At 41.2% G+C, this 95,875-nt stretch carries 83 protein-coding genes and 2 tRNA genes; 39 read left to right on the top strand and 46 right to left on the bottom strand.

Annotation, left to right across the window (positions count from 1 at the left end; translation table 11 throughout):
- Positions 1-390: 390 nt before the first annotated feature.
- The 4 genes from H6G86_RS21810 to H6G86_RS21795 all read right to left on the bottom strand — a co-directional run bounded on the left by H6G86_RS21810 (position 391) and on the right by H6G86_RS21795 (position 4,000).
- Positions 391-1,626, bottom strand: a complete 1,236-nt coding sequence (locus tag H6G86_RS21810) for a DUF445 domain-containing protein (protein WP_114080526.1) — start codon at positions 1,624-1,626, stop codon at positions 391-393.
- A 267-nt stretch (positions 1,627-1,893) separates the two neighbouring features.
- The gene (ubiE, locus tag H6G86_RS21805; protein WP_190936054.1) at positions 1,894-2,607 is read right to left on the bottom strand and encodes a bifunctional demethylmenaquinone methyltransferase/2-methoxy-6-polyprenyl-1,4-benzoquinol methylase UbiE; all 714 of its coding nucleotides are present in this window, start codon (positions 2,605-2,607) and stop codon (positions 1,894-1,896) included.
- A gap of 111 nt (positions 2,608-2,718) precedes the next feature.
- Positions 2,719-3,675: a response regulator gene (locus H6G86_RS21800; protein WP_190936053.1), complete on the bottom strand. Its 957-nt coding sequence runs from the start codon at positions 3,673-3,675 to the stop codon at positions 2,719-2,721.
- A 160-nt stretch (positions 3,676-3,835) separates the two neighbouring features.
- Positions 3,836-4,000 carry a hypothetical protein gene (locus H6G86_RS21795; RefSeq protein WP_190936052.1) on the bottom strand — a complete coding sequence of 55 codons (165 nt, stop codon included), beginning with the start codon at positions 3,998-4,000 and terminating at the stop codon, positions 3,836-3,838.
- A gap of 300 nt (positions 4,001-4,300) precedes the next feature.
- Here H6G86_RS21795 and H6G86_RS21790 point away from each other — a divergent pair, with 300 nt between their 5' ends.
- On the top strand, positions 4,301-5,389 hold the full coding sequence (locus H6G86_RS21790; RefSeq protein ID WP_190936051.1) for a RuBisCO accumulation factor 1: 1,089 nt from the start codon (positions 4,301-4,303) through the stop codon (positions 5,387-5,389).
- A gap of 62 nt (positions 5,390-5,451) precedes the next feature.
- On the opposite strand, the gene H6G86_RS21785 is transcribed toward H6G86_RS21790, so the two are convergent.
- Complete coding sequence (locus H6G86_RS21785) at positions 5,452-6,681, bottom strand: AAA family ATPase (RefSeq protein WP_190936050.1); 1,230 nt, start codon at positions 6,679-6,681, stop codon at positions 5,452-5,454.
- A 119-nt stretch (positions 6,682-6,800) separates the two neighbouring features.
- Here H6G86_RS21785 and H6G86_RS21780 point away from each other — a divergent pair, with 119 nt between their 5' ends.
- A complete protein-coding gene (locus H6G86_RS21780; RefSeq protein ID WP_190936049.1) occupies positions 6,801-9,218 on the top strand; it encodes an ATP-dependent helicase in 2,418 nt (805 codons plus the stop codon).
- Positions 9,219-9,748: 530 nt separating this feature from the next.
- Here the strand turns inward: H6G86_RS21780 and H6G86_RS21775 are convergent.
- A complete protein-coding gene (locus H6G86_RS21775) occupies positions 9,749-10,492 on the bottom strand; it encodes a DUF1345 domain-containing protein (RefSeq protein WP_199338384.1) in 744 nt (247 codons plus the stop codon).
- A 344-nt stretch (positions 10,493-10,836) separates the two neighbouring features.
- Positions 10,837-11,226, bottom strand: coding sequence for a DUF1499 domain-containing protein (locus H6G86_RS21770; protein ID WP_190936048.1), 390 nt, complete (start codon positions 11,224-11,226; stop codon positions 10,837-10,839).
- A gap of 164 nt (positions 11,227-11,390) precedes the next feature.
- Between H6G86_RS21770 and H6G86_RS21765 the strand changes: the two genes are divergently transcribed.
- Positions 11,391-12,539 carry an alanine--glyoxylate aminotransferase family protein gene (locus H6G86_RS21765; protein WP_190936047.1) on the top strand — a complete coding sequence of 383 codons (1,149 nt, stop codon included), beginning with the start codon at positions 11,391-11,393 and terminating at the stop codon, positions 12,537-12,539.
- 61 nt (positions 12,540-12,600) lie between these two features.
- On the opposite strand, the gene H6G86_RS21760 is transcribed toward H6G86_RS21765, so the two are convergent.
- The 4 genes from H6G86_RS21760 to H6G86_RS21745 all read right to left on the bottom strand — a co-directional run bounded on the left by H6G86_RS21760 (position 12,601) and on the right by H6G86_RS21745 (position 17,640).
- Positions 12,601-13,005 (bottom strand): response regulator, encoded by a 405-nt coding sequence (locus H6G86_RS21760; RefSeq protein WP_185584144.1) that lies wholly within the window; start codon positions 13,003-13,005, stop codon positions 12,601-12,603.
- A 148-nt stretch (positions 13,006-13,153) separates the two neighbouring features.
- On the bottom strand, positions 13,154-14,572 hold the full coding sequence (locus H6G86_RS21755; RefSeq protein WP_190936046.1) for a DUF3370 domain-containing protein: 1,419 nt from the start codon (positions 14,570-14,572) through the stop codon (positions 13,154-13,156).
- 780 nt (positions 14,573-15,352) lie between these two features.
- The gene (locus tag H6G86_RS21750) at positions 15,353-16,756 is read right to left on the bottom strand and encodes a hypothetical protein (RefSeq protein WP_190936045.1); all 1,404 of its coding nucleotides are present in this window, start codon (positions 16,754-16,756) and stop codon (positions 15,353-15,355) included.
- Between the two features lie 581 nt (positions 16,757-17,337).
- Complete coding sequence (locus H6G86_RS21745; protein WP_242064912.1) at positions 17,338-17,640, bottom strand: hypothetical protein; 303 nt, start codon at positions 17,638-17,640, stop codon at positions 17,338-17,340.
- A 319-nt stretch (positions 17,641-17,959) separates the two neighbouring features.
- On the opposite strand from H6G86_RS21745, the gene H6G86_RS21740 reads away from it, so the two are divergent.
- The gene (locus H6G86_RS21740) at positions 17,960-18,733 is read left to right on the top strand and encodes an MlaE family ABC transporter permease (protein WP_174712921.1); all 774 of its coding nucleotides are present in this window, start codon (positions 17,960-17,962) and stop codon (positions 18,731-18,733) included.
- Between the two features lie 186 nt (positions 18,734-18,919).
- Here H6G86_RS21740 and H6G86_RS21735 read toward each other — a convergent pair whose 3' ends face one another.
- On the bottom strand, positions 18,920-19,369 hold the full coding sequence (locus H6G86_RS21735) for a hypothetical protein (RefSeq protein ID WP_163933671.1): 450 nt from the start codon (positions 19,367-19,369) through the stop codon (positions 18,920-18,922).
- 199 nt (positions 19,370-19,568) lie between these two features.
- A complete protein-coding gene (locus tag H6G86_RS21730; protein WP_190936043.1) occupies positions 19,569-20,696 on the bottom strand; it encodes an ABC transporter ATP-binding protein in 1,128 nt (375 codons plus the stop codon).
- Positions 20,697-20,898: 202 nt separating this feature from the next.
- On the opposite strand from H6G86_RS21730, the gene mrdA (H6G86_RS21725) reads away from it, so the two are divergent.
- Both mrdA (H6G86_RS21725) and mrdA (H6G86_RS21720) read left to right on the top strand, forming a co-directional pair.
- Positions 20,899-22,746 carry a penicillin-binding protein 2 gene (gene mrdA, locus H6G86_RS21725; protein WP_190936042.1) on the top strand — a complete coding sequence of 616 codons (1,848 nt, stop codon included), beginning with the start codon at positions 20,899-20,901 and terminating at the stop codon, positions 22,744-22,746.
- A 334-nt stretch (positions 22,747-23,080) separates the two neighbouring features.
- The gene (gene mrdA / locus H6G86_RS21720) at positions 23,081-24,901 is read left to right on the top strand and encodes a penicillin-binding protein 2 (RefSeq protein ID WP_190936041.1); all 1,821 of its coding nucleotides are present in this window, start codon (positions 23,081-23,083) and stop codon (positions 24,899-24,901) included.
- A gap of 15 nt (positions 24,902-24,916) precedes the next feature.
- On the opposite strand, the gene H6G86_RS21715 is transcribed toward mrdA (H6G86_RS21720), so the two are convergent.
- Both H6G86_RS21715 and H6G86_RS21710 read right to left on the bottom strand, forming a co-directional pair.
- Positions 24,917-25,192, bottom strand: a complete 276-nt coding sequence (locus H6G86_RS21715; protein ID WP_190936040.1) for a hypothetical protein — start codon at positions 25,190-25,192, stop codon at positions 24,917-24,919.
- A 65-nt stretch (positions 25,193-25,257) separates the two neighbouring features.
- The gene (locus H6G86_RS21710) at positions 25,258-26,061 is read right to left on the bottom strand and encodes a M15 family metallopeptidase (RefSeq protein WP_190936039.1); all 804 of its coding nucleotides are present in this window, start codon (positions 26,059-26,061) and stop codon (positions 25,258-25,260) included.
- A 102-nt stretch (positions 26,062-26,163) separates the two neighbouring features.
- Here H6G86_RS21710 and H6G86_RS21705 point away from each other — a divergent pair, with 102 nt between their 5' ends.
- Positions 26,164-27,081 carry an AEC family transporter gene (locus H6G86_RS21705; protein WP_190936058.1) on the top strand — a complete coding sequence of 306 codons (918 nt, stop codon included), beginning with the start codon at positions 26,164-26,166 and terminating at the stop codon, positions 27,079-27,081.
- A 31-nt stretch (positions 27,082-27,112) separates the two neighbouring features.
- Here the strand turns inward: H6G86_RS21705 and tsaB are convergent, their stop codons facing one another.
- Together tsaB and H6G86_RS21695 are read right to left on the bottom strand one after the other, a co-directional pair.
- The gene (gene tsaB, locus H6G86_RS21700) at positions 27,113-27,769 is read right to left on the bottom strand and encodes a tRNA (adenosine(37)-N6)-threonylcarbamoyltransferase complex dimerization subunit type 1 TsaB (RefSeq protein WP_190936038.1); all 657 of its coding nucleotides are present in this window, start codon (positions 27,767-27,769) and stop codon (positions 27,113-27,115) included.
- Positions 27,770-28,352: 583 nt separating this feature from the next.
- A complete protein-coding gene (locus H6G86_RS21695) occupies positions 28,353-28,601 on the bottom strand; it encodes a Ycf34 family protein (protein WP_114084947.1) in 249 nt (82 codons plus the stop codon).
- Between the two features lie 86 nt (positions 28,602-28,687).
- Here H6G86_RS21695 and H6G86_RS21690 point away from each other — a divergent pair, with 86 nt between their 5' ends.
- Together H6G86_RS21690 and H6G86_RS21685 are read left to right on the top strand one after the other, a co-directional pair.
- On the top strand, positions 28,688-30,007 hold the full coding sequence (locus H6G86_RS21690) for a tRNA nucleotidyltransferase/poly(A) polymerase-related protein (RefSeq protein ID WP_190936037.1): 1,320 nt from the start codon (positions 28,688-28,690) through the stop codon (positions 30,005-30,007).
- A gap of 349 nt (positions 30,008-30,356) precedes the next feature.
- Positions 30,357-30,758 carry a response regulator gene (locus tag H6G86_RS21685; RefSeq protein ID WP_190936036.1) on the top strand — a complete coding sequence of 134 codons (402 nt, stop codon included), beginning with the start codon at positions 30,357-30,359 and terminating at the stop codon, positions 30,756-30,758.
- 274 nt (positions 30,759-31,032) lie between these two features.
- On the opposite strand, the gene H6G86_RS21680 is transcribed toward H6G86_RS21685, so the two are convergent.
- The 3 genes from H6G86_RS21680 to H6G86_RS38815 are packed head-to-tail and all read right to left on the bottom strand — an operon-like array spanning position 31,033 to position 31,512.
- Positions 31,033-31,293 (bottom strand): uracil phosphoribosyltransferase, encoded by a 261-nt coding sequence (locus H6G86_RS21680; RefSeq protein WP_190936035.1) that lies wholly within the window; start codon positions 31,291-31,293, stop codon positions 31,033-31,035.
- Positions 31,263-31,373: a hypothetical protein gene (locus H6G86_RS38820; protein WP_313931328.1), complete on the bottom strand. Its 111-nt coding sequence runs from the start codon at positions 31,371-31,373 to the stop codon at positions 31,263-31,265. The genes H6G86_RS21680 and H6G86_RS38820 overlap by 31 nt, the downstream gene beginning before the upstream one ends.
- Positions 31,369-31,512 carry a hypothetical protein gene (locus H6G86_RS38815; RefSeq protein ID WP_190936034.1) on the bottom strand — a complete coding sequence of 48 codons (144 nt, stop codon included), beginning with the start codon at positions 31,510-31,512 and terminating at the stop codon, positions 31,369-31,371. The genes H6G86_RS38820 and H6G86_RS38815 overlap by 5 nt, the downstream gene beginning before the upstream one ends.
- A 141-nt stretch (positions 31,513-31,653) precedes the next feature.
- Between H6G86_RS38815 and H6G86_RS21665 the strand changes: the two genes are divergently transcribed.
- The 6 genes from H6G86_RS21665 to H6G86_RS21640 all read left to right on the top strand — a co-directional run bounded on the left by H6G86_RS21665 (position 31,654) and on the right by H6G86_RS21640 (position 36,542).
- Positions 31,654-32,136 (top strand): tetratricopeptide repeat protein, encoded by a 483-nt coding sequence (locus H6G86_RS21665; RefSeq protein WP_190936033.1) that lies wholly within the window; start codon positions 31,654-31,656, stop codon positions 32,134-32,136.
- A 21-nt stretch (positions 32,137-32,157) separates the two neighbouring features.
- Entirely contained in the window at positions 32,158-32,493 is a 336-nt protein-coding gene (locus H6G86_RS21660) for a substrate-binding domain-containing protein (protein ID WP_190936032.1), read from the top strand.
- 243 nt (positions 32,494-32,736) lie between these two features.
- Positions 32,737-34,083, top strand: a complete 1,347-nt coding sequence (locus H6G86_RS21655) for an FAD-binding oxidoreductase (protein WP_190936031.1) — start codon at positions 32,737-32,739, stop codon at positions 34,081-34,083.
- A gap of 148 nt (positions 34,084-34,231) precedes the next feature.
- Positions 34,232-35,059 (top strand): bifunctional hydroxymethylpyrimidine kinase/phosphomethylpyrimidine kinase, encoded by an 828-nt coding sequence (gene thiD, locus H6G86_RS21650; protein WP_190936030.1) that lies wholly within the window; start codon positions 34,232-34,234, stop codon positions 35,057-35,059.
- A 190-nt stretch (positions 35,060-35,249) separates the two neighbouring features.
- Complete coding sequence (locus H6G86_RS21645) at positions 35,250-35,858, top strand: cell division protein ZapB (protein WP_190936029.1); 609 nt, start codon at positions 35,250-35,252, stop codon at positions 35,856-35,858.
- A gap of 345 nt (positions 35,859-36,203) precedes the next feature.
- Positions 36,204-36,542, top strand: a complete 339-nt coding sequence (locus tag H6G86_RS21640) for a P-II family nitrogen regulator (RefSeq protein ID WP_012410794.1) — start codon at positions 36,204-36,206, stop codon at positions 36,540-36,542.
- Between the two features lie 113 nt (positions 36,543-36,655).
- Here the strand turns inward: H6G86_RS21640 and rdgB are convergent, their stop codons facing one another.
- The 6 genes from rdgB to H6G86_RS21610 form a co-directional block, all read right to left on the bottom strand.
- Entirely contained in the window at positions 36,656-37,234 is a 579-nt protein-coding gene (gene rdgB / locus H6G86_RS21635; RefSeq protein WP_190936028.1) for an RdgB/HAM1 family non-canonical purine NTP pyrophosphatase, read from the bottom strand.
- A 132-nt stretch (positions 37,235-37,366) separates the two neighbouring features.
- Positions 37,367-38,803: a phosphoglucomutase/phosphomannomutase family protein gene (locus H6G86_RS21630; protein WP_190936027.1), complete on the bottom strand. Its 1,437-nt coding sequence runs from the start codon at positions 38,801-38,803 to the stop codon at positions 37,367-37,369.
- A 510-nt stretch (positions 38,804-39,313) separates the two neighbouring features.
- Entirely contained in the window at positions 39,314-39,793 is a 480-nt protein-coding gene (gene fcmC, locus H6G86_RS21625; RefSeq protein WP_114084958.1) for a filament morphology membrane protein FcmC, read from the bottom strand.
- Positions 39,794-39,798: 5 nt separating this feature from the next.
- Positions 39,799-40,968, bottom strand: a complete 1,170-nt coding sequence (gene fcmB / locus H6G86_RS21620) for a filament morphology actin-like protein FcmB (RefSeq protein WP_114084959.1) — start codon at positions 40,966-40,968, stop codon at positions 39,799-39,801.
- Positions 40,969-41,208: 240 nt separating this feature from the next.
- Positions 41,209-41,832 (bottom strand): DedA family protein, encoded by a 624-nt coding sequence (locus H6G86_RS21615; RefSeq protein WP_163935875.1) that lies wholly within the window; start codon positions 41,830-41,832, stop codon positions 41,209-41,211.
- A gap of 355 nt (positions 41,833-42,187) precedes the next feature.
- Positions 42,188-43,270: a Gfo/Idh/MocA family protein gene (locus tag H6G86_RS21610; protein WP_114084961.1), complete on the bottom strand. Its 1,083-nt coding sequence runs from the start codon at positions 43,268-43,270 to the stop codon at positions 42,188-42,190.
- Between the two features lie 669 nt (positions 43,271-43,939).
- Between H6G86_RS21610 and queC the strand changes: the two genes are divergently transcribed.
- On the top strand, positions 43,940-44,614 hold the full coding sequence (gene queC / locus H6G86_RS21605; protein WP_163935848.1) for a 7-cyano-7-deazaguanine synthase QueC: 675 nt from the start codon (positions 43,940-43,942) through the stop codon (positions 44,612-44,614).
- A 138-nt stretch (positions 44,615-44,752) separates the two neighbouring features.
- Here the strand turns inward: queC and H6G86_RS21600 are convergent, their stop codons facing one another.
- Positions 44,753-46,159 (bottom strand): hemolysin family protein, encoded by a 1,407-nt coding sequence (locus H6G86_RS21600; RefSeq protein ID WP_190936026.1) that lies wholly within the window; start codon positions 46,157-46,159, stop codon positions 44,753-44,755.
- Positions 46,160-46,256: 97 nt separating this feature from the next.
- Positions 46,257-46,958 (bottom strand): hypothetical protein, encoded by a 702-nt coding sequence (locus H6G86_RS21595; RefSeq protein ID WP_179074451.1) that lies wholly within the window; start codon positions 46,956-46,958, stop codon positions 46,257-46,259.
- A gap of 290 nt (positions 46,959-47,248) precedes the next feature.
- Here H6G86_RS21595 and H6G86_RS21590 point away from each other — a divergent pair.
- Positions 47,249-47,321, top strand: a tRNA-Ile gene (locus H6G86_RS21590).
- 127 nt (positions 47,322-47,448) lie between these two features.
- Here H6G86_RS21590 and H6G86_RS21585 read toward each other — a convergent pair.
- Complete coding sequence (locus tag H6G86_RS21585; protein ID WP_190936025.1) at positions 47,449-47,883, bottom strand: hypothetical protein; 435 nt, start codon at positions 47,881-47,883, stop codon at positions 47,449-47,451.
- Between the two features lie 106 nt (positions 47,884-47,989).
- Here H6G86_RS21585 and pyrE point away from each other — a divergent pair, with 106 nt between their 5' ends.
- Complete coding sequence (gene pyrE / locus H6G86_RS21580; RefSeq protein WP_190936024.1) at positions 47,990-48,613, top strand: orotate phosphoribosyltransferase; 624 nt, start codon at positions 47,990-47,992, stop codon at positions 48,611-48,613.
- A 92-nt stretch (positions 48,614-48,705) separates the two neighbouring features.
- Here pyrE and H6G86_RS21575 read toward each other — a convergent pair.
- A tRNA-Thr gene (locus tag H6G86_RS21575) sits at positions 48,706-48,777 on the bottom strand.
- 330 nt (positions 48,778-49,107) lie between these two features.
- Between H6G86_RS21575 and argF the strand changes: the two genes are divergently transcribed.
- From argF to H6G86_RS21535, 8 genes are all read left to right on the top strand, one after another.
- Entirely contained in the window at positions 49,108-50,028 is a 921-nt protein-coding gene (argF, locus tag H6G86_RS21570) for an ornithine carbamoyltransferase (RefSeq protein ID WP_190936023.1), read from the top strand.
- A 211-nt stretch (positions 50,029-50,239) separates the two neighbouring features.
- On the top strand, positions 50,240-50,845 hold the full coding sequence (lexA, locus tag H6G86_RS21565) for a transcriptional repressor LexA (protein ID WP_012410809.1): 606 nt from the start codon (positions 50,240-50,242) through the stop codon (positions 50,843-50,845).
- A 92-nt stretch (positions 50,846-50,937) separates the two neighbouring features.
- The gene (locus tag H6G86_RS21560; RefSeq protein ID WP_190936022.1) at positions 50,938-52,416 is read left to right on the top strand and encodes a DNA phosphorothioation system restriction enzyme; all 1,479 of its coding nucleotides are present in this window, start codon (positions 50,938-50,940) and stop codon (positions 52,414-52,416) included.
- A gap of 315 nt (positions 52,417-52,731) precedes the next feature.
- The gene (locus H6G86_RS21555; RefSeq protein ID WP_190936021.1) at positions 52,732-52,905 is read left to right on the top strand and encodes a hypothetical protein; all 174 of its coding nucleotides are present in this window, start codon (positions 52,732-52,734) and stop codon (positions 52,903-52,905) included.
- On the top strand, positions 52,902-54,974 hold the full coding sequence (locus tag H6G86_RS21550; protein WP_190936020.1) for an AAA family ATPase: 2,073 nt from the start codon (positions 52,902-52,904) through the stop codon (positions 54,972-54,974). The genes H6G86_RS21555 and H6G86_RS21550 overlap by 4 nt, the downstream gene beginning before the upstream one ends.
- A gap of 70 nt (positions 54,975-55,044) precedes the next feature.
- On the top strand, positions 55,045-55,614 hold the full coding sequence (locus tag H6G86_RS21545) for a Uma2 family endonuclease (RefSeq protein WP_190936019.1): 570 nt from the start codon (positions 55,045-55,047) through the stop codon (positions 55,612-55,614).
- A gap of 139 nt (positions 55,615-55,753) precedes the next feature.
- Positions 55,754-56,227: a DNA phosphorothioation-associated protein 4 gene (locus H6G86_RS21540; RefSeq protein WP_190936018.1), complete on the top strand. Its 474-nt coding sequence runs from the start codon at positions 55,754-55,756 to the stop codon at positions 56,225-56,227.
- Positions 56,228-56,286: 59 nt separating this feature from the next.
- The gene (locus H6G86_RS21535; RefSeq protein WP_190936017.1) at positions 56,287-57,264 is read left to right on the top strand and encodes an HNH endonuclease; all 978 of its coding nucleotides are present in this window, start codon (positions 56,287-56,289) and stop codon (positions 57,262-57,264) included.
- Here the strand turns inward: H6G86_RS21535 and H6G86_RS21530 are convergent, their stop codons facing one another.
- Positions 57,265-58,863, bottom strand: a complete 1,599-nt coding sequence (locus tag H6G86_RS21530) for a DGQHR domain-containing protein (protein WP_190936016.1) — start codon at positions 58,861-58,863, stop codon at positions 57,265-57,267.
- 154 nt (positions 58,864-59,017) lie between these two features.
- Here H6G86_RS21530 and dndC point away from each other — a divergent pair, with 154 nt between their 5' ends.
- The 3 genes from dndC to dndD all read left to right on the top strand — a co-directional run bounded on the left by dndC (position 59,018) and on the right by dndD (position 63,518).
- Positions 59,018-60,640: a DNA phosphorothioation system sulfurtransferase DndC gene (dndC, locus tag H6G86_RS21525; RefSeq protein ID WP_190936015.1), complete on the top strand. Its 1,623-nt coding sequence runs from the start codon at positions 59,018-59,020 to the stop codon at positions 60,638-60,640.
- A gap of 76 nt (positions 60,641-60,716) precedes the next feature.
- A complete protein-coding gene (locus H6G86_RS21520) occupies positions 60,717-61,337 on the top strand; it encodes a Uma2 family endonuclease (RefSeq protein WP_190936014.1) in 621 nt (206 codons plus the stop codon).
- Between the two features lie 192 nt (positions 61,338-61,529).
- On the top strand, positions 61,530-63,518 hold the full coding sequence (gene dndD, locus H6G86_RS21515) for a DNA sulfur modification protein DndD (protein ID WP_190936013.1): 1,989 nt from the start codon (positions 61,530-61,532) through the stop codon (positions 63,516-63,518).
- 22 nt (positions 63,519-63,540) lie between these two features.
- Here the strand turns inward: dndD and brxL are convergent, their stop codons facing one another.
- From brxL to H6G86_RS21490, 5 genes are read right to left on the bottom strand one after another with little or no spacing between them, the layout of a single operon-like run.
- Positions 63,541-64,989 carry a BREX system Lon protease-like protein BrxL gene (brxL, locus tag H6G86_RS21510; protein ID WP_190936012.1) on the bottom strand — a complete coding sequence of 483 codons (1,449 nt, stop codon included), beginning with the start codon at positions 64,987-64,989 and terminating at the stop codon, positions 63,541-63,543.
- On the bottom strand, positions 64,961-67,168 hold the full coding sequence (locus tag H6G86_RS21505) for a hypothetical protein (protein WP_190936011.1): 2,208 nt from the start codon (positions 67,166-67,168) through the stop codon (positions 64,961-64,963). The genes brxL and H6G86_RS21505 overlap by 29 nt, the downstream gene beginning before the upstream one ends.
- On the bottom strand, positions 67,158-71,477 hold the full coding sequence (locus H6G86_RS21500) for a hypothetical protein (protein ID WP_190936010.1): 4,320 nt from the start codon (positions 71,475-71,477) through the stop codon (positions 67,158-67,160). Before H6G86_RS21500 ends, H6G86_RS21505 begins: the two co-directional genes overlap by 11 nt.
- 32 nt (positions 71,478-71,509) lie before the next feature.
- On the bottom strand, positions 71,510-71,950 hold the full coding sequence (locus H6G86_RS21495; RefSeq protein WP_190936009.1) for a hypothetical protein: 441 nt from the start codon (positions 71,948-71,950) through the stop codon (positions 71,510-71,512).
- Entirely contained in the window at positions 71,940-72,764 is an 825-nt protein-coding gene (locus H6G86_RS21490) for a DUF4007 family protein (protein ID WP_190936008.1), read from the bottom strand. The genes H6G86_RS21495 and H6G86_RS21490 overlap by 11 nt, the downstream gene beginning before the upstream one ends.
- A 191-nt stretch (positions 72,765-72,955) precedes the next feature.
- Here H6G86_RS21490 and dndE point away from each other — a divergent pair, with 191 nt between their 5' ends.
- From dndE to H6G86_RS21455, 7 genes are all read left to right on the top strand, one after another.
- Complete coding sequence (gene dndE / locus H6G86_RS21485) at positions 72,956-73,342, top strand: DNA sulfur modification protein DndE (RefSeq protein ID WP_190936007.1); 387 nt, start codon at positions 72,956-72,958, stop codon at positions 73,340-73,342.
- A gap of 70 nt (positions 73,343-73,412) precedes the next feature.
- Positions 73,413-74,870, top strand: coding sequence for a DNA phosphorothioation-associated putative methyltransferase (locus H6G86_RS21480; protein WP_190936006.1), 1,458 nt, complete (start codon positions 73,413-73,415; stop codon positions 74,868-74,870).
- A 245-nt stretch (positions 74,871-75,115) separates the two neighbouring features.
- Complete coding sequence (locus H6G86_RS21475) at positions 75,116-76,408, top strand: AmpG family muropeptide MFS transporter (protein WP_190936005.1); 1,293 nt, start codon at positions 75,116-75,118, stop codon at positions 76,406-76,408.
- Positions 76,393-76,794 (top strand): ABC transporter permease, encoded by a 402-nt coding sequence (locus H6G86_RS21470; RefSeq protein ID WP_190936004.1) that lies wholly within the window; start codon positions 76,393-76,395, stop codon positions 76,792-76,794. The genes H6G86_RS21475 and H6G86_RS21470 overlap by 16 nt, the downstream gene beginning before the upstream one ends.
- Before the next feature lie 202 nt (positions 76,795-76,996).
- Positions 76,997-77,188 (top strand): DUF8624 family small hydrophobic protein, encoded by a 192-nt coding sequence (locus tag H6G86_RS21465; RefSeq protein ID WP_114082728.1) that lies wholly within the window; start codon positions 76,997-76,999, stop codon positions 77,186-77,188.
- Between the two features lie 17 nt (positions 77,189-77,205).
- Positions 77,206-77,772, top strand: a complete 567-nt coding sequence (locus H6G86_RS21460; RefSeq protein WP_313931304.1) for a GNAT family N-acetyltransferase — start codon at positions 77,206-77,208, stop codon at positions 77,770-77,772.
- Positions 77,773-77,950: 178 nt separating this feature from the next.
- Positions 77,951-78,709 (top strand): HEAT repeat domain-containing protein, encoded by a 759-nt coding sequence (locus H6G86_RS21455; RefSeq protein ID WP_190936003.1) that lies wholly within the window; start codon positions 77,951-77,953, stop codon positions 78,707-78,709.
- An 86-nt stretch (positions 78,710-78,795) separates the two neighbouring features.
- On the opposite strand, the gene H6G86_RS21450 is transcribed toward H6G86_RS21455, so the two are convergent.
- The 7 genes from H6G86_RS21450 to H6G86_RS21420 all read right to left on the bottom strand — a co-directional run bounded on the left by H6G86_RS21450 (position 78,796) and on the right by H6G86_RS21420 (position 88,372).
- Positions 78,796-79,203: a phosphomannose isomerase type II C-terminal cupin domain gene (locus H6G86_RS21450; RefSeq protein WP_190936002.1), complete on the bottom strand. Its 408-nt coding sequence runs from the start codon at positions 79,201-79,203 to the stop codon at positions 78,796-78,798.
- Between the two features lie 115 nt (positions 79,204-79,318).
- Positions 79,319-80,662 (bottom strand): PQQ-dependent sugar dehydrogenase, encoded by a 1,344-nt coding sequence (locus H6G86_RS21445; RefSeq protein WP_190936055.1) that lies wholly within the window; start codon positions 80,660-80,662, stop codon positions 79,319-79,321.
- A 155-nt stretch (positions 80,663-80,817) separates the two neighbouring features.
- Positions 80,818-82,029: an EAL domain-containing response regulator gene (locus H6G86_RS21440; RefSeq protein ID WP_190936001.1), complete on the bottom strand. Its 1,212-nt coding sequence runs from the start codon at positions 82,027-82,029 to the stop codon at positions 80,818-80,820.
- 85 nt (positions 82,030-82,114) lie between these two features.
- On the bottom strand, positions 82,115-82,549 hold the full coding sequence (locus tag H6G86_RS21435) for a PAS domain-containing protein (protein WP_190936000.1): 435 nt from the start codon (positions 82,547-82,549) through the stop codon (positions 82,115-82,117).
- 611 nt (positions 82,550-83,160) lie between these two features.
- Positions 83,161-85,983, bottom strand: coding sequence for a family 10 glycosylhydrolase (locus H6G86_RS21430; protein WP_190935999.1), 2,823 nt, complete (start codon positions 85,981-85,983; stop codon positions 83,161-83,163).
- Positions 85,984-86,080: 97 nt separating this feature from the next.
- Positions 86,081-87,418 carry a TIGR03279 family radical SAM protein gene (locus H6G86_RS21425; protein WP_190935998.1) on the bottom strand — a complete coding sequence of 446 codons (1,338 nt, stop codon included), beginning with the start codon at positions 87,416-87,418 and terminating at the stop codon, positions 86,081-86,083.
- Positions 87,419-87,547: 129 nt separating this feature from the next.
- On the bottom strand, positions 87,548-88,372 hold the full coding sequence (locus H6G86_RS21420) for an undecaprenyl-diphosphate phosphatase (RefSeq protein WP_190935997.1): 825 nt from the start codon (positions 88,370-88,372) through the stop codon (positions 87,548-87,550).
- Positions 88,373-88,871: 499 nt separating this feature from the next.
- Here H6G86_RS21420 and H6G86_RS21415 point away from each other — a divergent pair, with 499 nt between their 5' ends.
- From H6G86_RS21415 to nadB, 3 genes are all read left to right on the top strand, one after another.
- Complete coding sequence (locus H6G86_RS21415; RefSeq protein WP_175586678.1) at positions 88,872-89,651, top strand: DUF3120 domain-containing protein; 780 nt, start codon at positions 88,872-88,874, stop codon at positions 89,649-89,651.
- Between the two features lie 557 nt (positions 89,652-90,208).
- Positions 90,209-90,637 (top strand): photosystem II complex extrinsic protein PsbU, encoded by a 429-nt coding sequence (psbU, locus tag H6G86_RS21410; RefSeq protein WP_190935996.1) that lies wholly within the window; start codon positions 90,209-90,211, stop codon positions 90,635-90,637.
- A 195-nt stretch (positions 90,638-90,832) separates the two neighbouring features.
- Positions 90,833-92,509 (top strand): L-aspartate oxidase, encoded by a 1,677-nt coding sequence (nadB, locus tag H6G86_RS21405; RefSeq protein WP_190935995.1) that lies wholly within the window; start codon positions 90,833-90,835, stop codon positions 92,507-92,509.
- A 46-nt stretch (positions 92,510-92,555) separates the two neighbouring features.
- Here the strand turns inward: nadB and H6G86_RS21400 are convergent, their stop codons facing one another.
- The 3 genes from H6G86_RS21400 to H6G86_RS21390 all read right to left on the bottom strand — a co-directional run bounded on the left by H6G86_RS21400 (position 92,556) and on the right by H6G86_RS21390 (position 95,825).
- The gene (locus tag H6G86_RS21400) at positions 92,556-92,729 is read right to left on the bottom strand and encodes a hypothetical protein (RefSeq protein WP_190935994.1); all 174 of its coding nucleotides are present in this window, start codon (positions 92,727-92,729) and stop codon (positions 92,556-92,558) included.
- Positions 92,730-92,751: 22 nt separating this feature from the next.
- Positions 92,752-92,958 (bottom strand): hypothetical protein, encoded by a 207-nt coding sequence (locus tag H6G86_RS21395; protein ID WP_190935993.1) that lies wholly within the window; start codon positions 92,956-92,958, stop codon positions 92,752-92,754.
- A 791-nt stretch (positions 92,959-93,749) separates the two neighbouring features.
- The gene (locus H6G86_RS21390) at positions 93,750-95,825 is read right to left on the bottom strand and encodes a CHASE2 domain-containing protein (protein WP_313931300.1); all 2,076 of its coding nucleotides are present in this window, start codon (positions 95,823-95,825) and stop codon (positions 93,750-93,752) included.
- Positions 95,826-95,875 lie beyond the last annotated feature (50 nt).

Raw genomic sequence — 95,875 nt, 5'->3', positions numbered from 1 at the left:
TTATGCACTGTGCCAACTAAGGATGGGGGAACCGTGAATTTTCAATCCGTAATAAGTTTATTGCATCACTTCTGGGGTGAGCGCGGTTGTCTTATCGCCCAGCCCTACGATATTGGACTATCTAATGTTGTAGTAATGCAGATGGTGCATCTAAATACATATAGATAGTTGCTGGAGTATTAGGATTACTGTTTTATTTTTGAAAAAGCTCTATACACAATGATCGCATCGCTCTGTACTTACCTTGTTGCCAGAGTTGTACAGCAAAAATTTATACAGTTATACACAATTTGCTCGGGTATTGATAACTCATATCTCTTGCCAAGAGCCGATCGCTCAATTTCACTCATTTCAGAATTTGGACAACTTGCAGCTATGATCTGACAAAAATTAATATTGACTTAATACTAAAAATACTGTCTGCAATAAGCCGATAACAAAACCTAAAACACCACCTAAAGTCACAATGGCTTGCAATTCATTTTTGACAATTCCCTCGATAGCAGCTTCTAGATCAGCAGGTGAAGTTGATTTCACCCGGTCAACTATCACTTGATCTATCGATAAAATCGGAATCGCCTGTGCCACAATTATTTCTAAATCTTTTTCCAAATACTTGTCTAAAATTAGAGCCAACTCTTGACTCATCACCTCTAAAGAAGTACTGACAACTGGTGAAGTGCTAAGACGATTCAGTAGTACTACAGCAATATTTTCCCAATCAACAGAATCAGTTAATCCTTGTAAAAAATCGCTGCCACTGTTTTGCAGGTAATGGCGGACACTTTCGCGGGTGGTCTTTCGCAGTTGGCGCACCGTACCCATCGGCAAGTTTTGTAGTGATAAATTTTGCAGGAATTTCCTGATGCGATCGCGTATTTGCAAATCTTGAGTCAATTCCTGCAAACGATTGTTGGTAGCTTCTTTCTCATCTAAGCAAAAAGTTCGTAGCCGTGTAAGAGTGTTACGTAAGCCAAACAAATTTGCTACAACCCAATAAGTACCACTAGTTTTTTCACGGAACCCTTCATCAATAATTTGAATCGTGCGATCTGTCAAAAAATCAACTATCGCTTGGCGCAGCATATCCGGTGGTAAAACTACTTCTAACAACCAATCAGCAAGCCTTGTCGCTTGTTCTTCACTCAATTGAAATTCCAGCAATATCTGGTCAAAAATTTGATTGATTTGCGCTTCCAAAAAGTCTTCACGTCGCGCTAAAACCTTGAGTAACCGAGGTAAGGATTCCCCTAGCAAATCCCGCAAAATTCCCGCGACAATTTTGGCACTTTTCTCGTTTTTTTCTGTGTTGATTTGTTCAATCGCCAACCGCAATAACCAAAGAATTGCTGCTTGCACACGTTCTGTTTGCAACAAACGCCGCGCCAAATTTTGTAATTCTTGTGGTGTCAACAGTGACCCCATAATGGTCTTGGAAATGTTCAGAGCTAGACGTTCCTGGTTGCGGGGAATCAAGCCAGGCGTGAAGGGTACTCTTCGTCCAGCGATGTAAATTGCTTTGTAAGGACGGAACAACATTTTGATGGCTATATCATTTGTGAAATAGCCAATAATTCCACCCAGTACCGGGGGAGACACATAAAGCCAAAGATGAGACCAGTCCACAGGATTTTGGATTTTGGATTTTGGATTTTGAATTCTAGATTAGAAATTAGGGATTGGGGATTGGTAATTGGGTGTTATTAGTTATGAGTTGTTTTTCTACTAACTACTAACGATTTTCCATTAGCCATTACCTATTCCGCAGTCCCCAATCTAAAAGACGTTCGCAGATCCGCTCTAAGCGAATCTATGCCATTGGCAGAGCCTCTCGTGTTAGCGTCTCTGAAAGAGAAGAGAAGGCTTTACGCCACGCTATCCCAAATCTAAAATCTAAAATTTGCTGACTACCAGCACTCCCATCATACCGTTCGCAATGGGGTAGTGTGTGGCAACAGCAAAACCAACTTGACGCGCTAACTCTATTTGCTCTTTGCCTATGGGAAAGCGGTCTAAGCTGGGACTGATGTAAGCATATTCTTCTTTTAACCCTAAATAATTGGCAACTGGCACCACGAAACTATCCAGATACACCTGCTGAAAGGCACGTAACTGAGGATTGCTCGGTCGATGAAAGTCCAAAATTGCAGCTTTAGCACCCGGTTTCAAAACACGGTATAACTCTTGGAGACTGCGAGGAATATCTTTAACATTCCTTAAACCATAGCCCATTGTTGCGGCATCAAATTGGTTGTCATCAAAGGGTAAATTTAGTACATCTGCTTCTACCCAGGCGATGCCTACGGCGGGCAAAGCCAACGCCGGTTGAGGGTACTGCTTTTGGGAACGTTCTTTAGCTGTTTCTAGTAGGTTGCAGGAAAAGTCTACTCCATATACATATCCTGTCGCTCCCACGCGCCTTGCCAAACGTAAAGCTAGATCGCCACTACCGCAGCACAAATCTAATGCAGTATCACCTGATTTAGCCGCACTCCATTTAACTGCCATTTCCTTCCAAATTCGATGCTGTCCAAAACTCAACCAATCGTTTAATTGGTCATAAACTGGAGCAATACGGTTAAAAATGGATTGAACTTCGTTAGTCATTGGTCAATAATTCATTGGTCATTGGTCATTAGTCATTCGTCATTTGCCAAGGGTAAAAGACAAATGACATAGACGCGCTAGCGGCTTCCCGCAGGGTAGGACAAATGACAACTACACAATGGTTTGATGGTATCCACTGCTAGTCAGAGCGATCGCTACCAGTTGTGCTGATAAATTAATTAGCATTAATTCATCTTCCCGCAAAGTGCAAGGTTGTTTCCACTGTAGCGATAATACGCCCAAAAGTTCATTATGGTAGCTAATTGGGATAACTAAATGTGCTTGCACACCAGTATTTTGGTAGTGAGTAGCATCAATTAGTTTGGTGTCTTTAGGTATATTTAAAGAAACTTGCATTTGCCCAGTGGCGATCGCTTGCGTTGTTAGTGGGTCAAGAGATAGCCAATTCTCTATTTTACCTGTATCGCTGTAAGTTCCTTGAGTTGCAATTAGAGTATTTCCATGTGTAAGTTGTAAAATACAGCCTTCTGTCCCAAAAGTCTCACTCACAGCCTTAGCGATTGGAGCGAGAGTTTCCTCTAAACTAGAAGCTGCTTGAGTTACCTGTACTAAAACACTCAGCAGCGCCATTTGAGCATGAGCGCGGCGTAATTCTTCTGTACGTTGCTTGAGCAAGTCGTAGGTTTCTGCTGCTCTTTGCACCACTGCCTTGAGTTCTCCTGGGTCCCAAGGCTTGGTGATATATTTGTAGACTTGTCCAGCATTAATCGCCTCTACCAAGTCTTCAATATCAGTAAATCCGGTGAGAATTATCCTCACCGTATCGGGAAACTGAGGTACAGTTTTGCTCAGAAATTCAGTTCCTTTCATTTCTGGCATCCGTTGATCGGAGATAATCACAGCTACCTCCCCTTCTGCGGCCAAAACTTGTAGAGCGTTCACTCCACTATCAGCTTTCAGAACATTAAAGTCGCGTCGAAAGGTGCGATAAAGAAGATCGAGATTATCTGGCTCATCGTCAACTACCAAGATTTTCAGCTTTTTTGGCCGTTCGAGAGTCATTACTTGATATTGGACTTTATCAATTTCGACACTGGGATTATCCATAAGATATTTCCTTTAAATATTCACTATCTTGTTATATTCCATACCAAGCTTAGTTGAGAATAGCTAAAAGTTGCCAAGGGTTTATACGGAGCTGTTTTGCATATTTTAAAACTATAAGAGTGAGTTATACAGAGAAAATTTATCTGCCAAAATATCTGAATTAGGTAAAGACTGCACCAAAAGAACCAACTAAATCAGCGTAACTATGGCGATTTTTATCATAGTAGGGCTTACGTAAAACTACACGCGGTAAGGGCAATAGCCGCAGGGGTAGGCTACCGCCAGTTTCTTGATGCCGGGAAACCCTTTCACCGCAGTGGCTCACGCTTTTTGTCTACATGAATTTTGTCTACATGAATTGCTCTAAGAAGAAAATTAGGCTTCAACTAAAGTTTTGTATAGATTAAGGTAGGTTTACAAATCTCCTTTGGATACAACGTGCAGTAAAGGCACACAGATGTGCATAGTGTTACTTGTAGAATGGCTGGAATTAGAGTGGTTGAAATTCCAACCTCCTACCTCTTTTTGAACTCAAGACAGTAGGTCTGGGTAATTCTATAGATTAGAATAAGACTTGCTCATGAGGTGTTAATCATCCTCTCAAGTTGAAGCTCGCATCCCGATTATGACTGATCTACCACCCAACGCTCAGAATCCCGAAGAAAATGCTACCAACGATGTAGCACAAGAGTTACTACGAAGACTGAGGCAAAAACAAGGCAACTGGGTGGAATGGGGAACGGCGATCGCCTCGTTGCTAAAAACCGGTTATAACCCCCAAGAAATTTTTGAGGCGACTGGATTTGAGCCAATTCAACAAAATCAGGTAGTTGTTGGTTCTCAAGTTTACAATTCTTTGGAAAACTCTGGAGTATCGGAAGAAACGCGATCGCACTATGCCACACGCGGCAGTGATGTTTTATACGAACTCCGTTTACTCACCCAAGAAGAACGCGCCGCAGCCGCCGAACTGATCTTCTTCCACAATGTTGATGCTGATGAGGCACGGGATATAGCAAAAGCACTTAAAGAGTTCTCTTATTACCGCACTTTACCAGAAGGGTTTTCTGCCCATCCTGGAGATGCTGTTGCTCATCAAGTTTGGAAACTGGCACGCCAAAATGCAGATTTACAACAGCGTTCGCGCCTAATTGCCAAAGGTTTACGTTTTGCTCACACGCCAGCAGCAAGGCAAAAAATCGAACAGCTACTGACTGATTTTACTACCGTTCCCCAGCGTCCAGCGCCAATCTTACCCTTTTACCGCCTGGAATTTGAAGAACAATTACCCCGAATTTTACCCGTAGTGGGTGAGTTGCCATTATCACGGCAAGATTTGCAAGCTGTGCCGATATTGACAGAAATTGAACCATTTCGTCTGGTTAAGTTTTCTGGAGAGCAAGCTTGGGTTCCATTACCAGGTTGGCAAGTGCTATTGGCGGCAGAAGATCCAGTAGTGATTTTAGCGAATAGCGATCGCTTTCCCATCCAAACCCAAAGCCAAGTCGGGCCCGTTGTAGTTGTGATAGATCGTGCCAAACGAGAATGGGATGCCTCTAGCTATTTTGTTGTTGAAAATGGTGGTGAATTAGATTTTCAGTGGTTTGAAACTGAGCCAGAAATTCCTTTACTAGGACAAATTATTATCATTGTGCGTCCTAAGAAAATTCTGGATGAAGAATTAACTAAGGATTCCTGGCAGATTGATGAATAATTGAATAAAAATTCAGAATTCAGGAGTCAGAATTCTGAATTCTGTTTCGATAAAATTTCACGTTAATTTTCTAGATCTTTGTTGCTAACAGTTGTGCTGCTCATTTGTTCTCGCAAAATTTCAACTTGAGAAATCATGATTTTCTCTAGTCCCCCAGTTTCCATTGCTCCTATCCAACGAATCATTGATGAGAGAAATAATTCTTTGAGGTAGGCAAAAGAAAAGCCTTCTGTCAATGCAGCCATCTGGCTTACAGCCTGCTCAGATAATCCCATTTCACTGTTTAATTTATCATTCCACAATCTGATGTAGGTTTCTCGTTCGGGAAACGCTGGCAGATCAAAATGATATTTACGATCAAAGCGGCTGGGGCGATCGCTAATTGCTGAATCTAAACGTTCTGGATGATTAGTGGTTGCAATAGTCACAATTCCTTGATTAGAGGCAAAGCCATCAAGTTCATTTAAAAAGAAAGAGCGGTTTTCATCATTTAATAGAGAATCAATATCTTCTAATACCAAAACACACGGGGCAGACTGCCGTGCTTGTTTGAATACTTTACGGATATTGTCGCTATCAGTAGCATATTCAGACTTAAAGCTTTTAACGTATAAGCAAGGCTGCTGCATTTGGTTAATCAACGCTTTAACCGTATGCGTTTTTCCATTTCCTGGTGAGCCAATAAATAAAATACCACGTTTCCAAGGAACGCTATAATTTGCGTAAGTTTCGCGGGAGGCAAAGAAATTTATTAGATCATCTTGAATATCTTGTTTAAGAGTTTTATGCAAAACTAGATTCTCAAAAGTTGAGCTTTGAATAGATTGAAAGAGTTCGGGGTTTTTATCCCAGTAACCATCTTCAAAAACTAACAATTCATCACGAATTTCTGAGTTCCAATCACAAACTGCGGCGAAAAACTTTTCAGCTACTTCTGTGCTATCTGCCAAAATCCAAGAATAGCGAGTTTTACAATAACCTTCATTCCAACTCATGAAGACGACATCAATTTTATTTCCCTGCCATGAAACTTGAAATCTGGCATTTTCAGTATATTTGTAAATATCGTTTTCCATGCCATTCCAACCAGTGAGCGTCTGGTTATGGATATGATTGTCATATTTAATTTTGCAGAGATTTGCCTCAGCGTACTTTTCTAAATTGAAGGAACTATCATTACTTTCCAGCAATGCTTTTTTAGGATAAATACCTGCTAGCTCCTGACTAACATGATAAGAGATAGCATTATTAGATAAGCTAAGAGCTTGTGTAATTAGTTTTTGAATTTTCATATTTATTTTTCTGGTTACTTAGAGCTTAGAAAGATATCAAATTAAGTTAATCTAACATTAAGATGGCTGAATTGCGAATTCTTACTTAAAGAATTATTCTTCTAAATATGAAGTTTGATATGTCAGACTCTAAATTTACTACTCCTGTAGCTCAAGAATCACTCCATTCAGAATTGTCTGAGCGATCGCCTGTTCCTAATCTGGGGGAGAAGATTCTCGCAATTCGCAACAGTCTACGCCCTGGACAACAACAAATGGCTGATTGGGGATCTGGCCCTTTGGCTATTTCTGCCGTTCCTGGCGCAGGCAAATCTACTGGGATGGCGGCGGCGGCGGCGATTGCGATCGCGCGTCAATATGAACGTTATGCCCAATCGCGGCCATCCTCGCGTCGTCATTTGGTAGTCGTCACCTTTACTCGCTCTGCTGCTGCCAATATTAAAGCGAAGATTCGCAAATTCTTGCGAGATGATTTATCTTTACCCCAGACGGGATTTTTTGTCTATACTCTACATGGTTTAGCGTTAAATATTGCTAGTCGCCATTCGGATTTATCTGGTTTGCAGTTAGAAAATGTCACATTAATTACACCAACTCAAAGTCATCGCTTTATCCGAAGTGCTGTAGAACAATGGATTGTAAATAATCCCGGAATATATTTGCGGTTATTAGAAGGTCATCAATTTGACGGAGAAGAGACAGAAAGGTTGCGTCGTCAATCGGTGCTACGAACAGAAGTCTTACCGGAATTGGCGAATACGGTAATTCATGAAGCAAAAAGTTCGGGGATATCACCAGAAAAACTGCGGGAGTGGAGTAAACAAACCACAGACGAATATACAATTTTGAGCGTAGCGGCGGGGTTGTATGAGCAATATCAAAACTTAATGCGATCACGTGACTTCATTGATTACGACGATATGATTTTAGCCGCACTGCGCGTTTTAGAAAACGACAGCGCCCGCCGCATTGAGCAAAACCAAGTTTTCGCCGTCTTTGAAGATGAAGCCCAAGATTCTAGCCCTTTACAGACGCAACTGCTAGAAATTTTGGCGAGTGATGGGCACAAAGGTGATAAATCCTCAATCTTGACTCCTCACACCTCACTCAATCTAGTCCGAGTCGGCGATCCCAACCAGGCGATTAACTCCACATTTACCCCAGCCGATCCAATTTATTTTCGACAATTTTGCGAAGAGTGCGATCGCATCGAACGATTGGCAACGATGGATCAAGCTGGTCGCAGTACTAGAATTATCATTGAAGCTGCTAACTTTGCCCTCAAATGGATCAATAATCAATCCTTAGCAAAAACGAATAACGGACAACAGATTCCTGACAACCGACAAGTACCATTTCGCTTGCAGACAATTCGCCCTGTTGAAACAGGCGATCCACAAAAGAACGCTAACCCAGCACCCATAGGACGGGGATTAGAACTTTATACACCGCGTGACATTCATCACACCGTTGAATTGTTATCCCAAAGAGTAATCGAGTTATTTGGCGAAGACCCAACACAAAATAGTGCAGCGATTTTAGTGCGAGAAAATCGCCAGGGACGATGGTTAGCAGAAGCTTTAGCACCTGTGTGTAAAGAGCATAATATTACACTTTACGATGTGGGAGAACGCGATCGCCGTTCCCATGTTCCCCAAGAGATTTTAGCATTGCTGCAATTTTGCGATCGCCCACACTCTCCCGATTACCTCAAAGCTGCACTAGAAGCATTAGTACAGCGCCAGTTAATTCCTACTCAAGACCTCAACGCCCTTGCTAGTCTACCAGAAGAATTTTTGTATCCAGGCCCTCTAGCAGCACCCCAGATAGAAACAGTCCAAAAGGCTGCACGCTTATGCCGCAATTTACTTCGCGCCCGCTTGGAATTGCCCCTGTACCAGCTAATTTCCTTTCTCGCCTTAACCTTAAATTACGACCAGGCAGAATTAGCAACTGCTGACAAACTTGCAGAACGGGTAAACCAGCAGATAGCTGGCAATAGTTCAATGGGGGGAATGCTGTCAGCTTTAAGTGAAATCGTCAGTTCCGAACGGTTTGAACCAGTGGAAACGGAAGATTCGGAAGAACGTTATACTCGGCGCGGTCAACTGACCATTATTACTATGCACAAAGCCAAAGGGCTAGATTGGGACTATGTATTTCTTCCCTTCCTCCACGAAAACTTGATTCCTGGTAGATTTTGGGTTCCTCCCCAAAGCCAGTTCTTAGGGGATTTTACCTTATCAGAAGTCGCCCGCGCCCAAATTCGGGCTGCTCTCCACGGGGAATCTACCATTCCAGATGTTACGCAAGCATGGGAACAAGCAAAGCACTTGAAAATATCTGAGGAGTACCGTTTACTCTACGTTGCGATGACACGGGCCAAGCGTCTGGTATGGATGTCAGCAGCGCAGAAAGCCCCCTTTACTTGGAGTAAACCAGAGAATTTACAAGAACAAGCGCCTTGCCCAGTATTTCCAGCATTAAAGCGCCAATTTCCTGAATCTGTGGTGAATTTAGCGGTAATGGCTAAATAAGGGCGATCAAAATTTTTAAGAAATTGAATGGTATTTAAAGTGATTAGCGATCGCACCATCCCAGAATATCTGTATAAAATAAATTATCTCTTGTGGAATTTGCCATTTCAAAATTGGTGTTATACATTGGTGTTCAGCTTTTAATCGGAAATATATTTATCAATGAAAACCCAACAAATCAGTTCCACAACACTAGAAAATAGACCCTGCAAAACGAAAAAACAGTCTTTTCCTAGGATGAATATTGGTAGTCCTAAAGTACCATTCCGCCAATGCAAGAAAACAGCAGAACAGCATGAATTACTTAGTGATTGGGAACACGCGAGTTAATTGATTAACATAGCCTTATGCCAAATTACAGTTATGATTTTGGCTTCTGTGCAACTCTCGGTATCCGATCGGGCATTCACTGAGAAACTATTGTAAATTAGGGGTACAACTTAATTTCATACTAAAAAAGTGGCAGCATAATTTCCTCTTTCTAGAAGAATAGGAGTAAATAATCATACTTTTATCTGAGTCAGGCAATTTTAAATCAACGATGCAATGATATTGATACTCATAGCTAAAATGGTGGTATTGAAAAAGAAGGATAATATGCTATGCAACAGAGTCAAGCGTCTCATATCGCTTGATTTCGTCTGCACATCTGAAACTTGACTTGTCATGCCAATTACAAATGAATAATATAAAAATTCCCAATAGTCTGGAGAGTCGTTATTAGGAAAATCTAAACCTGCGATAATTTCTTCACTATGATTACGATTAATATATTTGTAATAGCTGTGTGCATATTGCACTGCAAACATTGTATGCACTAATAGCCAGGAACCGACAATGGTCATAATTGCAAGTATGACATGTAGAATAAGCAGAATTGTTGACAACTCTTTTTTGTCAGTTAGCAAAAACCCAATGGCTAAAACACTTGCACAAGCCGCAGCTATCACTAGCATGAATATAGCCAAATGTCCTTCATATTCACTCTCCGCATAACGGCGAATTTTTTCTGGCGTAGCCTCGATCATTTTCCACCAAGTTACAGCTAAGAACAAATCAGCACCGAAGTTCCAAGCGCAGAGAATGCGAGTTGCTAAGTGCAGCCAACGGGGAAGTATTACTGAAATTAATACAGCGAGTGCGACAGCAATGATCAATCTGGGTCGAGGGTCAAAGTTTTTAAAGAAGTTAAGTTTCACAAATATGGCGATCGCAGATGTTATCCAGTTACATTTAATTTGTAATTTTAATCTCTCTGTAAGTCTCAATTGCATGAAATACAGACCTAACCCCAGCCCCTTCTCTACTAGCGTTGGGGAGTAAGATTCAAAACCTCTCTCCTAAAAGGCTACAGTGTAAACACAAGGAAGATCCAGAAAGCCCTCATGTAGAGACGCGATAAATCGCGTCTGAAAGACTGACACGTTAGAGAGACGCGATAAATCGCCGTCTCTACAGAGAATGTACTCCTCAATTATTCCTTGACAAACTACTATTCCCAACTTGTGTGTACACCGTAGCCTTTTAGAAGAGAGGTTAAAATGTATTGCTTCCATTCGAGAAGTACTATAACACTCAACTAATTACGAATTACGAATTACGAATTACGAATTACGAATTATTTCAACTTGGCTCTAATCGTCTCTATTCGTTGACGATTGACACCCAAATCGCTTTGACCTAAACGTGAAGCTGAACGCACTTGGATCACGTTAGCATTCCGGTCTAGATAAAACTCTACATCATCCACAAATCCTAATAAAGCACTTTTAAATTCTGCATATAAATAATCTTGGCTTTCGGTAATGATTTTGGTTCTTGGTAAGGACTGAATAATCTCTTTAAGATTAGCGATCGCTTCTTCTGGAGTAGATGTAAAAGTCAATGGTGCAATTTTGTGGGCTGCATCTGCACTCTGACTAGAAACACAGTTAGGAGAGTTAGGACAGGATGCTAATTTACCGTTGCTAACACCTAAATTATTCGGTCGTTTGCCAGCAAAAACCATAATTACGTCTCCAGGTAAGTAAATAACTATACTCTCACACATTTACTTGAACCACTGTAATGCTTTGCGGCAGTTGCATCTTCTGGCAAATGGCAGATTCCTTAAAACATCAGTGATGCGATCGCTCTATGATCCGGTAAGTATCGTCTAGGCGAAGACAGATTATGACGCAAACAATTTCAATCAACGACTCTGGGCGTTTGCAACTCACACCGCTAGAAATCCCATCCCGCCTACTGTTAGGGCCTGGGCCATCCAATGCCCATCCCACAGTTCTCCAAGCGATGAATAGCTCACCAGTAGGGCATCTTGACCCAGCTTTTCTCGCCCTCATGGATGAAATTCAATCGTTGCTGCGCTACGTATGGCAGACAGAAAACCCACTTACCATTGCAGTCAGTGGTACGGGAACAGCCGCAATGGAAGCAACGATCGCCAATGCTGTTGAACCTGGTGATATAGTTTTGATTGGTGTGGCTGGTTACTTTGGTAATCGCCTCGTAGATATGGCTGGACGTTATGGTGCTGATGTCCGAACCATTACTAAGCCTTGGGGACAAGTCTTTAACCTCGATGAACTCAAAACTGCCCTAGAAACTCATCGTCCGGCTATTTTAGCTTTAGTTCATGCCGAAACTTCCACCGGCGCACGGCAACCGTTAGAAGGAGTTGCTGATTTGTGCAATGAATTTGGCACTTTGCTGCTAGTGGATACTGTGACAAGTTTGGGTGGTGTCCCCTTATTTTTGGATGCTTGGGGAGTTGACTTAGCCTATAGTTGTAGCCAAAAAGGATTGGGTTGTCCGCCTGGTGCTTCGCCTTTTACGATGAGTGCGCGTGCAGTTGAGAAATTGCAACAGCGCCAAACTAAGGTTGCAAACTGGTATTTGGATATGTTGTTACTAAGTAAGTATTGGGGCGCTGAACGCACCTATCACCACACAGCACCCATTAATTTATATTATGCATTGCGGGAAGCATTACGTTTGCTTGCAGAAGAGGGGTTAGCAAACTCTTGGCAGAGGCATCAAAAAAACGTAGAGTATCTCTGGGAAGGGTTAGAGAATTTGGGACTGAGTATGCACGTTGAGCAGGAGTATAGACTACCAACGCTTACCACTGTCCGCATTCCAGCAGGAGTAGATGGGAAAGCGATCGCACGGCAGTTACTTAATGAACATAATATTGAAATTGGCGGTGGTCTTGGCGAACTAGCGGGTCTTGTTTGGCGCGTCGGATTGATGGGCTTTAATAGTCGAAAGGAAAGTGTTGACCAACTTTTAGCAGCACTGCGGCAGGTTTTACCTAAGTAGTTTTCGGTCGAAAATAGTGCGTTAACAGTAGCTTAACGCACTTGATCGGGCACTACAATCATTACCAATTACAAGAAGCAACCAAGTTAGCTACTATCTCAACTAGTTCGTCTGGATCAATTGGTTTAGATACATGAGTATCAAAGCCACCTTCCAAGGCACGGATACGAGCCTCAGCATCAGCATAAGCTGTTAAAGCAATAGCTGGGACTCGTCCACAATTGTTTGATTTGAGCGCACGGAATTTGCGGATGAAAGTATAGCCATCCTCTCCAGGCAACCCAATATCAGAAATTAAAACATCGGGCTGTAATTCGGATAATACCTTGTGTGCCGCATCCGCTGATATTACTGGTATAACTTTTGCTCCATCCATTTCCAACACAGTAGTGATGAAAAAGCGAGTATCATTATCATCTTCAATTACCAGAATATCTAAACCAGCAAGAGTTCCAGAAGGTTCCATAAATGAAATTTTATCGTAAATTAAGGGTGTAAATCCCCATTTTGAAAATGTCTTTATGGTCTTTCCCAGATGGTGTGAAAAGTCAGATACCTATCCCTAAAGTAATTAATCATTCGTAATTACAAATTACGAATTGTTAACTAACTCCTCACTTGTCTAAAGTTCTTACACTCAGGACTTGGGGTGGTGTCGAATCTGGCGGATAAATCACATCTACCAGTACTATCCGCTTAGTAGAAGGTGGAAGTACAAGCTGTACTAATGGTTCTAACACCTGACCAGTTCTGTGCCATAGATGTACGTAGCGAGTCTTTTGTTCACCCTGGTCATCGAAGTAACGCAGCCGCACCGTACCACGGAAGAAAGGAAAATCTAGGGATGGTTTCCTAAAACGTACACCACCTTGGGATAATTTATCTTCCTTCAAAGGCGTTTCCAAAGTAACAGTCACGGTTTGATTTTGGTTGGTATTGTTGCTTAAAGGTAAGGTGAGTTTATATTCCACCCCATAATTACCATGTGCTTCATAAGCCGTATCTGGATAACGTACCAGCATTTTGGCCGTTTGGATTTGTTGAGTACCCAATCGACCACTCCGCAAAGTGTCTAAAACATAAGAAATAGCTTTGCCGCGCTGGGGAATAGTCAGATTTGTGCTTTGAGGATTATCCAGCAACTTTGCTTGCCACTGAGAGCCTTGTGATACACCAGCTACACGCCCATAAATCAGTGCGCCACTGGTAGCATTTGGAGGAGTCGGGGTTTTATCTCGCGGCCCGGCGAAGTTCCCGTTATCTAGTAAAGCTTGCCATTCTGCAAGAGTCGGTGGGCGTTCTGTATTCTCAGAATTTTTCTTGGCAAACATTGCTAAACTTGCCGCATAAACTTGATCACTACTACGTAACCGCATAAAGCTAGAGCGACCATTCACAGGCTTTTCTAGATTTCGTACAGGAATAGGGTGATTTAGCAACATCCGGCTTTGCCCTGGCGGAATTATTAGCTTTGCAGGGAAATCAGCTTGTCGAACACCTCGGAGTACATCACCAACAGCGCGATCGCCTGGCCCAGAGTAAGCTTTACCATCGTTATTTTCTACGTATGTTGGCAAAGTAACAAATGGCGCATCTTGCATCAAATAACTCGCAGCTTGTAACACTTCTACTGTTACTGGTTTTTTACCAGGGTTATACACAATTACGCCCAGGTATAGCGTTTGTAAATCCTTGGGAGTGTGGGTGTAGTGATGGGCAAATAAGTCAAAGCGTCCCTTCAAGGGAAAATTTAGGTGCGCTGCTGCAACTTTTTTACCTTTTGTAGGAAAAGTAGAAAGTAAAATACCCTCAGTTTTGATCCATTCTGGGCTATTGCTGTTAAAAACGGGTATTGTATCCAATTTACCTGGTAGAGCCAGAACTGCTCCTGGTTGCACGATTTCTTGGGGTGCTGGCTGAGGTGAAGTTTGAGCGATCGCGGAATTCTTTTTATCTGCTGTGCATCCAAAGGTTTGAGTTATAGCAAGTCCTAATAGAAGTGTGAATACAGGTAGTGGTAATTTAGCCATCATAAATTTGCGCGTCAATCACGCTGTAGTGTCAGATATAACAAGTTATTATTACAAGTTCATAGAACCGAATTTCTGAAAATGCGTAAGTACAGCCCGCCGCAGGCATCGCTATATATACAGCAATACAGTTCAGTTAAGCATTTCTTTATTCTCTCGGTGCCGCGCCAGTTGCTTCTCCTGTCGGAGACACTGCGCGAACAAGTCGGGGAACCGCAAGGGCGCACTGGCTTCTCTGCGTCTCTGTGGTAGCCTGCGGCAAGCCGATGACGCTCCTTCTCTGCGAGATGCTACGCGAACGTCGCTACGCTTCGCTAATGCGTATACGTAAAAAAAAATTGACTAAAATCAAACTGTTGTATCTGGTATTCCTCACTAGCTCACTGCGAGAAAAAACCAACAAACAGTAGAGGCAAAAGTATTAGTAGGGACACAATTAATACGAGGGTTGCCGGCTCGATTTTAATCTGGTTCTTTTGTGGATCGCGCATTTGGCTTGCTCTCGAAAAATAAGTATATTAACTCAGCCTAAAGGATATTTATTCCTTTTTCCAAGCCCAATCAGGTTGAAAATGTAACTTTTTAGTAACTTTATCGCCCTATCAGTTTATTTCTTCCAAGGTAGTTTAGTTCCCATTTCAGTCAATGCAGAAAAAATGAGATAGAGGACGAGTAACCCAGCACCGGCTAAGAAAGCTAGTAAATCGTTATCCATAAATGCTGTTTGCTAAAACTTCGCTAATCATAGCGAAATCTACTAATCTTTAGCATTTTTCTACAGCCCTACAATCTTTGGTCTTGTGGATGCAAACTGTACCAGCCATACCAGTGACGAACTGCTAGCCAAACGGCTGAAAGCAAACCCGCTACGCTGAGGGTGAGGCCGCTAAATGGTACTAATAATCCAAAAATTGGTAATACTGCTCCAGCAATAGTGCAGATAATAGCAGCCAGGGAAGCACTGCGACTAGCTCCCAATCCCCATGTCAAAAACAGTAAGATGATAGAAATTAACGTCCAAGCCAACTGAGCATTGATGACACGAGCCAGATAGGTCAAAATCAATAGACAAGCAAAGAAAATACTACCAGCGATCGCAACATTTCTGAAACTCATTGGTAGTGATAAATATAACAACAATATCCACCACACAAATATTGCTGGTGCTAGCAATAAAAGACGCGGAATTACCCCGGTATGACGAATTGGTTCGGTGTTGGTAAACACTCCAAATGGATTTTTGACTGAAACATTCTCGTCAAATTTCCAAGTAAATTGCGTACTACGTCCGTCAGATTTGATATCGTCAGGTTCAATACCACTGGCAAAATTAGCCGGAGCAAAGTTAGCAATTGCTATGAGGCGAAAATTAGAAAGCAACTGTCCTGCGGCGCTATAAACCCAGCGAGGCCCGCCTCTAGCCTGATAGGTGACTCGAAAGGTAGTTTCTTCTCCTGGTTGCAGCCGGAAGGGAAAACCATAGTCTTCTGGATTGATTTGTTGCAATCTTGTCCCGTCACGCTCGATTTTGTAGCTAGAAAGAAGTGTGTAGCCGTTCGGTGGCGGTGCTTCAAAGAAAAAATTATTAATATCCTTGAGTTTGTTAACTACTTTATAATCGGCGGTATAATCTGCCCGATAAATTGAGCTACGCCCTGGAACATCTATGCTTTGGTCAAGCTTGACTTGAATTTGCGAACCAGCCAAGCTCAAGAAGCGGTTAATCTGTCGTGTCTCATTTACCTTGACTATTTTGTTGCCAACTTGAGTGTTATATGAGTATGGCTCTTGAATAGAGTAGCGGACTTGGGGGGCAAGTTGTTCGAGCTTTTCACCTGCAACACTTTCAGCCACTTGAGCTACCTTTGTCTGTTCCCAATAGTGGTAGCGATTGCTTAAAGTTGAACAGAGAAAAAATCCTGGTACTAAGAGAACTAATACTAGAGTTAAATGCTGTAATCCGCGCAACAGTTGAGAATAGCCAACAGCCCATTCGCCGATGAATATAAGCTGTTCCGGCTGGCTGCGACGGAGGGAAAAACTTATCAATGCGATAGCAACTCCTAAAGCTACGATCAAAAATACTAATAACAGTGAAGCTTTGAGCGCCTGGGTTCCAAATTGAACAAGCTCAATCGGATGCGTCAAATCGGGTAATCCGGGAATACCTTGAGCAGAAGATGACATTGGTTAATTTTTGCAGAATTTGGAGAACCAGACCGATAAATTTGCTTAAAAGTTTCTGAGTAATAGTTTTATTTAATACGCAGATATTTTCAAGAAATGCTGCTGAATTGCTCAACGGCAACTGAGAACTTACACCAAAAATCTCTCAAATTCTTATTTATCTGTGTTCTCTGTAGCTCTGCGTTAGCCTGTTGCAAGTCTTATTGAATCTACATATTTCTGTTAATCATCCCTAAGTCTGATTAATCTCAACATCAAAAACCCGGCCATCATGACCGGGTTTTTGAGTTGAAACATGGGGCTATATTGCCCAAAGGTTAGTTATAGAAGTTCAGTATAAAATCGATGCTCTGATTAGGGATACCGCTCGGTTGTTATCGATTTCGGAAAATTAGCTAAAAATTTTTGAGTAGTCTTCCTTTCTCTTCCAAGCAGCAACCGACTGGTAGCGCCAGAGTGTAGGATTGAGAAATATTGATTTTCCGGCTTTTGCTGATGAATAATGGATTTGGTAGCTGGCAAGAATGGTTAACGGTATTCACCTATCTAGGTTTTACAGTCTTTAATTATCTGGCGCGTGTTTACCGCCGAGAAGAATTAAAAAAACTACATATCATTTCACCAGGATCTTTTTGCTCAAAGGGTAAAACACCTCCACCTTGTTGAACCTTGACTCGTTCCCGGCAATTGTAAACCTGGGTGGGTCTTTTTACTCCATCTACACTAACGGTTGCTCTGTATTCCCAATAGTTTTTAGCACTTCGGTTGATGCTGAGAATGCAAATCTGGTGGTGTTGGCGTAGCCCGTTGTAGAAATCGTAATTGCGGCATACAGATGCAAAAGCTGGATGTGCTACGGATAAGTTTAGTATCAATAGCAACATAAATACTCCTACTTTTATCCTGTTCATAAAAAATCATTTAACATTAGGAACTCCGTAAAAATAAAATACCAGCTATGGGAGAGTCCTATAGACAATTTGTATTGAGCAGAAAAGTCTCAAACTTGATGGTGTTCATGTACCATACCCTAAGACCAATTAGTAATATCTTGCGGAAAGCTAGACTTTGTGCGTCTACGACGTAATTGAGAAAGCCAGATTACATCTAGCTGGGTTTCCAGCATTTGTGTCTGTAGTCTTATTTTGAAGAATTGATATAAAAATAATTTGCAAAAAAAAGCCAGTCTTAAGGACGATAAAATTGCGACTAAAAACAAATTTTGAGCAATCTCAGATTGCACGCTGTTGTGCGGCAGTGCTGCTTTTCGGTCAAGTGTGGCTACATTTTATTCAGGGAAAAACTTACTACCGCAAAATTATGCAACATCTGGTGACTGCTGGTCCCGGTTCTATCTCTCCAGTTCTCCTGGTTAGCGGTTTTGCAGGAATGATTTTTACTATTCAGACGGCAAGAGAATTAGTCCGATTTGGGGCTGAAAATGCTGTGGGAGGTGCTTTTGCCTTAGCTTTTTGTAGAGAATTAGCTCCAATTTTAACCGCTAGTATTATGGCAGGACAAGTGGGTTCTGCTTTTGCAGCAGAAATAGGTGCAATGCGGGTAACTGAGCAAATTGATGCACTTTATATGCTCAAAACTGATCCCATTGATTATCTAGTACTTCCTAGAGTAATTGCTTGTTGTTTGATGGTGCCTTTGATGACAATTTTGGCTTTAGTTACTGGGATTATTGGCGGAGTTTTTGCCGGCTCATACTTTTACAAAATTATTCCTGAAACATTTTTAGAATCAGTCAGAAATTTTTTAGAGCCATCAGATTTGTTTATTATTTTGTTAAAAGGATTTATTTTTGGTTTGCTGGTTGCTGTCATCGGCTGTAGTTGGGGTTTAACTACTAAGGGAGGAGCTAAGGAAGTAGGAGAATCGGCAACAAAGGCAGTTGTTACTAGTTGGGTATCCATTTTTATCATGGATTTTTTCCTTTCTCTACTACTATTTGACCAGCCTGCATTTTGAAGGGAGTAGGGGGAAGGGCAAGAAAATTAGTGGTAACAGAGCTTGTCTATTCGCATAGCGTCCCATAGGCAAGTACAGTTTTCCTTCTGCTCCTGCCTTCATTTATCGAAAATTTGGGTAAGAAATATCAGTTTTGAAGCTTTGGTAGAGCCCACCACAGACATCCCTAGTTTTTTTGAGTATACTTCATAACTTTACCAGAACGTGGGAATATATTAACTCGTAAATTAACGCACCCAAAGCTAAACCTGCAAATGAAAAGATAGATGCAGTAAAAAAAGCTAGACCTTCTCTAAGACCTGCTCTTTGGAAATCTATCCTGACTAATATAGTTGCCGAAATAATGAGTAAAGTATCAAGAAATACCCGAAACCAGGCAATCATCAGAAAAAATAAGAAAGCTGCTAAGACGGCAACGCCAAAAGACCTGATGTTTGATTTAAGCAAAATCCTAAGATAATAGGTCATTTTCGGCCAAGGAGTGGTCAACGTCACTATTAAAAGCAAGATTGCAACCACAGTCAGCACCCACACAAACAGAGGAGCGTGTGTTTCAGATATTACCCAGCCCAAGGTACTGTAACTAAGCAGTACTAACGCCAGGGACACCCAAGGAACTCTTTTAAAAATTGACATGGGTTAATATTCCTAGTACAGGGTCAAGGTATTATTACATTATTAAATTTTATATAGGAATGCGCTTTGATTTTTGTTCGTCCAGCGTGGCGTAGCCATAATTATTTGGCTTAAGAGGCAACAGGAAAAAAGGCTCTTTGAGTTGCACCTAGCTTCGCAAAAATCAAAAATAAGCTTTATGGAAGGCAGACTATTATAACTATTGACTAATAGCTAAACAATCATTTTCTGCCCACCAAGCGTAGATTGGCGTGTCACGGTCTGGTAAAGCACCAAAAGTATTAGGTTGCAATACATTTATGCTAATACCATTTGTTAATTCCACAACATAATTAACGTGTGTGCCCAAATACATAACATTAATAAGCCGCCCTTCAAAGCAGTTAGCTGGCAAATTGGGTGGATAAAGCGAAAGCTGTATTTTTTCTGGGCGCACACTCACTACTACCGCTTGTGATAATTGAGATGGTGTATCTTCAGAGCGGCTAATGATAATTGAGAGTCCTGTTTTTGTGGAAATTTTAATACTAGAGGAGTCTACCGCTACGATTTCACCACTAAATAAATTAGTATCGCCAATAAAATCAGCAACAAAAGATGTCTGGGGACGTTCGTAAATTTGGCTAGGAGTGCCAACTTGTTCAATTTTGCCTTGGTTCATAACGGCAATGCGATCGCTCAAAGATAATGCTTCTTCTTGGTCGTGTGTCACCATCACAAAGGTTACTCCCAAGTCTTTGTGTAAATTTGATAACTCAACCTGCATTTCTTTACGTAGTTTTAAATCTAACGCCCCTAAAGGTTCATCCAGTAATACCACAGTGGGACGGTTGACTAAAGCCCTTGCTAAAGCGACTCGTTGCTGTTGACCGCCAGAAAGTTGACTGGGAAAGCGCGATCGCAAACTTTCCATTTTCACTAACTTTAAAGCGTCTTGAACTCTAATTTCAATTTCCGATTTGTGGATTTTTTTTAACCGTAGTCCAAAGGCGATGTTATCCCAGACATTCAAGTGATTGAATAGAGCGTAACTTTGAAATACAGTATTGACGGGTCGGCGGTAAGGCGGCACATTAGTCATAGACTGACCCTGAATCAACACTTTGCCAGCATCAGCGATTTCAAAGCCAGCAATTAAACGTAGTGTTGTTGTTTTGCCACAACCGGAGGGGCCTAAAATACTAAAAAATTCTCCTTGTCTGACATCCAAGTCTATTCCGTGTACTGCTGGTTCTTGGTTAAAAAACTTGAACACGTTACGCAGTTCAACATCAAGTGGCTGAAAAGTTGTTATCCCCCTCTGATTCTGCATGACAATTTGAGCCATAATCCTTAGTAGAATGCCGTGATCTTACGTAACTTTGCCAGTAGTCTATTGGGCAGACTATATTTGACACTTTGGTTTATTGTATCCGCCAAAAACAATTGTTCAAGAATATACTTGCCCGATTTTTTCATACCCAGTCTTGGGCATGAGTTTAGGGTAATTGTATACAGATAATACCGTTCTTAGAATCATTCTTTATCTTATGTCTTCATTCCCATTAATTGGCAGCAAAAAAGATACACGTACAGTTGGACGTGGTTTCCAATCAATATTTTTAATCATATTTACCCTCTTAATGACCACTGGGATTGAGGCTCGTTTGGCCTATTTGCAAATTGTTGAAGGCCCAAAACTCCGAGAACGAGCCGAAGCGAACCGTATTCGGATGATTTCTAAACAACCAGAGCGAGGTAATATCTTTGACCGCAACGGTAAACTTTTAGCCAGTACTCGCTATCCTAGCTCTGTATATTTGTGGCCAATGGCACATACTAAGCCTTCTTGGTCTGTAGTCGGCCCGCGTCTAGCGCAAATTCTCAACATTCCTCAAGATGAGATGGAAAAAAAATTAGAACAAGCAGGTGCTAATTCTTCTTCACTCATCCGAATTGCTCGCGATCTCAATGAAGCAGAAATCACAGCGCTTAAGGAGTATAAAAATGAACTCCCAGAAGTGGAAATTAATACAGATTCTGTACGTTATTATCCTCATGGAAAGCAATTGGCTCATGTATTAGGCTATACGCGAGAGTTGACCGCCGACCAGTTAAAGGATAAGAAGCAGGAAGGCTACCGGCTGGGGGATGTAATCGGTCAGATGGGGGTGGAAAGAGCTTATGAGAAAGTGCTACGAGGCGAATGGGGTGGTCAGCAGGTGGAAGTGGATGGTGCGGGTAGACCAATCCGAGTTGTGGGCGAAAAACAGGCAAAGGCTGGTAACGATTTGCATCTGACCATAGATTTGGATGTGCAACAGGCAGCAGAAAAAGCTTTAGGAAATCAACGAGGTGCGATCGCAGCACTCGATCCAAATAACGGTGCTGTTTTAGCGCTGGTATCTTACCCCACCTTTGACCCGAATATCTTCTCAAAACAAAAACTCTCCCAGAAAGATTGGGAAAGCGTGCAAGGGAAAGATCATCCCTTGGTTAATCGTGCCCTGAGTGCCTTTCCACCTGCCAGTACTTTTAAAGTTGTCACCACGACAGCCGGATTGGAATCAGGTGAATTTTCTCCTGACTCAATATTACAGACCTTTGGTTCTCTTACCGTTGGTGGGGTGACTTTTGGTGAGTGGAACCACGCTGGATTCGGGCCATTAGGATTTCCACGAGCGATCGCTATGAGTAGTGATACTTTCTTCTATCAAGTTGGTAGAAAAGTTGGTGGCCCAACTTTAATCCAATGGAGCCGCAAATATGGATTTGGTCAAAAAACTGGCATTGAATTTCCCAATGAAGAATCAAAAGGCTTGGTTCCAGATGAAATATGGAAGCAGAAAGTTTTGAAGACACCTTGGACTGTAGGCGACACCATTAATATGTCAATTGGTCAAGGCGCTTTACAAGTAACACCGCTACAATCGGCGATTATGTTTTCTGTCCCTGCTAATGGCGGGTATCGAGTTCAGCCGCATTTGCTCAAAGACAATGAAGAAGCAAAAAGTTGGCGAGAATCGTTAAATATGAAGCCGACAACGATCAAAGTTCTCCGCGATGGACTGCGGAAGGTAGTGAGTGAGGGTACTGGTAAGCGCTTGGACGTGCCGACAATTGCCCCAGCTTCTGGAAAGAGTGGTACTGCTGAAGCTGGTGTCGGTCGCCCAAATCATACTTGGTTTGGTGCTTATGCCCCTAGTAATAAGCCGGAAATTGTGGTTGTGGCTTTTGGTGAAAACTCTGGCGAACACGGCGGTACTATTTGTGGGCCAATGGTTTTACAAGTACTAGAAGCTTATTTTCAGCACAAGTATCCAGGTAAGTATAAAAAATCTCAGCCTGATCCATCAGAAGCTAAAACTCAGAATTCAGGACATGGCACTGGAGACTAGTGCCGCAGGGCGGAATTAAAAATTAAAAGTGACGCTCGCAGACTCGCTCTAAGCGAAGCTATGCCGCAGGCTTTACGCTGCGCTAAAGAAATTAAAAATGAATACAGCCTAAGTGTTTTATTCATTTGGAATGGGTGGTTTATTTCCGCCGAACTGTACTACTTGTGCAAAATTCAGAATTCAAAAAGTCTTTGGGCGACGCAATGGAAGAGAGTAGCTTATGGTATTAATTGAAAACAATTAATCACTGCCTATTAGTTTGCCGTTAAATACCTGCTAAGAATTGAGCAGAGTTGTTTACAGATAATCTTAATTTTGAAATCTTCTTTTTCTTATGACTATATTAAAACCATCTCCACTTGGCGGACAAAAAAATACACGTACAGTTGGACAAAGTTTCCAGCCGATATTTTTAATTATATTTACTCTATTAATGTTGACGGGCATCAGTGTTCGTTTGGCATATTTGCAAATTACTGAAGGAGCAAGCCACCGAAAACGAGCTGAGTCAAATCGAATTCGGATGATTGCCAAACAACCAGAACGGGGTAACATTTTTGACCGTAATGGCAAACTTTTAGCCAGTACTCGCTATCCTCGCTCTGTATATTTGTGGCCGATGGCACATACCAAGCCTGCATGGTCAGTTGTGGGGGCACGTCTATCTCAAATTCTTGAGATTCCCCAAGAAGAGATGGAGAAGAAATTAGAAGAGGCGGGAGCTAACTCTTCTTCACTTATACGGATTGCTCGTAACTTGAATGAAGCACAAATTACGGCATTGAAGGAGTATCAAACAGAACTTAAAGATGTAGAAATTCATACAGAAGCCGTTCGCTACTACCCCCACGGCAAGGAACTAGCTCATGTATTAGGCTATACGCGAGAACTGACCGCCGACCAGTTAAAAGAAAAGAAGCAGGAGGGCTACAGATTAGGTGATGTGATTGGTCAAATGGGAGTTGAAAAAGCTTATGAAATAAGTCTGCGAGGCGAATGGGGGGGGCAGCAGGTAGAAGTCGATGGTGCAGGTCGACCACTCCGGGTTTTGGGGGAGAAGCAAGCGAAGCCTGGTAAAGATTTGCACTTAACCCTAGATTTAAATATGCAAAAGACAGCAGAAAAAGCTTTAGGCGATCGCGACGGTGCAATTGTCGCACTTGACCCCAAGAACGGTGCCGTTTTAGCAATGGTATCTCACCCCACCTTTGACCCCAATATTTTCTCGAAGCAGAAACTCAGCCAAAAAGATTGGGAAACTGTACAAGGTGCAGATCATCCCTTGGTGAATCGCGCCCTCAGCGCCTTTCCACCTGCTAGCACCTTCAAAATTGTCACTACCACAGCTGGTCTAGAATCAGGTAAATTTTCTCCTAGTACAGTCTTGCAAACCTACGGTTCCTTAACTTTTGGTGGTACCCGATTTGGTGAATGGAATCACGCCGGATTCGGGCCGTTGGGTTTTGTTGGTGCATTACAGTGGAGTAGTGATACATTCTTCTATCAAATTGGTCGGGGAGTCGGCGGCCCAACTTTAATTGAATGGACTCGCAAGTATGGATTTGGTAAAAAAACCGGCTTTGAGTTTGCCAACGAAGAGGCAAAAGGTTTAGTGCCAGATGAGACATGGAAACAGAAAGCTTGGAAGATACCTTGGACAGTAGGAGACAGTATTAATATGTCAATTGGTCAAGGTGCTTTACAAACTACACCCCTGCAAGTCGCCATCATGTTTGCCGTGCCCGCGAATGGTGGCTATAGAGTCCAGCCGCATTTGCTTAAAGACAATGAAGAAGCAAAAAGCTGGCGAGAATCTTTAAATATGAAGCCGGCAACTATAAGTGTTCTCCGGCAAGGGCTACGGAAAGTAGTAGCGGAAGGTACTGGTAAGGCTTTGAATCAGCCAACGGTTCCCCCAGTCGCGGGTAAAAGTGGTACTGCCGAAGCCTGGAAGGGACGTGTTAAGCAAAATCACGCCTGGTTTGGTGCTTATGCACCTGCTGAACAGCCAGAATTTGTGATTGTGGCATTTGCGGAACATTCCGGCGGTGGCGGTGGTAGCATTGCAGCGCCAATGATCTTACAAATTATGGAGGAATATTTTCAGCGCAAATATCCAGGTAAGTATCAGAAACCAACGCCTAAGAAAGTATAAAATTGTAACTTGGCATTACCGTAATTTTACTTTGTCATCGAGATAAAATTTCCCGACCAGATGCGATCGCCAAAAAAATTGCTGAATACTACTGTCCAGCCCTTCAGGAAGTGATTCTTCAGCCTCCGTTAGGAGAAGAAGACCGATAAAACTAATCAGTGGTGGGTTCAAGCCCTCACTCACTGATAGCGCAGTGTCGTAAAGCCTTCTCTTCTCTTTCAGAGACGCTACGCGATCGCTTAGAGCGAGTCCACTAGCGTCCAATACGCTTTGGTTAAGGGCTACTGGCAAAAATTTTGGGTTTTTGAGACGCGATAAATCGCCGTCTCTACAAGTCTTCTAAAATCGAACAACTCCTATGGCGATATCTTAGCGGGTTTCAGATTTCTGGCTTTGTAGAACATTTCCAAGCTGTTGCGATCGCCAACAAAACGCCAGTGCCAAGGCTCATAACTCACACCTTGAACATTATCTTTAGGAAAAGACATTTCAAAGCTAAAACGTGCTGCATTTGCTTGCAGCCATTGATAAGCCTTAGTCTTGTCAAAATTGGTTTGGAGATTAGTTGCTGGTACCGATCCATCCCCAACATCCACAGCATAACCTGTGTGATGTTCGCTATGACCAGGAGGAGCGCTGAGGGCAGCTCGTTCTGCTGGCGTTTGATTTCGTTGGGCACCGACACCAAAAAACAATTGTTCCTGGTCTTTAAGTGAGCGAAAGCCAGAAATTGGCACTAAAGTTACACCTGCACTCCGGGCTGTTGCTACCATCTCCTCAAACTTTTGGGCAGCAGATTTTCGCATTCTAATGCCCCTATTTGCGGAGATGGTTACTAGTTCTGACTGAGGCGCTTCTGGGTAAGGAAAATGCCCTAATATCGTTTCGCTAGAATTATTAGATGGTGCTGGAGTCGGAGGAGTAGAAGTCGCTGGTAAAGGTTGAGAATCGGCGATTTTTTTGGGTGCAGTGACGAAAAATAAAAAACCGCTAATTAAAGCCAGCAGGATAAATCCCACCACTCCGCCAATCAGCATAATTTGGGGCTGCAACCACATTTTGCGTGCTGCAACAGGTGTATCACGTACAGCCACTGGAATATCATCACCAAGGTCATTCGATGAGTTTTGCGGTTTTCCAGAAAACCCTGCCTTATTCAAGGGTAAACTCCTGTTTTTGTGGAATAGCCATAACAGATTTTGCACTGGACAAAAGTAGACGTAACAGGTAGCATTTTACATCTGTGGTTTTTAGGCGCAATCTTGACAAACCTTTTAGAACTATACGTCAAGCTGGGAGGATTAGTCCTGGTAGGTTTTGTTCTGGGACGCAAACTACCTGTAACAGTTCCTACACGTTTGGGACAGTTTCTTTTTTGGGTGGGAGTACCCATAAGCATAGTATCTTTTTTACGTCAATCCAGCTTGTCAGGGCAAATTTGGATTGCACCTGCGATCGCTTACCTAGCCATTTTACTAGGAGCATTTTTAGCTTGGTTAGCCATTAAAGGACAAGCCTATTTTAAAAATACTGTCCTCCAACCACCAACTCAGGCTAGCTTGATATTAGCCGCAATGTTGGGTAATACAGGTTATCTTGGTTTTCCCATTACCTTAGCAATGGTAGGCAAGGAATACTTCGCTTGGGCGTTATTTTACGATTTGTTAGGTTCATTCCCAGGAACTTACGGTTTGGGTGTATTACTAGCAGCGCGTTTTGGCGGCGGTGTCCAGAATCATTGGCAGATTGCCAAGTCTATCTTAATTAATCCTGCCCTGTGGGGTTTTGGATTTGGCTTACTGTTTCGGCAGGTGACAATTCCCACAGTTACGGAATTCTGGTTAGAAAAATTTGCTTGGATTAGTGTAGCTTTATCCCTAGTATTAATTGGAATGCGACTGGCGCTGCTCAAATCTTGGCGTAGCCTACCACAAGTAGGGATAAGCTTGGGAATCAAAATGCTGCTAGTTCCCTTGATTTTAGGTAGTCTATTACCACTGTTTGGATTAACTGGGGCGATCGCAAAGATAATCGTGCTACAAATGGCCATGCCTCCAGCTTTTGCCACACTGGTAATTGCTGAGACATTCAATCTTGATCGCGATCTGGCAGTTACAGCCCTAGCTACTGGGGCTATAGTATTGTTGGTTACTCTCCCCGTTTGGCTGTGGCTGTTTTGATTTTGGATTTATGCACTGTGACACATATCAGTTAAATTTCTACTGGATGTTGCCCATAATATGGCAAGGCCTCTGACCAATTAGGATATTTACCTTCTTGCCAATCGAGATTAGCTAATTCTAAAATACTTGTTACCGTCGCTGCTAACCCAGATTTTGCTTGAATTAGCTGATAATTAGTGTTCCAATTCGCTAAGGTTTCCTGCCATGCTTCTGGTGTGAACACTCTATCTGGTAAACACACTTTTAGTTTACAAGTATCTGGATCAAACTGATAAATAGCAGCAAAAATTTGACCTCGTTGAGCTGGCATTTCCACAGCAATAGTTTTTGGGTTTGGACTTTTGCCTGCTTCTGCCCAAGCTACCGCAGCCAAAGTTGAAATTGCAAATACAGGGATATCTAATTGTTGCCCTAAAGTTCGAGCAGTGACAACGCCAATGCGAGTTCCTGTAAAGCCACCAGGCCCTTTTGCAACTGCAATGAAAGACAAATCTGCCCAAGTTTGCGGTTTGATAAAGTCAATTAAATATTGATGGATTAAGCTAGATAAATCACGTCCCAAATCCCAAAGTTGAGAGCGATTCTCACTAGCAAAGTTACTAATTGCCAATCCTAATTCGGGAGTGGTGGTGTGTAGTGATAAAGCGTATTTTGTTACTGTGAGGTGTTTTAGTTCTGTAGTCAAAGTTAATTAAAATATTGATTTTTCTATAGTTAACTTGATATAAACCTCATCTATGTTGAAACCTAGGTTTTGTAAAAGATATATTGATGTAGATTGGGTGGAGTGAAATGCAACCCAACATTACCACCTTATTTATGTTGGGTTACGCTATCGCTGCACCCAACCTACAAAACTATGGTTTTTAAGGTAGACGATGTTTATCTATTCAAGCACATCATAGTTATGAATTTTCACTTTGTTTTTATCCCCATGAGGGGAAGTAATTGAAAAACTCTACCCTTTTATAAACCTTACTATGACAGTTTTTGAAGGGTTCATTTTAGCGGGTATCTAATTTACCTATCATTCAGCTTAAATTATTGACAATAGGATAAGGGTCTAGCGTCCTCAAATTGCTTACAACACAGGCTTGACGAGGGGTTAAACGAAAGAAAAAGGGTTTTAGCGATCGCTATACCCCCACGAATAACCTACGTGTGTAAAGTCAAACTAAATACTTTTAATCTCACTAGGAAACTTGGGATGGAATTGTCAAGATTTTGTTATTAATGGACTTGAGGCAGAATATACTACTTTTGACTTTTCAAGTCGGCACTAATTCACCAGGACGCAATTTCGACCACTTACCCGTTTCCCGCTTGAAGCTGAGACAACCAACAACATCCCATTCCATCTCAATCACATCATCGTTTGTCCGAATATTGACATTGATAGAAGGTTCATTCGGATCAAAACTTGGTGTTTCAGTCAAGTGAGGCTGTTGGTGCTGCCCTTCTACGGCATGATAGGTAACACAGCTGTCTACATAGTGGCAGTTCACACAAATACACATAATAGAACCAACTCCAGGGGCCTTTATTGTTAATCTAACTTAAGCCCAACCGTTATTCATGAGTTGCTGGGTTGATTTTTATTACAATGCATGAATCAATTCCTTCTACCCTAGCTCCCGAAAATTGGCCTTTTAGTTTAGAATTCTTGCCACAACCCGCTTACATGGTAGGTGGCGCTGTGCGAGATGCACTACTTGGCAGAACTCGTGAATATCTGGATCTAGATTTTGTCATACCATCTAAAGCGGTAAAGGTAGCAAGAGCGATCGCTCATCATTACAAAGCTGGTTTTGTGTTACTCGATGCAGAACGACAAATTGCTCGTGTGGTTTTTCCCCACGCCACAGCCGACTTTGCCCAACAAGAAGGAGATAGTTTAGAGGTTGATTTGCACAGACGGGACTTTACAGTAAATGCGATCGCCTATAATCCCCATACACAAGAAATTATCGATCCTCTACAAGGCTATGTAGACTTACAACAGGGCATTTTGCGAATGATATCACCCGCAAACTTAGAAGATGATCCTTTGCGCTTAATGCGAGGTTATCGCCAAGCCGCCCAATTAGGTTTTACTATTGAGCCAGGTACCCGAACCGCAATTTGTTCTTTAGCATCACATCTGAGCAAAGTTGCAGCCGAACGAGTTCGGGTAGAAATTGGCTATCTACTGGCAAATTCTCAAGGTACTCCTTGGATCGCAAGTGCTTGGGAAGATGGTTTACTTGCTCCTTTCTTCAAAAATGTTACTCGTGAAAGCTTGAACAAACTAACCGCTATTGACGATGCAGCCACCTTAATCACAGAAAATTGGCAACAATTAGGCGCAAAACTCCAAGAATATGTCCGCGATAGTATCAAAACGACTTGGTTAGGTATTGCCAAACTTGCTTGTCTTGTCAATCCCAATCCAGAATTAGCAGAAATAGAGCTACAACAACTAACTTATAGTCGTGCCGAAATCCGGGGTGTAACCACTGCTTTAAAGTTGTTACCGCAGTTTAAAGTAGTTGATATGTCTTTGCGAGAACAATATTTATTATTCCGTGACGCAGATATTGTGTTTCCCACTGCGGCAGTATTGGCTGTGGCACTTGATAATTTGGTAGAGGCGATATCTGGTGACAAGCCACAAGTCGCTACAAGTTTGGAAACCAAAGCAAGGGACTGCCCTGTCTTGACACTTTTAATCAACCGCTACCTTAACCCTGACGATCTGGTTGCTCATCCCTCTCTACTAGTGAGCGGGAAGGAGTTGATCATAGCATTAGATATTCCAGCTTCACCAATCATTGGACAACTTTTGACAGAAATTGCCGTAGCACAAGCTGAGGGAAAAGTCTCAACCCCAACAGAAGCGATCGCTTATGCACGTCAATTACAAGAAAAGGCAGAAGGGAAATAAAAAGAAGTGTATCTAGCGTTTTGAAGGGTGCGTTCCTTCTCCCTGCTAAATTGAGGGAGTTAGCTGTAGTACTAGCCAGAAAATTGCGATCGTTTAATCAATATTGTCAGTATACGCATCATATATGCTACTATTTGCTTGATATTGTCATGTTGTGTTTTTCTTGCAATTTAGCATAGATGGATAACCTAATGGATTATACACCAGTCTATTTATTTCATGGCCTAGTTAGTCGGCAGAAAGCATTCTCGTATATTTACTTAAGCACATACCAGAAAAAAATACCTCTTAGTTTTCCTAGTAAGCGGAGTCTTTATGCGTAGGCTTTTTTGGATAGGACTAACTGCTAATGAATGGAATGCCTTTAATTTTAGTTGTAGAGCATAATCTACATGATTTAGAGCTACTTAATTCTCATCTAAGAATATTAAATTTTTCATGCATTTGTACCAAGCAAGGGGTGAGGGCTGTGATGTTAGCACAAACTCATCAACCAGATTTAATTCTACTAGATACGATGCTATGTAATTTGAGTGCTAACCGAGTCATTCATGACCTCAAACACAATTCAAAAACTGCTACTATCCCAATTATTGCAGTAACACATCTAACAGATTTACAAGATGATGAATCCACTACGCTTGCAGGATTTGATGATTGTATTACTAAACCCTATGATTTTAATCAATTAGAAGTGGTAATCAGTCGGCATATTCAGTTTCAAAACTTAAGTATTCAATATTACAAGTAAGTGAGCGTAAATAATTGTCGTTGGCATAAGGCAATAGGGTTTTAGCCTAGTTCATTTTTATTTACATAGTTTATTATGCCAACTTACTTAGTAGATGTTCAAGAAATAGGCTGAGAGAGTTTTCTGTAGTTTTGCAATATATTTATTACGAATTTATTTAAGCTAATTATCTAATTTTGGCAATGTAAAAGTTGTTAATCAATGATTAATGAAGTCTCCCATTAACTATTGCATTGATGGTAATTTTTTGATGGGTAATCAGCTTATTTTGTGTTCAATAAGTGTAGGCATAGCCTGCATTTCCCAAACCAGGAATAATATAGCTATATTTATCCAAATTATCGTCTATTAAATATGTATAGAATATCACATTATAATATTGCTTACAAAATCGCTCGACACCTGATGGTGCAGCGAATAAGCAGATAATTGCATATATCTGCACCAAACGCAAAGACTTCATCAACGGCTTGTTAGGATAACCGATCGCAGCCAGATTACTGGTCAAAACACCTTCAAAGGCGATCGCGTCCACAACTCTATAAACATGCTCCTAGTTTGTTCAAATAAAGTACGACGCAACTGTGGTTCTGCAATCTCAAAGCGCTTGCTAATTTCTGGTAAATGCCAAATTAGGCATAGTCATTATTTCTTTAGGGATGTTTTCTCCGCTATTAGTCACTAGGAATGCGTCAACTACCTCTAGCGAGTTTTTATTTTTATGACCCTGAATGTCGAGTGTAATATTAGTCATATTGCTGAATACAATAAAGCACACAGGAAATTCATAAATAGCGATTAATCAACGTGAATTTAAAGATGACTTTAAAAATGGCTCAGTAGATATATTTTGTGAGAAAGTTAATACAAAGGTATATTCACTGATTTCAAATTCATGGATTCTTTATCTATCAATTCCTTACTTGAAGAGTTGAAAAACCCCGATGCTACAGTCCGGGACAAAGCAACCAGAAAAATCTGGCGGATCTGGTTTCAGCAAAAGGGAATCTATGGGCTGGAAATAATTGACCGTAGTCAAAAGTTGCTGGATGCAGGTGAAATTGCTGAAGCTGAAACAGCGCTAACGGCACTCATTAAAGACCAGCCAGATTTTGCCGAAGCCTGGAATCGTCGTGCTTTCCTCTATTACAGTATTGGTGATTATCAAAAATCTTTGGCAGATTGCCAGATGGTTATACAAATAAATCCGATACATTTTGGGGCACTTCACGGTATGGGGTTGTGTTATGCAGCACTAGGAGAATATGGTGAAGCGATCCGAGCTTTTAAACGTGCTTTAGAAATTCAGCCCTATTCACTAGTGAATCAAAAGTTGATTCTAGAATGTACATTTAGATTCAGCTACAACGGCAGATAGGAAAGAGCATCATACTGTTTTATGAATCTGTCATCACCCTCATCAACAGCAATTCATCGCCTTAGTCGCCGCAATTTTATTCAATACGCTTCTACCTGGATTGGTAGCAGCGTTATTGCTGCTTGTACTAACAGCAACCAACCATCAACTAGCAATTCTCAGTTGGATAAACTTACGTTAGGTAAAGACTGGATAGCACAAGCAGAACACGGCGAATTTTACCACGTAATCGCTACTGGTATCTACAAAGACTACGGTTTAGATGTCAATATCAAAATGAGTAACTTTCAGCTTTCCAGCGCTACTCAATTATTGATGGGGGGTACGGTAGATTTCTTTATGGCATTGATGCCGTGAACGCCATAGCACAAAGTATTCCCAAAATTACAGTTGCAGCAATTTCCAGAAAGACCCTTGGTGTCTTGTTACACATCCCAACTCAGCAATTAAAATCCTTGCCTACTTCAAAGGCAAACCAATTTATATTAAATAAGTGGCATGAAAGTGCTGTAAAAAATGAGAATTAAAATTTAAAAACACAGAGGAGTTAATTCTCTGCTAACCCGTGCGTCCCTATGCGTCAAAAAAAGGATATCAACTATGACGATAAAATTGGATGCCCTGATTAATTCTCTAGAAGGTATAGAAACCATTACCGATTCTGCCCAAGTAGCAAAATTATCCCAGGATTATCACAACTTTAGCCCGGTACTGGTACCGAAACTAGAGGGGAAAGTCGGGGATATTGTAGTGCGTCCCGCCAATGAAGCAGAGGTTTTAAAAGTTGCAGCCGCCTGTGCGAAATACCGTATACCCGTGACAGTCAGGGGTGCGGGAACAGGAAATTATGGGCAATGCGTACCCTTACATGGTGGCGTAATTTTAGATATGACCCGGATGCAAGGGATTCCTTGGATAAAACCGGGGGTGGCGCGGGTAGAAGCTGGCGTGAAGTTAGCGGCTTTGGATAAAAAAGCCAGAGAGATTGGCTGGGAAATTCGGATGGCACCCTCGACTTACCGCACAGCGACAATTGGCGGATTTATTGCTGGGGGAAGTGGGGGTGTTGGCTCGATCCAATATGGGTTACTAAGCGATCGCGGTAATATCTTAGCACTGCGAGTAATAACTGTAGAAGATGAACCTCGTGCGATCGAATTACGCGGTGATGATGTACACAAGGTGAATCATGCTTGGGGAATTAACGGCATCATTACCGAAGTAGAAATCCCATTGGGGCCAGCTTATCCTTGGGCAGAAGTCATTGTCACATTTGACGACTTTATGACAGCAGCAAAATTTGGTCAGGCTCTTGGTAATGCTGATGGCATGATTAAAAAGTTGATTTCTGTCTTTGCATCCCCAATACCCCAATATTTTCACGCCCTACAACAGTACATTCCTGAAGGGACTCACGCAGTATCTTTGATAATTGCTGAATCGAGTTTGGAATTCTTACCGGGTTTGGTGCAGCAATATGGCGGTCAGATTACTTATGAAAAACCAGCTGAGGAAGCAGCCAAAGGAACACATTTAATAGAATTTAGCTGGAACCACACTACCTTACATGCTCGGAGTGTAGATACTACAATTACCTACTTACAAAGTATGTTCCCTATTGATTGCAGTTTGCAAGTGGTAGAGCAGTTTTATCATCACTTTGGCGATGAAGTCATGATGCATTTAGAATTTTTTCGCCTCAACGGTGCTGTAGTTCCTGCTGGTTTGCAACTTGTTCGCTACACCACAGAAGAACGCCTCAATGAAATTATTCGCTATCACGAAGAACAAGGTGTAAATATTGGCAATCCTCACACGTATATTATGGAAGACGGAGGCAGAAAAGTTATTGCTTCTGAACAGTTAAAATTTAAAGAAATAGTTGACCCATATCGGTTGATGAATCCTGGTAAAAGCAAGGTTATTCAATTACCAATTCAAAATTAGCAACCTACAGAAACACATACAGCAGACTTCAAGTTGGGTGTTATATACAAGCTAAGTCTCAAAGGTAAGAATAAAGCGTGTTTTAGTTCTGTTAGCGTAGCCCATTCTGACTCCTTAATTCTGCTGTCTCAGAACTTTGTCTTTAATAATGAACACTGAAATAAACTCTAGAATATCTGTTGCGTTAACCATTGCTGGTTCAGATAGCGGTGGTGGTGCAGGAATTCAAGCTGATTTACGCACCTTTGCTTTTCACTGTGTCCACGGTACTAGCGCTATAACCTGCGTCACGGCACAAAACACTCTAGGAGTGAAAAGGGTCGATGCTATGGCAGCAGAGGCTGTTGTGGCGCAAATTCAGGCAGTAGTTGAGGACATTGGCGTGCAATCTGCCAAAACCGGTATGTTGCTCAATCAGGAAATTATTTTTGCTGTTGCCCAACAGGTGGAAGCTTTAGAAATCGAGAATCTAGTAGTTGATCCAGTAATGGTGTCACGTACAGGGGCACAATTGATTGATGATGATGCTGTGAAGACTCTATCCCATGCCCTGATTCCCAAGGCAGTTATCATCACGCCGAATCGCTACGAGGCCCAGATTTTGAGTGGGTTACAAATTAATTCCGTGGAGGATATGCAAGCTGCTGCTGAAATTATTCACAAGACTTTACGGGCGAAGGCTGTTTTAGTCAAGGGCGGCGGTATGCAGGGAGATTTGCGTGGCGTTGATATCTGGTTTGATGGGGACAAGTTGGAAGTTTTGACTTGCCAGCAAGTAGAGACAAAAAATACTCATGGTACTGGGTGTACACTATCAGCTGCGATCGCTGCTAATCTGGCTAATGGAAATGACTTGTGGTCGTCAGTGCAACAGGCTAAGGAGTATGTGACTACTGCACTCACTTACGCCTTAGATATTGGCAAAGGGCAAGGTCCTGTAGGACACTTCTTCCCACTTGTGGGGACTAAGGACTAGGGACTGGGGACTGGGGACTGGGAAGATTAACCAATTCCCAATGCCCAATTCCCAATTCACAATGCCCCAATAACAAATCTTTGCCCTTTCGGAATTTTTCTATTATTCTTGGGCATAGTTTCAGGGCTGACTATCTCTGTTAGCATCTCTGTACGATCTACTTACCTTGATTTTTAATACCAAGCCACCGATGCGAACAACCATAGGTTCTGTTCACAGAAATTCGCCAACACCGACTACTCAAGCCTACCCTCCCTCTGTACCACTATCTGTATACAGAGAATTGTCAGCAGAGTTGCAAGCAGCACAGGCGAGGCTAAATGCACTCACTACCCAAAATCAGCAACTAACACAAGAAAATCAACTATTACGCCAAGAAATTATCAAAGTTGTTGATTCTTTTTCTCATTTGCAAAATTTTGTGGATTCCCATGTTGCGCCTAGCTATCAGCAAGCCACCCAAGCTTCTAGCGATGTAAAAAGCGCTGCGAAAGTGCCAGTAACTCAAGCGCCTCCACGCCAGCAGGTTGCTCATCCGCGTCCACCTGTTGTCTCCAAAGCTCCACCCGAAAAAAGCCGCCGCCAAAACTTTGCGACACCTGTAATGGAAATGAATTTCCCCATACAAGAACCAGTTTTTATAGAAGAGCAACAAGTAAGTTATTATTCCACTACTGAGTCAGATCCCAAGGGACTCAATGGCTGGTGGTTAATTATCACCATCTTGCTAATTATGCTTACTGCCTTTAGCGCTGGATATTTTGTTGTACGTCCTTTGTTTGAACATCAGAAACGTTAGTTGACACTCCCACAGTCAGCAGCAGGCTAACGAACAATTTCTCTGCAATCACTCTCTAAATATCTGAAGATATCTGCTAAATCGCGGAATTTATCTATTTTTAGGTTATAAAAGCTACATAATATGCTAGCTTGACAACAAATTCTTTATATTAGAACCTCAAAGATTATTTAATTAATAAATCCTTGCTGGTTCTCATGTCTCAAACATCAAGCAAAGAATCTACACTTTAAAAAAGTGGTAATTATTACATATCTTTTAGGAAAAGCACTGGTAGTTACAGCTTCAGACAAAGGATCTGGTTAGATATATAAACGAAGCTAGTAGAAGTCAGGAGTCAAGAAGATGAAAAAAGTAGAAGCTATTATCCGCCCATTTAAGCTAGATGAGGTAAAAATTGCCTTGGTTAACGCAGGTATTGTTGGTATGACTGTTTCTGAAGTTCGGGGGTTCGGACGGCAAAAAGGCCAAACTGAACGGTATCGCGGTTCTGAGTACACCGTTGAGTTTTTGCAAAAACTCAAAGTGGAAATCGTCGTTGACGACAATCAAGTTGATATGGTGGTAGACAAAATTATTGCTGCTGCCCGCACTGGTGAAATCGGCGATGGTAAAATTTTCATCTCGCCTGTTGAGCAAGTGATTCGGATTCGTACTGGCGAAAAGAACACAGAAGCAGTTTAAAAAAGTTATGAGTTAAGAGTTATGGGTTGTGAGTCAGGACTAAATGAATGAAGATTTAACAGAATTCATAAATCCTAACTTTTGTAGAGACGCGATTAACCGCGTCTCTATTCCTAACTCCTAACTCTCTCCAGTTGCGGAAGTAAAGCTGTAAAAGCCTTGCCTCGATGACTTATTGAACCCTTCAACTCTCGTGTCATCTCAGCAAAAGTCAATTGCAACTCTTGCACATAAAAAATTGGATCGTACCCGAAACCACCATCACCACGGGGTGCGTGAAGAATTTCACCACGACAAATACCTTCAGATTCTAATGCGATCGCACCATCAGGACGAGCGATCGCTACTGCACAAACAAATTGTGCTTGTCGATTTACCTCGTTGCCTAATTCTTTCAATAACCTAGCAATCCGTTCTGAGTCGGTTTTGGCGTAACGTGCAGAATAAACCCCTGGTGCGCCATTTAGAGCATCTACTTGCAAGCCAGAATCATCCGCAATCGCCCAGTTTCCCGTAGCCTTAGCAATTTGCGATGCTTTCAAACAAGCATTAGCGGCAAAGGTTTCGCCCGTCTCTTCAATGTCTAATTCTTCAGGTTTGAGGGTTAATTCCCAACCAGAATTTTCCAGGTAAGCCTGCATTTCCTTCAACTTACCTGGATTTCCTGTAGCTACTACAAGTAATTTGGTCATTGGTAGTTAGTCATTGGTCACTTGTACTGAGCGTAGTCGTTGGCGTAGCCTCTCGTAGAGAAGTATTGGTATATTAGTCATTGGTCATTTACCAAGGACAAAGGACAAATGACTAATGACTAATAATGAATTTTACCCCGCCCACTGTTTCGCCCAAGCAAGAGTTTGATGCACTTGCTCAATTGTCGAGGCTTCGCAGTAGAGGCGTAAAACTGGTTCAGTCCCGCTAAACCGAATCATTAACCAGCTTTTATCCGCGAGGCGATATTTGTAGCCATCAATTGTTTGGCAATCGATTACTGCTTTACCTGCAATTTCTGTTAAGGGTTTGGTTTGCAGTTGTTGCAAAAGACGCGATCGCACTTCCATACTTGCTAAGGGTAAATCAATGCGATCGTAAGCTGAGATAAATCCTGTCTGTTTTTGCAAGTAGCGATTATACTCGCCTAAATCCAAACCTGATTCTACAATCGCCTCTAGGACGTACAATGCTGACAGCAGCGCATCGCGTTCGGGAATATGGCTGCCATAGCCAATTCCTCCCGACTCTTCGCCACCTAGCAACACTTTTGCTACTAACATTCTGTCAGCGATGTATTTATAACCAACTGCCGTCTCAAACACTGACAGGTTATGCAGTGCTGCTACAAGGGGCATCAAGTCGGAACCACTGACAGTTTTGACTATTTCACCACTAAAGCTGCGCCGCAGAGTTAGGTGGTCGATTAATATCGGGATTAATACTTGGGAACTTAGGAAGTTGGCTTCTGCATCTACTGCGGCAATGCGATCGCAGTCTCCATCAAATACCAACCCCACTGTTAAACCTGATTTATCGGTTTCTCGGTGAGCCTTGATGACTTCAAATAGCTTTGAAAGGTATTTAGGCAAGGGTTCCGGCGCACCGCCACCAAAGAGGGGGTCACGTTCTGAGTTGATTTCTTTGACTTGATTGCCTAGTAGTCTGGCCAATCCGCCAGCCGCAGCGCCATGCATGACATCGGCAAATAACGTCAATTTACCAGATGCGATCGCTTCTCGAAGTTTGGCGATATCAACTTTACGTTCTAGCGCTTGGGTATAACTGGGCCAAGGATCAAATTTTTCTTGCTTGCCTGGGGTAGCTGCTAGAGGTACTCCCACCGACAACTGCTCTTCTATCTTTTTTGTGACTTCTGAAGGTACTGATCCACCAAAATAACCCTTGACTTTTAAACCCAAATATTTACCAGGATTATGGCTGGCTGTAATTACCAGTGCCCCTAAAGCATTGAGTTCTTTTGCTGCCCAACTATAAGCTGGGGTTGGGGCATAGCTCTCGCTCAGTAGGACATCAAATCCCACAGCACTGACAGTATCGGCAACAGCACGAGCAAAGTCTTCAGCCATGAATCGGCGATCGTAACCGACAATTATTGTCCGGCTACCCACCGTAGAAAAATACGTATCATATAATACTTTTGCGGCAACTGGCGCGACCAGGGCTAGGCGTTCAAAGGTGAACTCGTCACCAATAATGCCCCGCCAGCCGTCTGTACCAAACTTGATTGAGTTAGCTACAACTGGCATCTAGGTATCCTAACTGTCTACTTGAGGATTCTAGCATTTATACAGTGTGCAGAGTAAAAAAAGAATCTAGTAAAAATATGTACTAATAATATTCAATACAAAATTTGTGATTAATTTTTTAAAATCTGGGGGTAGCTTGAACAGAGGAGCAAAACCAAACATTAAGAATCCTTAATTTTGTTAGGATAACAAAAGAGCGCCAACTGGGTACTCAGAAATGTTTTCATTGGACTTTGGAAGACGACAGAACTGTTATTGACACCACTGATAACGATTGATAAATTGACTGCTTCTTGAACTTCAAATAATAGAGGAGCTTGCAATATTGGTTTTCAATTTTTAATTTACATTAAACATGATTTATAAAAAGTATTTTATGGATATCGCTTTCTATAAATTGAATAAACGCGATCGCATTTCTAAAAAATATAAACATTAATAATCCTTAATAGTATTAACTATTAAGGATTGTTAACATGAGCAAAAACTGCTCACAAACCTGATTTTTCCTTAAAAATCATCGAGAAACTGACTAAGGCGACTGATTACGGGGTCAACCTCTTGAGGAGGGGTAGCAACAGTATAAGAAGTATTATTTACTACTTCTAATTGACTTGGAGACGGAATGAACGATCGATCATTGACTATGAGCGCCAGTTGTGCAACTTGTTGAGAAAGTTGCAGTAGATGATGTTCCATCGCCTCCAAACGATTAGATCCCTTGGCAAAAAAACGTTCCTCAAGTCCAGCCACTTGACGTTGCAGTTCACCGATTTGTTGTTCAATCGGTGTTGTTGCTGCTGTTTGTGGAGCAGGTTGTACAGATTCCGGTACACATAAAGATTGCCACAAGGCTTCTTTACAGAGGTCGCTGAAAGTCTTGTCTGGTTGTTTTTCCAAATAACTTTCTACTTGCGCTAACAAGCTTTCATCAGCAAGCTCTGGGTTGAACGTGACGGATTTAACTACCTTTTTTGACCATTGGAACATCAGCTTTATGCCCTAGCAGCGCGATTGGAGGATAATTGTGCCTCTCCATAAATATACTGCCCCAAAGCATTCGCCTGACGGGAAGGTGCTGCTAAATGAGCATTAATCTTTGCTTCCTTGAGTAGACGTTGAACGTCATCCCAAAAGAACTCACCACCGCCACCAGTGAGAATCACATCGGTGACGCGTTCTGGCAACCAGGCTAGCACACGGCTACAGATTTCGCGTGAAAACATCTCTGTAAGGTTGGGAAGAAAATCGTCTAGGTTGGTGGGCTTGCTAGCGCCTTTAGGACGGTAATAGCGTTCACCTCTGGGTTTGTTAACAGCAGAAATCAGGGCGAGAGATTGACTATCTGCTCCCTCGATTTCGGCAGACACCAATTCATAAAACTTATTCATACCGAAGTCTTCGCTCTTAGAAGCACCTCTGGCAAAACGGAAGTTATCTACCATCAAAAGATCGACAGTTTGATGTCCAATATCAACGATCGCTACCGATATTTTTGTAAAATCGGGACTGCTAGGACTTTTCTTCGGTTGAGCTTCAGACCACAACAGGCTACCGTAGCCTTCTGGCATTACCCATACCTTACTCACATTCAACGATATAGATTCGCCTCGGAAGTTCAAGACATGAGGGCCACCTACTTGGCTAATCAACTGTGCTTTTTCCTTTTCAAATTGCTCTAAAGAAAGAAAAGGCAGACCCAGTACGACTGAGATATCGTCTCTGAGTTTGAAGTAGCCAGCACTTGCTAACACTTTTACCAATGCAGCCTCTACCTTAGATTGGCCGACTCCTAGATTGGCCCCAAAATCTGCTGCTAGTTGACCAACAGCATATCCATTTCCTTGATACTCCAGCCACAAATCCATTAAGGGGTCAGTAGCTCTGGCTTCAAAAACACCACCGCGTACTTGTTCTATTGACATCTGCTTGACGTTGGCAGGTACGAATACCACGCTGCCAGGTTCACGACTCACACAAGTTTTTGTGGAAGTTCTACCTAAATCAACACTGAGAATGGTTTTCCCGGAACCACCGCCTGACTTGGTAGTAGCGGGAGGATTATTATTAACAGCATTTATGGGAGTCGTGGATGCTAATGGCTGCCTATTCATGGGTATAGCAGCACTATTCATAGGGTTAGCGGCGGAAGGTTGGTCTGTCATGAAAGCTCCTAGTTCAAACTTAACTGTAAAAAGTTGTCATGCTCATCTTACAAAAATGCGAGCAACCAGAAATTCTAGGTTGCGTCAAGTGTAGCTAGAAATACGCCAAAAATTAATTTTGACCATATCTCCGATAAGCTCTTGCCTTCGTACATCTAGTATTATTTGGCATAGTGTAGGCGAATTTTGGCCAGATGTAACCCCTGCTTTCACTGCTTTCAAACCAAAAGCGTCCGTGTTTCATCTTCTAGTGCGTCTTAACTGGCGCTTGAATATCCAGAAAACAAATGCTAGAACCAAACCGCCAAGTACGATTTTGGATACAGGAGCAAGGTACTTGTCCACAAGTTCATACTGACTACCCAATATGTATCCTGAGTATGTTAGCAAACCCACCCAAGCCGCGCTACCTACTGTTGTGTAAAACAAAAATGGTAGCAAGGGCATATTGCTGATCCCTGCGGGAACAGAAATCAAGGTGCGGATTCCTGGTACAAGACGACCTATTAATACTGCTTTTTTACCTTGTCGGTCAAACCACTTTTTGGCCTTGGTAATATCTTTACTGGATATAGCCAGCCATTTGCCATACTTGTCAGCCCAAGCTTTCAAACGAGTTTCACCCAAAAACTTACCTGGATAGTACCAAATAAGTGCGCCCAATACAGAACCCAAAAGTCCTGCGAAAAACACACCAATGATATTTAGCTTTGCCCCTCCTGGTTGATATGGACTTGCTGTAAATCCAGCCAGTGGCATAATCAATTCTGAAGGAATTGGGGGAAAAAGGTTCTCTAGGAACATTAGTAGGGCGATTCCCCAATAGCCAAAATAGTTGATAGTGTTAGTTATCCATTCAAGCATTGAGTCAATTCCTGAAATTGCTGCACTGGTCTTGTTACTAAGATTGAGCCTTAGTTTTTTAAAAGAATTATCCCCGCTTGCTAGAGCCAAGGTAAGTTGGTTGCACTAAAAATTGCATCGCAACTTAAAAATAGAGGAAGACAAGTGGAAGCTAGGGATCTGACCAGCTTCACGGTTTTGGTTTCTAATTTTTTAGATCCCCCTTAGTCAGTTTTGTAAAAAGACTAGGGAGGATCTAAAGACTTGATGGCAAATTTAAAAACATACTCTAGGGTTTTCTTCTGAGTTGGTGGCTGTGGGAGAGTAGGGAGAAAATTTTACCTTGTCCCCCTCATCCCCCTCATCCCCTCTTCTTTTAGGCTGTCGGGGTCAGTGATTGTACCCTTGGTTCCGATTGCCAGTCTAATGGATTCCAAACTCGATCTTCTAGCGCCATCTGTTCAATCAAACTTGCCAGTCTCAGCGCTTTGAGAGCTTGTTCACCACCTACTGAGGGTTGATTGCCACCATGTACACAGTTGACAAAATGTTCTAATTCTGCACTTAGAGGTTGAATATTGCTGGTGTAGACTTTTTCAATCACACCATCTTGCCTGTAAAGTACTTGTCGGTGGTCGGTGAGAGAATTGGCAGGCGTTTGTCGGTGAATCAAAATTTCATTCTTGAGAAAATCTGCCTCAGTAAATGAATTTTTGCAATGGGCGACAATCCGGCGAATTTTTCGGTGAGTGACTTTACTGGCAGTCAGAGTAGCAACAATACCATTGGCAAACCCCAAAGTGGCAGTTACGTAATCTAAATAACCAGAGTCCAAGGAGCGAGTACCGCTAGCAGTCAATTTTGTGACTGGGGAAGCAGCTAATTCTAAAAGTAGGTCGATGTCATGGATCATTAAATCCAGCACAACCGAAACATCGTTTGCCCGATCTGAGTAAGGACTCATTCTGTGGGCTTCTAGCGCCAGCAATTCCTCGGTTTTTAGAACTTGGCTCAGTTCTTTAAAAGCTGGGTTGAAACGCTCAATATGACCTACTTGCAGGATACACTGAGACTCTGCCGCTGCATTTACTAAAGACTCTGCCTCAGAAATACTGGCTGCGATGGGTTTTTCAATCAAAACATGAATTCCCGCTAGCAGACAGCTAATGCCCACGGCATAGTGCAGACGGGTGGGAACAGCTACACAAACTGCTTCCACAAGGGGTAGCAGGTCACAGTAATCTTCAAAAAAACGCACCTTGTACTTGCTGGCAGTTTCTAATCCTCGTTCGACGTTAATATCTGCCACTCCAACCAGTTCAACATCTTTCATTGAACTCAGCACGCGAGCGTGGTGTTGTCCCATGTTACCCACTCCAATCACGCCTATGCGGATCGGTCGTGGCTGGTTGCGCTGTGTATATAGATTCGGTTCTGCCACTGACATGCTATCTTGCACTATTATTCTCTCCTCAACCACCAAATTTAGAGACGCTACGGCCGTTGGCGTTTATACTCGAAAGCCAGTTACGATCCGTCTAAAACCATCCAGATGGTAACATAGAGCCTATGTTTATGAAGAATTTCAAAGTTTGCGATCGGTTCCCGTAATCCAAACATCTTTTGTATAGATAGTTCGGGTTTGTTTTTGATTTTGCACTTTCTACAAAAAATATATGTCTTTTTATTAACTTTAAAACATTCAGTAAGACTTAAGTGTAAATTCTCCAAAGTTTTCAGGGTCAGCTTCCTCGGTTCGGACTTCTCTCTGGGATACCCTTGGGTAATTAGTTACTGAGAGCAATATCCAATTGACAACACTAAAATTACAAAATAGTCAAAAATAATACTTAAGCTTTTTTCAAAAAAATATTCTCAGGAATTATTGTCACTGATTAACGGAAAAGATTTTTGTATGATTATTTGCAGTAGCTACCGTAGAAACATATTCTTGCAAAGAAACAAGCTACTAGCAGCGTCTCGTAGAAAAGATATCACAGCGCTTTTTGAGAGAGACTGGTGTGGCTTGAGCATCACTAAGAGACGTTTAGGAATCTTTTTGGCATTGCTTCCTGGCATCTTGTTAAGGTGTAATTTGGCGATTTAAAATTCAAAATTTGCAATCGAGATGAAAGCTGTAATTCTGTTATCTGGGGGATTGGACTCTTCCACAATTCTGTATCAAGCTAAGGCTGATGGCTGTGAATGTCATGCTATTTCCTTTGATTACCAGCAGCGACACCGACGAGAGTTACAGTCAGCCCTTACTGTTGCTAAAAAGGCTGCGATCGCAAAACATCAGGTAGTAAATTTTGATTTACGGCAATGGGGCGGTTCCGCACTTACCGATGACGCGATTGATCTACCCCAAGAGCGGTCGCTGGATGAAATGTCTCAAAATATTCCTGTGACTTATGTTCCGGCTCGTAATACGATTTTTTTAAGCTTTGCTCTTGGCTACGCTGAAACGATCGCGGCTGAACGTGTCTATATCGGTGTTAACGCCTTAGATTACTCAGGATATCCTGACTGTCGCCCCGACTATATCCAGGCAATGCAGGAAGTTTTTCGTCTGGGAACCAAACAAGGGCGTGAGGGACAGCCAATTAATATTGTTGCACCCCTAATCAACTTGAAAAAAACCGAAATCATCCAACTAGGGAACCAATTGGGAGTTCCTTGGGAACTAACTTGGTCTTGCTATGCTGGTGATGATGTCGCCTGCGGTGTATGTGATTCTTGTCGCTTGCGGTTGGCAGCTTTTGCCGAGTTGGGACTCGTTGATCCACTGGTGTATGCTTAGTGGGGCAGTGGGCATTGGGCATTGGGCATTGGGCATGAAGAAGAGACAAGGGAGACAAGGAAGAGGGGGGAGACAAGAGAGACAGAGACTTGTTCAATAATTCCCCCTTGTCTTTCTGCTTCCCCTGCTCCCTGCTCCCTACTCCCCTGCTCCCCCCGCTCCCCCCGCTTCCTCCAAGCGTCGCAGTTGAATTTGATGCAGGCGTGGGCCAACAATTGATACCACAGTGAATTCGAGATTTTCATAACAGAAGGTTTCGCCAATGGACGGAATTTTCTGTAACTGATACAACAGAAAGCCTCCTAGTGTTTGATATTCTCTTGTCAGGGGCAAATTGAGATGCAAAACCTCGTTGAGGTCTTCGAGGTTGATTTGTGCCTGCACCAAAAATTTCTGCTCATCTAACATCTGAATCAGTAAGTCGTCACTGCTTTCAGGTTCGCTTGCATCGCCGATGATTTCGGCAATGACATCTTTGATTGTCACGAGTCCCACAGTACCGCCAAATTCATTTACTACCATGACCATAGCGGGTTTCTCTTGCTGCATCATGGGCAAAAGTTCACTCAAGGGCGTGTGTTCGGGAACAAACCGAGCGGGACGCATCCAAGGTTGGATCTGTGTCTCTAAACTGAGCTTTCCCATAGCTAAAGGTTGTGCCAAATCTTTAAAATAAACAATGCCGCGAACATCGTCTAAAGATTCACCAATCACGGGGTAGCGTGAGTAACCAGTAGCAGCCATTTCTCTAAGTAATATCTGGAAGGTAGCATCTTTTGGCAGCGTGATAATACTGGTGCGTGGGATCATCACATCTTGGGCCATGACATCCCCAAACTCAAAGACATTATTGAGCAGTTCTCGTTCCGCACGCTGTAAACCAGTAGATCCCCATTCTGTAGAGATAATTAGTTGCAATTCTTCAGGAGTTACAGGCGGTCTCCAGCCTTGACCTGTGTATTGGATACCAAAAATCCGCAATAAAAAACGAGTTGATTGGTTGAGAATCCAGATGAAGGGGCCAAAAAAACGCACGATCGCTTTTACCGAAGGTCCCAAAAACCTCGCTAGCTGTTCTGAGTACAGCATGGCTAAGGATTTGGGACATAGTTCTCCGACCACAATTTGCAAATAGGCAATAAAGAAAAAAGCGATGGGAATTGATAGGGAATGGGCGAGGAAGTTAGTCATCCCACTAGGTAAAGGCCAGGATCTTAACCAGGCATTTACCAGCACGACAATTGTGCTTTCGCCAATCCATCCCAGCGCCAAACTAGAAAGAGTAATACCTAACTGAGTGGTAGATAGTAGTCGATCAATACTACGTTGTAGCATTTCGACAGCGATCGCTGGAATATCTCCAGCCTTAACTAGCTGGTGAATACGCGATCGCCGCACGCTCACCATCGAAAATTCCGCCGTCACAAAAAAGGCATTTATGGCAATCAGTAGTAGCACTGACAACAACCGCAGCGCCACATCCGTCCAAATCAAATTAGGAAAACCACTCACTGCCAAAGCTCGTGTAAAACTCACGCCCTCCATTTATTTAGGGGGAATAGGGAATAGGGAATGGTAAAAAATAACATATAACCACCAATGCCCAATTCCCAATGCCCAATTCCCAATTCCCAATGCCAATCTACCTTCCCACAGGAATATTCGATGCCTCTAGCTTCAATTGTTGAGCAGGATAATCAGTAAGAGCAAGTGATATTTTCTTGACATCATCAAGTAAAGCTGTGGGAATGCTCACTGTACCTGAAAATGCTGGGCCATTGACAGGCAATTCTGTTGGCAAACCCTCTGTACTAGCGCTTAGGGTTCGTCCTTTATCATCGGTAACATCTAAAAAACTATACAGAAAGCGCACAGAATCCTTACCCTTGTTCTGCATTTTCACTTTCAGTAGCAAGTCACCACCAGAGTAGCGAGCAGATTGCACAGTCATAGTTACACCCTGACTTTGGGCTGTAACTGGAAAGCCTGGTAGGGGTTTTTCTTCAACCACTTCTGGGGGTTTTTCCTCTGGCTTCTGCTTGCTGCTATTGGTTTCTTCGTCGTCTTCCTCTAGCTTTTCCGATTTAGCAGCTTTGGTCTTACCATCAATTCGCGCCTTGACAACTTTCAGAATCTCTTCCTCTTTTAATAGCACTAGCCCTCCCTGTTGAGAGGCATTTGCCTTATTACTGGCAAATTTGGTTGTGGGACGACCATCGGGTGCGGTAACGCCTTTAAGTGCTGAACTCCCCAGTTCAAACCCCAAAAACGCGCTCACGGAACCCGCTCCCATCATCAGGATTAACAAAATCAAAGTAAGAAGTACAGTAGAATTTATTTTCATTGCTGATAAGCTATCACATAAGAATGCTGGGCTATTTAAGAATATTGAAGCTTTTGACCTCAATCCTTAAATGAACTTAATCAATATTAGTCTGTACTATTTCATGATTAAATTATGTAGTATAAAAATTTGGTAAACTAGTGTCCAGTATTCACACGTGGTAAATTTATGATATAATCACAGAATTGGCTAAAGTCAGTGAACGAAGTATTTTCCTCACTCTAAAATTAGCAAATAAGGTTGACTTAAAGAGTCAAAATAATTGGCTCTGAGAAACCCGAACAAAATAAGCGCCTTTGGCCGATTGGGGAGGCAACGAACTCATAATTCGTCTTCAGGCTGGTTCGATTCCAGCAGGGCGCACTGAATCATCAAAAAGCAGTAATAGAGGGTATGGGGCATTGGGTACGAGCAGTTGTACTGAACATTGCTGAAGTGTTGGTGAGTAATTATTGTCCTTTGCTCCCCACTCCCCACCCACTCACTAATCTTACCGAGCTGGTAAAGTTTCAAACCTGAATTCAGTTCCCACTTTGAGTTTGTCGCTATTCAAACGAGGGGACATGATCAGCGATGTGTCATAAGGATTTGGTAAATCAGGGGTACGAAGATAAGGATCGTTACCAACTTGCTGAGTTAAGACATCATGATATAAAGTGTTAACCAACTCAGCATCACGGGCAATTTCATTTTCTGGGAAGGAACCACCGAAACTAGAACCAGATCCTAGAAGTGAGTCTACCTGACGCTTGAGGCTGCCATTTTCGTAGAAATTGCGATCGTGACTAAAAAAAGCTCGTTCAAATACATCACTCGTAGTTTCAGTTCTGGGGGTTGCGGTTTGGGCAAATGCAACTGAGGGAAAAGCAATACCAGCAGCAAGCAGCAGCAATAAACCACCAAAGGTTTTAAATTTTATACGCACGTTTCTGACTCCTCAATTTTCGTTTTGGGCGAATCTTAATTTATGCTTAAGTTCAGAACTCTGATGAGTTCAACCTTTGGTGTAGCACAACTTTTAATGTTTTGTAATGACGTATCCTACTGAAACTCTTACCCACTCAGATATTTGGGCAACCACTCCTGATTTGACAACCTTGCGCCACAAGCTACTAGATTTATTTTCTCAACGGGCTTATCAAGAGGGTGATTTTGTTCTCGCGTCTGGGCTACGTAGTTCTTATTATGTCAATAAGATGCAGGTAACACTCCACCCCCAAGGAGCTTTAGCTGTTGGACGATTGTTGTTTCCTTTACTACCTGTAGATACTCAGGCTGTAGCAGGTTTAACGATGGGGGCTGACCCAATGGTGACAGCAGTGAGTATAGTTTCTGTTTATGAAAACCGACCCATACCAGCGCTGATTATTCGCAAAGAAGCCAAGGGTTATGGGACGAAAGCTTATATAGAAGGTCCCACTTTACCAGAGGGTGCAAAAGTAGTAGTTTTAGAAGATGTGGTGACAACTGGGCAATCTGCTCTGAAAGCAGTTGAGCGTCTTAAAGATGCAGGTTATACCGTTAATCAAATAATTTCCCTGGTCGACCGACAACAAGGTGGAGGTGAGTTGTATCAGTCAGCCGGGTTAAAGTTTGAAACTTTGTTTTCGATTCAAGAAGTTCAGGAACGCTATCGACAACTGGCGAATTCATGAATATCTCAATATATACGATTTAGTTAGAGACTAAAACATATATTCATGTAATCTAGATCCAAAAACCCCCGATATGGGGGATTTTGCATTAAAGCCAGCAGCGGGATTTGAACTCGCGACCTTCCGATTACAAGTCGGATGCACTACCACTGTGCTATGCTGGCAATTTTATTGATTACTCTAAGTAGCAACCACAATTTCTTATTGTACCATAATCAATTTATTTGTCTAGCTGTAATTGCTAAAAAATATCTCCCTCTTCAGAAATAAGGCTAGAAGACTAGAGATTTGCACCTGGACAGTTTAGTTGGCGTTGCAATTGTGATGAAACAGAAACGAATACGGATAAAGTTGATAAATTAATATCCATACCAAAAGCTAACTCAAATCCTGGGCTGAACGCAAAAATATCTCGTCAGTTCCAAAACTGTGTTTTCTTAGCACGGCTGAATAAAGGGACAGAAATATATAATTATTTTTTACAGATTATAAGCATGGCAGCATTGCTCGGACGAGATTTATTAAGTCTAGCGGACATCACTCCTACTGAACTTCAAGAACTCCTGCAATTAGCAACTCAACTGAAATCACAACAGTTGAAGTTACAGTGTAATAAAGTCTTGGGGTTGTTGTTCTCCAAAGCTTCAACTCGCACGCGGGTAAGTTTTACTGTGGCGATGTACCAATTGGGTGGACAGGTAATCGATCTCAACCCTAATGTCACTCAAGTTAGTCGCGGGGAACCTTTACAGGATACGGCGAGGGTGTTAGACCGATATCTGGATATTTTGGCAATTCGCACTTTTGCCCAGCAGGATTTAGAAACTTTTGCTCACTATGCCAAGATTCCGGTGATTAATGCGCTTACTGATGCAGAACATCCTTGTCAGGTATTGGCGGATTTATTAACGGTTCAAGAAAGCTTTAACACCCTTGCTGGGTTAACTTTAACCTACGTGGGTGATGGGAATAATATGGCTAATTCTCTGATGTTGGGCTGCGCTTTGGTGGGGATGAATGTCAGAATTGCCACCCCTAGCGGATATGAGCCAGATTCTAAGATTGTAGAACAAGCAAGAGCGATCGCTAATAACAAAACGGAAGTCCTTGTTACTCACGATCCAGAATTAGCAGCTAAGGGTTCTACTGTACTTTATACTGATGTTTGGGCAAGTATGGGGCAAGAATCTGAAGCCGATAATCGGATGCCAATTTTCCAGCCTTACCAAATTTCGGAACAGCTATTGAGTCTTGCTGATCCAGAGGCAATTGTTTTACACTGCTTACCAGCCCATCGTGGTGAAGAAATTACTGAGGCAGTTATTGAAGGTTCTCAATCAAAAGTTTGGGAACAGGCAGAAAATCGCTTACACGCTCAAAAAGCTTTGCTTGCGAGTATCTTAGGGGCAGAGTAAGGGAATAGGGCACAGGGGATAGGGTATAGTTTTCTTCCTTGTAACCTCTAACCTGTAACCTGTACCCTGTAATATTCTTATTTGTCAAAAGGCAAAAGAGAAGAAAATAATTTTGCTTTTGCCTTTCATAATTTTTACTTTTCTCTTGTTATGGGAAGTTTTTTGTAGTACTAATGTTCTAGAGACATTAATAATTACTTCCCGCAAATTTATGGAACGTCTAACGGAAGCTCAACAAGAACTTTACGAATGGTTGGCAGAATACATCAGAACGCACCAGCATTCGCCTTCAATTAGGCAAATGATGCAAGCGATGAACTTGAAGTCACCAGCACCAATTCAAAGTCGTTTAGAACATTTACGCACTAAGGGATATATAGAATGGACTGAAGGACAAGCGCGAACGATTCGGATTTTACGTCCTGTTAAGCAAGGTGTACCAATTTTAGGCACGATCGCTGCTGGTGGTTTAATAGAACCGTTTACTGATGCTGTAGATCATTTAGACTTTTCTAATTTCGATTTACCTCCCCAAACCTACGCTTTGCGCGTAGCTGGCGATAGTATGATTGAAGATTTAATTACTGATGGTGATGTGGTATTTCTGCGTCCAGTAGCAGAACCAAATCATTTAAAAAATGGCACTATCGTCGCCGCGAGAGTAGATGGATTCGGTACAACTTTAAAACGTTTTTATCGCCAAGGCGATCGCGTTACCCTCAAACCAGCAAATCCTAAGTACAATCCCATTGAAGTCAGTGCTATGCAAGTACAGGTGCAAGGTTCTCTCATTGGTGTTTGGCGCGGTTACAACTGAGTAATGGGGAGTGGGGAATGGGGAATAGGGAATGGGGAATGGGAAAGATAAGTACCAATGACCAATGACCAATGACCAATGACTAAATGAATATGTACCTGACGCAAAATCCAGTGCAGCAGCTGCCCACTTTCCGGTTGAAATTACCATTTGCCAGGGAAAGTAAGGGCAGTTATTATACTCCGCAACCATTACCAGGATGCCCAAGAATGCCTCCGTCTCTGCAATTGCGGCAATATCAGCGACAAGCGATCGCTAGCTGGTTTACCAACAATGGCAGAGGGACGCTGAAAATGGCTACTGGTAGTGGTAAAACGATTACCGCATTAGCGATCGCTTGTGAATTATATCAGCAGATTAATTTACAAGTTTTATTGGTGGTATGTCCCTATCGCCATCTCGTCACCCAATGGGCGCGAGAATGTGAAAAATTTAATTTGCAACCCATTTTAGCTTTTGAGAATCTACGCACTTGGCAAAGTCAACTTTCGACGCAAATTTATAATCTGCGTTCTGGTTCTCAACGGTTTGTCACGGTGATTACTACGAACTCGACATTAATTGGAGATGGGTTTCAGTCTCAACTCAAATATTTTCCCGCCAAAACTTTAATTATTGGTGATGAGGCGCACAATTTAGGCGCACCCAAGTTAGAAGAAAGTTTACCGCGCACTGTAGGATTGAGATTGGCTTTATCTGCCACACCGGAAAGATATTTTGATGATTTTGGTACGCAATCTTTATTTGATTATTTTGGCCCAGTTCTCCAACCAGAGTTTACTTTGAGAGATGCGATCGCTCAAGGGGCTTTGGTACATTATCTGTATTATCCGGTGTTGGTAGAGTTAACTGAAGCAGAAAGTATTGCCTATTTAAAGTTAACTAAAAGAATTGGGCGATCGCTACTTTATCGGGATAAAGAAAATGGACAAGCGGGATTTGAAGACAATGAAGATTTAAAGCCATTATTGATGCAAAGGGCAAGGTTAATTGGTGCAGCGGAAAATAAATTAAATGCTTTACGGGATTTAATGGCAACTCGCCGCGAAACTAGTCACACTCTTTTTTATTGTAGTGATGGTTCCCAAGATGCAGGGCAACGTTCATCGCTACGCCAACTCAAAGCTGTTGCTAAAATTCTGGGAGTGGATTTGGGGTATAAGGTAAGCACCTATACAGCTCAAACAACTTTACAAGAAAGGGAAATATTACGTCATCAATTTGAAAGTGGAGAATTGCAAGGTTTAGTCGCAATTCGTTGTTTAGATGAAGGTGTTGATATTCCAGCAATTCAAACGGCGGTGATTTTATCAAGTTCTGGAAATCCTCGCCAATTCATTCAACGACGGGGGCGAGTTTTACGTCCTCATCCTGCTAAAGAACGCGCAACGATATTTGACATGATTGTTTTGCCACCAGATTTAGATAGAGAAACTATAGAAGTTGAACGTAATCTATTGAAAAAGGAATTACGGCGCTTTGTGGAGTTTGCTGATTTAGCTGATAATGCTGGGGAAGCAAGAATGAAGTTACTTGATTTACAAAAGCGATATGGTTTATTAGATATTTGATGATAAGCCAAATTGTATTTTTTTATAAAAATTTTCGATTTTTGAAAAAAGAAGCATTAAGTATGAAATAATAAAATTATGAGTTAGATCATAATGGGATGTAAGTAGTTTTAAAAATTTCACTTACATCCCATTATCATCTAGATTGTTAATATTAATAATAACAGAATACTATTCAATAATAAAGTCTTTTTTCAAAGAAAATTATAAATTTGAAAAAATAGTTTTAAAGATAACGCTAACAGTGGCTTGACGGAGGTAAATGCAGGACTAGAGAAAGTTAAAATATAGAAAAACTATATTTACAAACCGAAGATGTCACAAGGTGCGAATATTGATGATGTGCAAGAGCCAATAAACAGCGCTCCGCCGGAGGTGCAGCGAATTATTGAGCGAGTATGGAAGCTGGAAAAAGGCAGGCTAGATAAGAAGATTAACAGCCATATAAATGATAATATTTTGGACATTATTAAGGAAGAGGTGCGATGAAGCTGACTTCAATCAAGCTATGCAACTTTCGCTCCTTTTATGGTACAACACCAGAGATGCTCCTGGCTGGTGGAGATGTTCAGAACACAACGATTATTCATGGTAATAATGGCTCTGGAAAAACCAGTTTACTAAATGCCTTTACTTGGGTATTATATGAAAAATTTAGTGCAGCATTTGCATCAATAGAACAGTTAGTAAATAAGCGTGCGATCGCAGAGGCTCAAAAAGGTCAAGCTGTAGAATGTTGGGTAGAGATTGGCTGGGAACATGAAGGTAAACGCTATCGAGTTAAACGCGCCTGTCGGGGTTATAAAAACGAAGGTGATTTTGACGCTGGCAAAACTCAATTAACTATGTGGGTTGGTGCGGATGATGGCAAATGGAATATACCAACTCAGCAACCAGACGATATAATTAATCAAATTTTACCCGCTACTTTACATCAATATTTTTTCTTTGATGGCGAACGAATTGAAGAAATAGTTCGTTCTGACAAAAAAGCTGAAATTGCCGAAGCTACAAAGATTTTCTTAGGTGTGGAAGTAATCAACCGTTCCATCAGACATTTGGGAGATGCTAAAAAAGTTCTAGAAAATGAGTTAAAAGCGATTGGTGATTCTGAAACCAAACAACTATTACGACAGCAAGAAAAAATAGAACGCGAACGCGAACGCATTAGCAAACGGCAAGCTGAAATTAAAGAAGAGTTAGAATATCAACAAACTTTTAAAAAAGAGACAAGTAACCGTTTGCGAGAACTGAGCGCTGCTAAGGAATTGCAAGAAAGATGGCAGGATTTAGAATCACAGAAAGCGGCAAACCAAGAAGAATATAAAAAAACTAAAGAAGCACTGAAAAAAGTTATCTCCGCACGGGGTTATACAGTTTTGCTTTCAGAAACTACATCTCAGTTCCGAGGAATTATCAATGATTTGAAGCAGCGCGGCGAGTTGACATCAGGAATTTCACGAGAATTTGTGAATGATTTACTCAATTCTCAGCGCTGTATTTGTGGCGCAGAGTTACACGAGGGTAATCATTCTCATACTCATGTAAGTACGTGGTTAAATAAAGCAGGTTCCTCGGCGGTGGAAGAAACTGCAATTCGGATGATAGCTCAAGTAGATGAAATTGATAAGCAAGCTATAGGATTTTGGGAGGAGGTTGATAGAGAACAAAGTAGAATTAATCAGTTAAGGCAAAGTATATCTCAAATAGAAGGCGATTTAGACAATATTCAAGAACGGTTACGAAAAGACGCTAATGAAGAAATTAGCAGTTTGCAAAAACGTTTAGATGAAATTGAAAGTAAAATTGATGAGTTAAATCGAGAACAAGGTGCAAATCAGCAGCAAATTGCTCAACTTACAACTGAAATTGAAGGTTTAAATAAACAAATTGCCAAGCAAAAGCTGAATGAAGACAAGCAAACTTTAGCACAACGACGAATTAACGCTACTCAAGATGCAATCGAACGGTTAACGGAAGTTAGAAATCGTCAAGAACAGCAGTTTCGCCTGCAATTAGAAAAGCGAGTACAAGAAATATTCATGGAGATTTCTGTGACTCCATATATTCCTAAAATTAGCGATAAATATGAACTGACATTAGTAGAAAATACTACAGGAATAGAAGCACCCGTTGCAGCATCCACGGGCGAAAATCAAGTTCTCAGTTTATCCTTTATAGCCAGTATTATTGACAAAGTGCGGGAATGGAGTGAGAAGCGGAAAATGATGATGATTCCCGATAGTAGTACTTTCCCAATTGTGATGGATTCACCCTTTGGTAGTTTAGATGAGAATTCGCGGCGACACATTGCGAAGACAATTCCCCAATTAGCGAATCAATTGATAGTTTTAGTAACTAAAACTCAGTGGCGGGGTGAAGTAGAAGCAGAAATGACAAATAGAATTGGGAGAGAATATGTGCTTACGTATTATTCATCTAAGCCGGATTGCGAACAAGATTATATTGAGTTGGGTGGCGAAAGATATCCTTTGGTGAAACAAAGTCCGAATGAGTTTGAGTATACTGAAATTATCGCGGTTGAACGGGATGGGTAATTATTTACGCAGAGGCGCAGAGACGCAGAGGTTTTTTAGTTAGAGTTGAGAAAAAGGGAGGAATGAAATTATGGTTGCGAGTCCAGACAGAAATTATATGTCTCCCCAGGAATACCTGGAATGGGAAGAACGCCAAGAAATTAAATATGAATATATTGATGGTGAAGTTTTCGCCATGACTGGGGGTACTCTTTCCCATACAACTATTGCTTTAAACTTAGCTTCAGCGTTAAAAATTCATCTAAGGGGGAGTGGGTGTCTTCCCTTTATGGCGGATGCGAAAGTAGGTGTATCTGAGAAAGGGCCTTTTCATTATCCCGATGTTGTAGTGAGTTGCGATGAACGGGATAAACAGGCTATTCAATTTCTCCAATATCCTTGTTTAATTGTTGAAGTTCTATCCCCAAGTACGGAAGCTTACGATAGAGGTAAAAAATTTACGCGGTATCGTCGCATTCAAACTTTGCAAGAATATGTCCTCATTGATGCTGAAAAAATTGGTTTAGATTGCTTCCGGTTAAATGATAGAGGACTCTGGGAGTTACATCCTTATGAAGAAGGGGATGAGGTTCATTTAACTAGTGTTGATTTTAAATTTCCTATTTCTTTGGTTTATGAAGATGTTCAGTTTGCAATATAAATTTTGGAGAAACGAACCGCCAAGGCGCAGAGAACGCGGAGAAAAGCGATCGCCCGCATACTAGTATAAAATAATGCGTTAATAATTACTATCACTTCCAACTTTCGGTTAAAATAGCAACAATGTAGATATTAAAACAATGGCTGAAACTGGCAGAATCAGGGTTGCTAAAGATAAAGCTGAGTTGGTTAAGGATTTAACATCTTCAGATGGTGGAACAGGGCCTTTTAATACTTTTGCCGATGTCATTGTATTTGCAGCAGCTTTGGGCGCAAAACATAAAAGGCGGGTGGCTTTGGGAGAGATTTCTAAAAGGGAACCATCGCCAATACCCCAAGAACAGTTTATAGTCAGAGGATATAATACGGTAATAAATTTAATAGCAATTGCTGAAACTCAAGAGATTAAAGTTTTATCTCTGGACGAAGGAAACAATAACGAAAAACGTAATTATATTTTTGAAGAATATGCCAATGGTGGACTTGAAATCTTACAATCAGAAATCCGGGGTGCAGTAGATTATTCTGAAAGAATTTTATTGATTCTCAGTCATGAAAGGTTTCAAGATAACTCCCAAGAAGAGGATTTTGATTTAAGCAAATTTCTTTCATAGCTTAATAATTACCAACGGATTGAGTAAGTACTTATGATTTATATAAAAATAAAATAATAATGAGTAAAGCACAACAGCCATTACATCAGCGAAGTTTAGTTTATTACTGTGAATGCTTTTCTAATATTAAGGTATATAAAAGTATAAAAAAGGGTGATGCTCTTAATAAACCCATATTACTTTTATCTATAATTGACCTAATTACACAAGATTTAATAACAGATAATCGTATTACAATATCAGATGAATTGATTGATATATTTAAGAAGTATTGGGAAGTACTTGCTTCTAGTACTTTTAAGGGAAGTGATTTTGCCCTTCCTTTTTTTCATCTAAAAAATGATCAAGGGAAATTTTGGCATCTTAAGTATAGTTCGGAATATGATGGTGGTCGTCCGCAAACAATTCCCAAACTCAAGGAAGATGTTGATTATGCATATTTGGATGATGAACTATTTAATTTTATTCAAGATGAAATTTCTAAACAAATATTAATTGATGCACTTGTTTCAGCTTGGCTACCATCTGAAGATAATACGATAGAAAGTTTTTTAAACATTAACCAAAATTTTGAAGATGCACCTTTACAAATAGACAAAACTATTGAGTCTAGTAATTTAGATCCTAATGCTAGATGGAGATTAAAAAAAGCATTAATTAGAAATGCTTTTTTCAGGAAAGCCATTATAAGTATTTATGATTACAAATGTGCTTTTTGTGGACTTAAAGTAACTAAATCTGTAACTCAAAACATCGTTGAAGGCGCACACATAAAGCCATTCTCACAATTCTATGACAGTAGAATTCATAATGGAATAGCACTGTGTAAAAACCATCATTGGGCATTTGATAGGGGTTGGTTTGCTGTAGATGAGCAATACAAAATTATAGTTAGTAATGATTTGGAAGAAGCATCTCCCCATAGTAAACCTATGAAAGATTTTCATGGTGAAACAATACTTCTACCAAATACAGAGCAACATTTTCCAGAACTGGAAGCGCTGCAATGGCATCGCCAAAATATATTTCAAGCATAATTACAGGACAGGTGGAAGTCCTACCGCTTTCGGTTCAACAAACTTGCCATCAAAACCTATAGTTTTATCTTCCACAGTCCTAGCATCTGCCAAAGCCTTACGAAGTTCAGCACGTTCCATCTGTTCCTGAATTCCACCCAGAATGTAAACCAATAACTTCGCGGCTAAATCTCGTCCAGCAACCTGCACCCGCTTTTTATTCGGGTCATACAAAACCCCATACCAGAGAGATTGGGGATATTCCATACCACTAAAACCACCTTGCTGGTCAAACTTCCGCAGTTTCTTAAAAATATCTGCTAGGGAAAAACCTTTTTTAAAAACCAAAATCCCTAAAGCTTGCGCTAATGCAACTTGAGCAACTGGACGGAAAAGCATATTTCCTTCACCTCCATCTTTCTCAAAGCTGAAGCGCCGTAAAGCTGGTGTATCCTCGTGTTCTAAAATTTTATAACTGGAAAGACTAGCCAAAGAATCAAATAGCTTTTTAAATTCCTCAATTCCCTGCTCAATTTCTTCATCCTCTGGACGCATGGGAATTAGACCTTTTTCTAAAGGTTTCCAATGAGGAAACTTATGAACCAAATATCGCTCAGACATATCTTGTAGAGCTTGTAAAGTCGTCAAAACTGTAGAATTGGAAGCGACTGTTGCACTATTCCAATTAACACGGGGATTGCGCTCTTGTCGTTGTTCTAATAGTGGATGTGTAACTGCAATTTTTCTAGCAACGATCGCAAAACCATCATCTTCATTCAACTGTGTTAGTTGCCCTTTAGTCAAGGGTGCAGCCATCAGGTTCACATGAACAAAAATCGACCTCACCCTGCGCCTCGCCTCGGTGCGAGTTTCCCCAGCCGCTACCGCACAGATAAACTCAATACCAATTTTTTCCTTGGGTAAATTTTGCAAGTAAGCAAGGTCTACTTGGTATTTTTCTATCAAATCATTTACTGTAATAAAACTGTCATCAGCACCTTTATCTTTTTTATAGCGCTGGAGTTTACGAGTTTTAATTAACTCCATCAACCCCTGAACCCCCATTAATCGGTGTTGCCCATCTAGTGCATAAATGGTTACATCATCCTCAGAAATATTTAGCAGACCTACCTTACCGTCTTTATCTAGAGGTATAAAATCAGTCGTAGACTTGGTGGCGCGTCCTTCACTATCCCACTCAGCAGCTTTGGGATTATCCACCCACGGTTGATTAATTACTACTAGCACCGGTGGAAACTTATGGTTGTGTCGAGCCGCTAAATACTGCACTAGCGGCGCTTGACGTGACCAATCAAGGGGACGCTGTTGAATTTCATCAATGCTATCGGCGTCAATCTCGACATTATCAGTCTCAGGATTATACTTTTTTTGAAACAGAGGTAAGCCAGAGGCGAAGTGAACCCGACCTGCAAACCATTCCAAGGTAACAGAGCTAACATAAGCCTCAGTACCACCCATTTCGGTTTTTTGAACGAGAATTTGATCTTTTCTTCCTAAAAACTTCTCCAGGAGTAAAGCTAGTACCTGTTTTTCCTTGTTCTCCCGTTCTAGGTACTCTCTAGCAATGTCAGCCGTTGGGTCAGATGCACTATCTTTCATGTTAAATTTTAAAAACAGAATAAGATTATGTCGTTTAATTATCCAAAAAACTGGATATTAGTAGTAAAGTTTTTAAAAACTTTTTTCAACGTATTTTGTAAATTTTGTCTGTGTAGCCCGAATATTAAGCCAGTGTTTCCAGAGAGAAGGAGAAATGACTACAGCACAACAACCAGAAAATAAAATTCAGCAAACACGTACTGTAGCAGAGTTAGTGGACTATATCCAAGCTCTCACCACTGAAATTCAAGAATTGTATTGTTTAGATGAGATACCTTGGGTGGTGGGCTATTCAGGTGGCAAAGATAGTACTGCTACCTTACAGCTTATCTGGAATGCGATCGCAGGACTCCCCCAGGAAAAGAGAACTAAAACAATCCATGTTATTACAACTGACACGCTGGTAGAAAACCCTGTAGTCTCTGTTTGGGTACGTAACTCTTTAGAACAGATGAAAGTTGCTGCTAAAGAGCAAGAAATGCCAATTGAACCCCATTTACTTTATCCTGCAATTAAGGATACCTTTTGGGTAAACTTAATTGGAAAAGGCTACCCAGCGCCGCGAAACAGATTTAGATGGTGTACTGAACGCCTTAAAATTCAACCATCTGACAGCTTTATCCGTGCAGTTATTAGGTCTAGTGGTGAAGTAATTCTTGTCTTAGGTACGCGTAAGGCTGAAAGTACAAAACGCGCCGCGACGATGGCTAAACATAGAGAATCGCGGGTACGCGATCACATAAATACTAATCCCAACCGACCTAACTCATTGATTTATCTTCCTATTGAAGATTGGCGTACTGATGAAGTTTGGATTTACTTAAATCAGTGGCAAAATTCTTGGGGATATAGCAATAAAGACTTATTTATTATGTATCGAGGTGCAACAGCCGATAATGAATGTCCGCTAGTTGTTGATACTTCTACTCCTAGCTGTGGTGATTCTCGATTTGGCTGCTGGGTTTGCACAATCGTTAGTAAGGATAAATCGATGGAAGCGATGATCCAAAATGATGAAGAGAAAGAATGGATGCAGCCTCTATTGGATATTCGCAATGAATTAGATATTAAAGAAGACTGGGACAAAAGAGACTTTAGAAGAATTTGGGGAGATGTCCAATTATTTGAACGTGATAAAGATGGGGAAAAAACTGTTGTACCAATACCAGGGCCTTACACTAAATATTGGCGGGAACATTGGCTCAGACGATTATTAGAAGCGCAAACAAAAACCCGTCGGACAGCGCCAGAAAATATGCGCGACATCACCCTAATTACTCTAGAAGAAATGAGCGAAATTCGCCGCATTTGGCTAGAAGACAAACACGAATTTGATGATAGCTTACCCCGGATTTATCAAGAAGTGACAGGCGAAGAATTTCAAGACCCCCGCCCTGGTGCAGACTATAGCCTATTAGGTCGTGATGAATGGATAGTATTAGAAGAAATCTGTGAAGGTGACGCGATGCACTTGGAACTCATGGCGAAATTGTTAGACACAGAACGCCAGTATCGCAAAAAGACTCGTCGCGTGGGGATATACGATACGTTAGAAAAATGTTTTAATACGAGTTCCCGTTCTCCAGAAGATGCGATTAAAAATGCTCGTTTGAAACGTGAATTAAGCGAAGCAGTTAGTCAAGGTGATGTTGCAAAAGTCAAGCAGATGACTTTGGGCGATGTTGCAGCAATCAATGAAATAGATGAAGGTAAAACTGAAAGTGATGAAGAGGTAACTTGGGCAAGTATGAAATTTAAAAAGGAAAATTCAGAATAATAGAAGACGGGAGTCAACCAAACTACTTTAAAGAACGCTTGACAAAGTTGGGTTATCTTAAAAAAAGCGAGGTTCTATGATTCAAGCTATACACAAATTAGTAACTTTTGAAGATTTTGCAGCTTGGCGGCCTGAGGGTGGGAGATACGAATTACATGATGGCGTGATTGTTGAAATGGCACAAACAGTGGGAGATCATGAGGATGTTGTTGGTTTTTTGGCACTAAATATATCTATCGAAATTGGGCGACAAAAACTTCCTTACTTCATTCCAAAAACTGTATTAGTCAAGCCATCTGAAAGTGAATCAGCTTATTCACCAGACATCTTAATAATCAATCGACCAAATTTAGTGAATGAGCCTTTATGGAAAAAAGAATCAACTGTATCTCAAGCTACATCTATTCCCTTAGTTATTGAAGTTGTTAGTACTAATTGGCGAGATGATTACTACAAAAAATTAGCTGATTATGAAGCTATAGGTATTCCCGAATATTGGATTATAGATTACGCGGCTATAGGTGCTAGGAAGTTTATTGGCAATCCTAAGCTGCCTACTATATCCATTTATCAATTAATTGATGGTGAGTACCAAGTTACTCAATTTAAAGGCGATAACCATATTGTCTCGCCTACTTTCCCAGAATTGAATTTAACCGCCGAACAGATTTTTCAAGCTGGAGGTGTGCAAATCTAGCCACGCTTACCAACAACGAGACAGATACAATCGCATTTCTTAACAGTTAGTGATGGTATTATCTATATTTCATAGACAATATTTTTATCAATGCGTCAGACAAAACCATCTAATTAATTTTATCTGATTCCTTTCATCACAAACTTTCTGCTTCTGCGATCGCTGTCGAACTCATGTTAATCTTAAAAATCAATGATATTTCTTGAACTCGTTCTACAAAACTTTGGCCCCTACAGTGGCAAACAGGTAATCAATCTTAACCCAAAAATTGATGAGGAAAGCTCACACCCAATTATCTTATTAGGTGGGATGAATGGCGGCGGAAAAACCACACTTATGGATGCCATTCGTCTCGCCCTTTATGGCCCCCGCGCCCAATGTTCTACCCGTGGTAATTTAAGTTATAGCGATTTTCTCAATCAATGTGTTAACAACAAAATAGATCCAGTTGCAGACACTCGTATTGAATTACTTTTTGAACATATTGAAAACGATAAGCCAATAAAATACCGTGTTGTGCGTAGTTGGACAAAAAACCCTAAAGACGGTAAAGATACATTAGGTATTTTAGGCGACAGTGATACATGGCCTGATGCTTTAGTTAATATCTGGGATGAATATATTGAAAATCTTTTACCGTTAGGTATTTCTAACTTATTTCTCTTTGATGGTGAACAGGTTAAAGAACTCGCAGAACAGGAAATACCACCACCAGTTGTAGTAGATGCAATTCGCGGACTTTTAGGACTAGAGTTAGCAGATCGTTTAGCAGTTGATTTAGATATTTTAGTTAATCGTAAACTTAAAGAAGTTGGTAATAGTAAGGATTTAGCAAATTTAGAGGAAATTGAAACTAGGTTAACCCAACAGCAAGAAGATTATCAAACAACAGAAGAGAAAGTAGAAACTCTCAAAAATCAGGTAGAAGAGTTAGAACAAAAGCAGCAAGAAGCCTTTGATAAATTTATTTCTGAAGGTGGGAAGATTGCAGCCGAACGCAATCAATTAGAACTACAACAGAATACAAAGACTGCGGAAATCGAACAAGTACGTCAGTCAATGTGTGAATTAGCGGCTGATGTTTTACCTTTGGCATTAATTCCCAATTTGCTTATTCAGGCGCAAGCACAGGGAGAAAAGGAATTTCGCCATCAACAGATACAAATTTCTAAAGATTTGTTAATTGAGCGAGATCAGCGCTTACTTACTTGGCTCAATCAAGTCGAAATTTCCACGATAGAAATTGAAAAAATCCAATCATTTTTAATCCAAGATGTAGATAGTCTATATGCAAAGACTCTCCAGACAGAAGCACCTTGGTTATTAGCTGATGATGAAACTTTAAGTCAGCTAGATAATCTGATATATCACTTACAAAATTCTAAACTTTCTGCAAAAGAGAAATTAGCTATTCTCAAAAATAAAGAAGAAGAAATTCATACTCTAGAAAGGCAAGTGCAAACAGCAGCAGCACCAGAAGATTATACAAAGCTGCGTCAAGCACTAGAAGCAGCACAAAATCAAGTTGTTGAAGCTAAAGCAAATTACGAAACAATCCGCCGCCGTTTAGCTGAATTAGAAACTATTATTGCCAAGTCAAAGAGAGAATTAAGTGATTATACTGTAGAAAATATTAAACATAAAAATAGCGAACATATTATTACGTCAGCAGCGAAAGTTCAAAACACACTCAAGATTTTTCGTGAAAAGTTAACCCTGCGAAAACTCAATAAATTAGAAGAGGAAGTGAAAAATTGCTTCCTTTATCTTCTCCACAAATCAGACTTAGTGCATCGCATCACTATTGATACTAAGACTTTTAGCCTTTTGCTTTACGATTTAAATGGTAAACCAGTCCCTAAACATCGTTTATCAGCAGGTGAAAAACAATTACTTGCGATCGCCTTCCTCTGGGGTTTAGCGAAAGTCTCTGGACACCGCTTACCAGTAGCCATCGATACGCCACTAGGTAGACTAGACTCCTCTCACCGCAGTAACTTAGTTGAACGTTACTTTCCATCCGCCAGTCATCAAGTAATTTTGTTATCTACGGATACTGAGATTGGCAAAAAAGAAGTAGAAACACTGCGAGAAAACGAAGCGATCGCCCGCGAATATCTCCTCAAATACGACTCCTCCACCCGCCAAACAACAGTAGTAGAAAATCAATATTTTTGGTGATTCTTTTAGTGGGATATAGTATTTACTTTGTCTCCACATAAATTTCTCTACCAAACTGCCTAAATTCATCATCGAGATAATATAGCGAATTTCGGATTGCTTGGCGTAGTTTACAAGCGGGTTCCAGGCAATCGCGATCGTAGTCCATTAATGTTAATTCTAAATGAGGATAGAGAATTTTTAGAAAACCCGATGCTGATTTGAGAATAGCATTTTGGTCACGAATAGTCACATTTTTGGCAAATTTAGTATGCTGTTCTACGTAGAACCTGAAGCGATTGTCTTGGCGTAGAGATAGCAATACTTCACCAAAGAAATCCATTTTTAAACCAACTTGAGAAGCTACCATTTCTTTTTGAAACTTCGGAATTTTCCAACCGGGAATGATACCAGATAATCGGTCTAATAATGCAGTTTCAGCAAAAAACTTGGGGAGGTTAGCAATTAAATTATCTTCATTGCGTGGTTCTAATTGCTCGTCTAATTCAATATTAGCTAGCATCACTAACCCGCAGTCACTAGAAATATCTGCAAAACCAGAGCGATTATAACGACCACTAGCCAGATAATTTTTAAGTGGCCCAATCACCTCTTCAGGATTATCGAAGGTTAAACTTTGAACTTCATCTAAAACCACAACTTCATGACGACCGAGTAACCCAACTTCTTTAGTTCTGCCGTTGATAAACAATTGAGCAGGAGTAACTTTACCACCACTAATCAAAGTAACTTTACTACTGATATTTTCAAAAAAGAAGCTTTTTCCAGTACCTTTAGGAGCTAATTCTATGACATGATAATTAGCTTCCACTAATGGTAATAACCTAGCCAAAATCCATGTTTTAGCTTCCTGCTGATAACTGGGATGCTGGGGGTTAAAACCCATTGAGCAAAATATTAAATCCCGCCATTGTTGTGTATTGAATTTTGCCCGACATTCCGCATAGCCTTGTAAATCAACTTGTGAACATTGAAATGGTTCAAAATCCATCACTTCCACTTTGCCATCGGGAAGCATAGCCAGAGTAATTTTGCCCCATATCCCTTGGCGTAGCAGTATTTTATAACGTTCGACAATATCAGTCGCAATGCTACATTCAGTCAAGTTTAATGCAGGAATTTGTGCTAATGGTTCAGGAATTACTCTTCCTCCCTGTTCTAATTTAATGCGAACCTGCATTAAAGCAATGAGTTTTCGGATTTCCCCTTGAGTGAGGTCAAAAATAATTTCATTACGGTCATCTTTCTGGGGAAAGGCTTTTTTAATAAAACTATTGATTTTCTCTAATTCGATTGATGTAAGTGTTCCTGATCCGGGCACTATTTTATCTAATAACCATTCAGCTACAAAACTAGGTACGCCAATAGAACTTAGTCCACTAGATGGTAGTCTAGTTTTATCAATACAGAGATTTCCGAAAACCTCACGAACCAAATCGTTATTATAGGTTGTTGCTTCCCAAGAATTCATCTATATCAAATCCACTACTATATATTTGGTTAATAATAATTTTTGAGTCAGGAGTGAGAGCAGTGCTTTCAATTTCAGCATAGGCAAACCTAAAAGTTAAATTGCCAGTTAAAGATAAGTTATTTCCCGGATAATTTGGGGGCAATGTGGGTATTTCAGGAAGTATTACCTGAAAACTGAAGCGCTGATTAGCAAGAATTTCCTGTTTTAATAATTTTCCCTGCTGAAAATCAGGTAGTTCGTGAATATATAGGCAAAGGTCTGTTAGCGGCACTGAGTTAGGATTCTCAATAGTAATTTCCAGTTCTCCTGCCTGTCTGGGTTTGCCTTCACCAAAGCAAAAAACCAGCACAGGAAGACGTTGGATCGATTTTCGCAGAACAGATACGCCGACCACAATTTCTTCGGGAAATAGCCCACCGTGAGAACCGATGATTTTTTGATTGCTAGTGTAGCTAAAAGAACCTAAGCTGGTGGAGCCTTTAACAATACTAATATCGTGAGGAAGACCGTAGCGATCGCCTTCTAAAACCACAAACCTAGTATCATCAGTTTTACCAATCGCCATTCTCCCCTTAGCTTCCAGTTCTGGAGGGCAGTGGGTGATTTTTTCGGAAGTACCCATCATTTGACCATGATCGCTGGCAATAACGATTCTGAGTGCATCTGGATTGGGGTATTGTTGCAAACAGTAATCAATTTTCTTGGCAATGCCTTCTAGGGTATGGGGACGGTCAAGTTCGTAAAGGCTTTGCCAGTCTTTTTGAGTGTGATAAAGACTATCAAAGATATCTGTATCCCAGCAATACAACTTAGAAGTCTTTTTTCTCAAAGCGCTGTAAAGTTTGTCAACTTGTCTATCTGTATAACGTTTGCCCATACCCATTTTCACAAAAGCTTTGCCAGCATCAGCAACCCAAGCAGAATCACTGGGCAACAATTGAGCATATAGGCTCCATTTGGCATACTCTGTTTTAGTGGGCAAAATACTAAATCGAGGCTCAATGGCAGTTTCTACAGCCAGTTTGTAATTATTCGTTAGTAAAGACAAAAGTTCTAGATGATCTAACCATCCTAAGCCATCGACCACAACCCAAAAAACAGGACTATCTTGGCAAAGATTTTGTACTTTTGATGCAACGCTGTAGTTGAGGTAGGAATTTTCTACTGAGTCTACCTGCATCTGGGGATAGTGCTGAAGCATCCACTCAACAAAGCTATCCGCCAAACTATCACTAATTTTTGGTGCAACGGCAGGTTGCTTAATAACTTCCCAGCGACGGAAAGGCAGGTAATCTTTTGTTGCCCAAGCTAAAGCTTGCCCAGGAGTAGCATCTAAAGCCAGGGGTTGGGGGGGATGTTGATTAAGACTTAATTCTTGCTTCTGCTGAGGGCTAAGATAAGGGATAACTTTGGCTTCCCTGACTTGATTAATCCAGTTAGGTCGATTGCCAAGAACCTTGTAAGCACAATTTGCAATTCGCTCCATACCTACTTGGTTTGCAAGCATTAGGGTATCCAGAACTTTACCTTCGGTGCGAGAGATGAGTTGTTCCCAGTAGTTGTCAAACTCTTGTCTGAGGAAGTCGGGAACTGGCAAAGGATACTTGCCAATGTCGTTGAAGACTGGTTCTGCTATGCCTAACCAGCGACGTAGGAACAATAATTTATCTTCGGTCTGGTAATAGTTTGCTAACTCATGTTCCTTGAAACGTTGCTGCCAAACTCGCTCTAGGGGTTTGTACTCTTCTGGAATTGGAATTGACAACCAAGTGGCGAGATGTGAAATGGAAGGTTCAGCAAACCATATTTGTCCATTACTGTTAGTAATGTTGTCTGCCAAAAAGTAGGCAATGGGGTTGTCTTGGGGATAAGAATCTAACTTGGTAGCTAGAATCAGTAGTTGCTCGTCAGTCCAGTCATGGGGTAACGGTACATTAGCAAACAATTGTCCTAGTATGTAGCGGGGATGCTGCTTAATCTCCGTGATTTCCTCACTTCTATTCCACGATCGCAGCCAAGTTTCTGCCCATTTGCATAATCGCTCACCTCTTACCCAGCAAGGATCGGCACTGACACCAAAGAACTGTATCCATTCCACCTCTGTTGTAATTTGGATATAGCCGGAGGGAATATCGTATAATCCAGTAGGGTCTAATATGATATGTTTATCGCTCATCCGTCTTTTCTGAGAGAATTTGCCCTAACCTCTCGTACACCTTTTGTTGCTCTAAACGGGGAAGTTGCCGTAACAGTACGAAAATTTGATTGGTTATATCTTTCTTCTGTTCCTCAACGCATTGACGTTCTATATTCTCTAGTAATTGAATTTCTGTAACACTAATTAAGCTAATATAATCAGATTTTTCAGCTTGAATTTGCTCAAGTAGATTGTTTGCTACCTCTAGTTTCTCGGCATCATCAACCGATTGGTTTATTTGAGTACAACTATTTTCTAAATCTTTGACCCATTGCTGGGCAGCAGCTTGTTTTTGTTGAAGAATTTGCGATTTTTTTTGTTCATATTCTTCTATTTTATGCCTAAAATTTGCTTCTAACAGAGAAATCCTCTCTTGAAAGCGGTCAGCATTATAAATATTCAACTCTCCACTAGTAATTATTGCTAAAGCATCATTACAACTGGCAATAGAATCACTTTGTAGATAGCGATTTTCTAGACTTTGTATTTGCTCTAGGTCATGCTTTAAACTCTGAATTTGTGATTGTAGTTCTTGATAATTTTCGTAATCATCCGAATCTTGAAAGACAACATCAAGCTTGGCGTATTCAGTATTAATAACATCTAATTCCGTGAGATTGTTTACTGACTGTAGTTGAGTGCGGAGATTCGCCAGACTAGAACGATCGCTAGTGATTTTGTTTTGAATTGACTGCACAATTTCAGCAAGTTCATCCTGAAATTTATCGGGATAATTGAAGCGAGATTGTAAACTTTCAATTTCTTGAAGCGCTTCTTGAGAAAGATGAATAGTTTTGATTTTTGTTGCAGAATTACGAATATTGTGCATAATTTGTGTATCTTCAGCTTGCTTTTGCCCTTCTTCTGCCTGCTGCTTAATATCTGCTAATCTCATATTGCTGGTACGCAGGGCATTTTGCAGACTCTCAATTAAGTGGGGAGGCAAGTCTGCAATTTGGTTAATTTGGTCAATAATTTGTGGAATTTCTCTTTGATAAGCATTGCAAGCTTGTTCGGTAGATAGTAATTCAGCACGCTTGTTTTCTGCTGATACAAGTTGGTCAATTTTATTACTGACCGTTTGAAATGCTTGAGAGAAGCGATCGCGTTGTTGTTGTGTTGGTAAAATTGAGTTGTTTGGCGATCGCTTCAACAGTTGCGGATAAAGTGGTAAAAGTGCTGCCAGTTGTGCATCATGAGGTAAGTTTTCCACAGCTTGCACTGGTTGGAACCACTTGTCAATTTCAGCAACCGCAGCACTCACCTGCTTTCTATTCTTAGTTAATTCTTCTTTCTGTAACTCATCCGGTTCATTAGATTCCAAAAAAGCAACAACTGCCTCCAGATACTGCTGTGCCTCATCGTAATAATTTATTAGCGATGCCGAAATTGGCATTTCTGCTTGTTGGCGACGAATTAGTTTGGACTTTTGTTTAACAATCCAGTCGTCAACAAATGCGTTGGGGTTTTGGAGAATATCTGTATTACCCCAGTCTTTTAAGGATTGTGTTTTCAACGTCAAATTTAACTTTTTGGAAGCAAGTTCGGTATAGCCCCTAAGAGATACTTCTTTGCGGTGGATTGCCAGCCATCCCGCTAGCAACATAGTAAAGTTATACTCGCTATAACCAAAAGGTGGCGCAGAAAGTACTTGCCAGATTTTTTCCAGGTCAATAACTTTTTGTGGCAATCCTTCTAAATCAGTTATTTCAGAAATTTTATCCCAAGCAGCGCGGATTTTTTCATTAATTGGTTCTTGAACAATATATTTATCAGATGTTTTCTTGAATAAACCCCATAACCGGACAAAAATCTGGTCAATAACAGTACTATAAGAACGGTCAGGCAGTGTCTGTTGACTGAGATTATCTTCTATAAAGATTTGTTTGGCAGTCCAGCCGACAATTTTTTTACCTGTGAGATGTCCTGAACGCATCTTATCGATTTCATCCACAGGAGGAACAAAGGGATATAAATCTTGTAACAGTACACTGATTACCCGTTGCGCCTTACGTTGTTCCGCAGATGGAATTTTCTCCAGTCCCACGCAATGGAAAGTGCAATCATTTAATAACCTTTTTAAGCGTGTATTGACTTCTTCTTGCCAACGCTGAAGAAGTTGTTTATAAGCTGTTCCAAATAATCTTTTGTCAGCAGCGTCAGTTTCCTCTAAAACTTTTATCTTCAAAATTATACGGGCTAAATTTCCAGTTTCTTCTATAGGAATTGCAACCGCAATACGATTTTTAATTGGTGATTTAGCTAAATAATTAGATATATTATTACGAAATGCTTGCAACTCTTCTTGAGTCTCTGCTAGCACATAAGCTAAAATTCCCTTTTGTTTGGTATCTCGGAGAGTACGATTGTTCTCTAGCGCTCTAATGAATTCATGAATACTATATATCTTGAATTCAAACCGCCAATCTTCACTGACTAACTTATTATTTTTAACAAACTGTGTAGCAATAATCTTATCATGAGACGGATATTGTTTAAGAACACTAATCTGCCCACAGTAGGCAACAACGTCATTAATTGATGTTGTCTGAGATTTGATTTTCTCTTCAATTTCTTCTTGAACACCTGTAGGGTTAATTCCTTCCCAGAACCGATAAAGCTTAATTTCTGGTCGGTGGTAAATTAAGTCTCTTTCCTTTTCTAATTTATCTAGTGCTGTCTGGAGTTTCAATTTAGTTAAACCGGTCAAAGCTACCAAAATTTCTTGATGATCTTCCCGGTCAGACTTGGTAAGGTTCTCTCCACTAGCTTCATACAAAAATAATGCTTTTATAACAATTAATTCATCAAGATTATCAGCACCTGCAACCAATTCTACAGCTTTTTTGTAGTGATTATAAACAGGATAGTTAGAAAAATTCTCAATAAAGGTATCTACTAAAGCAATGGGATAAATGTAATTAAGTTTTCCAGTATTTTCTACAGATTGAGTTGCGATAAAGTTTTTGACATAGCCTTTTATAAATTGGATAGCAGTTCGATCTTGGGTAAAGTCAAGGTTGCACAGCAGATATGCTGTAAGAGGATGGAGGGGAAAACAACCCTCAGACAAGTGGGTATAAAACTCTTGGAAAGACCAGCCTTTGTTTTTATAAATTTTAATTCTTCCCTCGAAGGCGGTTTCAGCTTCTCTTCTCAGTGTGTTATGCCATTGAGAACGAAATGTTTGCCAACTGGAGTTATTTTTTCGCAACAATAAGTTTTCTATTACTAGTTCTAAGCTAGAAGTAGGATTATCGTAGGTAGTGCCATCTTTTGGTGCAAAGCGAGTTGCTATCTTTTGGTACTCTGGTATGGCATTTGCGGAAATCCCCAATGCCCTACCAGGATGAATTTGGGTGAAACTTAGTAGAGCAATTTTTCCTTTGTAGTTTTCGCAAATGTTAGTAATATTTTGCAGTGCAGTACCCCCAGCACCTATGTCATCTGCTGCCCAAGATTTCAGATAGTAATTTAGCTCATCAAATAAAATTAAAATACCCTGATAGTGAGCGTTTTCACCAGTACAGTAATTTTTTAACAAATCTTCGAGAATTACTTGAATATTTATATCGGCAGTAAAATCAAGAGTAAATCCTGTGATTTGAAAGGCAAGTTTTTTAACAGTCGATATAACACCAGAGTTATTTTCTCTGAGTAAGCGAATGAGAGAATTTAAATCACCATCAGGATTACCAATACTTTCTAGATATTTTTCTGCTTTTACCCTATTCTCTGGATTCAAACTTTCCAAGTAGCGTAACGGTTCGCTGCATATATGTTGTGCCAAAGAATCCTGAATACCTGCTTCTTCCAGATTTTTGACGAGTTGTTGCAGAAATTGCTTCCTAATGTCGCCGCCTTGATCTCCACTAAGACAAATAACCAAATGTTGGTGGCGTTGGTTTTGTTTAAAAAGCTTCAACCCTTCAGAAATAGTCTGATTTTTGGCAAATGTCGCTTTTTCTACTTGTGACAAAATCCCTTGCACTTCCTGACTGTGGAAGGGTCTTTTGAAAAAATTGGCTACAGCGATCGCAAAATGAGATTTACCCTTACCATATTGTTGAATCATCAAATGGATATTCGGCTGATTTGGACTATGATAGCTACGACGCACCGCATCCAAAATACCAACCGTCGATAGTTCAGGTTTTGTTAAATCGTAATTAAAGATAAAACTCTCACACAAAAGCAAATTCTTTTCTAAATCATCCAACATGCCAAAGTTGACAGAACTGGCAATACTACCCTTTTCGTTAATTTCAACAAGTTGGTTGAGGAGCATAATCAATTAAAATAGCAAATGCAAGGTGATAATTATCCTGAAGGAATACGCTTAATTCGCTCTGATGACCAATTTTTGGGTGCTAGTTGCTGAGGTAACAGTATCCACAAAAGTTTTTCTAACTTCCGAGTTTCTTCCAGTTGCTTCCAAAAAAGGGTAATGTGACTGCCAGATGTCACCTGTAGATAAGTAATCAGACAATCTAACCCTTCCAATAAAACAATTTGCTTATTAACCCCATAACACATTGACTTGATCGCATCCAATTCCAGATCCAAATTATGATGAAGCGTGAGAAAGTTTTCTCCCGGATGAATCCTTTGTAACAAATTTTTTCGGTAGTTGACCCGTTCAGCATTATTATCAAAAGCGATACGTACTAGTTCAGTTTCGTCAGGTGTATCCCACAGTAGCAAGTGAATTCTGTCATCGGGTCTGGCATCTCGCAGTAGGAAATCAGCTTTATCCGTCATAAGCTTTTTCCAGCAGTGCCAAAGGTTCATCCCAGCGCGGAATCACTTGGAAAGGAGGTACTGCCCGTCGCTGTTCGATGATACCGTAAGCTTCTAGTGCATTTAGTTGTTCCTGTAGTGCGTCTGCTTTGATTCCCAATACAGCAGCAATTCCCATTTTCTGGTTCAAGATGGACTCGGTAAGAACAGAACCTTCGCTTTTAAAGTCACGTTCCCACAGCTTGGCTAGGAAATATCCCACCAGATACGAGTTAGGTAAGTGGGCATTTCCAGCAACATATTTATCCTCTTGTTGAGTGATAAACTTGCAGGATGCTAAAGCTTGAAACTCAGTGTATGCCCGCAAGATAAATTTAATTCTGTCAGCAATAACTTTACTTTCTTCTTCAAACTCGGAAGCAATATGATACAATAATTCCTCGCTAGTAAATTTACTATAACGAGGCAAAAACGTATGTATAAAGTAAGTCCATCCACCCCAATCAGCAGGATTTTCTGGTGTTTGTTGTAGTCCTTTATCACCAAAACTTAAATAAAAGTGCATCAACCAGTCTGTAATATTTGACTCAAATCCTGAGTCTAGTCGCAAGACAATTTCCCCTTCCCGACTGGGGCGATTATTCTTAATTAACCCTGCACGTACTGCCCAACTTTTTACTCGTCCTACTTTGCCATTGCCTAAACTTGTTTTCTGCATCAAATTAGGCAAGCTATCATTTAAACCTTTTTCTTGGGCAGCAGTATGAAGCAGCCTATTGATTTCGTCTTTTTTAAAGGAAAAAGAGCCATTAAAATGCAATTGCAATTTAGCCATAATATATTTTATAAATGCGAAGTTTAATTAAATATATTTTCCTGACACTAGATTCAAAATATGTATGAGATATTGACTGCGAAAATATAGACAACTATTGAATTGTATATTACTAACTACTATATATACCACTTTAAATATTGATATTAGTGTGCCTAGACAGACTCACTCTTTCCCTTTTACTTTTAGTTATGGAATCACCAATCGAAAGAATAAAACTCTCCCAAACAGCTAAAGACCAACTTACCAAACTTAAGCGCAGCACTAAAATCGACCAATGGAATATCCTATGCCGTTGGGCATTTTGTCGTTCCCTTGCAGAATCAACCACACCTTCCCCCGTTCCAATCCCCCAAGATAGCAACGTCGAAATGAGTTGGCGCGTTTTTGGCGGCGAAATGTCTGATATTCTCCTCCTCGCCCTCAAGCAACGCTGTCACAATGACGGTTATCCCACCGACAAAGAAACCCTCGCCACCCAATTCCGCTTACATTTGCATCGCGGTATTGGTTACTTAGCAGGCGATCCAAATATCAAGAAAATTGAAGATTTAATTGAACTGGCTGTTAAACCTTGAAAGAATATTAGCTGCTAACTGTCTTAATTACGAATTACGAATTACGAATTACGAATTACGAATTAGTATTATGCCTGAAGCGCTAGAAATTGAGCGTCATAGAGCTGCGATCGCTCGCATTGATATATCTCGCCCTGTACGATTGGCTATAGAAGGGTCAATCCTCAATCAAGACACAACTTTTTTTGACTACGGTTGTGGCTACGGTGGTGATGTGCAGCGAGTAAAAAACTTAGGCTATACCAGCGCAGGTTGGGACCCTTACTACTATCCCGATGTACCACGCACCCCCGCCGATGTAGTTAACCTGGGTTATGTCCTCAACGTCATTGAAGACTCAGAGGAACGCCGCCAAAGCCTAATCCAAGCCTGGGAACTCACGGGGAAAGTTTTAATTGTCGCGGCTCAAATACTAATTAACGCTCCCAGCAAAACCCAACTTGCTTACAATGATGGCATTGTGACGCGCCGCAATACTTTTCAGAAATATTACGAACAACAAGAACTCAAAACTTATATTGATGAAGTCCTAAATGTTGATGCAGTACCGATCGCACTAGGCGTTTACTTTGTTTTTCGAGACGAAGCCCAAAAAGAAAGCTACAAAGCTATCCGCTTCTTTTCTACCACCTCTACACCCAGAGTCCGCATCCCCGTTAAGCGGTTTGAAGACTATCAAGAACAGCTGCAACCACTCATGGCTTTTTTTACCAAGCGCGGTAGACTACCTGTGAAAGGCGAATTGGAAAATGAACAGGAATTAATGAGCGAATTTGGTAACTTTCGCCGCGCCTTTGGTGTAGTTTTGCAAGCTACTGATGAGGCTGAATGGGATGCGATCGCTTATCGTCGTTCTCTGGATATCCAAGTGTATCTCGCCCTGACCCACTTTGATAAACGTCCTGCATGGCAAAAGCTAGCTCCAGAAATGCGTCACGATATCAAAGCCTTTTTTAGTAGCTACGAGGAAGCGTGCCTTGTAGCTGATCAAAAGCTTTTCAGCTTAGGTAAACCTGGGGTGATTCAAACTGCTTGCGAAAAAAGCAAAATTGGAAAACATACACGCGGTGCCCTTTACGTTCATGTTTCCGCATTAGCAGCACTTGACCCCATACTACGAATTTGTGAAGGTTGCGCTAGCCGTACCATTGGGCGTATCGATGAAGCCACGTTGATCAAATATCACACTGATAAGCCGCAAATATCCTATCTGTCTTACCCCGAATTCGACACTGATCCTCATCCTGCATTGAAAGCCAGCATAGGTATTGATTTAAAAACCCTAGTCGTCACTCATCGAGACTATGCAACTAGGGAAAATCCGCCGATTTTGCACCGTAAGGAAACATTTGTTACTAGTAACTATCCACGCTACGAAGAATTTGCTAAACTCACCCAACAAGAACAGGAATTAGGGCTGCTTAACCAAAAAAGCGACATTGGTACGCGTGAAGGTTGGGAAAAATGCCTTGCCACACACAGAGTAGAAATCAGGGGGCATCAGGTTTATCCAATTCAAGAAAGTTAATAAAACGCTGACACTATAAGGTTATCCTGAATTTGTATTTAACCCAAGTAAATCTTGGTAGTTTGTCATGTTTGCGGAAATTCACACAGCAGCGATGACAGTTTCAATCCCCGATCGGGATTAATAAGGAACTGCTGCCGCTCCGATAATTCAAACCTTTATAGGTACTAGTTACATGATATACTTTTACATTTCCTCGTTGGATTTTATTGATATTTCCTCAAAAGAGGCAAAAAATTGAACCTATGAGGAAAATTAAATCGCTACTGGGAGTTTTCGGTAGTCGCAAGATGGCGGCTTTATTATTTTTAGGTTTTTCATCGGGTTTACCGTTATTGTTAATCGGTAATACCTTAAAGGCTTGGATGACCGTAGAGAAGGTAGATTTAGCAGCTATTGGTTGGTTTAGCCTTGCCAGTTTGCCTTATTCCTTAAAATTTTTGTGGTCGCCTTTGGTAGACAGGTTCACCTTACCAATTTTGGGACGACGACGGGGTTGGTTAATTTTGACGCAGATTGCTTTGATTGTAGCGATCGCATTCATGGCTTTTCAACAACCCAAACAAGCATTACAACTACTAGCAATCAACGCCATAGTCATTGCCTTTATCAGTGCAACTCAAGATATTGCCGTTGATGCCTACCGTACCGACGTTTTAGAAAAACTAGAAATGGGGGCTGGTGCAGCAGTTTTTATCTTAGGTTATCGAATTGCCCTGTTAGTCGCAGGTGCTTTAGCCTTAATACTTGCTGACAAACTACCTTGGTCATCGGTTTACTTGTTTATGGCAGGGACGATGGTAATTGGTATTCTTGCCACCTTGTTCGCACCGGAACCCAAGGAAATTAGCCCTCCAGCTTCTCTCGTTGATGCTGTCATCTTGCCCTTTGGAGAATTTTTTCAGCGTCAAGGGATTATCAAAGCTATTCTCATGCTTGCATTCATTACTCTATACAAGCTAGGTGATGCTTTGTTGAGCAATATGACCACGCCTTTTTTGCTGCAAACAGGTTTTACCAAAACCGACATTGGGGCAATTCAAGTGGGAATGGGGTTAATTGCCACGATTGTTGGCGCTTTAGCAGGTGGTTCAATTTTGAGTGCGATTGGCATCAATCGATCGCTTTGGGTTTTTGGTATTCTACAAGCAGTAAGTAATTTAGCTTACTTTTTTCTAGCATACATCGGTAAAAACTACCAAGCTATGGTACTTGCCATCAACGTAGAACAATTTTGTGGTGGATTGGGGACAGCAGCCTTTGTTGCCTTTTTGATGAGTCTTTGTAACCAGAGGTTTTCCGCAACCCAATATGCTTTGTTATCCAGCTTAATGGCTGTCAGCCGTGATATTCTGTCGGCCCCTGGAGGTGCGATCGCTCAAAGTACGGGTTGGCCTGTATTTTTCTTAATTACCATTGCCGCCGCCGTACCAGGACTACTTTTATTACCAGTATTTGCCCCCTGGAACCCTCAGCCAGTGGCAGTATCAAGACCAGGACTTGAGGACGAAGAAGAGGATATATGGGGAATCAAGTAGTTATTGCTGTCGGCACATTCATCCTCTTACTTACTGGTTTATTACTTGGCTATGTTCTCTCGCAGTTAGTTCTAGGATTTCTAGCATTTAACCTCTTAACTTTTTTCGGAACACTCAGCCTAATTTTAATTTTTGGGACACTTTATTACGTTTTATTTTGGCAGTTACGAAGAGATCAGTCCCGACCATCAACTATAAATCAAGGAATACCAAACCAGGTAGACGATGATGTATCTGATAGCTATCTAAAAAACAGACTGATCGCTAAATTATCTGGTGACACTGCCGCAGCCGAACGGTTAATTGAACAGGCAAAGGAAACTTATCCTGGGATGCCGGAAAATTGGTATTGCGAAAGAGTGCTTGATGACTTAGAGCGCAGCTAATAGTGCTGCGGGAGCAGGGAGCAGGGAGCAGGGAGCAGGGAGCAGGGGGACAAGGGGACAAGGAGAATAATTATACTCAATTCCCAATTCCCCATTCCCTATTTCCCATTTCCATATACAGAAAATTGCTAAAATAAAGAATACTTCATAAATCTTCAGCTAAGTTCTCGTAAGAGTTTCTAGCCCTCTTTGTAATTAAAATATGGCTATTTTTCGTCAATACATCGCTCCACTGCTTGTAGTTTTGGTATTTGTCTTTGCCCTAGTCGCAGTTAGCGCCCGCATATTTTTACCCTCTGATATGGCAGCACCCGCACCAATTGAAGAGGTTGGGGTAAGTTCTCAACCCACTCCCGCTAATTTGCCACCAGCAATCCAAAACTCAGCTAGTTAATTCAATAAACGCCAGAAGTGTCTGAGCAACTACTACCGGGGTATATTATTCGCCGTGGTTCCTTATTGGAGCGATCGCTACTGCTTAAGTTCATGCACCGAACTTACCAGGATCTCTTTCCCAATGAGGATTTTTCTCACCTAGAGCAAACAGTTAAGCAATACTTTTCTAGCGATACGCCCTTGTGGTGGGTAGAAGAGGATGGGGAGCAGGGGGACAAGGGGACAAGGGGACAAGGGGACAAGGAGAATAATTATACTCAATTCCCAATTCCCAATTCCCAATTCCCAATTCCCAATTCCCAATTCCCCATCGCCTGCCTTTGGGTGGGCAATGCCATAGATCAAGTGCAGGGTAATCGTCATGCTCACATCTTTATCCTCTACGTTGTACCAGAACATCGGCGGCAAGGTATTGGTAAAGCCTTAATGCAATACGTGGAAAATTGGGCTATTCAAAGAGGCGATCGCCAGATTGGATTACAAGTCTTTCAATCAAACAAACCCGCATTAAATCTTTACAATCAGTTAGGTTATCAAACCCAATCCCTGTGGATGGTAAAATTCCTGAGTGCAGAAAAATAAAGAAAAATAAAATAGAGGATAGCCGTAATATACTTTAGTGTTTGAGTATGTAGCGGTTCTCGTTTGGATAAAATTCGACGAGGGGAAAAGAAAGTGTATAATTACGCAACTTATAAAGTTTTAACTTATTGGCACGGGGGATTATGTGTTAATCCCTTTTCGGGATTGAAATGAAATTATGTATGACGAAGACGATCTAAGCCTACTCGATATTGAGGAGGAACTAGAAAGCCCCCTAGATAAAATAGAGCCATTAACTGACGATTCAGTTGTGGTGAAGCCCGATCCTGAAGTGATGCTAGCCCTCCTGGAAAATCCCCAGCCCCAGCAAAGAATGTTAGCGGCGCGTGCTTTTTGTGATATAGAAGATACGCGTGCTACCCCCCATCTGATTCGCCTGTTAACTGATATTTGTCCTTTAGTCCGGGTGAGCGCATCTTATGCTCTCGGACGCAATCCAAGTTCAGAAGCAGTGGCTCCATTAATTGCTCAACTAAACAGTGATTGGAATGGCTACGTGCGTAAAGGCGTTGTTTGGGCTTTAGGAAACTGTCGCGATCGCCGTTCTTTACCGCCCCTTGCAGATGCCCTAAGAACTGACATTTCCGCAGTGCGTCTGTGGGCTGCTAGCGCCTTAGCACAGATGGCAGAGGTTGGTTATGAAGCAGTTATCGGGGCAATTCCACCATTAATTGAAGCCTTAGTCAAAGATCCCGTGGCAGCAGTGCGGAGCAACAGTGCTTGGGCAATTGGTCAACTGTGCCGCGAATTGCCTTCTAATGTAGTTTATGCCACAGCGATCGATGCTCTAATTCAAGCCTTTGCCGAAGACCAAGACCTGGGAGTCCGAGAAGATGCGAAAGCTTCACTGTTAGGAGTGGGCGATCCCCGTGGCTTGCAGCTGATTGAAACCTTGGAACAAGAAGGATGGTTTTGATTGGGCAAAACAATTCTGAGTGCTGAGTTAGGAGTTAGGAGTTTTCTTTTGTCCCCTTGTCCCCTTGTCCCCTGCTCCCCCATTCCTTACTGTCCTTCAGCTACAGATTTGACCAAATTTAAGTCATAAGGGCGCTCAGTATCATCTTCGCCCAAATACTCACCATTTTGAATTTCCAGAATAACTAGCGGGATGTGTCCAGGATTTTCTACCTTATGTAGGGTTGCTGCGGGAACATAAGTTGATTCGTTGCGATTCAGTAATATTTCCGCATCGCCACAAGTAACCTTGGCTACACCGGAAACTACAACCCAATGCTCATTGCGGTGATAATGAATTTGTGGTTTAATGCCGTGTCTGGGCTTGATTTCAACACGGCTAATTCTATAGGTATCTCCCTCTTCGATCACCTCCACCTCACCCCAGTACCGTGTGCCTGAATGCGGAGGCAATTCGTTGATATTTGACTGAGTATTATTTTCGTTGGGAGTCATAATGAATTTCTCAACCAGATAAGTATTAGTATTTTTCTGTAATTTACCGTAAACGGGATAAACCTGGATAGGGAGATACAGTCACAACTGCTGTAACTTTACTCTAGGGAATTATTCATCCCCCCGTATATTGAATCCGATAAATCCGATTATTAGCTTCTTCTGTTAGTAGTAAACTGCCATCTGGCAGCACCAGTAAACCTACAGGTCGCCCCCAAGTAGTTGGTACAGAAGGATTTAATAAAAAGCCTGTGAGAAAATCTTCGTAGTAGCCAAGCGATCGCCCTTTACCATCGAAGGGAACAAATACAATTTTATAACCAGTACCGCGATCGCGGTTCCAAGAACCTCGAAAAGCAGCAAAAGCACCGTTGCGGTATTTTTCTGGAAATGTTTTACCATCATAAAACTGCAAACCCAATGCTGCTGAATGCGCTTGGAACAGCACATCTGGCGTTTGGGTACGGGCTGCTAAATCGGGGCGTTTACTTTTACCATCCGTTTTTTGACGCGGATCGAGGTTGTTTGGTGTCAGATAAGCATAAGGCCAGCCATAAAATGCCCCCTGTTTAACCCGCGTCAGATAGTCTGGAACCAAATCATCACCGATTCCATCGCGTTCGTTAACAGTGGCGTAAAGTTCCTTCGTTATAGGATGAAAGTCTAAACCAACAGGATTACGCAAGCCGGAAGCGAAAGTTTGCTGCTGGGAACCATCTAAATTCATTATCTGTATCGAAGCCCGTGGTAGGGGTTCCTCATCTACATTGGTTCCTGAACCAACTGAAATATATAATTTATTGCGATCAGGTGAGACAACGACATTGCGCGTCCAATGATTGTTATAACCTTGAGAAGGCAAGTCGGCGATTTTTTCCCCTTTACCTGTAATCTTGTTTTGACCTTGAGTATAGGGAAAACGCACCACAGCATCTGTATTCCCCAAAAAAAAGGATTTATCTACAAAAGCCATTCCAAAGGGTCTATTGAGTCCGTTGTCACTACTAGCAAAGGTTTCTCGAACATCAGCTACACCATCGCCATTGCTGTCACGCAACAAACGAATGCGATTTTGCCCGGTTTCAGTCACCAGAACATCACCACTAGGAGTTAAAGCTAGCCAACGTGGGGCATCTAAACCTTCGGCAAAGACGTTAACTGTAAAGCCTCTTGGTACGCGCAGCAACGGATTTTGCGGAATAGGCACAACTTCAGGCCGCTTGGAAGCACTTTCTGTTGCAAAGGGTGCTGGTAAATTCTTCAGATTTATCCGAATGGGTGTAGGTGAAAGTGCTTCAGTACGAACAATATTTTTTGGCTGTGTAGGATTCTGTGTCCGTTGGGCAGAAGGTATCGATTCTTGTGGTGTGGGATTATCTGAGGAAGCGCGTGTCTGGTTACAGGCTGCTGCCAAAATCATTAAAAAAACTGGTAGCAATAAACGCGCAAAAACTTTCATGACGGTGGACACCATGACACAATTTACTTAATTTAGACTTGAGACTTAATAATTGTCGCCAGTCTAAAGTCCGATTTTTCTTACTTAGTAAAACTATTCAGAAGATTAAGGACTAGGAAAATAATTCCCCATTCCCCATTCCCCATTCCCAATATTCATACATATAAGCATTTGTTAGTCAATAAAAAATTTTCAAATTCTGCTGCTGGTAATGGACGACTAAATAGAAAACCTTGCATAGAATTACAGTTTTGTTGACGCAAAAAAGCCAGTTCTGCTTCCGTCTCTACACCTTCAGCGATTACATTTAGATTGAGATTGTGGCCCATTTGAATTAATGCTTCAGTAATGGCTGATTTCTGTGGATCGTTAGCAACATTATGGATAAAATAACGGTCGATTTTTAATGTGTTAATTGGTAAATTTTTCAGATAAATTAGAGAAGAATAGCCTGTACCAAAATCATCGATCGCAATTTTGATACCCAAGGATTGCAATTTGCTCATAGTAGCGATCGCACTATTTACGTCTTGCATAATCATACTTTCAGTTAGTTCTAGCTCTAAGTAATCTGGTTGCAAATTATTAATAGTTATAAAATTGACTATCTTATTAATAAAATCTGGTTGGTTAAATTCAATTGCTGACAAATTTACAGTAATAACCAAGGAGTTAATTCCGGCATCACGCCAGATTTTTATTTGTTTACATACACTTTTTAATACCGATTTACCGATTGGAACAATTAAACCTGTAGACTCTGCTAACGGAATAAATTCTGTTGGGTAAACTATCCCCAATTCTGGGCTTTGCCAGCGCAATAAACTTTCAGCAGCTACTATTTTCCCAGAAGCAATATCGACTATTGGTTGATAATAAATTTCAAATTCCTGGAATTTATGTTGTTTGATAGCTCGGTGCAAGCAAATTTCTAACAACTGCATTTTGGGAGACAAGTTATTAATTCTAGTCTGAGTAGATAAATATCTTTTTAAAGTAGCGTGTTTTTCCAACCGATTCATGATGGCACTTAATAACTCAGCCCGACTAAAGGGCTTAGTTATATAATCATCGGCCCCCATATCCATACCTTGACGAAAGTCAGATTTGGCAGATTTAGCAGTGAGAAAAATGAAGGGAATTGTTGCCGTTGATGGATCTTGGCGTAACGCGCTTAGAACGCCATAACCATCAATTTCTGGCATCATCATATCACAGAGAATTAAGTCAGGAACTTCACAGATAGCCAAATGTACGCCGATCCTACCATTAGCGGCAGCAATGGTTTCAAAATCCTCAGCTTCTAGCAAATCTAAAATATTTTCACGGACTGCTTCCTCATCTTCTATTATTAAAATTTTGGGCATGAGTCACCTCAATTTATTTTTATTATTTAATGATATAATGACAGTAAGCGTTGTACCAAATCCCGATGTACTTGTGACAAAGATTTTATATTTTTAGATATCTATATTTTTTTTTACAAATAGCATTTCTAATCAAATAGAAATGGCTAGTCCAAAAGCCAGAATTTTTAACTGTTTTCCACACTTGATAACCCGTGATAGCGAAAACATTTTTGTTCATAAATTTACTAGCAAAATCTTCCCAATTCTTGCAGATGTAAATTAATGCTGGGCTGGAGAAGAATAAATATTGCAGATGTTGAAAATTTTCAACTAGCGTCCACCATATTTCCCAATATGAACGCCTAACTAAATCTTGTGGTTGTAGTCTGCTAAAGTTGAGTTCTGTTTGGTTCGCTTTTAGCACGATGCCTTCTGTTTTTAGCAATCCGATAAACTGGAAAGTGGCGTTGAATATAGTGCGAAATCGTCTTTCACTCTCACGCAATGCTACTTCTGCTATACGGGAGGTACTATTCACAGAAACTCCAATGAGGTGATTCGATTTGTTGTGTCTGTCAGTACTATAGCGCGTGCTAGTGACCATTTGTACTTGAGTAATTATCTCTTAACGAGAATTTGATATCCTACCTCAAATGAACTAATACTGGTGTCAATACTTGTCGGATTTTGGGGAAAACGGTAAGGGGAAAGGGGAAATAAAAAACCTTTAACCTTTTACCCAAACTCAGTTCCGAGTTAAAAATGCTTAACTGAGCAGTATTGATACTGGTGTTACCTCTAGTTTTATATATCAAAAAATAGTTATCTAAAGCTGCTTATATTAAGTATTCTCCAATATTTGGCCCTAAATAAATAGGAATATTTGGGATATAAACACAGCAAAAATTGTGTTAAGAATTACAAAGTAGCTTATATCCTGGTAGTTCTGAATTGGGAAGATACAAAGAAGAAACTTGTTCAATGATTCTCCCTTGTCCCTTTTATCTCCCCCTACTCCCCTGCCTCTCAATACTTTTCGGTTAAGGGGGAAAGGGTTTAAATTTACCTTTACTCCTTGCCCTTTAAGCTTTCTCCAGACCAAAAGAGAGATTGTTGGGTTTATCCGAAAAGTATTGCCATGCCTCTTCACTAGGGATGCAACTGCAACCGCCGTTCGCCGTAACACAATAGTCTTTCTATAGTTACAAGTCGATTTTCCCAAACTTTGACTTGATAGGAATTCGACTTAATTTCTTGGCTCATCAATACTCGAAATTGAGACTGGAATCGAGTTAGAGAGGCTTTTGCCACTAGTAAATTACTAGGAGAAGGGGAAGCAGCAAGCTGATTTAAGGCACTGCGTAAAACTTCTGCCTGGTTGTTAAAATCTGATATTGTCCGGGCAGGTCTTTGTTGTGGGTCATTTTGGAAAACAAACTTCCATTCCCGTTGCAGCGCGGTGTAACGGATGGCGGCAGTTTGAAAAGGTTGGCGGTGGGGAATCGGTTCACTTGTCTTGGATTGAACTCTGCCTTGGGTACTAATAAAAAGTTTTTGTAGATCGTTATTAAAATTCTCTGCGGCAAAGAGTGCGTAACCACTAACTGGCAAGTCTCTTACTAACTGGAGTTGATCGAACGTCCCGATTGTTGGTAAAGAAAGTAAGCGAATTCCCGGCACTAACAATGTAGCTCCCAATTGTTTAGAGGCGATCCAAGGTTGAGCTAGTCGTTGGAAGCGAGAAGTATCCAAAGCATAAGTCATGGGAACGATTAAATCCACATCTCCCCGCCTTGCCCAAGTTTCCCAGTTTTGTTGAATTTTCTGAATCCGCTCTTGTTCTGGCAAAGGGAATACTGCAACCGACAAAATCAAATTTGGTCGTTTTTGTCGCAACTGCTCTGAAACTTTCGCAACAAAACTATCAACTTGCTCAGTGCGAAATGTTGTCCACTTTTGCCATAGTTCTAGTTGGGTGGGAGAAATATTTATCGGATCTACGCCAGTAAGTTGCTGAAACTGCAATCTTGCAGCTTTGCCATAGCCATAAATTCTACCTGCTGATGGGTCTTGAAAGGGGTAGCGAATGTAGTCTAGCTGTAAACCATCCACATCATAGCGAGTAACGATTTCCTCGTACAGCTTGAGTAAGTACTGCCGTACTTCGGGGTTGGCTGGGTCAAAGAATGGCTTAGTCTGACCAACGGGAATCATGTTGCCAAGATTATCGTAGTTTGCCCAATCGGGATGAGCCGCCAGCACTGGCCCTGGATAATTTGGATTAACGTTGATAATCTCATTGTGTCGTTGATTGCCAGCAGCAAAAGTCCAAACCCAAGCGTGTAATTCCATGTCGCGCTCATGGGCTAATTTCACTGCATCTTTCAGTGGATCCCACCCACGAATTAAGGGGTTTTGCTCTTTTGCAACTTGGCTGGGATAAATGGTATAGCCCGCATTAACAGTTTCAAAGAAGACAGTATTAATCCCAGTTTGGGCCAGGCGATCAAAAATCTGGGCTAGTCCTGCCTTGCTACCAGCACGAACAATCGTCCCCCTATCTAACCAAACTGCCCGAATTTCTGGTTGAGCCAACCTCCGATCAACTGGGAACTGCTGCCACAAAATTGTCTTTGCTGCCAGCCACTGCTGACGAGCCAGAGCATAGTTTTTTTGGGCAATCAATTGGGGTAAGTTTTTGGAAATTACCCTTGCTTGTGCCAAAGCTTGGTCTTTGCTTGTGGTTAGCCCCCCCAATTTAGTTGAGGCTAATTGTATTGGCTGCTCCTTTACAGATTGGGAGTTGTAGGTTTCCAGATGCCTAGAGGACTGTTTTCTCTCAGATATGCCAACGCCTTCCTTAACCGCATCGGCTGACACCGCTAAATGAGCGCTTTCCACCCGACCAATGAGATTTTCTAGCTCTTGCTGGAGAGCGATCGCTTGATTGTTGTCAATCGGCTCATTGGAGTTGGGTGCAACATCTAGACGCACCGCTTTTTCTAGCTGATCAATGGCCTCTTGCGAACTTGGTGGTTTAACTATAGAAAGCGCTCTCGGTATGGGAGCAGTAGCAGTTTTAGGAGGAGGAAATGAGGGAGATGAACTACTCCTCTGCTCCCCTGCTCCCCTGCTCCCCTGCTCCTCTGCTCCCCTGCTCCCTGCCCCCTGCCCCTTTGGTGCAGCCGCTACTGTTGTAGAGCAGTTTGGCGAACCTCCTGCTATTTTTTTCATCCGATTCGATGGTGCTAGCGCTGTCAAATAATGATTGATAGAAGCTTTTAACCAGGCATTATCTAACTCAGAGGCTGAGGCTGTATCTGTTCCCCAGCGCCAGCCTAAAAAGGTAGTACGCTCAGTTGTCACTACTGCGGCTGGATTATCTTTGGAATTCCAAACAGCAGGAGATTCAGTGCCCATATCATTAGGAATCACAACGCCGCCGCGGATTTTGCCAAAGAGTTCAGTTTGATTTGCCCATTCTGGAATCTTGGTTTTTGTGGGCTTGATCTGTTCTATTTCACTGAGGCTGAATCCCCAATAACCTCCCAAGAGCGATCGCAATAACTGCCGTACTCCTGGTGATGACAAACTACCTATGGGGCCACTAGCAATCAAACGCCCTCCCTTACTCATCCATTCTTCTAAAGCGATCGCTTGTGTTGGCGTTAATGTCTCGACGTTTGGCAAAAATAATACCCGGCGATCGCCCCAATCTGCACCACTCTTGACATCTGTTAGGGGAATTACACAATATTTCACCCCGATTGTCTGCAAGCGGTCAGTTATCCCTGTCCATTGATTAGCATTTTCTTGGCTATGCACTACGCTCAATACAGGTTCTTCAGTCGCCGCCGTGACTGGCAAAATACTAAAATTATTTAAAATTAAAAAGTTAAAACTTAAAATGAAGAATCCGGCTTTCTTTATGTGAGAATTTGCCTTTTCATGAAACTCTTTCCGATTCTTCACTACTGGCTCCTCAGTGGATTATTTATTAGGCATTACTTCTTATTTATCATCCAGCATAACAATAAATTACCTCCGAAAAACAACTGATCTTTGATAACTAAACCTGAACAAAATTGGAAATGCATGTTTTGATTAAATCTTCAACTCCTGCTAGTGGGAAAATTTTTGTATTTAGTCTGCCAGATAATTCCTCAATACTCATATCATCTAAAAACACTAATTCCCCATTTTTTAACATGACATTGGGTAGCAAAATCCCATCACCTAAATCTTGCTCTTCTAAATTTAAAAGTAAATCATGACCAGTTAGTAATCCGGTTACACTGATAGTTTGTCCCCAATAATCACTACATAAAGCCCGCATATTGACCTCTAAACCTTCAACACAATTTAAGCGTTTCAAAATTGGTTGAAATGCTTTTTCTACGGCGTTGCCCACTACCCAGGTCAATTTTCTTTGAGGATATACTTTTGGCGGGAGTAATTCTGCTGCAACGGTGGCAAATTGCTTGATAAATAGTTGAATCGAACCAACTCCGTTATCAATTTGGGGATATTCTTCATATTCAGACTCACTGGGTAATTCTTCACCTGCAATCAAAAACCACTCATCGGCTAACCAAACAACGCTAGAACCAAATTGTTGGCGAAATTGCCGTGAGAGCATTTGCACTTGAGAAATCACTTCTTGAGCTTTTTCTCTAGTTACAGGGATAAGTTCATCTTCTGGAGGGCGAAACCGTGTCAACCCAACTGGCACAACTGCCACTGATGCCACCGTCGGGACTTCACCAGTATGAAAAGAAGTTAAATCTTTGAGAGTTTGTTCCAGATGTTTGCCATCATTTATACCAGGACAAACAACAACTTGAGCATGAATTTGTAGTCGCCTTTTTTGAAACCACTTCAGTTGTTGCAAGATTTGTCCCGCACGCTGATTTTTTAGCAGCCTAATTCTCACATCAGCTTCTGTCGCATGAACAGAAACATACAACGGAGACAAGCGCATTTGCTCAATTCGCTGCCATTCTCTTTCTGGCAAATTGGTCAGGGTAAGATAAGAACCGTATAAAAAGCTCAGACGATAATCGTCGTCTTTTAAGTACAAACTAGTGCGCTTACCTGGTGGCTGTTGGTCGATAAAGCAAAATGGACAGCGATTATTGCACTGAATTAAACCATCAAATAGGGCAGTTTCAAATTCTAGCCCCAAGTCTTGATCGTAATCTTTTTCGATTTCCAGGGTATGGGTTTTACCAGTAGCATCTAAAACTTCTAGTTCTAAAACTTCATCAGCACACAAAAACTGATAATCAATTAAATCGCGGGGACGCGTACCATTGATTGCAACAATCGCATCCCCAGCCTCAAAGCCAATCTCTGCGGCTATTGAGTCTGGTAGAACCTTGGTTATTCGGGCGGGATTAATATTCATGGGGCATTGGGCATGGGGCATTGGGGAGGCAGTGCGGTCTTGGGGAAACCCCAAGTGGAGCAACTGCCATCATGGGGCATTGGGCATTTGCGTTAAACAAATGACCAATGACAAATGACTATTATTTAATTATCCTTTCCAACCTGCTGCGATCGCAGCTAAAATGGCGCTACCGAATGCTAATCTATACCAAACAAAAACCAAAGTATTCTTGGTTTGCAAGTACTTGATCAAAAATGCAATTGATAGGTAGGAAAAAATAAAGGTTGAAATAATCCCTATAATTAACAATCCCACAATGTTATCTGGCAACTCGTGGGCTTGAAATAATTTGAAGATTTTCAAACTTTTATACAGTGTAGCAATGGTAAGAGTTGGAAACCCTAACAAAAATGAGAATTTCGCTGCTGTATCGCGTTCTAATCCTAAAAATAAGGCAGTCGTCAACGTCGAGCCAGAACGAGATACACCTGGAATCAAAGCAAGTGTTTGTCCCAATCCAACTAAAATACCATCCCGAATTTGCAGTGAATCAAAACCTCGCTTGCGAGTACCAATTTTTTCTGCCAAAGCTAGTAATAGTGCCATGATGATTGACATGATGGCAATAATTAATGCACTCTCTGGTAGAATGTCTTTCAAAAGAAAGCCGAAAATTAAGGCAGGCAATGTTCCGACTACAATACCGACCAGAATTTTCCACTCCTCACGTTGCCAATCTTTCTCTTTGAATGCTTCGATTCCACCTTTGATAATACTAGAAATCAGCGACCAGAAATACCCCACAATTGCGATAACACTGCCAAATTGAATGGCATCAACAAAATCTTTAGAACCTAGTTCTTTCCAACCAAATACTTTGGTAAAAATTAGGAGATGTGCAGTACTGCTAATAGGTAAAAACTCTGTAATACCTTGAACAATACCCAAAATAAAAGCTTGAATAAACTCCATACCAATTAATACCTTTTTCCTGTTCTAGACATGATTATGAACATTGTCTAGATGATGATGTTGCTTTATATACTCTCTACTGCACCTAATATCTTATAGAAAATTCGATTTTACCGATCAATAACATCATCTAAGACGCTGACCATGTTCTTACACCCACCTAAATAAGTCAACGAAATTTTGCCAGTTCATCAAACTTTAATATTTAGCGGACTGATGCCGTTTACAAGAGGCAAAGGGGCAGGGGAGCAGGGGGAAGGGGAGAAAAACCACGCACAAGGGGTAGAGCTTCAACCCTCGGTATATTTGGAACAAGAGGGCTTTTGCCCACAAGCAGGACAAAGCTGACAAACTGACAAAGTAAAATTTTTTTTCTTGTCTCTCCCTGCTCTCTGCCCCGCACTCCAGGAAATGTCTGTATAATTACAATGCCCCAGGGGGGGATTTTAAAATGTGATATCTTAAATAAGATAAAGTTTAGTAACAAATATTAAAAACTTTGATTAATAATACACTGTCCTCCTACACTGCTTCTACGCCTTCTATTGATACTGAGTTGGATTTGGCTGATACTGGGCAGAATGGCATCAGGCAATTGGAATCTGCACTCTCCTTTTCTCCCTCTTTGCCCTTATCTATTTCTGCCCGACAAAATTGGTTAGTGTTTGCGGCGGCGGTGTTTTTGGTATCAGTGCCAGTATTTGTTGAAGCACCAATAGTGCGATCGCTACCAACTCTCAGTTTAGCGCTGACAGCATTTTGGGTGTGGCTAAGTTTTACCTTAATGTCACGTCCTGCAACTTATGTCTGGGGCGATTTGCTCTTAGGATTTAGCTGGAGTTGGTTAGCAGGAGCGATTTATTGGGGCTGGTTACGTTGGGAACCTGTATGGCATCTACCAGTAGAATCTATAGGCTTACCGTTTGCTTGTTGGTGTCTAGCGAAGAGTTGGGGCAAGGTTGGTAGCTGGTTTTATTTAGGATCTTTACTCGGTACAATTTTAACAGACGTATATTTTTATCTAGCCGACTTGATGCCTTATTGGAGGCAAATTATGAGAGTGGATGCAGATTTAGCACCACAAATCTTACAAAATGCCCTGATGCAAGTACAAACACCTTGGGGACAAACTTGGGCCATAACTCTCGCTTTAGTGCTATTAACAGTGGGGGTTTTAGCTTTAGGTGGAAAGCAAAGACAGTGGTATGCCTTTGGTGGCGCAGTTTTAAGCACAATTTTAGTAGACAGCCTATTTTTGTTAGCTGCGATCGCAGCGTGAAGAAAGCAGGATTCACAAGATTGCAATGATCTTCTAAGTTTCTCTTAGCAAAACTTTTTCCAGTCAGTTTATGGCACATCAAGAATGATGCTGTAGATAATTAATTAGTTAAGAAATATTACATAATAATCCATCAGCCTCAAGTCTTCTTGCTAGGTTATTCGGTATTAGACATCAGACGGCTTCATGTCTACTTGGAAGTTAAAATCAGCCACCCCGAAAAGATTTCGTCTCGTTGCGAATGCTACCGAGATCATTGATAGAAGGCTATTACAGCTATAGAGACACTCTGATCGCGAGAAAAATTTTTGCTAAAACCCCAGTCAAACCCAGTAACGGTAAATATTGTGGATATTAATACGCTGTATATTAGTTTCTGATGACTGCTGTGTTAATTAAGCTATCAAGTTTTGTCTTTTGTCTTTTGTCCTTGGCGCTCTCACGTAGACGCAATAGCGGCTTCCCGCAGGGTATGACTAATGACTAATGACTAACGACCAATGACCACTGTTAGCTTAAAACTTTTATTTCTGTTTGATGGAAAGAGGTAGAAAATCGTGAAAGGATTGGCGCGTTTATTAACAGTGTTTAGTTTGTTACTTGGTTGCTGGGGATGGTTGGGAACAACTCAGATAGCCCAAGCTGCTAGTTTCAACAGTTTTGCTCTTCCTCAAGTGCCAATTCTGGCAATTGAGCGACAGAATCGAGCAGATAAGAAGCTAGGAACGGAATTTGGTAAAAAAATTGATTTGAATAATACCAACGTCCGAGCTTTTCAACAGTATCCAGGGCTTTATCCCACCTTGGCTAAGAAAATCATCACAAATGCTCCCTACAAAAATGTAGAGGATATATTGGATCTTCCAGGATTGAGCGATCGCCAAAAACAAACTCTGCAAGCCAACTTAGATAAGTTTACCGTGACAGAACTAGAGCCTGCCTTCAACGAAGGAGATGATCGCTTTAACAACGGTATCTACAGATAAGTTGCAGTTGTAGCCAATAGCACCCCACTCCTGATTCAAGGGAGTGGGATTATTCTATTAGAAATGAGGTGGGACAAGGAGGACAAGGGAGACAAGCTGACAAAGTAAAATTTTTTCCTTGTCTCCCCCTGCTTCCCCTGCCCCCCCCCGCTTCCTTTCCCTTGCCCCCTTCCCCCTTCCCCCTCCCCCATTACCTTGCCTCAGATAGATATTCCTAGCCAATTTGATGTCTTAGTAGTCGGCGCTGGTGCTGCTGGACTATACACAGCGCTGTGTCTACCAGAGTCCTTGCGAGTCGGCTTGATTACCAAAGAAACTGTTGCTTTGTCCGCTAGTGATTGGGCACAAGGTGGTATAGCCGCAGCCGTTTCCCCGGAAGATTCTCCCACGCTACACATTGAAGATACAATCCGGGCAGGTGCAGGTTTGTGCGATCGCACCGCTGTAGAATTTCTCGCCCAACTTGCCCCTAAATGCATTCAATCCCTAGTTGACTTGGGGGTTGCTTTTGACCGTCATGGTCAAACCTTGGCTTTAACTTTAGAAGCTGCCCATTCTCGCAACCGTGTTCTCCACGCTGCTGACACTACAGGCAGGGAAGTTACAACCACTCTCACCGCCCAAGTATTACGTCGCCCGAATATTCAAGTCATTCAGCAAGCTTTGGCTTTGAGTTTATGGATTGAACCTGAAAGCAATCGCTGTCAGGGAATAAGCTTGTTTTATCAAGGTAAAATCACATGGATTAAAGCGGGTGCTGTGATCTTGGCAACTGGTGGCGGCGGTCAGGTATTTGCCCAAACCACTAACCCAGCTGTGAGTACTGGTGATGGGGTAGCGATCGCATATCGGGCTGGGGCTATCCTCCGCGATTTGGAATTTGTGCAATTTCACCCCACTGCCCTAACAAAACCTGGTGCTGATCGCTTTCTCATTAGCGAAGCTGTACGCGGTGAGGGGGCACATCTTGTTGATAATGAAGGACGGCGTTTTGCCTTTGACTACCATCCTGCGGGTGAACTCGCGCCCAGAGATGTTGTCAGTAGAGCAATTTTTAGCCATTTACAACGTACCGCCGTTGATTTAGCCACTGCCCATGTGTGGCTGGATATGCGCCCCATCCCTCCCGACAAGATTCGTCACCGCTTTCCCAACATCATCAAAGTTTGCCAGCATTGGGGAGTTGATGTTTTCCATGAACCAATTCCTGTAGCGCCTGCTGCCCATTATTGGATGGGTGGGATTGTCGCGGATCTGATGAATCGCACGAATATTAAGAGTTTGTACGCGGTGGGTGAAACTGCTAGTACCGGGGTGCATGGGGCAAATCGCCTTGCCAGTAATTCTCTGCTGGAATGTATTGTCTTTGGGGCCCAGATGAGCCAAATAGAGTTGGAAAATATTGGGTTGCCGTCAGAAACACCAGTCCTGACATCACGGAAATTTAGTGTTGATGCTAGTGAGTGGCACACCCAGCAAGCACAGCTAGAAGCACTCAGAGAGAAGTTACCACGTCTAGTGTGGGAAAGTGCTGGTATTTGTCGGGAGCAATCAAAGTTGGAAACTGCGATCGCTACTGTTGAATCTTGGCAGCAAGATTTCGCTGCTTTGCCTTTAAGTCAATTCTTGCTTGCTTTACACCCAACAGAATCAGCTAGTTTTGAGTTCCCAGATGTTGAACGACAATTGCGACTTTGGGCAGAAACCCGCAATTTATTAGATGTGGCTGATTTAATTCTCAAAAGTGCTGCTTTTAGAACCGAGAGCCGAGGCGGACACTATCGTTTAGACTATCCTCAACCAGACCCCAATTGGCAAGTTCATACACTTGTCCAAACAAATCATTGGTCGAAATCTCCAATATTATCTTGAACATTCTTCTGTACCCCATTCCTCATCTATGTAATTATGGGCGGAGTTAGGGACAGCCCTGTTCTAGTAATATTTCTAATAAACTACCCTTGCTATCTCCCAAAGGAACAAGACTCGCTAACCCTGTTGGCGAAAACTTCAGCCCGTTCTTTTTGGGATATTTCCAAGAAACAGATGTGGTGTCTAAGACATGAGCCGCTTTATAGCGCTGCTTTACCACAATCTAAAATCAAAAATGGCCATCAGCGAGTGCCGCTACCATGCTGACTGTCAGGGCCACCATAATTTGGTGGGATATATGTGTCTTTTAAATTTGAAGAATTGACTTTGCGGGCGATAAAAGTATTGCTGCTAGTAGTAACAACAGTATTAGCACTTGCAGTACCGAATAGGCTCGTGGAAGCGGCAATTTTCGGTAATAATATGTAAACACTTATACAGAGTATCATAATCTTTGTGAATCGGAAGTTAGTTTTCATGGGTTGCAGTAAATTTACTAATTTTTCATTTAAAACGTATTTTTATTGACTCAAGTATATTTACTGATATTTTTGAAAAAAATATTTGAACTTTATTAAATTATTTCCAATGCTTTACAAGTAATTGTGGTATTTACTTGTACAATAACTTTATTTTGCTGGTATTAAATAGTTCCTATACTTAAGTAATATTCTTAATCAGCCATTTTTACATCAGCCTAAAGTTAGATATGTTGATGGATTGCTATAAGCCTTTTGTCTAATTCACTATTTATTAATAATATCTTAATACTTTTAAGTATAAACACTATGTTCAATGAATAACGATTTCAAAAGATATAAAAAAATACTTGTTTTCTTGTATATTTATGTTTTAGTTACAGTTAAGATATGTAAAGTTAAAATAACGTAATTGTTATATTATAAGGATTTCAAAAAGTATGGAACTATAAAATACCGCTATAATCCCGTACAGTATAAGTATATTTTTGTGTGTAAAAATAATTACATAAAAGTTGTATTAAAATTATTTTTCTAATTAATTCTGATGATGAATTCCTTTTTCACTTATCTTCTTAGTTTTAGCGATCAGACCCAAAACCCTTGCTAAGTCTCTATCTTGACTAAAAAACTACCTCTAGTCATATATGAAATGCTTTTTCAAAATAGTGCCTTGCACATATTTAAAGTCAACAGTCCTAATTTAACGGTAAAATTTTTTACTGTAAGGAGAAAAATATGGAGACTTAACTCTTAACTAATTAAGCAAACTCGTAGCGATTTTTACCCAGGTGCTTGGCACGATACATTGCTGCATCTGCTTGTTTGATCAAATTTTCACTATCTTGACTGTTGTATGGGTAGACACTGATGCCAATACTGGCAGAGATTCGGATTGCATAGCCATCCAAAACAATTGGCTTGGTAATACTGCTTAAGATTTTTTCGGCGACTTTAGCAGCTATCTGGACATTAGGAATTGCCCGCAAAATTATAGTAAATTCATCGCCACCCAAACGAGAAACTGTATCACTAGCGCGTAAAGAGTTGCTGAGTCTTCCAGCGATAGTCATTAGCAAGCGATCGCCCGTCTCGTGCCCCAGAGTATCATTGACTTGCTTAAAGCCATCTAAATCAATAAATAACAGTCCCAGTAACAGGTTATTGTGTTGCGCCCAATGTAATGACTCGTAAAGTTGTTCGGCAAAAAATTTGCGATTGGATAAACCAGTGAGGGGATCGTGATACGCCAAATAACGCAAGTGATCTTCTTTGAGTTTTAATTCATTGTTAGACTGGAATAGTTCAGCAGCAGTCCGCTTCAGATGCTCCTCCATGAGCTTGCGTTGAGTAATATCTCGGATGACCCCAACTAAAAAGAAATTGCCAGCTGAGTCTTTGTGGAGCGATCGCTTAGTGGCAATTTGATGAGTCTGTCCATCTGCATTTGTAAATTCTTCTTCATGTTCCTGTGGTTTTTCAGTTCGGAACACAAGATCATCCTGTTGTCGAAACACATCAGCTTCATGTTTAGGGAAAAAGTCATAGTCTGACTTCTCAATTAACAACTTATTTGGATAACCGATAAATCGACAATAGGCTTCATTTAAAACAATCCACTGGTGTTGTTCATTTTTCACAAAAATTGGATCGGGAATCGTATTGATTACGTGATGCAAAAATTCTTTAGAACGTTTCCACTCTTCCTGGATATGAGCAATATGACTGATCATCCAAATAGCTGAACTGCCAAAGCTAAACAATGAGGGAAGGAACGGTATCCACAAACCGTATAAAAAAGCAAGGTATGTAGTCAGGGTCAATACAAAGCAAGAAACTAGGATACAAAGCAGACTTCTAGTAGCGTGTCGTATCCGCCATGTCGTCACGGCTCCCAGGTAAGACCAGATAAAAATCCACAAGTATTCCATCAAGTCAGACCAGAATTTTAATAATGGTCGTCCATCAAGAGCAGCAGATATTAACTCACTAATAAAATAAGCTTGCAGTTGAATCCCAGGTACGGGCTTTGCCGTACCTATTAGATTACTGGAATAGGGAATGAATACAAAATCCTGGAGACTGGGTGCGGTGGAGCCAATCAGTATAATCCGATCTTTAATTAAGTTTTCTTGGACTTTATCTGCCAGTACATCTTTTATCGATACCTGACGAAAATTACAAATTTCTCTAGATGAACTTTGACATTTAGGTTTGGGAAAATTGGTCAGAATTTGGTATCCTCTATCATCAGCCCTCACATAAGCACCATCATTAGCCTCAAAACGAGTAAATGATGCCTTACCCAATTGCAAATACTCAGGGTTGCTTTTTGCTTTGGTGGGGGTAATTCCCTTTGCCTTTAAATACAATAAAGCCAACTTCAGGGCAAAACTTTCGTGTAACTGCTCATCAACGTGCCAATACAACAAACTGCGACGTACTTTACCATCAAGATCGTACAGCACGTTATTAAAGCCAACTTGATCCTTATTCAGTCCCTGTGGAGGTAAAACACTAAAGTTTTTGTTTTTGTCATTTGCTAGCAGTTCAATACCAATTAAATTGGGCATTGACTTATAAGTCTTACGCAGTTCCTGATTACCAGGCTCTACTGGCAAATTTCTGTAGAGGTCTAAGCCAATAGCACGGGGTTTGTGGACATTTAATTTTTGCAACAACAGTGCAATCTTAGCATCTGGAATCGGCCACGAACGTATTTCGTTCAAATAGGCTTCATCAATCACTACGATTGTAATACGCTCTTCCGGTGGTTCATTTGGACGTAAGTAGGACAGGGTGAAAAAACCAAATTGTGTAAAGATAAGTAAATACACATAATGTATCTACCACGGTAACAGGTATATGGGCAGCCGTTTAAGGGTAT

Origin of the sequence: Nostoc sp. FACHB-133 (assembly GCF_014698055.1) — a bacterium.
Classification (GTDB): domain Bacteria; phylum Cyanobacteriota; class Cyanobacteriia; order Cyanobacteriales; family Nostocaceae; genus Nostoc.
Note: the sequence above shows the minus strand (reverse complement) of the source record. Positions and strands in the feature narration are given on the sequence as shown.

Excerpts from the sequence above, each read along its gene's own strand:
- H6G86_RS21490 (WP_190936008.1), bottom strand. The coding sequence starts at position 72,764 with ATGGCTAAATTGCAATTGCATTTTAATGGCTCTTTTTCCTTTAAAAAA.
- H6G86_RS21495 (WP_190936009.1), bottom strand. The coding sequence starts at position 71,950 with ATGACGGATAAAGCTGATTTCCTACTGCGAGATGCCAGACCCGATGAC.
- H6G86_RS21445 (WP_190936055.1), bottom strand. The coding sequence starts at position 80,662 with ATGAAAGTTTTTGCGCGTTTATTGCTACCAGTTTTTTTAATGATTTTG.
- H6G86_RS21730 (WP_190936043.1), bottom strand. The coding sequence starts at position 20,696 with ATGGCTCAAATTGTCATGCAGAATCAGAGGGGGATAACAACTTTTCAG.
- H6G86_RS21790 (WP_190936051.1), top strand. The coding sequence starts at position 4,301 with ATGACTGATCTACCACCCAACGCTCAGAATCCCGAAGAAAATGCTACC.
- H6G86_RS21770 (WP_190936048.1), bottom strand. The coding sequence starts at position 11,226 with ATGGTTTTTGCTGGCAAACGACCGAATAATTTAGGTGTTAGCAACGGT.
- H6G86_RS21780 (WP_190936049.1), top strand. The coding sequence starts at position 6,801 with ATGTCAGACTCTAAATTTACTACTCCTGTAGCTCAAGAATCACTCCAT.
- H6G86_RS21615 (WP_163935875.1), bottom strand. The coding sequence starts at position 41,832 with ATGCTTGAATGGATAACTAACACTATCAACTATTTTGGCTATTGGGGA.
- H6G86_RS21645 (WP_190936029.1), top strand. The coding sequence starts at position 35,250 with ATGCGAACAACCATAGGTTCTGTTCACAGAAATTCGCCAACACCGACT.
- rdgB (WP_190936028.1), bottom strand. The coding sequence starts at position 37,234 with ATGACCAAATTACTTGTAGTAGCTACAGGAAATCCAGGTAAGTTGAAG.
- mrdA (WP_190936042.1), top strand. The coding sequence starts at position 20,899 with ATGTCTTCATTCCCATTAATTGGCAGCAAAAAAGATACACGTACAGTT.
- dndD (WP_190936013.1), top strand. The coding sequence starts at position 61,530 with ATGATATTTCTTGAACTCGTTCTACAAAACTTTGGCCCCTACAGTGGC.
- H6G86_RS21480 (WP_190936006.1), top strand. The coding sequence starts at position 73,413 with ATGCCTGAAGCGCTAGAAATTGAGCGTCATAGAGCTGCGATCGCTCGC.
- H6G86_RS21665 (WP_190936033.1), top strand. The coding sequence starts at position 31,654 with ATGGATTCTTTATCTATCAATTCCTTACTTGAAGAGTTGAAAAACCCC.
- H6G86_RS21630 (WP_190936027.1), bottom strand. The coding sequence starts at position 38,803 with ATGCCAGTTGTAGCTAACTCAATCAAGTTTGGTACAGACGGCTGGCGG.
- H6G86_RS21695 (WP_114084947.1), bottom strand. The coding sequence starts at position 28,601 with ATGTGTATTTGTGTGAACTGCCACTATGTAGACAGCTGTGTTACCTAT.
- H6G86_RS21420 (WP_190935997.1), bottom strand. The coding sequence starts at position 88,372 with ATGGAGTTTATTCAAGCTTTTATTTTGGGTATTGTTCAAGGTATTACA.
- H6G86_RS21470 (WP_190936004.1), top strand. The coding sequence starts at position 76,393 with ATGGGGAATCAAGTAGTTATTGCTGTCGGCACATTCATCCTCTTACTT.
- H6G86_RS21655 (WP_190936031.1), top strand. The coding sequence starts at position 32,737 with ATGACGATAAAATTGGATGCCCTGATTAATTCTCTAGAAGGTATAGAA.
- pyrE (WP_190936024.1), top strand. The coding sequence starts at position 47,990 with ATGACGTATCCTACTGAAACTCTTACCCACTCAGATATTTGGGCAACC.
- H6G86_RS21500 (WP_190936010.1), bottom strand. The coding sequence starts at position 71,477 with ATGCTCCTCAACCAACTTGTTGAAATTAACGAAAAGGGTAGTATTGCC.
- H6G86_RS21560 (WP_190936022.1), top strand. The coding sequence starts at position 50,938 with ATGTACCTGACGCAAAATCCAGTGCAGCAGCTGCCCACTTTCCGGTTG.
- H6G86_RS21640 (WP_012410794.1), top strand. The coding sequence starts at position 36,204 with ATGAAAAAAGTAGAAGCTATTATCCGCCCATTTAAGCTAGATGAGGTA.
- queC (WP_163935848.1), top strand. The coding sequence starts at position 43,940 with ATGAAAGCTGTAATTCTGTTATCTGGGGGATTGGACTCTTCCACAATT.
- H6G86_RS21745 (WP_242064912.1), bottom strand. The coding sequence starts at position 17,640 with ATGTTGCTATTGATACTAAACTTATCCGTAGCACATCCAGCTTTTGCA.
- thiD (WP_190936030.1), top strand. The coding sequence starts at position 34,232 with ATGAACACTGAAATAAACTCTAGAATATCTGTTGCGTTAACCATTGCT.
- H6G86_RS21465 (WP_114082728.1), top strand. The coding sequence starts at position 76,997 with ATGGCTATTTTTCGTCAATACATCGCTCCACTGCTTGTAGTTTTGGTA.
- H6G86_RS21555 (WP_190936021.1), top strand. The coding sequence starts at position 52,732 with ATGTCACAAGGTGCGAATATTGATGATGTGCAAGAGCCAATAAACAGC.
- H6G86_RS21755 (WP_190936046.1), bottom strand. The coding sequence starts at position 14,572 with ATGATGGCTAAATTACCACTACCTGTATTCACACTTCTATTAGGACTT.
- H6G86_RS21550 (WP_190936020.1), top strand. The coding sequence starts at position 52,902 with ATGAAGCTGACTTCAATCAAGCTATGCAACTTTCGCTCCTTTTATGGT.
- H6G86_RS21760 (WP_185584144.1), bottom strand. The coding sequence starts at position 13,005 with ATGGAACCTTCTGGAACTCTTGCTGGTTTAGATATTCTGGTAATTGAA.
- H6G86_RS21775 (WP_199338384.1), bottom strand. The coding sequence starts at position 10,492 with ATGCAATTGAGACTTACAGAGAGATTAAAATTACAAATTAAATGTAAC.
- H6G86_RS21595 (WP_179074451.1), bottom strand. The coding sequence starts at position 46,958 with ATGAAAATAAATTCTACTGTACTTCTTACTTTGATTTTGTTAATCCTG.
- brxL (WP_190936012.1), bottom strand. The coding sequence starts at position 64,989 with ATGAATTCTTGGGAAGCAACAACCTATAATAACGATTTGGTTCGTGAG.
- H6G86_RS21395 (WP_190935993.1), bottom strand. The coding sequence starts at position 92,958 with ATGATACTCTGTATAAGTGTTTACATATTATTACCGAAAATTGCCGCT.
- H6G86_RS21455 (WP_190936003.1), top strand. The coding sequence starts at position 77,951 with ATGTATGACGAAGACGATCTAAGCCTACTCGATATTGAGGAGGAACTA.
- ubiE (WP_190936054.1), bottom strand. The coding sequence starts at position 2,607 with ATGACTAACGAAGTTCAATCCATTTTTAACCGTATTGCTCCAGTTTAT.
- dndE (WP_190936007.1), top strand. The coding sequence starts at position 72,956 with ATGGAATCACCAATCGAAAGAATAAAACTCTCCCAAACAGCTAAAGAC.
- H6G86_RS21520 (WP_190936014.1), top strand. The coding sequence starts at position 60,717 with ATGATTCAAGCTATACACAAATTAGTAACTTTTGAAGATTTTGCAGCT.
- H6G86_RS21505 (WP_190936011.1), bottom strand. The coding sequence starts at position 67,168 with ATGAGCGATAAACATATCATATTAGACCCTACTGGATTATACGATATT.
- H6G86_RS21785 (WP_190936050.1), bottom strand. The coding sequence starts at position 6,681 with ATGAAAATTCAAAAACTAATTACACAAGCTCTTAGCTTATCTAATAAT.
- H6G86_RS38815 (WP_190936034.1), bottom strand. The coding sequence starts at position 31,512 with ATGACTAATATTACACTCGACATTCAGGGTCATAAAAATAAAAACTCG.
- H6G86_RS21425 (WP_190935998.1), bottom strand. The coding sequence starts at position 87,418 with ATGAATATTAATCCCGCCCGAATAACCAAGGTTCTACCAGACTCAATA.
- H6G86_RS21600 (WP_190936026.1), bottom strand. The coding sequence starts at position 46,159 with ATGGAGGGCGTGAGTTTTACACGAGCTTTGGCAGTGAGTGGTTTTCCT.
- H6G86_RS21545 (WP_190936019.1), top strand. The coding sequence starts at position 55,045 with ATGGTTGCGAGTCCAGACAGAAATTATATGTCTCCCCAGGAATACCTG.
- H6G86_RS21535 (WP_190936017.1), top strand. The coding sequence starts at position 56,287 with ATGAGTAAAGCACAACAGCCATTACATCAGCGAAGTTTAGTTTATTAC.
- lexA (WP_012410809.1), top strand. The coding sequence starts at position 50,240 with ATGGAACGTCTAACGGAAGCTCAACAAGAACTTTACGAATGGTTGGCA.
- H6G86_RS21530 (WP_190936016.1), bottom strand. The coding sequence starts at position 58,863 with ATGAAAGATAGTGCATCTGACCCAACGGCTGACATTGCTAGAGAGTAC.
- H6G86_RS21440 (WP_190936001.1), bottom strand. The coding sequence starts at position 82,029 with ATGCCCAAAATTTTAATAATAGAAGATGAGGAAGCAGTCCGTGAAAAT.
- H6G86_RS21475 (WP_190936005.1), top strand. The coding sequence starts at position 75,116 with ATGAGGAAAATTAAATCGCTACTGGGAGTTTTCGGTAGTCGCAAGATG.
- H6G86_RS21735 (WP_163933671.1), bottom strand. The coding sequence starts at position 19,369 with ATGTCAATTTTTAAAAGAGTTCCTTGGGTGTCCCTGGCGTTAGTACTG.
- H6G86_RS21685 (WP_190936036.1), top strand. The coding sequence starts at position 30,357 with ATGAATGGAATGCCTTTAATTTTAGTTGTAGAGCATAATCTACATGAT.
- H6G86_RS21540 (WP_190936018.1), top strand. The coding sequence starts at position 55,754 with ATGGCTGAAACTGGCAGAATCAGGGTTGCTAAAGATAAAGCTGAGTTG.
- H6G86_RS21765 (WP_190936047.1), top strand. The coding sequence starts at position 11,391 with ATGACGCAAACAATTTCAATCAACGACTCTGGGCGTTTGCAACTCACA.
- H6G86_RS21450 (WP_190936002.1), bottom strand. The coding sequence starts at position 79,203 with ATGACTCCCAACGAAAATAATACTCAGTCAAATATCAACGAATTGCCT.
- fcmB (WP_114084959.1), bottom strand. The coding sequence starts at position 40,968 with ATGACAGACCAACCTTCCGCCGCTAACCCTATGAATAGTGCTGCTATA.
- fcmC (WP_114084958.1), bottom strand. The coding sequence starts at position 39,793 with ATGTTCCAATGGTCAAAAAAGGTAGTTAAATCCGTCACGTTCAACCCA.
- H6G86_RS21750 (WP_190936045.1), bottom strand. The coding sequence starts at position 16,756 with ATGTCATCTTCTGCTCAAGGTATTCCCGGATTACCCGATTTGACGCAT.
- mrdA (WP_190936041.1), top strand. The coding sequence starts at position 23,081 with ATGACTATATTAAAACCATCTCCACTTGGCGGACAAAAAAATACACGT.
- H6G86_RS21800 (WP_190936053.1), bottom strand. The coding sequence starts at position 3,675 with ATGGATAATCCCAGTGTCGAAATTGATAAAGTCCAATATCAAGTAATG.
- H6G86_RS21660 (WP_190936032.1), top strand. The coding sequence starts at position 32,158 with ATGAATCTGTCATCACCCTCATCAACAGCAATTCATCGCCTTAGTCGC.
- H6G86_RS21690 (WP_190936037.1), top strand. The coding sequence starts at position 28,688 with ATGCATGAATCAATTCCTTCTACCCTAGCTCCCGAAAATTGGCCTTTT.
- dndC (WP_190936015.1), top strand. The coding sequence starts at position 59,018 with ATGACTACAGCACAACAACCAGAAAATAAAATTCAGCAAACACGTACT.
- argF (WP_190936023.1), top strand. The coding sequence starts at position 49,108 with ATGGCAGCATTGCTCGGACGAGATTTATTAAGTCTAGCGGACATCACT.